This is a genomic window from uncultured Cocleimonas sp. (assembly GCF_947495625.1).
GTDB lineage: Bacteria > Pseudomonadota > Gammaproteobacteria > Thiotrichales > Thiotrichaceae > Cocleimonas.
In genome coordinates, this window is sequence record NZ_CANLZW010000015.1 from 1 (window position 1) to 107,589 (window position 107,589).

Below are 107,589 nucleotides of genomic sequence, written 5' to 3' on the forward strand. Positions count from 1 at the left end.
AAAAACATTGAATGTTAGAACACCGAATGAGGTATTCTACAAAGGAACGAATATTGCATTTAATAGTTGAATTCACCCCCCCCTACTTTAAGGCGGTTTTTCAAAACCTAACTTAACACTGAATGATTAAATTCTGATTAGCTTAAGCTTAGCTGTGAATATACTGTTCAAGCTGACCAATTAAGGTCTCTTGCTCTGCGATGACTTCTTTTACCAGATCACCAATAGATATAATACCAATCAACGAACCATTCGAATCAATCACTGGTAAATGACGAATGCGTTTTTCAGTCATGATAGCCATACCTTCAGTGACAGTGTTTTGAGGTTCTATCAAAGAGACCTCTGATGACATCACTTCACCCACTTTTGTTTTATCTGTATCAAGATCATTCAATAACACTCTACGTGTAAAATCCTGTTCTGTGATGACCCCTTTAATGTCATTTCCCTGTAAAACTATTAAAGCTCCACACTTCATTTTTGCCATTTCTTTAACGGCATCAATAACGCATGTTTCAGGAGTTGTTACATAGACTTGATTGCCTTTTACTTCGAGAATTTGATTAATCGTTTTCATTATAAATCCTATCCTGGTGTCATAAAGCGCTTATAAATTATTATGTGCTACTTATTAACATAGTACAGAATGAATAGATTTACCCATTTCTGAGCATCATCGATTAGTATTATCAAAGCCTTAAACGAAAAAACCCAGCCAGTGTATTGATTTAGAAGCATCAATACACTGGCTGGGTTTTATAGATATAACAGACTAATTTTAACTATAGTCTTCTTGTCATCTAAACAGTTTCATGAAAATCACTATGACCCTGCATTTCTTTTAAACTTTCTTTTACAAGATCTTGCTTAATTTCTAGCTCACGAATTTCTTGTCGTTTTGCCTGTTGATTTTCTTCTATTTTCTTTAATGCATCCTGTTTCAAAGATTGTTGCTCTTCTAACTCTCTAATTTCTCGTTGTTTAACAACTTCAACTTCTGTTTTCTTTTGACCTAAATCCATAAGTTCTTGTTTAACAGCCTGTAATTCATCTTTACGAAGTTGCTGTTGTTGTTCTAGCAAATTTAATTCCTGTTGCTTTTCTTTTTGGACTTCTGCTTTATGTTCATCGAGTTTTTGCTGACGCTGTGACTCTAATTCACTTTGTTCAATTTTAATGCTCTTTTGTTCAGCAATACTCTCTAAATCTTTATTTTTACCTTCTTTCTGCGATTCCAGATCAGCTATATCCTGTTCAACGAGTGCAACCTGATCTTTGAGTTTTTGAAGATCTTTCTGGCGCAGATCAAGATGCTTATCGATCTGTTTGATATCTTCAAGTTTATTCGCTTTTTGTTCATCCAATTGAGCAATTTGCTGTTTCTCAAATGTGACACTTTGTTCTTTTTTCTTTTCTAATTTTTGATCTACCATTTCCAGTTGATCGAGTTCTTGTATCTTACGACGTGCTTGCTGATCCAGATTAGCTAGTTCTTTTTCTTTAAGATTTTTAACTTCTAATTTTCTAGTTTCTAATTCAGTGTGCTCGCGCTGATTTATCTCCATCTCTTGATGCTTCAGTAGGTAATACTGCTCAAGTTGCTGGATACTTTGTTGTGTTAATTTTTGACGCTCTTTGAATTGATTTAACTCTAATTGGGTTAATTCGATTTCTTGTTCAATTTGCTTGATATCTTGTTGTTTTAAATACTGTCTTTGCTGATATGGATCAGTACTCGATGTCGAAACAAATCCTTGAACGGGCGCAGATTCATTATTGTTAATCTCAACCGTAGGAATATGTTGCGAAGCATTCATTTCTAAAATGGCATCTTCAGGTATATCGTCAATATCAAGTTCAGAGTTATTGTTATCAAGATAATCAATAGGGCTGTCTAGTTTTTCAGTCTTATTAAATTCAACCGGCTTAGCTAAATCAGCCTTCAATTCTTCTACTTCTTGCTTATCATTTTCTTGATCATGACTTTCTTCTATATTTACAGGTGTAATTTCAATTGAGTCGGATTTATGCTCATGACTGGAATCGTGATCATCTTCCTTTTCAGCAACATTCTTATCTTCAGTTGCTTTAGTATCTGCTTTAACGTCCTCAGTAACTTTAGAATCAGCTGCAGAGGGATGCTCTTCCTCAATCACTACTTCTTCATCGACTAATTTTTCTTCAAAATCAGCAACGATCATGTCATCTAATTCTTCGTGTATTTCTTTTAAAAGCTTTTGATAGGCATTTGAATGCACGTTTAAATCATCGAATCTTTCAATCAACTCAGCACGCGTCTTCGGGTTATACATTCGCATAGATTCATAGTATAAAACGCTGTAAGACTTATGGAATTTGGTATGAATATCATTGACTTCTTTGTACCAGCTAAAGTTTCTTAACCTTGTACCGTTAGAATTAAACCAAAGATGAAATTCGCAATCTTCACAATCAAGTGGAGCCTGGGCCGTATCCAGGTTTAACCCATCGATTAGAATCTGGCCGTGTTTAACCCAGACTTCATGTGATTCAATAGCACTATTGATAATACTGATGACTTTTTCTTTTTTCATTGTTAACCCGACAACTCGATTATTTTTATTAAAATTATGTTTCGATGTGTTCTATGTGTTCTATGTGTTCTATGTGTTCTATGTTTGCATCGTCGTTTGCATGCTACTATGCAATGACTCTATATTAATGCAGTATTCATTTATTTTCAAAGCGAATAGATTAGCGGTATATAAGGCTTTCAGATAGTTTTTTACTTATTGTTTAATAACAGAAAAATAAAATACAATATTGTTAAACTTCTAATGCAAAAGCATGATTCAAGGTCTACCATAGCGATTCTTTTTATCAAGAAGTACAACTTGTGGCAGATATACCTCAAATGAATCCACAACAGCAGCAAGCTGTTGAACATATTGGATCACCTCTTCTAGTGCTAGCTGGTGCTGGCACAGGTAAAACTCGCGTGATCACACAGAAAATTGCCTGGTTGATTCGCAGTGCCAAAGTAGATGCTAAAAATATCGCAGCAATCACTTTTACCAATAAAGCTGCTCGTGAGATGAAGCATCGCGTGTCCGAAATTCTTACCAAAGAAGAAGGTAAAGGGCTAACTGTATCAACGTTTCACACTCTGGGACTGGATATCATCCGTAAAGAATTTAAAGCATTAGGGTACAAACCCGGCTTTACCATTTTCGATGCACAAGATAGTTCTACGATTCTCAAAGAACTCACCATGAATAAAGTCGTCAGTGATGATCAGGAAGAAGATAATGATGATGCACGCTGGATTATTTCACGCTGGAAGAATGACTTTGTCTCACCTGAAAGAGCTTTTGAGATAGCAACATCTGCGCATGAAGTACATGCTGCCAAACTCTATAGAAGTTATCAGCGACAACTGAAAGCTTACAATGCAATAGATTTTGATGACTTGATTCTGCTTCCTCTACAACTGTTTAAAGATCAACCAGAAATATTAAAAAAATGGCAGAATAAACTACGTTATTTACTGGTTGATGAATATCAGGATACCAATATTTGCCAATACGAACTGGTTAAACTACTCGCTGGTTTGCGCAAAGAATTAACGGTTGTGGGAGACGATGACCAATCAATCTATGCCTGGCGTGGTGCAAAACCAGAAAATATCGCTCAATTACAAGAAGATTACCCGACCTTGAAGGTAGTTAAGCTCGAGCAAAATTACCGTTCTACCTCATTAATACTCGATAGCGCTAATGCATTGATTGCAAATAACGATCACTTATTTGACAAAAAATTATGGAGTAGTCTGGGTGAAGGCGAGAAAATTAGGATCGTACCCTGTAAAAATCCCGAGCACGAAATAGAAACAGTGATTGGTGAAATCATGAAATATACCTTTCGTGATCAGGCAAAATATCAGGATATGGCGATTCTATATCGTAGCAATCACCAGAGTCGCTTATTTGAAAAATACCTAAGAACCAACAATATCGCTTATAAAATCAGTGGCGGAAAATCATTTTTTGAACGCGCTGAAGTCAAAGACATACTCGCCTATTTAAAATTAATAGTGAATACGTCAGATGATGCAGCATTTCTGCGAGTCATTAACACACCCAAAAGATCTATTGGTGCAAGCACTCTGGAAAAACTGGGTAATTATGCGAACGAACGTCATATCAGTCTATTCACTGCAAGTCAGGAAATGGGCTTTGCACAACGTGTTTCACAAAAAGCACATGCCAGGGTTAAAGGCTTCATCTACTGGATCAATGAGTTGATTACAGAAAGTCACGAAACCCAGCCTCAGGACATCGTAGAAAAAATAGTTTCTGAAACAGACTATGAAGACTGGCTACACAATGTCTCTGGCTCTGATAAACAGGTAGAGCAGCGTATGGCAAACGTCAATGAAATCATTGATTGGACCAGACGTCTTTACGAAGATGGCCAAGGCAAAGAAACCTTGGGCGAAATCATTGCTCACATGAGTTTGATGGATCTTTTAGAGCGAAATCAGGAAGAGGAAGAAGAGAACGCAATCAGCCTAATGACCATGCATACGGCAAAAGGTTTGGAGTTCCCTTATGTATTCCTGATTGGTGCAGAAGAAGAGATACTGCCTCATGCCAATAGTATGGAAGATGATGGACTAGAAGAAGAACGTCGATTAGCCTATGTGGGAATCACCCGAGCAAAAAAGCATTTGTGTATCACCTACGCTAAAGCACGTAATAGATTTGGCGAAAGACTCAGTTGCGAACCCAGCCGATTTTTAGAAGAGTTACCCGACGCGAATGTCGTCTGGGCAGATCGTGAAGAAGTGTCTCCCGAGAAAATGCAAGAAACAGCACAGTCTTATATTTCTAATTTACAAGCAATGCTGGATGATTGATTTCGGTTTTGAAAGGGATTAGGTTCTGGAAACGACATTAGATTTGTATACTTGATTTGCATAATGAAGAGTAAACAAAAATAGTCACCCCCCTACTTTTAGGCCTTTTTTCTATAACGTGTATTATTAGATAACTTAGCTTATATAAAATAGCTCATAAGAGTATTTGGCTTATTCTCTAAATGTATTACCGCAAAAGCGACAACGCAAAAAGCGAATATCAGGAAGACTTGAAACTTCTTGAGAAGGTTTTAACTTAATAACGTTTTGGCTTCCACAATTTGGACAATCACCTTCATTATGTGCAGGAAGATTTGGCAGATCTACTTTGGTATCACTTACGCGCTGTCTTCCGGTTGTCTTATCTTCAGTAGAAAGCAATGATGCAGTTTCCACGCTTTCATCTGCATCTAAAGGAGGTAAACGATTATCATGTTCTGCAATTAATCGCTGACATTGCTTTCTGAATGGTTTTAACAGACCTACTTTATCAAATTCATTCCTGAATTCATTGAGCAGTTCTTTGGTGGGTAATTTTGGCTGGAAATCTGGTTGCATAAAACTGAATAAAAACAGCTGATGCTTTGCCCAACGCAGTAAGCCATCATCATCCAGGCAAAGTACTTCTTGAAGTGCCACCAAACGCAATAAGATTAATTGTTCATTGCCTGACAAATTAACCATTTTTTTTGTGTCAAAAAACTTTTTAAAGCGTGCCCAGGGCAAGCTACTGGAGAATAAAGCGATAGTACTTATAAAATGAGGGTCCGGTGCCACATATGAACTTCCCTTTCCCATTTCTTCTGCAACATATAAGTTCACACTAACTCCTTGTGTATTAATTTTAAAAAATGCACATCCTGCATTTTCGTATTTAAAAATTGATGTATTCGCATATTTATTTGTACAGAATAATTAAATCAAAAACTCACTGATATAAACTAATGTGGCTTGGTCTATATCAGCAGACAAACGGTAGTTGTTTTAATGAACCATTTTTGAAGTTACAAATGTTGTATGTTCTTTGAGCAAGGGTATAAATACTAATAGCTCAGCTCATAATATTTTTTTGCTTTCTTCGCAAAAAATGCGGGGGTCGACGACTACATATTCGATACATGAGCTGGCAATAACAAGACATAGAAACTTATTATTCGTCGATAGACTAAGTGGCAGATTACCGTGTCTGGGTTCACTGAAATTACATTGTTTAACCATAGCGATAAAACACGATTAAATGAGTTTATGTTTTTATTGAAACACGCGTGTTCTTTACCTATCATTGTGCACCTATGTCCTTTACTACCCCTTCCCTACATTGCGTTTAAGCAAAATAAAAATCGCCGGCTTTAAGTCCTTTGTTGATCCCACAACAATAGACCTGCGCAGCAATTTGACAGGTATTGTTGGGCCCAATGGTTGTGGCAAATCAAACACCATCGATGCTGTTCGCTGGGTTATGGGTGAAAGCTCGGCAAAACACCTGCGCGGTGCTTCGATGGAAGATGTTATTTTTAACGGATCATCTGCGCGAAAACCAATTGGACAAGCTTCCATAGAATTACTCTTTGATAACAGCGATGCGACTTTAGGTGGTGAATACGCCCAGTTCTCTGAAATTGGCATAAAACGATTAATTTCAAGAGACGGACAATCTAAATACTTTCTCAATGGCACACGCTGTCGACGCCGTGATATTACCGATATTTTCCTCGGTACAGGTCTTGGTCCCAGAAGTTACGCGATTATTGAACAAGGCATGATTTCCCGGCTAATCGAAGCTAAACCCGAAGAGTTAAGAAACACTCTGGAAGAAGCAGCAGGTATTTCTAAATACAAAGATAGACGCCGTGAAACAGAACGCCGCATAAAAAATACCCGTGAAAACCTTGATCGTCTCAGTGATTTAAGAGAAGAACTAGAAAAGCAGTTATCACATTTAAATCGACAGGCTAAAGCAGCAGAGAAGTTTAAAACCTTCAAACAGGAAGAACGTCGCGTCAGTGCAGAATTAATCTTATTACGCTTGAATAAAGTGAAGCAGGATATTCTCACTAGAGAAAATACCATTAACGAAAAAGCCACCTCGCATCAGGCGCAACTTTCTGAACAGCGTTCACTAGAAAACCAGATCGAAACTAAACGTGCTGAACACATCGAAGCGAATGAAAACTTCAACACGGTACAAGCTAATTTCTATCAAATTGGAGCTGAGATTTCACGCTTAGAGCAAAACATACAACATCAAAAAGAACTCGCTGAAAGGCATCAACGCGAGTTAAATCAAGTCGATAGTGAAATAAATGCCGCGAACCTGCATGCCGAAGAAGATCGAAGACAATTCGAACTGGCACAACAGGAATTAGCCACACTGGAACCGCAACTGGCCGAAAAACAGCAGGCATTTACTGAATCAACAGAAGCGCTGAACGAAGCAGAGTCCAAACTCAGCGAATGGCAGTCTAGCTGGAATTCTTTACAGCAGAAACTCGCTGAACCTGCACAACAGGCTCAGGTTGAACGTGCTCGTATGGAGCAGTTGGAAAACCAGTTACAACAAGTTGCCAGTCGTTTAATAAAACTGAATACGGATAAAGGTATTTTCAATACCGAGTCACATAAAGAAGAGCTAGTTCAACAGCAACAACTACTGACTGAAACAAAGCAAAAATCAACGCAGGTTCAGGAAGAATTTAACCGCTGCAAAGATGCTTTAAGTGCTCAAATTGAAAACAATAAATCACTGCAAAATAAAATTCAGGAATCGCGTTCTGAGCTACAAGGTTTGAGTGGCAAACTATCGTCTCTTGAGGTTTTACAACGCGCTGGTTTAGGTAAAGACAGTAACAACAAAGCCGCCAAAAAGTTAAAGAACTGGTTAGTAGAAAATGGACTCGACGATGTTTCACCTTTAGCTGAATCTATTAGTATTGAATCTGGATGGGAGAAAGCATTAGAAACCGTCCTCGGTGATTTACTCCAGTCAAAACCGTTAGAATCACAACAACAACTTAAAAAGTTAATGGCAAATGCGCCAGATGTTTCGGCTTCTTTCATTATTAAAAGTGATAATGACACCCCCCCACTTTCAGGCAGTTTTTCTGATTCGTTTACGGGAAGCCTTGCTGAAAAAGTGACTAAGCCCAGTTACCTGCACACTTTACTAATTAACTTTAAATGCGCAGATTCACTGGAAGATGCTATTTCAAATCAGCAGTCATTAAAAGCTGGTGAAGTTTTCATCACCAAACAAGGCGTTTTATTAGGATCAAACTGGTTAAAAACACAAGCCAAAGATTCTGGAAATAAACACGAAGGTGTTTTAGAACGACAGAAACAAATCGATGAAACACTGGCTAAAATTGAAAATACTAAACAGCAATTAAACAGTCATGAAGATTCATTAGAAAATGGCCAGCAACAAAGAAAAGCATTAGAAGAACAACAGTCTGAATTACAAACACGTTTGAATGAATTACATCGTGAAGAATCACAGGCACAGTCTGTCATTTTCGCCAGTGAAAACCGTATAAAACAAACTGAATCAAACCAGCAACGGGTTCTTGCTGAAGTTGAAGAATTAGAAGTTCAGCAAATGACAAATCAAGAGTCTCATCAAAGTGCGACTCTTTTACGCAATCAGGCTTTGTCTCTATTAGAAACGCTAGAGTCTCAAAAAGTGGATATCGAAGGCAAAGACGCGCCTTTGGTTGAAGAAGTAAATCGATTAAAAGAACAAACCAGACAACTTGGCAGTGAGACTCAGCAAACTCAAATTAGAGTTGAGAGTTTTAAGACAACTCAGACCAGCGCGCAGCAACAGTTGAATCGTCTTGATGAACGTTTAAGTTTATTACAAGAACGAAAAATCCAACTTGTTGAACAGGATAAAACAGCAGACAACGATTCAGTCGAAGTTTCAACACAGCAACTAGAAATACAATTAGAAAAACGCAAAGATGTTGAAACCGAATTAGCAAAATCGAGAGATGCATTACAGCTAATCGATAATACCGTAAGAGAACTGGAACAGAAAAGACATCAGGCTGAGCAGGAAGTTGAACGCTTTAGAACGTTACTTGAAAGCCTAAAAATGGAATGGCAGGAAGTCAGTGTTCGCGAGCAAACCTTGCAAGAGCAGTTTGATGAAACCGAGTTTAATCTAGAAGAGCTTTCACAAGAGATAGATGAAAGCATCACACTGGAATCTCATAAGAACTTATTGGAAAGCATACAGACTAAGGTATCAAGACTTGGGGCAATCAACTTAGCAGCGATTGAAGAATTCAAAACCCAAAGTGAGCGTAAAATATATCTCGACAAGCAAGATGCGGATCTGATGGAAGCACTTGAAACTTTAGAAACAGCCATTGCCAAAATTGATAAAGACACCAGAAGCCGCTTTAAAGAAACCTTCGAAAAAGTAAATTCGAGAATTCAGGATATGTTCCCGCAATTATTTGGAGGCGGTAAAGCACACCTTGAAATGACCGGAGACGACCTGTTAACGACCGGCATCGCGATTATGGCGCAACCACCGGGCAAACGCATATCTAGTATTCACCTAATGTCTGGTGGTGAAAAAGCCTTAACTGCCGTGGCGATGGTGTTTGCCATCTTTGAATTGAACCCAGCGCCATTTTGTATGCTAGATGAAGTTGATGCACCGTTAGATGAAGCCAATGTAGGACGTTTTTGCCAATTAGTGAAAAAGATGTCGGACAGAGTCCAGTTTATTTTCATCACGCATAATAAAACAACGATGGAGCTGGCCGAGAATTTAATCGGTGTCACCATGCGCGAACCTGGTATTTCCAGATTGGTAAGTGTAGATGTAAATGAAGCATCCAGAATGGTTGAAGAATAAGCGTTAAGCAACCCGCTTTGTATATAAACTAAAAACTATAAAAGGCTAATCACGAGTAAACGATGAATATAACCAGTATTTTAATCACCATTGTCGGCATTATTTTTATAATCGCGCTGTATTTATTGAGCCGCATTTCTCAAAGTAAATTGCCGAATAAAGACGTGTCACTTTTGCCTGATATTAAAGATGACGATGGTAAGCCTTTCACTTCTATTCTTGATGATATTCCTGCAAGAGATGGAATCAAACCCACTAAGACTGCAAAAACTGAAGTGTATTACGAAAAAGTAAAGTCTGCTGCTGCAGATAAAAGTGTTTTGAAAAAGTCGGTTGATTCTAATTCAAGCACTCAAAGTATCGATATTCAGCCAATCAAACAACAGATTGTTCTGTTTATTTCTGCGCATGATGAATCTGGTTTAGACGGTAATTTAATCGAACCCGCTTTAGCTAAACATGGCCTGCAGTTAGGTGAAAATGATATTTACCATTATTTCGATGAAGAATTAGACAGTAAAAGCCTTTTTAAAATTGCCAATGGTGTGGATCCCTGGACATTGACCAGCCAGGATTTAAGCAATAAAAAACTCGCTGGTTTATCCGTTGTTATGCTTCCAAACACCAAAATAGACGGAAAAATGGCCGTATCAATTCTTTTAAAGACGGTTGAAAACCTGGCTAACGATATAAATGGCGTATTAAAAAACGATCAACAACAACTACTTACGCAACAAGATAAAGAATTTTTATTAAATTAAATAAAATTTAATATTTTTTATTACCGCTCATCTGGCGTTAAGCTAGAGTCACTATAATGAAACCCATACACTAGTAATGTATATCAAGATAAGTTCAGCTAATTATCTTATTTTAATCAAAAATAGCTTTAAAAAAACAAATAACAATAAGACTGCTAACAGGGGAAGGTAATAATATGAGATACAATGATCAAACGTTAAATCCGGATTTAGATGATAAAGAAGTAATTCCAAATCTGGAAGAAGTCAGTGGCGATGACAAATCAGACAAAAAAATCAAAGCACACGTTGTGCGCAGAAACATCGAAGATTATCTAGAACGTAAAGCACTAGAACGTAGTCTGAAAGAAGTTTTTGATGACGATTATTTATTAGACTAGTTTTACAATTAAAGCATAAATTAATACGTATTAATTATGTTGCGCTTTATATATATTGCGTTTCGTAAAATAAGAACTAAGTAAAAGTCGAAAAAAACTGATAAATACTATCGAAATTGCTTTTCGTAATTTGGGGGCATGAATATGTTTTGAAATATCCCTATTCGTTTTGTAAACAGCTAAAAATTTTAAATCACAATAAAAGTTTGGATATTTATATCCAAGACTTATCTATACTATCCCTATATTTTTAAGTCTATTTATTGGGGAATCTTTATGCCTTCCGATATATCCTTGTCGGATATCTTTGCAATTTTATTATTTCTATTATCCTGGTTCAGTATCAACTGGATAAGTAATCATTATAAAACCAAAGAAAAAAATACCCTTTATAGCTTATCAAAGAGCTACCGCAATCAATGGATGCATAATTTACTCGAGAGGGAAAACCGCATATCCGATGTTGCTCTTGTTGGTCATTTGATGCGCAGCTCTTCATTCTTTGCTTCTACTAGCTTACTGGTACTTGCGAGTTTAATTGCGGTATTCGGTGTTATTGATCAAGCCATAAAAGTAGTAGACGATATTCCTTTCGCTATGCATGTTTCAGCTTCGTTCTGGAAAATAAAATTATTACTCATTACTGTTATCTTTATATTTGTGTTCTTCAAACTTGTTTGGTCAATCAGGCAATATAACTATACTGTCATAATGATTGGAGCTGCTCCGAGTATATTTGATGAGAACCAACAAATGTTCGCTTACGCGGAAAAATTAGGCGTCGTCATTAATCGTGCAAGTCGTCATTTTGTTGACGGAATGCGTGGTTTTGAATACGCCTTAGCCGCACTAGCCTGGTTTATACATCCCTTTGTTTTTATTGCTGCTACTTTATTAGTAACACGCGTAATATATCGACGCGAATTCTCTTCAAGAACCTTACAGGCCATGGAAGATAATTAATTCTCAAGAAGAACAAATTAATTAATCTCTAACTTAAATTCACATCTAAAATAAGCGGTAAAAATGAACAAAGATTCTGTAAATCACGGGCTGGGCGTTTACTTTATATTATTGCTACCCCCATTATTCTGGTCTGGTAATTTTGTAGTCGGAAGAGCAGTAGCGGATGCAAACGCACCTTTGGGATTATCCTTTTCACGCTGGATGCTCGCTTTTTTCCTATTACTTCCTTTTGCGATCAAACCGATCTGGCAGCAACGCCATATTATCAAGTCACATTTCTGGGGTATTACACTGCTGGCTGTTTTAGGTATCACTGGTTTTAACTCCATTGCTTATATAGCGTTGCAATACACCACGGCAACCAATGCCACCTTACTCAACTCGTTTATTCCGATCTTTATCTTTGTGATATCTGTTGTTTTCTTTAAAGAGAAAATAACCCTTAAACAAGTTCTCGGTGTTCTGGTGTCGTTGCTCGGTGTGGTCGCAATTATTACCCGTTTAGATATTGCCGTGATCCAGCATCTAACCATCAATATAGGCGATCTTTGGATGCTATTAGCGGCTCTAGTATGGGCGCTTTATTCGATACTTCTAAAATATCTAAAACCCAAAGAAATGTCTGCTATTGCATTTTTAACAACTATTATTTTTATAGGCTCTACAGTTCTGTATCCCATTACATTATGGAATCCATTTAATGAGCCCGATATTGTATGGAATGGCACCATGATTAAAGCTGTATTTTATATAGCGGTATTTCCTTCTATTGTGGCTTATCTTGCATGGATATATGGGTTAAATATAATTGGTGCGGCAAAAGGCGGACAATTTATCCATCTGATGCCATTTTTTGGGGCTATTTTAGCCGTTGTCTTTCTTGGAGAAAAAATCCAGTTATTCCATCTAGTCGGTGGGTGTTGCATCGCATTAGGTTTATGGCTGAGTTTATCTAAAGCTAGATAAATAAATATAAGTCACCCCCCTACTTTTAGGCGGTTTTTCTATAAGTATTAATCTGTGTTTAAATTTAATCAGATTTTACAATCTGTAAGCGGTCCACCAAATATTGCATATCTTTTGGCATATCCACTTGCCATGACATTTCTTCTTGGGTGTGTGGATGCATGATTGTTAGACGCGTTGCATGTAATGCCTGACGATTCATTTTTTGTAATAGTTCGCGTAACTCTTCATCAATATTCGCTGGTACGCGTGATCGCCCACCATAAACTCTATCACCCAATATAGGCATATGCTTCCACGCCAGATGCACTCGTATTTGATGAGTTCGACCTGTTTCTAGATTTACTCGAAGCAAGGTGTGATGGAATAGCTTTTGCTCTACGCGATAATGCGTAATTGCTGTTTTGCCGCCACCGTTCGTCAACACTGTCATCTTTTTTCTATCTTGTGGATGACGACCTATATTGGCTTCGATGGTATCGCCAGCAATCACTTCTTTGCAAACTAGTGCTAAATATTCTCTTTTAACTTCACGTTCCTGGAGTTGATTAACTAGTGCAGTATGCGTTTCTAAGGTTTTTGCCACCATCATCAAACCCGTGGTGTCTTTATCTAAACGATGCACGATACCTGCTCTTGGTAAATTCTCTTGTGCTGAATTATGTGCAAGCAGTCCATTAACCAGTGTGCCACTCTGGTTACCTGCTCCTGGATGCACTACTAAACCAGCAGGCTTATTAATAACTAATAAATGGTCATCTTCATAAACTATGTCTAGTTTAATTGCTTCTGGTAAATCATACGTTTGTTGCTGCAATACCGGTGTTACAATGACTTCTTCGCCACCCACGACTTTATCTCTGACATTACCCGCTTTGTTATTAATCCGAATATCGCCAGATTTAATCCATTTCTGTAATTGGCTACGAGAAAATTGTGGGCAGAGTTCAGCAACTACGCGATCTAGTCTTTCGCCTAGATATTCTTCTGGAATAGAAAAACATATCTGATCATTTGTGTTCGTACTCATTTCTGGCTGTGTTTCATTATCATTGTCATTCTCGTTATGATTATTTTGACTATTTTTTTCATTATTACTCATATTCACTGTTATTTTTGACCGCTTCTCTGCAAACAACTTCCAATTATAAGGTAATATTTATTCATAATGTTGTAATACTGTTCTAATAATTAAACTGCTGTATAATTAAGCAGATAAAAGAAGTGAAAAATAAAACAAGTACATAATAACCAAGGGCCTTTCATGAACACACTTAAACCTTCTATTAATCACAACAATTCTAATTCCATTTGGATAATTGCAGTGATGATATTTCTTTCGGTAATGCTTAGCTCATGCTCACAAAAGAAGAAAAATATATCAGCAGAAGATTCAAAAGCTACAGCTCAGCAATTATTTAAAGACGCCAGAATTTCGATGGACTCCAAGAACTACGAAGAAGCGATTAAAAAATATGAAGCTTTGGAAGCGAAATACCCACTAGGTCGTTATGCACAACAGGCTTTATTAGAACAAGCTTATGCTTACTACAAATATGATGAGCCAGACACTGCTTTAGACACAATCGATCGTTATATGCGTGTTTATCCAAGAAGCCCACGCATGGATTACGCTTTGTATTTGAGAGGTCTGGTTAATTATAGTCGTGGTGGAAGCATTATCGATAAAGTATTCCCACGTAATTTCTCTGATCTAGATGGTGTTCGCCAAAAAGAAGCGTTTCAGGATTTCTCAACGCTAATCACTAGACACCCAAAAAGCCCTTATGCCGTTGATGCTAGAAAACGCATGCATTATTTAAAAAACACACTGGGTGAATCAGAAGTAAATATCGCTAAATATTATATGAAACGCGGCGCTTACCTCGCAGCTTTTAATCGTGCAGATTATACAATCAAGCATCATCAGGGTACGCCTGCTGTAATTGAAGCACTTCAGATCAAAGTCTGCGCATCAAGAAAACTGGGTAAAACAGGTTTAGCTGATGACACTATGAGAATTATCAAATTAAACTTTCCGACAAAAACCAAATTTTCTTGCTTACAATAGATGACTAACCTCTAATTAAAGAATTAAGAGCTTCCGATATGGAAGCTCTTTTTGTATATATCGTAGTGACAACCGCTAAGAATTTACTAATAAAGAAACTTACTTATCTTATATTCAGCTAATAGGTATTATCTTTATTTAAAAACTGTATACTTGCGCCCAAAATCATCAAGCCAAGTAATTTCACATGTTTAGCATAATTTCACACCGTCCAGAAAGTATTAAAAACGACCTACTTTCGGGGCTTACTGTTGCACTCGCCTTAGTTCCAGAAGCAGTAGCTTTCGCCATCCTTGCACATTTACATCCTCTAACCGGTTTATATGCCGCTTTTACTGTAGGTTTAATAGCCGCCATTGTTGGTGGTCGACCTGGAATGATTTCTGGTGCCACAGGAGCAATAGCCGTAGTAGTCGGCACGCTGGTACTACAGCATGGCCAAGAATACCTATTTGCCGCCGTTATGATGATGGGTTTAATCCAAATCATTTTCGGCATTTTGAAAATGGGTAAATTTATTCGACTGGTTCCTCACCCTGTTTTCTTAGGCTTTGTAAATGGTCTGGCATTGGTGATTTTAATCGCCCAGTTTGAGCACTTTAAAGTTCCAGGGCCTAACGATACTCACGAATGGATTACTGGTTCAGCACTTTATATTATGATTATCTTAATAGTGCTTACTATGGCAATTATTCAGTTACTCCCTCGCTTTACCAAAGCAGTACCTTCAACACTTGCTGCGATTATCGTTGGTACATTGCTCGTTATTGGTCTTAACCTTGATACGCGCACTGTAGCTGATATGGCTTCTATCAAAGGTGTTTTCCCTCCATTCCATTTGCCAGAAGTTGATCTATCCTGGGAAGCATTCAAAATCGTTTTCCCTTATGCAATTGTGATGGCGCTTGTTGGCTTAATCGAAAGTTTATTAACGCTAAATCTTGTAGATGAATTAACAGAAACCACTGGTCATCCTAATCGCGAATGTATCGGTCAAGGTGTTGCCAACACAGTAACAGGCATGTTCAGCGGTATGGGTGGTTGTGCAATGGTTGGTCAGAGTATTATCAATATCAAGTCAGGCGGTAGAAGTCGCCTTTCAGGTATTTCAGCTTCGATATTTTTACTCATCTTTATTCTCTACGCCTCATCGCTGATTGAAGTGATTCCAATTGCAGTGCTAGTAGGCGTTATGTTCATGGTAGTTATCGGAACATTCGAATGGGGTAGCTTGCGTTTGCTGGGCAAAATTCCAATTACCGACTGGTTGATTATCGTAGCTGTAACTGCAATCACTGTTATCTCAGATAACCTGGCTCTTGCGGTAATCATTGGTGTCATTCTTTCTGCCCTGGTTTTTGCCTGGGAACACGCGAAACACATTGATGCAGAAGTACGAATAGACCGCATGGGCAACAAAGTCTATGAGATTACCGGGCCGTTGTTTTTTGCCTCTATCAGTAACTTCCAGGAAATATTTACACCTAGAGAAGATACCGATGATGTGGTGGTTGATTTCAAAAATTCACGTATTGCTGATCATTCAGCTATAGAAGCGATCGATAAACTGGCGGACCGCTATGATCGTGCCGGTAAACGACTCCATATAAAACACCTGAGCAAAGAATGTCGAGTGTTATTGAAAAAGGCTGGACCTTTGGTAGAAGTAAATGTTGTTGAAGATCCTGATTATCATGTTGCCGCAGACAATGTTGCCGATAAGGTAAACTCTGGTTTAAATCTGAAGTAACCACATCTAAAAAGACACCCCCGTACTTATAGGCACTTTTTTCTTTGTGTTAAAAGTGTCTTTAAGCGTGATCGCTTAACCATTTCGGCAGTTGGTTGATATCATCAATAAACCCTACGGGCCCCTGTTTAAGCAATCTCAACAAATCATGCACGCCGTAACTCACCGCAAACCCATCAACCTTGGCATTATTTGCTAACTGCAAATCATATTCGCTGTCACCAATCATCAGTGCTTGTTTAGCATTGGTATTGTAATCGACCAGAATTTCTTCAAGCATCTGTGGATGTGGTTTAGAACGCGTTTCATCAGCACAACGCGTAATCGGGAAATACTGATGTAAACCCGTCTCGGATAATCCTTTATCTAAACCACGTCGTGATTTACCTGTGGCTACGGCTAATTCATAGCCTTTTTCTTTTAGCCCTACTAAAACGTCTTCCACTCCAGAAAATAACGGACTAGGTGTCTTATCTTTGAATAAATAGTGCTCTCGGTATGTCTGAGCGGCATGCTGCACTTCTTTAGGTTTTAGAATTGGGTAGAGGGCGATAATCGCTTCTTCAAGACCCAAACCTATGATATTGCTAATCTGCTCATTGCTTCGTGCTTCCAGACTTAATTCTGTAATCGCTGATTGCATGCAGTTAACGATTTGTACTTTGGAATCCATTAAGGTTCCATCCCAATCAAACACCAGTAGTGAGTATTTATCCATATTTTTCAGTTATTTATAAAGTAATTTAAAAAAGTAATCTAAAGAAATTATCTAAGTTGCTCTATTACAGCAGTCAGTTCCTTTGGTAAGTCTATTTTATAATCATAAACCTTACCGCTACTATTCAGCTTAAAATTCAAATGATAAGCATGCAAGAAAAGACGTTTCAATCCGATATCTTTTTTCGCCGCACGATTTGCCGCAAAATCACCGTATTGTGAATCGCCCATGACTGGGTTACCTAAATCTGCAAGCTGTGTTCTGATTTGATGCATTCGCCCCGTGAGGAGCTCTACTTCCATCAAACTATATTGTTGATAGAGCTTTATTGGCCTGAAGATACTTTCAGATTCTTTGGCTTTATCTGAATTTTTATCTTTGACGACTCTTACTTTTTGCTTACTGCCACGGTTTCGCTGTAAATGATTCTTAATATGCTGCTTGCCGCCCTGCCATTTACCCAATATTAACGTCTGGTAGAACTTATTGATTTGTTTCTGCTTAAGCATTTCATGTAATTCTAAGAGCACCCCCCTACTTTTAGCCAACATTACTATGCCACTGGTTTCTTTATCAAGTCGGTGCACCAGTTCTACAAAGGGTAATTCAGGGCGTAATTGCCTAAAACTTTCTATAAGACCAAAACGCACACCAGATCCACCGTGAACAGCTAATCCTGAAGATTTATTGATCAATATAATATCGTCATCTTCATGGATTATTGACTCTGATAAAGTGTCTAGAAACGATTTAGGGACAGTTTCCTGTTTTTCTTTAACCGGTAAATACACCGGTGGAATTCGAACGATATCCTGATCTTGTAATTTTAAGGTAGGTTTAGCGCGTTTTTTATTAACCCTGACCTCACCTTTACGCAAAATACGGTAAACGTAAGACCGAGGCGTATCTTTTAATTCTCTTAATAAGAAATTATCGATACGTTGACCGGCATGAGAAGCATCAATGGTTACAAATCTTACTTTATGCACTAATACGTTTTCAGGCATGGATTTTTTATTATCTTGATCAGAAACACGTTTTTTATCGGTCTCTTGTACTTTTTTAGTATTTGCTTCTGATGCTTTTTTCATGGGAGTGAGTTTACACAAGTGATATTTTAATTGTTGTGGAAAAACCTCCATATTGATATAATTAATAACTGATTTTAATGTATTTTTTGAAATCTAAAGATTTACTTAATCAAGATCAGATATATCTTATATCAACTTGATTTAAACGACAGCGTTTATCTGGTCGAAATGACAAACAGATAAATAATTAAAGGACGCAGCTCCTTGCCAATTAGAACAATTTTGAAGCTAATAACATAAAATTATCTTCAAAGCTTACACATCATTATTTAAAAATTTGTAATTATTTTGTAGAGACATTTGTAGTCATTTTGTAGTTATAACAATAACCTGAAAACAGGATTGGGCTAAAAACCAAACAGGGATTCTCAAGAAATTAGTTCTAAAGCTATAAGATAAAATAGCTTATTTAATATTAGTGTGTATTTTAAAATACATTTTTAAGCACCTTAATTGGCGTCTTATAGTGGTTTTTTGTGTAGATAGAAATCGTTAGTACCGTTTTTTGAACGTTAACAGACCTATCCTGACTGGCAATACGTGAGCTGTAGCATCGGTTAATTCCGATACAAAACAGGAAACGTACACCCATGAAAAGAATTTTAATAAACGCGACACAACAAGAAGAAATACGCGTTGCAATGGTCGATGGCCAATATCTTTATGATCTAGACATCGAACATCCCTTTAGAGCACAGAAAAAAGCCAATATTTATAAAGGCATAATCACCCGAGTTGAACCTAGTCTAGAAGCAGCATTCGTAAATTACGGCGCTGAAAGACACGGCTTCCTACCCTTCAAAGAAATTTCACGCGAATACTGGAACCAGTCTAAATCGAAGAAAAACGATAAGAACAAAGGTCGCCCATCAATCTCTGATGTAATCAAAGAAGGTCAGGAAGTATTACTCCAGGTAGACAAAGAAGAACGCGGCAACAAAGGTGCTGCTCTTACTACTCAAATTAGCTTAGCAGGTCGCTATTTAGTACTGATGCCAAACAACCCAAGAGCGGGTGGCGTATCACGTAGAATTGAAGGCGACGACAGAAACAAGATTCGTGAAATACTTGATCAATTAGATCTCGACGAAGGCATGGGAGCGATTGTTCGCACTGCTGGTGTTGGACGTGAGTTAGAAGAACTTACGTGGGACATGGAATACCTGAAAACGCTTTGGGCGGCTATTAAAGACGCGCATGAGCAAACAACGGCACCAAGCCTGCTATATCAGGAAAGCAATGTAATCATCAGAACACTGCGCGATTACTTCCGTAAAGATGTTGGCGAAATCATTATTGATAATGAGCGCGTTTATCAACAGGCACATGACTTCATCAATGCTGTTATGCCGCATAACCTAAACAAGCTTAAGCACTACACTGACAATGTGCCTTTATTCAGCCGTTATCAGGTAGAACACCAAATCGAATCTGCATTCCACCGTGAAGTGACTCTCCCTTCTGGTGGTGCAATAGTGATCGATCACACTGAAGCACTAACATCAATTGATGTTAACTCTGCGCGAGCTACCAAAGGCCGCAGCATTGAAGAAACAGCACTAAACAACAACCTTGAAGCAGCCGACGAAGTAGCAAGACAATTACGTCTTCGTGACCTTGGTGGTTTAGTTGTTATCGACTTTATCGATATGCAACCCAATAAAAACCAGCGCGCTGTTGAACGCCAGTTACGCGATGCTTTGAAAGTGGATCGCGCTAGAGTACAAATCTCGCGTATTTCGCGTTTCGGATTACTCGAAATGTCTCGTCAAAGACTTCGTCCTTCATTAGGAGAATCAAGCCAGATTGTGTGCCCACGCTGTAGTGGTCAAGGTACCATCCGTGGTATAGAGTCAATGGCTCTATCTATTCTTCGCCTCATGGAAGAAGAAGCGATGAAGGAGGGAACGGTTGAAGTAGTTGCTCAAACACCGGTTAAAGTTGCGACGTTTATTCTCAATGAAAAACGTAAAAGCCTGACTGAAAGTCAAGCGCGCCATAATCTTCAACTGACTGTATTACCTAACCCAGAATTGGAAACTCCTCATTACGAGATTATTCGTCGCAAAGAAAGCGATGTAGAAGATTCAGCGGTTCAAAGCTACAAGCAAATAACCAAGCCAGAAGTGCAGCCAGAAAGCACCAAAGAAACTATGCCGCAATCAGTAGAAACTGCGGTAGTTAGCAATGTAACTCCTGCTAGCCCTGCTCCTGCACCTCAAGCTATCGCGGAAACGAAAAACCCTGGTGTCGTTACTCGTATATTCAGTGCTCTATTCGGCAGCAAGAAAGTCGAGGAAGCTGTAGAAGAGCCAAAGACTCGTCAACGCCCAGAAAAGAAACCAGAACCAGCTCGTAATAGCAGTAACAATCGAACGCGTAATACTAATTCTCGTAACAATAACAATCGTTCAAATAATAATCGCAGAAAGCCTAACAGCAATCAGAATGCAAATAAAAATAATCGCAATCAGAATGCTAATCCAAACGCCAAAGGCAATAATGCGAATAAGCCTACTCAGGATAACAATCAGCCAAATGCATCCCAGGCTAATGACAACCAAGCTAATGGCAATATAAAAGATAACACCAAGTCACAGGCTCCTAGGCAGCAAGGTAAGCGTAACAATAACAGACCAAGACAAAACCAGAAGAATAACGCTGCAGAAGTTGATAACAAGCAAAATTCAGTAGCTGAGAATGCTGGCAATCAGAATAACCAGCCTGCCAATCAAGCTAGAGCAAAACAGGAAAATAAAGCGCCAAAACAAAACCGTAAGCCTAAGTTCGAAAAAGACAATACCAAGCCTAATGAGACGACTAAACAAGCAGAAGTTCAACAGGATCAATCTCCCATCGAGATTAAAATTCCTGCTTCTCCTAAATCGACTAAAAAGCCAGGCACAGATAAAGCAGCAGCTAAATCATCGACTTCAGAAGCACCGACTTCAAAGTCATCATCTGCTTCAACTTCTGAATCTACATCGACAAGTAAGCCTTCAACGGCTGATACGGCCAATAAACCAGTAACTGATAATAAAGATAATACTTCTGTAGAAACGAAAACGAAAAGCACAACTGCTGAATCCAGGCCAGAAACCGCTAAAGCTGAGACAAAAACTCAAACCAGAAGATCTAGATCAGCTAAACCTGCAGATGTAAAACCTGCTGAAGCTAAATCTGCTGAGGCTAAAAGTACCACTAAAAAGCCAGCTGCAAAGAGAAAAGCTCCAGCTAAGGAATCCTCTACAGAGGCTAAAACATCAGAAACCAGAGGCACTGAGACATCTACTCCTGCTAAACCAGCTACGGCTAAAACCTCAACCACAACGACTCGTCGTAAAACAACAGCGAAGAAGGATGATACGGCAGATAAAGCGAATACTTCTGCAAAAGCCAAGGCAAAGCCGAGTGCGACTAAAAAGCCTGCTCCCAAAAAACGTGCTCCAGCTAAAGCGAAGAAAACGGAAAGCGAAACTGCTGCCCCAAAAGCAGCAGACAAAGCTAGTGAAGCGGTGGTTAAATCACCAACTACCGCTCCTGTAGCGGCGAGTACTACAACTAAGAAAAGATCTTCTTCTGCTAATGCGCCTGAAAATTCAGAGAAACCAGTAGAAGTTGTGGTGAAGAAACCAGAATCTAAAACACCTTCGCAAGAAGTCAGTGAATAAGCTCATGAGCAATTTAATCTGAGATGATTAGATATTAGCAATAAGCTCAAATGAAAAAGCCCAAAAGTGAATAACTCTTGGGCTTTTCTTGTTTATATGAAATCCAAACTTATTCTCAAACACTCAATAGATTATATAAACATGGTCAAATCATCAGTCCTATAGATCATTCTTTATAATATGTTCCAATAAACCTTCCGCAGCTGCTTGCACCATATCAAAGACCTGGTCAAAACCATTGTCTCCACCATAATAAGGATCAGGCACTTCATCGTTATCCCATACTGAAGTGAACTCCATAAACAGGTGTAGCTTGGCTTTTCGATCATATTCAGACTGTTCACCTAGATGTTTAAGGTTTTCATAATTAGAGCGATCCATAGCGATGATATAATCAAAACCATTAAAATCTTCAACAACTGCTTTTCTGGCTGTCTGGCTAGACAGGTCAATGCCTTTACTTAATGCTGTCTTTTGCGAGCGTGAATCTGGTTGTTCACCAATATGATAAGCGTGAGTTCCCGCGGAATCGATATCAATACTATCCAGTAAATTTCGTTGTTTTACGGTATGACGAAACACACCTTCTGCTGTGGGAGAACGGCAGATATTACCCATACAAACAAACAATACAGAGACTTTATCTTTATTCATATTTACTCTAATCCTCTTTATTGATGTCTTTTACTGGTAAATCTTCTGGCTGTTTTTTCTTTTGATTTTCTGACAGCTTCTTTTCATCCAATAATTGATTATCTGCTTTGTCAGCAATGTTCTTATCTGTATTTTCATTGTCGAGCTCATTATCAGATTGACTCTCTTCAATCATTAGATCATCAACAACATTTATTTTGCTATTGTACTTGTTATGCCTGCGCTCCCAGAGCTTTCTTAAAACCCAGCCAGTAGGTTTATCTTCGCCGGTTAAAATATACTCCAGCAAATTAATATTTTTAAGACTGTGGATCATACAATCTCGAGCTGCTGTACTTCCACACATCAGGTAGCGATCGCCTTCTTTTATGAAACGATTACCTTCTGGCAAAATCACATTGCCATCACCTCTTCGCAAAAAAAGCGGAAGCGATTTCTTTTGATAATTTGTAGATCCTTCCTCAACCGTTTTTATTCCGTATAAAATATCAGAAACCAGTAGTTGTTGATTTTGTAACACTTTATGTAAGGCAGGAGTTTGTTCGGCATTGATTGATAATTCCCATAGCTCAGGAATATCATTTTCGACAACACCAATAATGCTACTGACTAATTCATTGGCGCGATCATTTTTAAAACGCGAAACAATGCGCAAGAAATCACCAAGTAACGGCGTTTTAATTAGAGCAAAGATAGTATTGGATATAACACTACCTCGTTGCATCACCATATTCAGATGTGCCGCTTCAAAAAGGTGCGCATTCTTATCTTCATTCTGACGCGCCACTCTGAATAGATCGGGGTTTTCTTCAAATGCGGTCATCAGGATTGATAGGTTATTCGCATCAACATTAGTACCCGCTATAATTCCAACCGCTTCTTTGATTCCAGCTTTGCGCAAGGTGGCGGCTTCGGTTGCGCGACCTATAACGGTTCCAGCGGGTAGATCTCGTATAGACCTATCTGATTCAATGACCCGTAATTCTACATCTTCATCATCCAGATGCTCATACAGTGAATTTCCAAAACGACCAAAACCAGAGATGATCCATAATCCTGGCTCTAAATCTGGTGGTTCTTTCATCACTTGATGCGTAATCCCAGTCATCCAGTCATATAAGCAGTAAAGACTGGGTGATCGGATAGCTAATGCCAGTCGCGAGGCAAAGGTCTCGAACGGATTGATGACTTCATTCGCACCGAAAGACAATATATTGGCCTCTGCCTCCGGTGTCTCTGCACGTGCAATCAATCGTAAATCGGGATTCAACAGTTGCGCCACAATGGCTACCGTCAAATTGACCGTATCATCATTAGCGAGAGTCACCATACCCTGACACCATCGATGGGTAACGCCTGCCATCTCCAGGTATTCGGATTGAGAAGCATCCGCACAAAGAGCGAATACAGGCGATTTAAAATCATCTCCTTCCAGTTCAGTAATACGATTTTCATCGATATCAATAACGACACACAAAATATGTTCGTTGGTTAACGATCGCGTTAATTGCGTGCCAGTATCACCATAACCACAGACGATATAGAAAGGTTCGCGGATATTGCCTACACGTCTGCGAAAACTATTAATTCGTAATTGTTGTCGAAATACGGCATCCTGGAAAATGCTGAGCAGCATACCAATGCAATAAAGCCAGGCGACAACCGTGGCATACATCGTGATTAACGCCCAGAAGCGTTGCGTATCGGTAAAGGCGTAGGGTATTTCACCAAATCCAATGGTGGTTGCCATAAAGCTGACAAAATAGAAGGCATGGAAAAAAGACATGTCCCATGGAGCCCCCTGATCATCGACACCAGGTATCAGTACGAAACCCAGTATAGAAATCGAATAGACTGCAACTAGTACAATCAGCGGCGAACGCAACCGCCGAAACAGAATATGAAATAAACTAGACATGATTCAAACTAATGAAGGCTAGATCAAGGTTCACGACCTATTATCTGCGAACTGTGATAGTTTCTGACACTAATAAAATGACCGAAATTATATTAGCCAGTAAAGCACCACCGGAGAGAGATACGACTATTGATAAGGTTTCACCATTGAGAGAGGTGCCTGACACATGCTCAGTATAGCCCCAGACAACCGCAGCGGCGATTAACTGTAAATCTGCGACCAGGCTAGTCGCCAGAAAAACTGCCCCCAGATGAGTACGATCACCCACTTTTAAAATAGTAGAAATCAAGCTAACAACTAATGCTGCATAGAGTTCATAGATATTATGATGACTGGCATTGTCCATACCACCCAGAAAAAAACCGAAGTTAAGTGTCAGTGCCAACACAATGAAAAATGCGAATATGACTTTTTCTGAATTCATAAGTGAGCCTTTTGAAAAGAAACAGGAATAGGTTTAATTATAGTTGTAGTAGTTGTCAGTAGTATAAAAAGTCACCCCCCTACTTTTAGGCACTTTTTTTGTAGCTTAAATAACTAATTCAACAATATCAGCACTACATCAACTACCAGTACAACTATTAAGTCTTAGGTAATGTAACGCCTTGCTGACCTTGATATTTTCCACCACGATCTTTGTAAGATGTTTCACAAATTTCATCGGATTCAAAAAACAACATTTGTGCTACACCTTCATTGGCGTAAATCTTCGCAGGGAGTGGTGATGTATTTGAGAATTCCAGGGTTACGTGTCCTTCCCATTCTGGTTCTAAAGGCGTTACATTCACGATAATACCGCAACGCGCGTAGGTTGATTTACCCAGACACACCGTCAACACACTTCTTGGAATCCTGAAATATTCAACAGTACGTGCCAATGCAAATGAGTTCGGCGGAATAATACAAACGTCTGATTGGATATCAACAAAGCTGTCTTCATCAAACGCCTTTGGATCTACAATCGCTGAATTGATATTGGTAAATATCTTAAACTCATCCGCACAACGTACATCATAACCATAACTTGATGTTCCGTAAGAAACGATCTTCTGGTTATCTTTCTCACGCACCTGACCCGTTTCGAACGGCTCAATCATGCCTTGCTGTTCCGACATTCTGCGGATCCATTTATCAGACTTTATACTCATAAGTTCTCTACTTGATTAATAGTTATAGTGAGGGAATATAACCCTTTTACTGGATATTACTGGATAATGCTGCTACCGGCGCGATTGAAAGGTATCTTAAACCAAGGTAAATGGATTGATCCACCAAGGTCATAATTTACACTTCGATTCCGTAATAAACCTGGCAACATATTCAGCATATTACTAAAACTGAATTGTAATGGAATTTCTAACTTTTGGCTTTGTTTTGCACCAATAGTGACACGCTCTGATTTATTGCCTTCAGCGACTTGAACACCATTTAGACGTAAACCGTAATCCAGACCAGTTAATGGAATAGCAAAGCTATTTGGATTCTGAATATCTAAAACAAAAGTAGCACTACCGCCACTTAGACTGAAATTTCCCATCTCTACTTTGTGTACTTGAATGGTTGGCTGTTCGACAAAGCCTTTGATACCACCAGATGAACATGCTGAAAGAAAAGCGGCAAGTACCACGACTAAAAGCTTAGCGTAAATAGACTGGCTAAAAAAGTGGCTATAAGTGGGGGGGTGAGTTTTTCTCATTATTTTGTAGGCCCTTTATTATTGATAATAAAATGATAAGAATGGATCTATAAATAGATCATAAATGCTTAAAAATCAGCGTTATATTAAAACAAAAATGCCCCATAAGAAACCTTATGGGGCATTTCGAAACAAACAGCTAGCAAACGACTGCTAAACAGTCGCTTCTAAGCTAAATGTAAACTCACTATTAAGTATTTTGAATAACGATATTCGGGAACTTAGTACTGTAATCTTTACCCTTAGACGCTAGTCTAGCTGACATTTTACGAGAGATTTCTTTGTACAACTCGGAAATCTTTCCATCAGGATCAGCAACAACCGTCGGTCTACCTTCATCAGCTTGCTGACAAATTGTGTAATCCAAAGGCAATGCACCAAGATAATCAACATCTGACTCATCCGCCATACGTTTACCGCCGCCTTCGCCAAAGATATGTTCAGCATGACCACATTCGCTACAAATGTGAATGCTCATATTCTCGACCACACCAAGAACAGGCACTTCCACTTTCTCAAACATTTTTAGACCCTTACGCGCATCCAGCAATGCAATGTCTTGAGGCGTAGTCACGATTACAGCACCACTCACAGGGATTTTCTGCGATAAGGTTAGCTGTGTGTCACCCGTTCCAGGAGGAAGATCAACAATCAGGTAATCCAGCTCACCCCAGTTTGTATCATTTAGTAATTGCTCAAGTGCCTGAGTAACCATCGGACCACGCCAGATCATTGGCGTATCTTCTTCAACTAGAAAACCAATCGACATCGCTTTGATATCGTAATTCACCATAGGCTCAAGTGTTTTTCCATCTGGAGATTCAGGCTGACCAGAAATACCCAGCATACGTGGCTGACTTGGCCCATAAATATCAGCATCTAACATACCTACCGATGCGCCATCCGCAGCCAGTGCTAATGCAATATTCACAGAAGTGGTCGATTTACCCACACCACCTTTACCAGACGCCACAGCGATTATATTTTTGATACCTTCGATTCGCTTAAGACTCTTTTGCACCGTATGTGCTGCTATTTTTTGTTCAACAGTGACTTCAGCTTTTGAGATACCAGCCTCGGCTTCTAATTTAGCTTTAACTTCATCAGCCAATTCATCTCTGTAACCACCAGCCGGGTAGTTTTGCTCTAGACGAACAAAAACCGTATCACCTTTAATATCAACATCTTTAACAATATTTGCAGCAACTAGATCTTTTTCTAGATAGCGCTCTTGAATGCTTTGTAAGACTGCATCTACTTGCTCGCGTGTAACTTCCGACATGTATGTATCTCCTAAAACTGTCTATTTTTATTGGGTGTTTGAGATTTACCAGAACTGTAAATTTCGTAAGTGGCGTGGATATTACACTAATTAGTTTAAACTGAATATTAGTGTGGATTAATATCCTTAAATATAAACAGAATATAAGATAAGTTGCTGTAAATTACAGTATCAATGAAGTTTATTTTTCGACAATTTCTTAAATTGTTAAATATCAGGCATCTGAAATTTACTCTTTGTCATTTTTTATTGCTTTGCTCACTGACTTTTTAAGGTTTTGTTCATCGCTTCCGTTTTTATCAATTACACTTTCATCAATGCTTTTCTCAGACTTAACCTTATTTGGTATAACTTGTTCCATTGTTCTTTTAAGAATACCCGGACGATTACTTTTAGTTTCATGATCAATAATATGATCTTTAGCAACCCTATTTAAACCCGCTTCTCTATCCCATGAGTTTCTTGCCCATGCCCACCAACCAAAACTTCTTATCGCTAAATAAATCAGTTTCTTTATGATCGGCTGAACTTCTAAAACAGTCATCGCTTCCAGCATGATATTATCTGATTGCAAACGGCTTCGTTTCTGTGTCCAGTACAACCAATCGTGGATGACGCTAGCATTCCCGTAGACACCCCATTTAGGCAATGCCCACCACAACAAACGAGGTACGGATGCAAAATCAGTAACAAATCCTAGATCAACTTGAATTCTATCGCCGCTATCTTCGGCGCCGACATCGTAGAAAAAATCTTTATATATTATCCATGACTTACCATCCGCAAGTGGGGTGACAATAAGTGCTTCTGTGAATTGACTCATAAAATCCTCCGTTCTAAGGATTGAATTCACACCCCCCTACTTATAGGCAGTTTTACAAATAGACAAACCATAGTCCTACATGTAGAAAGGTGTTTCTTTTATCATAGCTACTCATTAAATCCCACTAAAAAGATAGCATCTCACCCAGTGTAGAAACGTTCACTCCATCACTTGGCTCCCAGTTTCTATTCACAGTCATATACGACCTTGAATCTGCTTCCATCAAACCAATCAAAGTTTCAGCAACTATACGAGCACCCACTGGGCCGAGTCCTTCTCCTTTATCAAAAGTACCCGTACTTGTTTCTCTACCTATTTGTTCTGCTTCAGATAAAAGATAAAACCATAATGGCGTACCCGTTGATAAATCTACATTATTGCCAGCTACTGTTTGAGCATTACTGCTAACGCTATCGATTTCTACCTGAGGTCTCTGCATTGCTTGTGCAATATTTTCACCAGAAGGCAGCAGAAAACTTTGACCACGTAATAAATTTCGGGTAGCTAACGATTGTTCACTGGTACTGGCAATAAAAGGTAGCTTCAATAAATCTGTTGCTAGTTTGGTGTCGAGCTTTTCAGCCATTTGCACATTTCTACCAGCATTGCTGTGGACTATTTCTAACCAGTCTACAATACCTCTGGCGTCGCTCAATGGCTCAAACCCTCTACCAAGCAATGCACCAAACAATTCCAGCGCAGAATCATTTTTCTGTATCTGAATTTTCTGAGGAATCATTGAATGGCCAAAACGGTAAGCTGCCACTGAAAACTCAATCGGAATATACGCATCACCAAATTGTGCTTTGTAATATTTACAGCCACTGCCTAAAATATCATTCACCACGGCACCACCGCACATTTTCACTAAAAAATCATGAACTACTACCCACTGATAATGCCAAGTTGTGTATTCACGCGAATGCTCGTATAACTCAGCACCAGAATAGTCAGCCGATAAATGATCAACAACATGATTATGAAAATTAATCATCGCCAGTTGTAACTGCGAAATGACGCGATTTTCATCATTTCTTGGATCACCTATAATTGCACGACCGTGAATAGATCTGACTAAATCTGCAGCTTCTAGCTGTGTAGGGTTAGCCAAGTCAGCGCCTGTCAGCAACTTAATTCCTGAGAAATTTCCTTGAGATGAATATAGGTAGGGTTGTGCTTCAGGTCCATTTCCATAAATATTATCCAGATCAAGTGATGGGCTTCTAGCATTATGCAGCTGAGTCACATCAGTTGTTGAAGACAAACTCGACATTACATCAAGGGTAATATCGTGATCTATGAATTGGCCAAAAAACACGTCACCTACTGCTACAGTACTGGTACGGTTGGAGTTTGTACCACCATCCATTGGCCCACCTTGTTTGCCTAGTTCTTTTAATGAACCAGGATAAGTACTTAAAGGGGGTAAATTAAACATTCTGCCAAAACTTTCGCCTGGACTTCTATGATGAAATGGAGAACAAAAAGCATCGATTCCATCGAGTGTATGCATACCATGATTATCAGACATTTGAACGACTCCTCGCTTAGAGTTAGATTGAATTACGTATCCTGAGTATTTTTATTTTTTGAAATAGTGGATATGTAATCGAACAGCATACGAGCGGAGAATATTATTTCTGTGACTTATTTAACACTTTTGTACGATAATGATTTGTATAGCTGCTAACTAATTGATTCTTATTAGGTGTAAAAAAATATTTGGCAATGCAATTGATAGATAAGCTAAAGATAATTGTTAAAAGCACATTATCTGAAGTTCTACTTTTGGTATTTAATTAACACGAACATCTCCCGTTTTTTTACAATTACTGCGTAACATCACTTAAACTGTTTCTATTGATAAATAACTCGTGGCTGACATTTATGCTAAAAACTCGCTATTCATGAATTTTAAAACAATAAGAATCACCATTCTCTTGCTCATTCTTGCTTATGTCGGGTTTGATACGTTTTTAACTGACCAACGGGCAACAGATTGGAAACGTTCTTTGCGAGTTGTAATCTATCCTATTAATGCTGATGGAAGCGAAGCTAGTGCTGATTATATTGCTCAAATTGAAGAGTCTAATTACGAAATAATTAACGATACTCTGGTTGAATTAGGTAATAACTTCAATAAGGACTTTTCTATACCCGTAAGCATAAAATTAGCGCCAGAGATTAAATCGCTTCCACCTAAGTTACCTGAAAATAGAAGCATGTTAAAAGTTATGTGGTGGAGTATAAAGTTACGTTACTGGGCATGGAATGAAGATAACTACGAAGGTATCAAACCACAGATTCGTTCTTATGCCTTGTTTTATGATCCTGAAGACCATAAAGCACTCAAACATTCCACCGGCTTGAAGAAAGCCAAGATTGCAATTAATCATTTGTTTGCAGATAAGAAATACAATGGTCAAAATAATGTAGTCATCATGCACGAGCTTTTTCATACACTAGGTGCAACTGATAAATATGATCTACACTCTGGGTTACCCATATATCCAGAAGGTTATGCAGAACCTTCACGAGAGCCATTACATCCTCAAGCACTCGCTGAAATTATGGGCGGCCAAATTGCTGTATCTCGATCTGAAATTAAAATGCCAGATTCATTGGCTAAAGTCGTTATTGGGACAAAAACAGCAAAAGAAATCGGCTGGATAGATTAGAATTTTTTGATTATCGCTAGCCAGCGTTAATAGCAAATTATCAATTATACGTAAATAGATAGGTTAATAGAATGTCATCAATCGTAAAAGACTCAGAACTTCACCATCAAATGACTTCGTGGAGGCATTGGTTGCACCAACACCCAGAGCTTAGTTTTAATGAGTTATTAACCAGTGATTACATCGCTTCCGTTCTGGAAGGCAACGATATAGAACACCATCGTGGCTTAGCCAAAACAGGCATCGTTGCGACTATAAAAGGTAAGAAAGCAGGCGGTAGTATTGGTTTACGCGCTGATATGGATGCATTACCCATTCAAGAACTCAATGAGTTTGCGCATAAATCGCAACACGATGGAAAAATGCACGCCTGCGGTCACGATGGTCATAGCACCATGTTACTGGGTGCTGCGGTTTACTTAAAACAGCACAATGATTTTGCTGGAACCGTACACTTTATCTTTCAGCCAGCTGAAGAAGGCGGTTGTGGCGGTAAATTTATGGTCGAGGAAGGACTTTTCGATTTATTCCCCTGTGATTCTGTTTATGGCATGCACAATTGGCCTGGACTTGCTGCGGGTAAATTTGCGGTACACGATACCAATGTAATGGCCGCAGTGGATCAGATTAACATTACCATTACCGGCAAAGGTGGTCATGCAGCCATGCCAGATCAAGTCATTGATCCGGTATTGGCAGGCGCGCATGTAATTACCGCTTTACAGTCTGTAGTTTCAAGAAATGTACCCCCAGTAGAAACGGCCGTTATTAGTATTACAATCGTCGAAGCTGGGAGTATTTCTAATGTAATACCGAACGAAATGAAGTTGACGGGTACCCTGCGTCATTTTAATCCTGACGTTGGTGTAATGTTGAAACAAAGAATGAAAGAAGTCGTCGAAAACACTTGTGCCGCAATGGGTGCAACAGGTTCGCTTCATATCGAGCCAGGTTATCCGGCTACTATTAATACCCCCAAGCATGCCCAATTGTGTGCCGAATCTGCCGCTAGAATAGTTGGCGAAGAAAATGTCGTTCGGACGCTTCCGCCCAGTATGGGTGCAGAAGATTTCTCTTTTATACTCAACGCTAGCGAAGGCGCATACATCTGGATTGGAAATGGCGAAGTGCCTAAAGATGAACTCGCCGGCGGTTGTATGTTACATAATACTCAATACGACTTTAATGATGCAGTATCAGCAGATGGGGCAAGCTATTGGGTACAATTGGTTTATGATTTATTAAAATGACACCCCCCTACTTATAAGGGTTATTTTAACTGGTAGCTGTTTAGCGTTAAGCGGATTATCTAGATTGTTTTGGTGACAGACTGACTGGTTAAACATTTTTACAAACATTATGCTGTTTACTTATAAAAGGATTTTAATTAAGTAGCAATGACAGACATTTCACACCAACTTCACCGTGATGCTGAGTTACCGGATTCTCGAATCAGTGATTCGCAACTAAGTGATTCTCCAGTTACTATTTCTTCGACAAATAGTACGGACGGTTTTGACTGGAGCGATGAAGAATACAAAAATTTTAGCCGTGAAATACAACTGCTGAAACATGAATATCATAAGTCAGAATTATTCAGTGATGAATCCTTAATCAAACTTCTGGATGACTATCCAAGAACCTGGTTGCAATGTTATACCATGGGCACCAATCCAGAAAATCATAATGAATGGACGCCGGTGCATATTGCGGAAAGCAATGGTACTGAGATTATGCAGGCCTTGAAAAAAGGGCGTATCTGGATCAATGCGGTGAATATCGATAAGTACGATAAACACTACGGTAAATTAATCGAAGAGATGTATACAAAGATCAGTGCAAATTGTCCGCATATTCATAATTTGCGAAATGCATTTAATGCCCTATTGATTTCTTCACCTGGTATTCAGGTCTACTATCACTTAGATACCGACCCCAATATGTTATGGCATATCCGTGGGGTTAAAAAATTCTGGGTATATCCTGCGCGAGACAAACGTTTTACACCACAGAACTATATCGAAGAAATCGTTGCACAAGAACGCCATGAAAATATGCCCTACCAAAGCTGGTACGATGACCATGCCTACTCGGTATCATTAGAAGAAGGACAAGCAGTGAGCTGGCCTCAGCATTCTCCTCATCGAGTTGAAAATGTAACGGTTAACGTTTCTCTAACGAGTAGTTATGAATCTTCCGAAAGTCGCCGCTTAGTCGGTGTGCACGGTGCAAACTATTACTTCCTGAAAAAACTAGGTATTAAAAACAGGCCAACCAATACCCAGGGTGTTGTGCCTGCGCTTAAATCATTTAGTTATTATGTGTGTAATAAACTGAGCTTACTAAAAAAAGGCAGTCGCACCAGTACCTATGTTTCTGATATCAAGGTAGATGCTAATAGTGAAACTGGATTGAGCAAAATGAAGATTGCCAGTCGAACGGCTTTTTCTTATATAGATGAATGAATAATTGGTGAATAAAAGATAAATATATTTGAGTGCAGTTATTCTGTTAAATACGCTTTATATTTTTTGTAATTAGCATCAAATTAAAACAACTAAACGCGCAATAGCTTTTTTACCCATTGCTTAAAACTTCCGTGTATCCACTGATACAGAGAATATTTAAACCCAGTCTTATCATAAGATACCGAGTACATTATCTCGGTAGTTCCCGAATAGCGTTTCTTATATGTGCCTTCTTCATCTGAGTACATGAAATTAAAACGGGTTAACTGCGGATTATTAATACTACTTTCAATTTCCTTACTTAACATCGTTGTAAGTAATGAATAACGATGGCCATTTTCAGTTTCGAAGCCACTTTGGTAAGGGTGAATCGTATCCCCATCGATAAACGAATAAAGTGCTGCCACAGGCTGTTCACCAAAATGCAGTATTTTAAAACTGATCTGCTTTTTAGGTAATAAGCGCTTAATAACCCGACGATGAAATTTTACAAAATTCTCCTGTTCGAACACGCTGTGTTTTTTCATATCACCACGTCGTGAACGATTAAGCTCGGCCAGAATCTCAATAGACTCATTTACTTTCGCTTCATCATCTATGATATCAATCGAGTAATTTTGTTCAGACTCTAGTCTAGAGAAAGACCTGGTAATATTGTTGCGCATTTTCTTACGCAAACCCATTAGGTAATCTTTATAGGTCTCGGGTAAATCAATATAGGTCCTGAAGCCTTTTTCTTTTGTTTCTTTGATAATATTAAAAGAGCCATCTTTGATTTGTGTAGAAAACAATCTGGAAAGATAGGAGTTTTCTAATAGCTCATGGAATTTCATGCCATCCCATAGATCATTGTTTTTAGTCAAGAAGCTTGAAAAGCAATCTATGACTCGTTGCTCTTGTCCCTGCTGAATAATCAGATCCATATATTCCCCAAAAACATAACTGCCATCCGTTTCGCCTGTTCCTAACAGTATCAACTGGCGACTACAGGGGAAATATTTTTTGGGATTATTGATAATCTGGAAAGGAGCAATTCCAATGATTTGATTACGATTGTTAGTGCAAGTGAGAATATATAGCTGACGATTACCATCTTTTGCATAGGTTTCCCACCAGGTATATAGCCACTCCCAGGAAACAAAGACAGTACCTTTTGGCGAACTCTCGTTAATGGCATTCCACTGATTTCGAAGCGTAAAAAATTCTTCAGTTTTACTGATAATAGATACACGATTTGATAAAGCAGTGGTTTTTACCTCAGCTTTTTCTGCAGAAAATCTAACTTCTTGAGCTTGCATAAATAACTGTAGTGCTTTTCCTTTTTATTTACATGATGCTTTTAGTGTTTAATCACTGAAACTTAAATGATAAAAACGTAAAATTTCAAAAGTAGACATAATTTGAACAGTCATACTAGCTGATTAAAAGTAAAAGCACTTTTGGCTGATGACAAAAGGTATTCAGCAAAAGATTAAAGATCATCTTTATCATCATCTATATTATCGTCTTCATTTCATCTTCAAAAATCAGTCTTCAAGCTACAAACCACATCTATATTCACATACCATTATTAAGGTATCATACCAAGCTATGCTAACCATCCATACCAGTAATCAGTTAGAGCAACTAAAAAACCAGTTTTCCAAGCTGATAAAAAAGCCTTTAGACAGTATTTTTGCTACTGAAACAGTGGTCGTGCAAAACGCTGGAATGGCACGCTGGTTATCCATGCAATTAGCCGATACCTCGGGTATCAGCGCTAATACACAATTCCTTTTCCCTGCTGAATTCATGTGGCATTTATTGCGTTTGGTTTCTGAGGATATTCCAGAAAAAAACCAATGCACACCAGAGACCATGCGTTTTCACATCATGCGTGAATTAACTAATTCGCCTGAGCATTACCCCGAATTAAAACACTATATCGGTGATGAAAGAAACCAGGATGAATTAGCTACGTGGAACTTGTCTTGTGAAATTTCGCAGTTAATGGATCAGTATCTATTTTACCGCAGCGACTGGATAAGAGACTGGGAGGCATCGGACTGGAATAGCGATAATAACTGGCAATCACGTCTATGGAAACGCTGCGTTCAGGATAGGAATTTAATTCATTGGCTAGCATTACAGGATCAATTCAAAGAATCATTTCAGTCTATTGATAACAGTAAACTAGACCAACGAATTACCTTCTTTTCAATGTCGGCTTTGTCTCCCGGTTACATCGATATGTTAGGAGAATTAGGAGAAAAGACGGATGTACATCTCTTCCTGATTAATCCTTGTCTGGATATTTATTGGGGCGATATTCAATCAGAAAAAAGCATCGCCAAAATGGACGCTGAAACTCAAACCTATATGGATTTACAGAACCCACTGCTAGCAAGCATGGGTAAACAAGGTAGAGATTTCATCGATAAATTATTAAACCTGCCTAGTTACGAAGAGGCTTATGATCAAGACTCTGAAGAGATCTTTTATGACAGCTTTGAAGAAAGTTTCGAAAACAGTAACAAAGAAAATAGTGATGAATTAAAACTAGAAGCGAATCAACAAACCGTTCTAGGTAAACTTCAAAGTGACATTGAACAGTTGGCAGAACCAATAGCGATTAAGCCAGATCAGATCACTCATTTAGACAACAGCATCGCTATCAATGCCTGTCATACACCGATGCGTGAAGTTGAGGTATTGTATGACCAAATACTCAATGAACTTGATTCTGATGAGTCTCTGGCACCCAGTGACTTTGTGGTGATGATGCCCGATGTCGAAAAATATGCGCCTTATATAGAGGCTGTTTTCTCGGCATCTGAACCCGTCTTACCTTTCAGTATTGCGGATAGAGACGCTCTCAATGTCTTTCAAATTATTGAAGCATTAGAAAAACTATTCGCATTATCAGACAGTCGTTTTGACGTTGAATCTGTGTTTGAGCTATTAAATTACACCGATATCAGCGAAAAATTTGATTTAGATTCAAACCAGATTACAACTTGTCGTGAGTTGGCTAAAGCGACCAATATACGCTGGGGCATCAATGCAGCCAGCAGAAAACAGAATCAACTCCCCTACAGCGAAGAACACACCTGGAAATATGCATTAGATCGAATACTTCTGGGTTACAGCTTGGGTGAAGATATTGAATCTTTACTATCATCTATTTCTTCAGCATCTTCAACATCCGCAAAATCTTCAACAATATCAGAAAAGTTATTCGAATCAGACAGACTATTATCGTTACTTGCTTTCACCGATATTGAAGGCAGTGAAGCGCTGATGCTGGCTAACTTCAAGCAATTTACCGATAGTATTTTTTCAATACAGCACTGGAATACTTTAGAACTAAATGTATCTGACTGGATAGAGAAAACGAAAACCCTGATTCAGGCAATTACGGCTGAAAATGCTGATCAGCAACTATTAATCAATGCCATTTCAAGCCTTAAAGAATTAGGCACTTTTACCGAATTTGATCAAACCATTCCCTATACCGTATTTAATAAAATGCTGTTGTCTTGTCTCCAATCTATTTCTGCCAATGAAAAGTATCTCGGCTACGGCATAACCTTCTGTGCTTTAGTTCCAATGCGTAGCGTGCCTTTCAAGGTCGTCTCTCTTATTGGCATGAATGATGGTGAATTCCCGCGTCAGGATAAACACCACAGTTTTGATTTAATGGCAGATAAACCCTTAAAAGGTGACCGATCAAGACGTGACGAAGATCGTTATTTATTTTTAGAATCACTATTAGCGGCGAGACAGAAACTGATCATCAGTTTTAATGGCTTGAGCGTTAAAGATAATTCGGATATTCCGCCGTCGGTTTTAGTCAATGAGCTTTTGGAAACACTGTCGATATATACCAATATTGCGCCTGAAGCACTCATCACTAAACACCCGCTTCAAGCCTTCAGCCCAAAATATTTTGAACATGATTTTGATAATCGCCTTGATAATGACCAAGATAATAATCTTGAAGCTAATACTGCTTTATATTCCTACGCTAAAGAATACTGTTCGCTGAATAAAAATGAAGAACTGGTTTCACAGCGTTTTATCAACCAAGCGCTTGAAGAACCAGATGCTTCTTACAAGGAAATTTCTTTAATAGATTTAATCAGTTTCTATAAGAACCCTGCTCGTTATTTTCTGAAACATCGATTTGCGATCCAGACCTTTGATGACGATCCCAGTTTAAACATTAGAGAACCTTTCGAATTAGAGTCGTTTAAAGACAGAGAAGTTAGAAATCTAATATTAGAAAATCGTGCGTCTCAAAACCCTACACAAGAAATAAAAAAAAGTGATCATGAGGAATTAATAGCCAGAGCGAAAGGCTTATTACCGTATGGACAGATTGGGGATGAAATCTATCACAGAGAAAAACACATTACTGAAAACTTCATTGCAAATCTTCCTGAAGACGGTGATCAGGCGCAAAGCGCAAATCATCATTTCAAACTGAAATTGGGTGACTTTTCCATACACGGAAATATCGATCAGCTGATGGATAAAGGTCGTCTATTAAAAGTCGTCACTAAACCTTTCGCAGGGGATTACATTAGCTTCTGGTTAACGCATTTAGTTTTAAATGCTTTAGATGACTTATATTGTGAAAAATTATATTGTGAAAAGAACAGTTATCTGTATTCCCCCGAAATTGATCTTCAACTGACCCCGGTAAGCGATGCTAAATTACGACTGCAAGAGTTATTAGACTTCTACTGGAAAGGCTTGAGTTTTCCTCTGCTATTTTTTCCAAAAAGTGCTTTTTCGATGTATAAGAAACCAACCTTTGCAAACCCTAAAGAAGCACAGGATAGATGGCAAGGTGGAGAACTATTTGCCGGCGAAAAAGACAGTTTCGAACATTGGCTTTTGCATCGCACACTAGAAATGGATAAAAACAGTCTTCCAGAAGAATTTGTCGACATTAGCCAAAAGATTTTTGGTGATATGTATCTTCACCAACAGTCATTAGAAGTATAATATCTTTTCTATATGCAATTGTTAGGAGATTGCTGCTACATTAAAAGTGTGGCTATAAAGTAGCTATAAATAGAGGGGTGACTTAGTTTAATTAGAATGACTGACTTATCAACATTCATTGATAGTTATGCATTCATAACAACGATCAATCAGGCTATAAGTAAAAACGCATAGTAATCATAAATAAATACTTATTAAGCCCTATTAAACTTAAGGAATAAGGAGTATTATCCGCGCTTTTTATCCTATTAGTAATCACTAATATAACAACCATCATTTTAAAAGTATTATCATGAATCAAACTGTAGATACGCCACTAGAAGAAAAGGATGACTCATCCCAACGTAATAATGCTTTTGCAAAAAAAGATATAATAAAAAAAGTGGGAGCATTGGCAATTTTTGCGCTTCTAGCCTTGTATCTTGCTTCTATATCACCAACAATTACCATTGCCTGGGTTGTAGTAATACTAGTGCTTACCATCTACCTATTTGTATTTGAGATTGTGGATATCGATGTGGCCGCCATTAGTATTATGGTGTTGCTAGGGCTAACCAGTTTGCTTGCGCCGATAATGGGTTTAGAAGAAGGGCTGGTTGATACTAAACATCTGTTTGATGGCTTTTCCAGTAATGCAGTTATGTCAATTATCGCGGTGATGATTATTGGCGCGGGTCTAGATAAAACCGGAATAATGTCTAAAGTCTCCAGTTTTATCCTGAATATAGGGGGTACCTCCGAAGGACGTATCATTCCGATTATCTCTAGTACAGTCGCAATAATTTCATCATTTATGCAGAATGTGGGTGCAGCCGCCCTATTCTTACCGGTTGTTTCAAAGATTTCGTCACGTTCAAATATTCCTATGTCGCGCTTACTCATGCCAATGGGTTTTTGTGCGATTCTTGGCGGAACGGTTACCATGGTCGGCTCATCTCCTTTGATTCTGCTAAACGATTTAATTGAAACATCAAACATCGTATTACCAGAAGGCAGTAAAATGGAGCTCTGGTCGCTATTTTCTACAACGCCAGTAGGTCTTGCTCTGGTTGCTACCGGCATTCTCTATTTTGTTATTTTTGGTAAGCTTGTATTACCAGCGACAAAAGAGACTGGTTCAAAGAATGATGATTTACGCTATTTTGAAGACGTTTATGGTCTTCGCTACACCTTGCATGAAGTTGTCGTTGGTGACCAAAGCTTACTTATCGGCAAAAATTTAGATGATATTGAAACTGAATATAAGATTCGAGTGGTTGCCACAAAACGTCCTAGACAAGCATCTCAAATTGGTCCCGGCGCAATCGATCGTGATACATCAATTGAAGCCAAAATGGTATTAGCCATTATCTCTGAAAGCCATGATTTAAAAGCATTCTTACAAAAGTATGATCACCTGGAAAAACGTAAAACCATAAAAACGTTTGCGGATGATTTATCCCCAAGTAAAACGGGAATTGCTGAAGTTCTTATTCCACCCAGCTCAAACCTTATTGGAAAAAGTGCTCGCGATGTCTGGTTACGAAAAACCTATGGTACTGCCATGATCGGACTTCATCGTAATGGTGAAACCCTACATGAAGGCGATGATATTCGCAGCATCCCATTTCAATCGGGCGATACCCTGGTTGTTTATACGCCTTGGGAAGCGTTGATGCGTATCGAGAATTCATCTGATTTTGTTGTTATTAATAAAAATTTCCCACATGAAGAAGTACGCCCTAAAAAGATAGCTTTTGCTGCAATCTTCTTCTTCATTTCACTCTACATGGTGTTATTTACAGATATTCGTCTTTCAATTGCTTTGCTCACAGGAGCAACCGGCATGATATTAACAGGCGTACTCAATATAGATGAAGCGTATCGTGCGGTTTCATGGAAAACGGTTTTCCTATTGGCCAGTCTTATTCCTCTAGGTATAGCAGTTGAACACAGTGGTACGGCCAAATGGATCGCAGAACAAACCCTATCAGTAGTTGGCCATATGCCTATTTGGGTAATTCAAACTGCAGTGGCTATCTTAGCGACCTTCTTTACGCTAGTAATGTCGAATGTTGGTGCGACGGTATTATTGGTGCCACTTGCGGTAAATATAGCAATCGGTGTTGGCGCTAACCCAGCCGTATTCGCGTTGACTGTTGCGATAGCTACATCTAATTCTTTCTTGATTCCTACGCATCAGGTAAATGCATTGATCATGGGTCCCGGTGGTTATCGCGTTCCTGATTTCATGAAAGCAGGCGGAATAATGACGCTATTATTCCTCGTCGTAATGATTGTAATGATGAATCTCATCTACTAGTTATTTGGCTTTAACTTAAGTTCCAAAAACTTCAATTAGTCACCCCCCTACTTATGGCTACTTATTGTCATTTTAAAAAAGTGCCTATAAGTAGGGGGGTGACTAAATTTTTAATACTGATTCCAGTTCGCATTGATAATCTTAAACTACCTTTCGTAGAAAACACTTCTGTATAAAGCATAGGTTCAGACTTCTCTACCTATACTATTCCGATTAGAAAGCTATTAATAAACTTCACTTTTTGTCTTAGCTCCAATGAGCTTTAATGATTAGTTCCTGATTACATTTAATAGCTTTAAAAATAAAAACAATCTATTCAAACAGAACTTTAAAGTCAGAAGCCACAAGACAATAATTGATGCCAAAAATTAAAATTCATCGCTCAGTAGAAGAAATTCTAATCATGGCAGCATCCGTTGTCGCGGCATCTACAGTTCTTCCTTTTGCTATCTATCGTTACTTTCATGGTCAATATACGATTGCTTTAGTTGAAGTTCTGGCTGTATTTATCGTTGCATCAATTGGACTTTTAGTCTGGAAAACAAGGGATACGACTTATACCAGTACAGCACTTTCTGCCTTTATCCTGGCAGGCCTGGTGCTGCTAAATTACTTGATTGATTCGTCTATATTTATTTGGACCTACCCAATAATAATGACGGTATATTTTCTCAATCCTGCCAAACGATCTGCCCTACTGGTGATACCAACTCTCTTGGCCTTGTTCCCACTTATGTATATTGAGAAAACGACCATTGAATTTGCTAGTGCCATAGTAACGGTTATCATTACCTTAGTATTTAGCCACCTTGTCTCAGGTAAAATCAGACAGCAGAACGAGCGACTACAAAATTTAATTAACTACGATGGTCTAACGGGCGCATTAAATAGACGCTCTCTGGATGACCGCCTAGATCTATTACAAAGTTTATATTTCCGCCACAAAGCACCTGGCAGCAATATCGTTTCGGTCATCATTTTTGATATCGATGATTTCAAAATGATCAACGACACACGCGGTCATTTAGAAGGAGATAAAATTCTTATAAACCTGACTAAATACATTAAGAAAATGATTCGCAAAACGGACGAATTTTATCGTTATGGTGGCGAAGAATTTGTGGTTATTGTGAATGGTTCAAATTTGTATAAAGCAGGTGAATTAGCTGAAAAAATTCGTGCGGCTATCGAAGAAACTGAATTACTCAAAGACTTAACTGTAACTGCTTCTTTTGGCGTGGCCGAGATACAAAGCCTGGAAGAATCCCAAAGCTGGTTAGCAAGGGCCGATAAAGCCTTATATCGTGCAAAACGAGCGGGTAAAAATCGCGTATATCTCGCCAATCCTGAAAAAGTAAACGACTTTGAAAAGGATTATGAAAACTACAAAAAAGAGAAATCACAAGCCTAGCCACGCTAAGTATTTAGCATCATTAATACGTCTAATACATCTACGATTTGTTCTGACTCTTCTGCGTTTCTTTAAACTCTTTTTTCTGATTACGATGTTTATTGGCAAATTTAGTCACATCACCACCAATATGTTCTTCACCGCGCAGACGCGCTAATTCTATTTGTCTCTGACGTTCTAAATAACGTTGCTTCTGCACTTCATCGGTATGGTCATGACAATGATGACAACTCACGCCATGCAAGAAATTCGGGTGTTGTTTATCTTCTTCAGTAATCGGCATACGACACGCGTGACACTGATCGTAAGAGCCTTTTTCTAATTGATGATTCACTGATACGCGATTATCAAAAACAAAGCACTCACCTTCCCACATTGACTCTTCTTCAGCCACGTTTTCAAGATATTTTAGAATGCCACCTTCCAAGTGGTAAACCTCTTCAAAGCCTTGAGTTTTTAAATACGCAGTCGATTTTTCACACCGAATACCGCCGGTACAAAACATCGCCACTTTTTTGTGTTTATTGGGGTTTAGATTTTCTTCAACATAGGCAGGAAATTCACGGAAAACGGTAGTATCCGGATTCACCGCATTTTTAAAGGTGCCGATAGCCACTTCGTAATCATTACGTGTATCAACCAGAATAACATCCGGATCTGAAATCAGATCATTCCAGTCTTCTGGCTTTACATAGGTACCTACAATTTCTTTTGGATCGATTGTTTCGATACCCATGGTAACAATTTCTTTTTTGAGTTTTACGCGAGTGCGGTAAAACGGAATAATGTCATCATACGATTCTTTGGTATCTACTTTTGCTAAACGAGGATCATTACGTATCCAAGCCAAAACTGCATCGATTCCTTCACGTGTACCAGAAATCGTGCCATTGATACCTTCGCGAGCCAGTAATAATGTGCCACGCACACCATTATCTTCCATAACTTGATGTAATGGATCTCGAAGTGCTTCAAAGTCTTCCAGAATCACAAAGTGATATAAAGCACAGACTACGAATTTTTCTGAAGGTGTATTAGACATGATCTCGTATTTCTTAAAAGTTTGTTAAAGGTAAAAGTGTTTAAAATATGGTTGTTATAGCGGTGAGTTTCAATGCTTAATTTAAATCTGTCGCATATTGCTTAAGGATATCCAAAGAAACAATATCTAAGGCTCGCTTATGCGTTCTGCTTAAAAACACTCTAGGCGCGGCACCGTCATTATAAGCCTCTAACCAACGTGCAGCACATAAACACCAGCTATCACCAGATGTTAAACCCACAAAACCAAATTGCGGAACAGGCGTAGAAAGATCATTGCCTTTGGCTTTTGAGTACTCAAGAAACAACTTGCTGATTTCAACGCACACCGTATGTGAGCCGACGTCTTCATCACAGGTATTACAGTAACTATCGCGATAAAAGCCAGTCATCGGTGCATCACCACACATATCTAATGGCTCACCCAATACGCTTACTGATTCATCTTTTTCCATAGTCTTTCCTGTTTATAGGTATATAAATGAGAAATGAAAAGTCACCCCCCTACTTTTGAGCAGTTTTTTATCGATGTGCTTATTTGCGGCGCGCTTTAAAAAATGCTCTTAAAATATCACCGCATTCATCACGCATAATACCACCAGTTACATCAACACGGTGATTATGATAATCCTTTGAGAAAAGATCGATTGCACTTCCCGCTGTTCCTGTACGCGGATCCGGTGCACCAAAAATTAATTGACCAATACGAGCATGAATAATAGCACCCGCACACATCGTACAAGGTTCGAGTGTGACGTAAATTTTGGTATCTGGGATACGGTAGTTATTTAGGATTCGCCCCGCTTCACGAATCGCCATAATTTCGGCATGTGCCGTCGCATCGTGAGTTTCAATCGGCCGATTCCAGCCTTCTGCAATCAATTCGCCATCTTTGACTACCAAAGCACCGACAGGAACCTCACCCTCATCACGAGAGCGTTTTGCCAACATAAGCGCGTGTTTCATCCATTTCTGATGAACAATATCATCTTCATCAGAAATAGAGGTCACCCCCCCACTTATAGGCGTTTTTTCAACAGACATAGAAATAATTTGTGTGTTTTTTACTACTCAGGGTGCTTCTAGAGCTTATCAATTCAAGGCGGGGAAATAGGCGCTTACAAACGTAAGTAACTATTTTCCCAACGCAGAAATGGTAAGTTATAGAAGTAGACTGTGGAGTAAAAATTATTCCCATTCAATGGTAGCTGGTGGCTTTCCTGAGATATCATAAGTCACGCGAGACACATTCTCGATCTCATTAATAATACGATTAGACACATGACCAAGGAAGTCATAGGGCAAATGTGCCCAACGTGCTGTCATAAAGTCAATGGTCTCAACTGCTCGAAGCGCTATTACATAATCATAGCGACGTCCATCTCCTGTAACACCGACAGACTTTACGGGTAAGAACACTGCAAAGGCTTGTGACGTCTTGTGATATAGATCTTGCTTATATAGCTCTTCGATAAAGATATTATCTGCTAGACGTAGTATATCAGCATACTGCTTTCTCACTTCGCCCAGAATTCGAACCCCTAAACCAGGACCTGGGAAAGGATGGCGACGTACCATCTCTTCGGGTAATCCAAGCTCAACACCAATGGTTCGAACTTCATCCTTAAACAACTCACGCAGAGGCTCTACCAGACCTAACTTCATATCTTCTGGTAATCCACCAACATTGTGGTGAGACTTTATCAAATGCGCCTTACCGGTTTTACTGCCAGCAGATTCAATCACATCAGGATAGATGGTTCCCTGTGCTAACCACTTCGCATTAGTCAGTTTTGAAGATTCTTCATCGAAGATTTCAACAAACAAATTTCCAATGATCTTACGTTTCTCTTCTGGATCAGTTTTACCTTCAAGCGCATCAAGATAACGTTGTTCTGCATCGACACGAATAACTTTCACACCCATGTGCTCAGCGAACATATCCATCACTTGATCACCTTCGTTTAATCGAAGTAGACCCGTATCAACAAACACGCAAGTTAACTGTTTGCCGATCGCTTTGTGCAACATCGCAGCAACTACTGAAGAGTCAACACCACCAGATAAACCAAGAATAACTTCATCGTCGCCGACCTGTTTTCTCACATTTTCAATACTATCTTCGATAATATTTAACGGCGTCCATAACTTTGCACAACCACAAATGGTACAGGCAAAGCGTTCTAAAATAGCGCCACCTTGCTTAGTATGAGTAACTTCTGGATGAAACTGAATGCCGTAGAATTGCTTCTCTTCATTCGCAATACCCGCAATCGGTGCGTTTGATGTACTCGCCATTAATTTAAACGACTCAGGAATCTCTACCACATGATCACCATGTGACATCCACACATCTAATAAACCATGACCTTCTGCATTCACTTCATCCTGAATGTCTTTGAATAGTGCCGTATGACCACGAGCACGAACCTGTGCATAGCCATATTCCTGATGATCAGCTCTTTCGACCTTACCACCAAAATTCATCGCCATAGTCTGCATGCCGTAACAAATACCTAACACTGGCACACCTAAATCATAAACCGCTTGAGGTGCAACAGGCGCATTCTCAGCAATCGTAGATTCCGGGCCACCTGAAAGAATAATGCCCTTCGCACCAAAATCTATCACATCCTGATCGCTAACATCCCAAGGGTAGATTTCACAATACACCCCAACCTCACGAATTCGACGAGCAATTAACTGGGTGTATTGAGCACCAAAATCGAGAATTAAAATGCGGTCTGTATGAATATTATTGGTCATAGAAAATAGACTTTGTTGAATGAGTTTAAATCTGTTTTATGTTTAACGAGAAACAGTAAAACACTTAGGGAAATACTAAACAATATTTTCGTAATGTTTAGATTGCTGCTAGTACTTGTCAGTTCAAGACGGGTGAATGTGAAGTTTACAGTGTGTAAATGAACATTCGCCCAACACCGAAATGGCAAGTACTAGTAGTGAGCTAATCAATTACGAATGGTAGTTTGGTGCCTCTTTGGTTATCGTCACGTCATGCACATGCGACTCTTTCATACCAGCACCGGTAATACGCACAAACTCTGGCTTGTTACGCATTTCTTTTAAATCTTTACAGCCAACATAACCCATACTCGAACGGATACCGCCCGTTAATTGATGGATGATTGGAGATAGCGGGCCTTTGTAAGGAACCTGTCCTTCAATACCTTCTGGTACGAGTTTATCTGCTGCATTTTCAGATTCCTGGAAGTAGCGATCGCTTGAACCATCTGCCATTGCTGCCAAAGAACCCATGCCACGATATGACTTGTAAGAGCGTCCCTGATAAATAATGATTTCGCCCGGTGCTTCATCAGTACCTGCAAACATTCCGCCCAACATGACACAATGTGCACCCGCTGCGAGAGATTTTGCGATATCACCTGAGAAACGAATTCCACCATCAGCGATTAAAGGAATATCCATTCCTTTTAATGCTTTTGCTACATTCATGATTGCAGTAATTTGGGGAACACCAACGCCTGCTATCATACGAGTAGTACAGATTGAACCTGGGCCTATTCCTACTTTAACCGCATCTGCTCCTGCTTCAACCAATGCTAACGCTGCTGCGCCAGTAGCGATATTGCCACCAATAACCTGAACGTCAGGGAATGATTCTTTTACCCATTTCACACGATCAAGAACACCTTGTGAATGACCATGTGCGGTATCAACAATGAGTACATCTACACCAGCTTTGACTAAAGCAGTTACACGCGCTTCTGTACCGTGTCCTGTTCCAACTGCTGCTCCAACTCGCAGACTACCTGAACTGTCTTTACAGGCATTTGGAAAGTCTTTTGACTTTTGTATATCTTTAACAGTGATCAATCCACGCAGCTTGAAATTATCATTAACTACCAATACCTTCTCAATACGGTTGGTATGTAATAATTTTTTTATTTCACCTTTGCTAGCACCTTCAGAAACCGTTATTAATTTTTCTTTAGGCGTCATGATCGCTGATACTGGTTGTTCAAGATTTGTCTCGAAACGCAGATCACGACTGGTGACGATTCCTACCAGATCATCGCCATCAGCAACAACAGGTACACCGGAGATTCTATGCTTGGCGGTTAATGCCATAACATCACCGACTGAAACATCTGCGGTAACTGTAATTGGTTCTTTTATGATGCCGCTTTCAAAACGCTTAACGGTAGATATGATCTTAGCTTGCGCATCAATTGTCATATTTTTATGCACAATTCCTAGTCCGCCTTCCTGTGCTAAGGCGATCGCAAGTTTAGCTTCAGTAACAGTGTCCATTGCAGCTGAAAGCATTGGGATATTTAAGACTATTTTTTTAGTCAGATGTGTACTCAAATCAACCTCTGCAGGTAACACATTAGAATGTGCTGGCACTAGGAGTACATCATCAAATGTAAGTGCTTCTTCAAGTATTCTCATAAGGTAAATCCGGTTTTTGTTGGGGTTATGGATTTTGAATTCAGTCATTTATCATTAAATACCAATAAATAGCTTTGACTTAACTTATTGCTGCTTAGTATGCGGGTGACACGCTAATTACAAATATCAAAAATATTAAGTAGTCGAGCTAAATAATTGCAGGTACTTCGAATATCGTAAATTCAAAAAAAGCCCTGAAAATTATTCAGAGCTTTTATAAAATATTAGCGGGTGATTATAGTCATTGACCTTTATAAGGTAAACTGGTATTGCACTAAAAAAGGCAAATATTCGAAAATAAACTCATTGCTCGAAAACCTAATTAAACGCATACTAAATCGGTTTGAAAATTAACCATAAACTAAAGGAGTAAATGAGGCAGTTGATGAGAATAAAAATATTAATTACCGCGTTTACTTTTGCCTTTGCAGCAGGACTATCAGCCACTGAAGCAGACGATGCTATCCAGCAAGCAAAAGAAGCTCAAAAAGAAGCCGCTGAGCTGGGATATGAATGGCGCGATACGGGTAAAATAATCAAAAGTGCAGAAGCTGCCGCCAAAGAAGGTAATGATAAAAAAGCCATCGAATTAGCGAACATCATTATTGATCAACTTCCTGCTGTAAGAAAGCAAGCGGCCATTGCTAAAAATGCCGGACCACGCTTCTAACTCCTTCTATCTAGACATATAGATTGAAACTCTTTTTTATTAAATCACTCATTTCCTGAATGCTAAATTCTAACCGAACTATCCTAAGTGTTGCCGAACTCAATTCTGAAGTTAATCAGTTATTAACTCGTGGCTTTCCCTTGTTATGGGTAGAAGGTGAAATTTCTAATTTAGTTCGACCGTCTTCAGGCCATTTGTACTTCACCCTCAAAGACAATAAATCCCAGATTCGTTCTGCCATGTTTCGTAACAGAAATATGAAATTGAGTATCAAGCCAGAAAACGGCATGAAGGTTTTGGTAAGAGGCAGAGTTGGTTTATACGAACCACGCGGTGATTATCAATTAATCGCCGAGCACATGGAAGACGCAGGTGTTGGCCAGTTACAAAAACAGTTCGAACTATTAAAACAAAAATTATCTGCTGCGGGTTTATTTGCTGATGTACATAAAAAAGAACTTCCAGAATATCCTAAACGAATTGGGGTAATAACATCACCTACAGGTGCTGCAATTCGCGACATACTGAATGTGTTACAAAGACGGAGCCCACAAACACCTGTATTGATTTATCCTGTAGCGGTACAAGGCGAAGCATCCAAACTAGAAATTGAAACAGCCATCCGTAGAGCCGACGCCGATAAAAAATGTGACGTTATTATTCTTGCCAGAGGTGGTGGCTCCATTGAAGACCTATGTTCATTCAATGAAGAAAATGTAGCTAAAACAATCTATAACGCCAGTACTCCGATAGTTTGTGGTGTAGGTCATGAAATTGACTTTACCATCGCCGACTTTGTTGCCGACTTGCGCGCGCCAACTCCTTCTGCTGCTGCCGAGCTCATTACCCCGGATAGAAACCAGCTGTATACCGATGTTATTCAAACCAAATTATGGTTAGAAGAACGGATACAAAGAGAGATCTCATCACGCCAACAACATTTAACCTGGTTGCAATCTCGATTAGCATTACAAAAACCATCACAAAAAATTCAGCAACAATATCAAAGACTCGATGAAGTTGAATCACGTATGCATCAACAGCTAAATAAACTATTAGAACAAAAGAAAACTAGCATTACTTATTTACATACCAGACTTAAAGCGACGCTACCCAACAGAAAAATTCAGCAACAAAAACAACAATTAGAACACTTCGAATCCCGGCTTAATCAAAGCATGCAAACGAAGTTGACCCAATCAAGATCGCTATTCCAATTAAAGATGGCAACTTTAGATAGCATAAGCCCGTTAAAAACATTAGATCGTGGTTATGCCATTGTAAAAAATAAAGACACCGATGCTTTAATCACATCGATTAAGCAAACAGATAATGTGAAGGCTATTTCTATCAAATTAAAAGATGGTGAATTTGATGCGAACATCACTCAATAAAGTTTGATTAAACAATGAGTAAATCCCCTAATTTATGCCCTTGTGGATCTAATCAAAAATACACTATTTGTTGTGGTAAATATCACAAAGGTAAACTTCACGCGCCTACTGCAGAAACGTTGATGCGTTCTCGATATAGCGCGTATGTTCTAGATCTACCTCAGTACATCTTCCGCACCTGGGATGAAGATACCCGACCAACATTACAAAGCTTAAGAGAAGGTAAAACGGAAAACTTTATTTCCTTGGAAATTCTGTCATCAAAGAATGGGGATATTAATGAAAGAGATGGCACGGTTGAATTTATCGCTAAATTCAAAGTTGGAGATGAAATATTCGAACATCATGAAAACAGTACTTTTAAACGAGTAAAAAATCACTGGGTTTATGTTGAGGCAATCAAAACAGTTTTAAAAACTTAGACTACACTGTAGTTATAGAAGGATAAAAAATTATGAACGGACTAGAAGCAAAAACCATCCAGTGTCCCTACTGCTGGGAAATGTTTGAAATAACCATTGATTGTTCAGTTAACTCACAAGAATATGTGGAAGATTGTGAGGTCTGCTGTCAACCTATCTTGATTAAAGCGACCGTTTCAAATGCGGGCGTTCCAGAAGTTGAAGTAAGCCGTGAAAGCTAAAATCGCGATTTAGAACAGTTATCGAAACTTGTTTATAAAAATCCTATTAGTCCTATTTACCCAGTTAAGCCAATTCATGCAAAGTGAGGAGCTAAGTCACTTTTTTCGAATAGCTCGCTGTTTCCATCTCTACAATTTCAACCGTTATCGTTACACGTTTCAAAGATAAACCATCAAATTCTGATAAGACTTTTTCAGACAATTCTTGTCGTTGCTCTTCTGTCCGCCCCTCTAAAATCCTTAAAGTTACGTGAATAAAACCTGCCTGTTTCACATCTCCTTTTTGGTAATACTCATAAGACTGTGTGCGCAGTTTAATATGATCCAGCTCAAACAATGCTGACTTTTTAGCCCCCGTTAAAACGGTATCTATAAGTTGTTGTTGATTAACACTTGAGAGAACATCTTCTGAATGTTCGATAATACAATGCGGCATAAAGCACCTTTTAAACTATTAATAAACTATTAACTATTGATAATGTCACCCCCCTACTTTTAAGTGACTTTTCATTTTGTTATTTAAAATAACCAAAGGAACTTATGCTTTGCGGAATGATATTACGTTTTTGTTGTTTAAAAACGTAAATAGAATTTATGCTTCGCGAAGTGACTTTTCATTTTGTTATTTAAAATGACCAAAGGAAGTTATGCTTTGCGGAATGATATTTACGTTATTATTCTTCTAAAACGTAAATAGGATCTATGCAGAGCAAAGGACTTTTTTGCATTTGTTTAAATACACAAAGTGATGATACCCTCAATGAAACTTTTAATAATCAAAAATGAACACTAACAATAATTAAAAACAACCATTGGGGACGCTGGGGAGCAAACAATGTCGATCAAACAGAGCACGACTGAGGGTAATTTACGGCCTTGGTACTGGATTCCGACCTTATATTTTACCGAAGGACTTCCTTATTTCGCGATCGTCGTGCTTTCAACCTTTATGTATAAAAGCTTTGGCTTAAGTAATAGCGAAATCGCTTTTTATACTGCGTGGTTTTATTTGCCCTGGGTGATAAAACCGTTGTGGAGTCCGTTTGTAGATATCTATCGAAGCAAACGTTTCTGGGTTATCAGCATGCAGCTATTACTCGGTGCGGGTCTTGCTGGAATCGCATTAACCTTACCATTAGATAATTACCTACTTTATTCACTAGTGATATTCTGGTTGCTCGCGTTTAGTTCTGCCACCCACGATATCGCAGCTGATGGCTACTATATGCAAGTGCTGGATAAAGGCCAGCAAGCTTTCTTTGTGGGAATTCGTTCTACCTTTTACCGAATCGCAATGATTACCGGACAAGGTTTAATTGTGATTTTAGCCGGTAAACTTGAAAATATTTACGACGTAAGAACAGCATGGCAGATCACCATGGCTTTACTGGCAGTAATTTTAGTTGGCGTTTCCATTTACCATGCTTTTATTCTCCCTAAAGAAAACAGTCAGTCACGGTCATTAGCATCAAAATCAACATTTGCTTCTTATTTGGAAGTGTTTAAAAGCTTCTTCCGCAAGCAACATGTCGTTTTGTTTATCGCTTTTATTTTGTTATACCGACTCGGCGAAGCACAGCTTGGCAAAATCGCAAGTCTATTTATGCTCGATCATAGAAGCGCAGGCGGATTAGGATTAAGTACGGAAGCCGTTGGTTTTATCTATGGAACGGTAGGAGTTTCTGCCTTGGTCGTTGGCGGAATATTAGGAGGCATTCTAGTTTCGCGACATGGGCTAAAAGCATGGATATGGTGGATGGCATTGGCTATCAATCTTCCCGATATTGCCTATATCTATATGGCCTATCAGCAGCCAGAAAGTTCTTTGGTGATACACGTACTGGTAGCGATAGAACAATTCGGTTATGGCTTTGGTTTTACCGCTTTCATGATGTATTTGATATACATTGCCGAAGGAAATTTCAAAACCGCACATTACGCAATCGCCACAGGGTTTATGGCAATGGGTATGATGATCCCGGGAATGTTCAGTGGCTGGATTCAGGAACAGCTAGGCTACCCACACTTCTTTATCTGGGTAATGATTGCCACGATTCCTGCTTTTTATGTAATCTCAAGATTACCTTTGGAAAAGGATTTTGCAAAAATGAGCAGAAAGAAAAAAGATTAAACAAGCCAGGCAGTGTTTGCTGTTTGCCAATCAGATTTAGTCAACTATCTCAGTAACCATTTGATTCGCTTCTTTAGATGTATATTTCTTTATAGCGTTATCTACGAAGCCATCCTTCAGCATTTCGGCTAAGGTTTTGTTTATTTCTGGTAATAATTTAGATTGGCTAATATGTAAACGCATAGATACATCTATAGATGGTCCAATATCATACGCTTCTTTATAGTTTTCAGAATCATAGTTAAGTTGTTTTATCCAATACTTCAGTTCCTGGCGATCAACTACAATTCCATCAATACGCCCAGCTTTGAGTAAAATTAGATTGGTATCATGTTGCTGACTATCTTTTCTTATAATCGATTGATTGTGAAACGCTTCGCCAATAGATAAATCGTAGTTATATCCTAATCTTGTTCCAATGATTTTATCTTTAAAATCCTTAACATAATTGCTACTCGTTTCTGTGGTTTTTCTCGCATAAATGACGTGCTGAACCTTGAAATACGGAATTGAGTAGACAGATAAATGTTTATAGGCAGAGCGCCATGTAGGATTTGCGGCTGGTTCTAAATCTAATTCACCTTTTTGAAAATAGGTTAGCATCCGGTTTTGAGGCAACCTGATGATTTTAAGGTCGAGACCCATCCGCTTTTCAACTTCTTTCAAAACATCAAACGCAATACCACTTATATCCGATTCGTTTTGAAAAATTTGATAGGGTGGCCAATACGTAATGCCAACGCGTAAAGGCTTATCAGCAAATACTATGGATGTTAGTGCCAGCTGACTAACTATACATACTAATAAAAAAACTTTAATACGCAACATACATAAAATTCTGATTATATGAATAAAAATTAACTTTAATTTTAATGAGCGAAGGACAAATCATAACAGGAAAGAATAATAATACTCACAAAATTATACTGAAGGTGCATTTATCTCTAATCTCAACTACTCAAATTCCATTTCAGTATAAACCTTCTGTGCATTTCTCCCAGAGAGGGAATCATAATTGAGAAGATATTTATACGCTGACTGATCAACCTTACTAATTTCAGAAATATCGCCATCATCATCGATAAATTCAGCCACCGAATCTCGAAGTGAGGTTAAATATCCATAGGTATCTTTATCGGCTGTTTCCAGCGTCGTTGGATTTCCGTGACCCGGAATAATATGTTCGGGGTTATGTGCTGCCATCGCTTCGTAAACCGCCACCCAGCTTTTGCTATTAGAATGATCCATGATGCCTAGCATTCTTTCGATATAGACAATATCTCCGGTGAACATAACTTTTTGTTGTGGCAACCAGATAAAGCTATCTCCCGGAGTGTGCGCCTGCCCTGCATGCGTAATTTCGAAATTAACTCCGCCCAGTTCAAAATTATATTCTGTATCAAAAGTAGTATCGGCATAGACCGCTTCAGTGCCTTTTATACCTTCATCACCGACTAATGTTCCCAGCCTAAAAAATTGATCCTGAGTTCTAGCTTTTTGATCTTCAACCGCATCATTACTGGCAATGATTTTTGCACCGAGCTTTTTAAAGTAGCCATTCCCCAACCAGCGGTGATCTTGTCCACCCGTGTTGATAACCGTAACGATGGGTTTATCTGTTATGCCTTTGATGACATTGTGGATTTTTTCAGCACCTTTATAGGTTGCACCTGCATCAATTAACACCACACCTTTATCTGTAACTACCACACCAAAGGTAGAGTTGTTACCGAGATTTACCGGGCTACGATTACTCAATTCGCCGACGATCGCATAGACATTATCTGTTATTTTTTTAAGCGTTAAATCAGAAGCTGCGATAACAGAGTTATTTAAAATCAAAGCAGAAACCAGCAATAGTGAATTAACAAAAAGTTTGATGGAACGTGTCATTTTATCCTCGCAGTTGGTAATAAAAACATCATATAAAACAAGATACAGAACGGGTTATTAAATAACCAAGGGATAATAAAAGGTCACCCCCCTACTTTTGATGCTATTTTTGTTAACGGTTTAAATAACTAAACTTTTCCAGAATAGTTAATGGTAAATACATTCGACTGTACTTTTCCTTCGTAGCTCATATCATATTCTTGCATCAGTAATTTGGTCACATCTTTAGCCACATTTTCCTGAATCATACTCAAGGATAAATGTGCATCAAAATAAGCAAGCGCAAAACACAGTGAGAAATTAATTTTCTCGTCTATATCGCGACTATTATAATCATCTAAAAAAGATTCTTTTACAGATGCTTGCGCGTGTTTTATAAAGTTTGAATCCTGAATATCCCTATTTTCGCAGGCCTTGACGGTAGCAATTTCTATTAACTGTTCTTTTTGCTTGTCGCTTGGAAAGGGATTGTTTTGTTTTAGCTCATCCCAGGCAAGTATCAATGCTTGATAGGCTTCATCAGCCCATTGTTTGTTGTTTTGCGGATAACTTTTCATAGTTTTCAGTCAGTAGGGGAATGAATAAGTCACCCCCCTACTTATAGGGTGTTTTTATAGATCCTGTTAATCAGCGTATTTAGCGGTGGCGAAAGCCACTGCTTTTTCCATTCTTTCCAAAGTGCGTTTTTTGCCGATAAGATTGATCGTAACATCAAGTGATGGCGACATCGCGACACCAGTTACAGCTACACGTAATGCTGGGCCGACTTTACCCATACCCAACTCTAACTCTTCACAGGTATCCTTGATCACAGCATCGATGCTTTCAGTATTCCAGTCATCTACCGCAGAAAACTTATCTAACAGATTCTGTAAAATACCCGGCGTTGCCGTTTTGAAATGCTTTTTTGTAGCGTTCGCATCAAACTCTTCAAAATCCTGATAGTAATAGCGGATATTTTCAGCGAGTTCTTTTAGCGTTTTAGCGCGCTCACGGTGTGCTTCAATCACATCAGTAATCGCTGGGCCGTTGGATATATCCAGATTTTGATTTTCCAGATGCCATTGCAAGTGTTCAGCAATTTCTGCAGCCGGTAAGGTTTGAATATATTGCTCGTTTACCCAAATCAGTTTTTTGGTATTAAAGGTCGATGGTGCCACGTTTACATTTTCAATTTTAAATAAATTGATCATTTCTTCGCGGCTGAATATTTCCTGATCTTCGTGAGACCACCCCAGACGTAATAAATAATTTAGTAAAGCCTGTGGAATAAAGCCATCATCTCGATATTGCATTACGCCCACCGCGCCATGACGTTTCGATAGGCGTTTGCCATCATCACCCAGAATCATAGGCACATGGGCAAATGCAGGTAGTTTCGCTCCCAACGCTTCGAACAAGTTGATTTGACGCGGGGTGTTATTGATATGATCATCACCACGAATCACGTGCGTCATACCCATGTCTATATCATCAACAACAACCGTTAAGTTGTACGTAGGAACGCCATTTGGACGCGCAAGAATCAAATCATCCAGCTCACGGTTATTGATAACGATATCGCCTTTCACCAAATCATGGATAACCACATCGCCTTCGAGTGGATTCTTGAAACGAACCACAGAACCTTCTACCGGAACATCTGTACGGTGACGACATTTTCCGTTGTATTTAGGTTTTTCTTTATTTGCACGTTGCTGTTCGCGCACTGCTTCCAGCTCTTCAGGGCTACAATCACAACGATACGCTTTGCCTTCATCCAGCAATTGCTGAATTACTTCTTTATAGCGATCAAAGCGATCTGTCTGGAAGACCGGCCCTTCATCATAATCCAGACCCAACCAGTTCATACCATCGAGAATTGCATCGATAGATTTTTGTGAGTTGCGTTCCAGATCGGTATCTTCAATTCGCAGAATAAACTTACCGTTATTCTGTCGTGCATAAAGCCATGAATATAACGCAGTGCGAGCACCGCCAATATGAAGATCACCAGTAGGACTAGGAGGAAAACGAGTAACAACCATGATATTAATCTGTTTAATTTTTAGAGAAACGAAGGGTAGCATTTAGCGCTGAAAAGCGCGAGAAATTGCCATCCAGAATATTAATAAATCATCAAATAAATTATAGGAAGTACACTTTTAGATTACTAAGATTATGACTATTAAATTAGTCACCCCCCTACTTTTAGGCTCTTTTTTATAAAACTGGAACAAATCTCATAATTCTTTCCTACAGATTATGACCACCTATTATTTTCAAAACTAAAACCCTGAATTTAATGATATTATCCAGTTTCAAAAATAATTAGTAGGAACCGTATATGGCTGCTGGCAGTTTATTAGCGTTGTTAGACGATATCGCGACTGTATTAGACGATGTCGCTGTAATGAGTAAAGTAGCAGTGAAGAAAACTGCAGGCGTACTGGGTGATGATCTGGCATTGAATGCAGAACAGGTTTCAGGCATTAAAGCTGATCGAGAGATTCCAGTGGTTTGGGCAGTAGCGAAAGGCTCGTTCAAAAATAAACTGATTTTAGTACCTGCAGCTTTAGCCATCAGTGCTTTCATCCCCTGGTTGATTACACCTTTATTAATGCTAGGCGGCGCTTTTTTGTGTTACGAAGGTTTCGAAAAAGTAGCACATAAATTACTACATTCATCTGATGAAGATCAAGAGCATCACAAGGAGCAACTAGAAGCACTGCAGAATCCTGAAGTTGATATGGTCGAATTCGAGAAGGATAAGATCAGCGGCGCGATTCGCACCGACTTTATTTTATCCGCTGAAATCGTTGTGATCGCCCTGGGTACTGTCAAAGATCAATCATTCCTGATTCAAGCATTAGTGGTATCAGGAATAGCGCTATTTATCACCATAGCCGTTTACGGTCTGGTCGCAGGCATTGTAAGAATGGATGACGTAGGTCTTCATTTAATTAAAGACACAGCCAAATCAACGTGGGCAAATATTAAACGCTCTATTGGCAAAGGCATTTTGATATTCGCGCCTATTTTGATGAAAACGCTGACGATTGTTGGAACCGCAGCGATGTTCTTAGTAGGTGGTGGTATTTTAGTACATGGTTTTCATGATATTGGCGAAGGCGTAATACACTTCAGTCAATCACTTAAAACCTTACCACTGGGAGATTTCTGGTCAGCAATTACACCAACATTACTCAATGGATTATTTGGTATTGTGGCGGGTGGCGTTTTAGTTCTATTCTTTAAACTGGTATCGCCTGTTTATGCAAAATTTAAAAAGAATTAGAAAGCATTAGAAAAAATAAAACGCATAAATCGTGCGTCACTCACCTTTCAATAAATCAAAAGGTGAAGTGACGCGCTGAAAGTACTAAAACAGATGATTAGAATTCACATCACTGTTCAGTAAAGAAGATATCTCCATACGCTGCTGTCATTTTTCTTTTACTGTTATCAGTATCTGTCATTACTGCAACAGCATCTATTTTTGACAGATCTTTACCATAAAGCTTTCTAAAATCTTCTTTCACGTTGCGCTTTTCATATTGCCAAGCACCAACAGGGCCCTTCTGCCCTTTAACAGCCATCATCTTAGCGTTTTTAGGTAAAAAGGCATTACCCCATGTTGCACCACGCGCCTGATTGCTTGACCATACATAATTCATTGCTTTTGAGTTCCATGGGAACAAACCACCATCAATAATAACGTAGATACGAGCAGCATAATCATCACCTGCCTTGCTTTGCTCGTTTAAGCCCTTAAGCTGAGTATCAATTTTCCAACTCCAATTAAGAACCGGGGTTTTATTCAAATCGACTTTAATCTTTTTAACCAGCCCGGAAGCCGAGCTATTACTAGTCGCTTTAAGAACCTTACGTCCAGAGTCACTCACAATGTTATACACTGTAGTGCCACTGAATGATTTCTGCTCCCATCCTGCCAAGTCTCCTGACGAAAATTGGCCTATTGGTAATCTGTCAGCAGCTAAGGCATTACTGCTTATCGCTATGACAGTGACGAGTTGTAGTATCTGTTTTATCATGTGTAAGTTTCTCATTTCATTATAAATATATAATTCTAATTCTCTTTGTCACGCTCTATGTAAGGTGATATTGAGCATGTTCAATCTAACTTACGCATCTATGTTTGATTCGGTTGCGTAAAGAGATGTAAATTAACTAACCCCGAATAAAAAACCATGAATAAAAAAATATTTATAATAGCATTCATAATCAGTCTTATAGTCGCGTTCTTCCTATTCGACTTGCAGCAATACTTCTCTTTAGACTATATCAAAGAACAGCAAACAGCCTTTCAGCAATATTATGCTGATAACACCGTATTAACGTTACTGATTTTCTTTGTTAGTTATGTCGTTATTACCGCACTCAGTTTGCCAGGCGCTGCAATCATGACCATTCTTGCTGGCACTTTATTCGGTTTAGTAACGGGTACGATTATGGTTTCTTTTGCCAGTACCTTAGGTGCTACTTTTGCTTTTTTAACAACAAGATATTTACTCCAAGATACAATGGAGTCACGCTATCCTGAAAAGCTTAAGTCAGTGAATGAGGGTATACAAAAGGAAGGTGCATTCTACTTATTTGCCATGCGCCTGGTTCCTATTTTCCCTTTCTTCTTAGTCAACATTGTTATGGGGCTTACAAAACTCCCTGTTCTAACATTCGCACTAGTTAGTCAAATAGGAATGTTATCAGGCACTATCGCTTATGTTTTTGCCGGTACACAATTAGCAAAAATTGATTCACTGTCAGGAATAATTTCTCCCGGCCTTATCTTTGCCTTCGTCATTCTCGGTTTATTCCCACTGGCTGCACGCAAGGTCATGGATAAACTACGCGCCAATAAAGTTTACGCTAATTATGAGAAACCAGAAAAGTACGACAACAACCTGATAGTTATAGGCGCTGGCGCTGGTGGACTTGTGTCTTCCTATATTGCTGCAGCGGTCAAAGCGAAGGTCACTTTAATCGAAAAACACAAGATGGGTGGTGACTGTCTGAATACTGGCTGTGTACCGAGTAAAGCAATTATCCGTACTGCGAAGTTACTTTCTGAAGCACAGCATGCCCCGCGCTACGGCATAGAAAAAATGAAAGCTGAAGTTGATTTCAAATCGGTGATGAATCGCGTTCATGATGTCATCCGCAAGATAGAACCTCACGATTCAGTAGAACGTTATACCGATCTAGGCGTAAACGTCATTCAAGGCGAAGCTAAAATTCTTGATCCATTTCGTGTTGAGGTAAATGGCGAAGTATTAACCACACGAAATATTATTGTCGCGACGGGTGCTAAACCCTTTGTTCCAGCAATTCCGGGGCTTGATAAAGTCGACTATCTGACTAGCGATAGCCTGTGGGAGATCGATGAATTACCTCAGAGATTTATAGTTTTAGGAGGCGGACCGATAGGTTCTGAACTCACTCAAGCGTTTGCTCGTCTTGGATCTCAAGTGACTTTGATTGAACGCGAAGAACGCATCTTAATCCGCGAAGATGAAGATGTTTCAGCGCTGGTTCTTGAAAGCTTCAATGAAGATAAAGTAGACGTGCTCACTCAACATGAAGCGGTTGAAGTAATTCAGCGTGATGGTCAGGATATTCTGGTCTGTAAACATAATGACAATACCGTCGAAGTACCTTTTGATAAATTACTTGTTGCTATCGGACGTAAAGCTAATGTGACAGGTTTTGGACTGGAAGAACTTGGTGTGGAAATTAATCCAAATGGCACAATTACCGCGAATCAATTTCTAGAAACCAACTACCCTAATATTCATGTGGTTGGCGATGTTACCGGTCCTTATCAATTTACCCACACAGCATCTCACATGGCATGGTTTGCCAGCGTAAATGCCTTATTCGGCTTTGCAAAACGTTTTAAGGTCGATTATCGTGTTATCCCATGGGCAACTTTTACTGATCCTGAAGTATCACGCGTTGGGCTGAATGAACAGGAAGCTAAAGAACAAGGTATACCGTACGAAGTAACCAGCTATGACATTGATGATCTTGATCGTGCAATTGCCGATAGTGCTGACCTCGGTTTTGTTAAGGTGTTAACTCAACCAGGCAAAGATACCATTCTTGGCGCTACCATTGTTGGTAAAGACAGCAGCAGCATGATTGCAGAATTTGTTTTAGCCATGAAATATAAACTGGGTTTAAATAAGATCCTTGGAACCATACATATTTATCCAACGATGTCTGAAGCAAACAAATACGTTGCTGGTGACTGGAAACGTAAAAACGCACCGGAAAAACTACTCGTATGGGTGGAAAAATTCCATACCTGGCGCAGAGGCTAATTAACTAATGAATGATCTTATCGCGAATGAGCCCCAAATACGGCTGTTCGCCTTTTTAGGAATACTTGCCATCATGATTGTATGGCAAGTACTGAAGCCACGTCGCGCTTATGTAAAACCTATTAAAGAAAAGGCTAAACGTTGGGCCAACCATTCATTGATGATGGTCATTTCAACCCTGCTTTTAAGATTAGCATTACCCTTCTCCGCGACTGCATTTGCACTGTATATTGCCGACAATGACCTCTCCCTATTCGGAATTAGTACACCTTTAGTTTTAGGCGTAATTTTATTAGATTGTTTAATTTATTGGCAGCATCGAATCTTTCATAAAGTCCCGCTATTGTGGAAATTACATCGTGTACACCATAGTGATGAAACCTTAGATGTCACTTCCGCTATACGCTTTCATCCGATTGAAATCTTTCTCTCAATGCTGATCAAATTTTTAGCAATATGGTTATTTGGCTTATCTGCGGTGACCGTTCTGGTTTTCGAGATTATTCTCAATGGAATGGCGATGTTTAACCATAGCAATGCGAGAGTTCCAGGAGATAGTATTTTACGTTGGCTGATAGTTACCCCTGATATGCACCGGGTACATCACTCGGTTTACGGTAGGGAAACCAATAGCAACTATGGATTTAATATTTCACTATGGGATAGGATTTTTGGCAGTTACATCGCACAACCCAAGGATGGACACGAAAACATGACTATTGGCCTGAATGAATACCCGGGAGGAGAAAGTCGCCTTAAAGGTTTATTGCTAATGCCTTTCAAGAGATAGTGTATCCAGTAATACTGTAATTTTTTTATCGCTACGGTATTACAAATTTACAAACATATTGACGCTGGATGGCTTTTATTCAGTTGTACTAAATCTGTTGTCTTTAAAAAAGTACCTAGCTCTGCATAAATTCTATTTACGTTTTTAAAAAAGTGCCTATAAGTACGGGGGTGACCTATTTCATATAGTATTCAATCACTACTGCCAATTACTGCTAATATTTCAGTATGAAAAAAATTGACTGGTATTTCGACTTTATCTCGCCCTTTGCTTATCTATCTTTAAAACGTTTCAATACGTTACCTGTAGATATCGAAATTAATCCTATACCCATTTTATTTGCGGGATTACTCAATCACTATGACACCAAAGGACCCGCTGAAATTAAAAGAATGCGCGAATATACCTTTCGACATATCGTTTGGCTGGCGCAACAATATCAAATTCCATTAACCCTTCCTCCTGCTCACCCATTCAACCCGCTCAAGTATTTACGCTTAAGTCTATTAGTAGAGAACGACCTGAAAGCTATCGAATCGATTTTTGATTTTATCTGGAAAGAAGGCCGCAGCGCTGAAAATGAAACTGACTGGAATACACTATCTAAGGCTCTGAATATTACCAACCTGGAATCTAAAATTTCTCAACAAACCATTAAAGATCAGCTGCTACAGAATACACAAGATGCTGTTAAAACGGGCATCTTTGGCGTTCCTACTTTCGTTGTAGATGATGAATTGTTTTTTGGACAGGACTCGATGGTATTTCTAACCGAGTATTTACAGAATCCCGAGATCCTTCACTCAAAAGCAATGAGCTTAGCGGATATGCTCCCAGAGGGAATTACCCGAAAATAGCAGACTAAAAAACCTGCTATAAGTAGGGGGGGGGTCTTTTTGCTAATACACAAAAAAGCCCAGCAGGTGCCGGGCTTTTAAATCTAATAAAAAGATTATCAGAGTATTTGAATTTTGCTTTAGATCAAGGCGTCTGCTGCGCAGAATGTGAGCGTACATTAGTACGTGACCATTCGAGCACAGCTGACAACGCAGAGATTAAGCGAAAGCTAAATGCTCTAATTAGTTCTTCTCTTGATCGACGATCTTGTTTTCAGTAATCCAAGGCATCATAGAACGTAATTTCGCTCCAACAACTTCAATACCATGCTCTGCATTCTTACGACGGTAGCCTGACATTGATGGATAATTACCAGCACCTTCAGCGATGAACTGCTTTGCATACTCACCCGTCTGGATATTGTGAAGTGCTTGTTTCATTGCTGCACGTGACTCGTCATTAATGACTTTAGGGCCAGTTACATACTCACCATACTCAGCATTGTTTGAGATTGAGTAATTCATGTTCGCGATTCCGCCTTCGAACATTAGGTCAACAATAAGCTTTAGCTCGTGAAGACATTCGAAGTATGCCATTTCTGGCTCGTAACCAGCGTCTACCAATGTTTCGAAGCCAGCTTTAACTAGCTCTACTGCGCCACCACAAAGTACTGCTTGCTCACCAAATAGGTCAGTTTCACACTCATCACGGAAAGTAGTTTCGATGATACCAGTACGGCCGCCACCAACACCTGATGCATAAGAAAGTGCGATATCTTTTGCTTTACCAGAAGCATCTTGCTCAACAGCGATTAAATCTGGAACACCGCCACCACGCACAAACTCAGAACGTACTGTATGTCCAGGAGCCTTAGGTGCGATCATGATTACGTCTAGATCTTTACGTGGAACTACTTGATTAAATAGAATCGCAAAACCATGTGCAAATGCTAATACTGCGCCTTGCTTGATGTTTGGCTCGATTTCGTCACGGTATAAATCAGACTGGAACTCATCTGGAGTCAAAATCATGATTACGTCAGCTTCAGCAACTGCCGTTGGTACGTCAGCAGTCTTAAGGCCGTAACCTTCAGCTTTAGCGATAGATGAAGAACCAGGACGAAGACCAACAGTGACATCAACACCAGAATCTTTAAGGTTAGCAGCGTGAGCATGGCCTTGTGAACCAAAACCGATGATGGCTACTTTTAAGCCTTGAATAATAGAAAGATCACAGTCTTTATCGTAAAAAATATTCATTTTAAAATTTCCTTAAAGTATATTACTTTGATAATTAAATAACGTTAATTAGTTCTTTCTAATTAATCAGTTATGTTCTTTATTTAATGCAGTTTAAAAAGTTATAAAACTACACTGTTAGAGAGGCATTTCCTCGTGGAATTCCCATTGCACCAGATCGAACCACTTCTACTATCTTATGAACTCTCATAGTATCTAAAAAGCCATCTAGCTTTTGTGGATTACCTGTAATTTCGATTGTATACATGTGATTACTAACATCGATGATACGACCACGGAAGATATCCGAAAGACGCTTAATAGACTCACAAGTGTCCATTTCTTTGGCAACGACCTTAACAAACATCATTTCGCGTTCGATGTGAGAATAATCAGATAACTCCATCACTTTTACCACATCAATCAACTTGTTTAATTGCTTGACGATTTGCTCGATAGACGCGTCATTACCTTTAGTAACAACCGTCATACGTGAAAGTGTTGGGTCATCTGTTGCGGCAACAGTCAAAGATTCGATATTGTAACCACGTTGTGAAAACAGACCAGAAACGCGAGATAATGCCCCAGCTTCGTTTTCCATTAATAGTGAAATTATATGTCTCATGTTTTTACTCAGTCATTCTTGATCAGTTTACTTTTTAATTTCGCATCTTTTATGGCATCTTGCTTATTAAGATACATTTCATTGTGACCGTAACCCGCTGGAATCATTGGGTATACATTACCTTGCTCTTCAACTGCAAAATCAAGGAAATGTAAGCGCTTTTTATCTTCTACTGCTTCGCGCAATGCATCTTCAACATCCGATGGTTTTTCAATACGTCTACCGACATGACCGTAAGCTTCTGCTAATTTAACAAAGTCAGGCAAGGATTGGTTATACGTCATTGCATAGCGCTCTTCGTAGAAGAACTCCTGCCACTGACGAACCATGCCCAAGTAGCCATTATTTAGATTGATAATATTTAAAGGTAGACCGTATTGTTTACAGGTACCTAATTCTTGAATACACATTTGGATACTGCCATCACCCGTAATACAGGCTACGGTTTCATCGTGATTCGCAAATTGAATACCCATCGCTGCTGGCAAACCGAAACCCATTGTTCCTAAACCACCTGAATTAACCCAACGTTTCGGTTTATTGAATCGGTAGTACTGCGCTGCAAACATTTGATGTTGACCAACGTCAGAGGCAACAAAAGCATCTCCATCAGTCACTTTGCAAAGCATATCAACAACATACTGAGCTTTGATGATTTCATCGCCTTGTTCATACGCGAGACAATCAAGAGCCTGCCAGGTTTTAATCTCTTTCCACCAGGCATCGTATGCAGATTTATCAGGAACTATATTTTGCTCCTTAATTTCAGCTAGCATCGACTGCAAGACTTCTTTCACATCACCTACGATAGGATTATGTGCGTGTCTATTTTTAGAGATTGATGCTGGATCAATATCTATATGGATCACTTTTGCGTCGGGTGAAAACTTTTTCAAATCTCCTGTTACACGGTCATCGAAACGCGCACCCACACAAATAATCAAGTCTGAATGATGCATCGCACGATTCGCTTCAACTGTACCATGCATGCCTAACATGCCGATAAACTGAGGATCATTTGACGGATAACAACCTAAACCCATTAGGGTATTAGTCACCGGAAAGTTATATAAACGACCAAGCGCTGTAAGTTCATCCGCTGCTTTCGATGTTATTACGCCACCACCTGCATAAAGCACAGGCTTTTTAGCTTCACCGATCATTTTGATCGCAGACTTAATTTGTTTCTTGTTACCTTTAATCGTTGGTTGATAAGAACGCATCACCAAGTCTTTAGGGTATTTAAATTCTATTTTCTTCACCGCAGGATTTGTTAGGTCCTTAGGGATATCCACAAGTACTGGACCTGGACGACCCGTAGAAGCAATGTGAAATGCTTTTTTCATCACCGGGGCGATGTCTTCAATACAAGTCACTAAGAAGTTATGTTTTACACAGGGACGGGTAATACCGACAATATCAATTTCTTGAAAAGAGTCTTTACCGATCAAATCTTTAGGAACATTGCCTGAGATGACGACTAAAGGAACCGAATCCATATACGCATCAGCAATACCTGTGACGGCATTTGTAGCACCAGGGCCAGAGGTTACAATACAGACACCAGGCTTATCGCTAGTTTTTGCATAACCTTCTGCAGCATGGACCGCACCCTGCTCGTGACGAGCAAGTATGTGTCTAATTTCACCACGGTTTTCTGCTTTGTACAGTTCATCGTAGAGAAAAAGAACTGCTCCACCCGGATAACCAAATATGGTATCAACGTTTTCCGCTTTTAGACATTCTATAAATATCTCAGCGCCTGATAATTTCACGTAAAACTCCTACATTTCACAACGAACTAAAGTTCGACATAGTAATATGAAAACTACACTCTATCCAGTCGAATATAGCGCTTTGGCGATATTCTAGACCCTTTTGAAAGAGTACGTTTATGTGTATATTAATCTTATGTATTAGCACACAGTAATATGGCTTTACCTCAACAGTTATTAATGAACTGAATTAAGGGTCTATAAGGATTAAAGTCACCCCCCTACTTTAAGGTAGTTTTCTTGGGATAAACATATTACTTCTGAGTAGCACAAGTAAAAAAAAGGCCACACTATTGTGTGGCCTTTTAAAGTAATCAGCATTTAATCTAAATGCTGATTACTTATATATGGTGGCTATACCGAGATTCGAACTTGGGACCCCATCATTATGAGTGATGTGCTCTAACCAGCTGAGCTATATAGCCAAAACCGTTTTGCCATTCGGCAAAAACAAGGTGCGCTAATATAGTGATTGTAAATCCCCCTGTCAACCATTGAAACACGAAAAATTGTGTCTATATCAAAGATAAATATTCAGACAAGAGCAGACGTAAGAGTTAAAACATTTTATAATTGTTCGGTTCACCTCCATCTTCACCTCCACCTATAGATAAAAATAGAAATTATAATTATGAGTCTTAAAAGTTTTGACCCCGCAGCATTTAGAGATTTACCTAAACTACAACGCTCACTAATTCAAATCCTCGCGATTGTGTATGCACCTGTGGCAGCAACGCCACTTGCCAGTTGTGCGCATAGACTTGGCATAGATGACCCGAATATTAATGATAGTTTCACCTTACACAGTTTACGTCCTATTCTAGTTGATCTGATTCATGACAATTGGGTAGAAGGCAGTCAGGGCAAATACATGGTGCCTGATGAGATCAGAGACGATGTGCTATTAAGTGCTATTGAAGAAGGCGTCTTTAATTCATACGCTGATCAGGTTTTACAATCCTTCTCTGCGACCGAATCATTTGGTCGAATCTTATGGCAGAGTGTTGAACATGGCTTATCACATGCCAGAATTTATCTCTTTCAAGGTAAAACAGAGAAACTTGATAGTACATTGGCACTTTTATTTGAGCGCTACCAATACCGCGAATCAGAACTAATCAATCCAGGTTTTTACCCCTCTACTTTTGGTTCACCAGCGAATCCAAAACTCTTATCTGTTCTCAGTGATGAAATGTTCAGCATGGCTTTTATTGGTCTTTCTGAATACAGTCTGGATGGGCTGCATAAGCAAACTGAATTGTGGGAACTGCTTGAACAGAGAAAACAAAACATACCTAACTTAGCCAGCTTTGAATTTCTGTTATTAGAACCTCAAGCCCGTTACAGTTTACTTTCGGGGGATTCTGAGTTATTCCCTACTCTACCTCCAGCCACAAGCACGCAATCTAGTTCGATGTTGTCGAATGATGATAATAGTACTTATGATGACCGACATATATTTTGGCATCTAGCAAATTCTGCCAAGCAACTGATTCATGCCAATAGTGAAAGTTCTATTCAGGCTTATGAAAATGCGACTGATCTTTATCGTGATGTTTATTCAAAACGTAAAAATTCAATGGTGCTTTTTGGAAATGAATTAGAAAAGTTTTACTTACTCGCATTAATCACCTCTGGTGATAAACAAAACCTCGTAAATGCGCAGAAAATATTCAAACTATTAGAACAAGATATAGATCATCAAATACTCAGTGCCTATACCGATACAGCCGTAACCGGAATTTTCAACTTTAATGCATCATTAAAAGAACTAGAAACCAATACATACAGCGTATTGTTTTATTCTTTGATCAAGCATTGGCTAGGTCAGAAACTCTCAGACGGTGTTCAAGATATTCTCGAAGCGAAATACAACCGCGCCAGTAATGGACAATACTTATGGTTAAAAGCGGAATACGCACATGCTTTAGGATTATTTGCAGAACAGCAAGAAGATAAAGAAAAATACAAACTAGAAGCTGAAAAAATTCACCAGCAATTGAACACCTCTACCCTTTTCGATCTTGTGAAACCACAAGCAGAATGGGAGCGTGCTTTAAACGCAATGAATCAACTAGTCAGCACCGATGCAGTTGGCGGTTCGAATGATGAAGAGCGTGTTGTATGGATGCTAGATGTAGATAAATACAATGAATATTCACTCACGCCCAAACTACAAAAACGTACCGCTGCTGGTGGTTGGACTAAAGGACGTAATATTGCACTAAAACGTCTAAAGAAAGAAAGACAGGAATTACCGCAACTCAGTGATCAAGATATGGATCTGGTCTCAGCAATTTTTGAACAACCCGATTATGATGCTTACTACCACCGCGGTCCGCAATTTTCGCTTGATCTAAATAGCGCATGGCCAAAGCTGGTGAATCATCCAAATCTATACTGGGATGGCGCTCGTAATACACCAATCGAATTATCACAAGGCGAATTCGAATTACTCGTCAGTGAAGAAAACGAAAATTTACGCATAAGCTTTTACCCTGCTTTCGACAATAGTCAGGAAGACAGCCAATTCCTTATTGTCAAAGAAACACCTACCCGTCTTTGTATTTACCAGAAGAACGAGCAGGTAATGCGCCTCAGTGAAATAATATCAAACGGTATTGTAATCCCAAGAGAAGCAGAAAAAGACCTACGCGAGACGTTAGGTACATTAGCACCAATGATCAGCATTCAGTCTGATCTTGAAGGCGTTGTGGACGCTGAAGAAAAAGAACCTGATTGCCGCATTCATGCAAATTTATTGCCTTATGGCGAGGGTTTACGTGCAACCTTACGTGTAAAACCTTTCGGAGAATTTGGCGCTTATTTCCCACCGGGTCATGGACGAGCCAAACTTTCCATCGAACATAATGGTGTACGCTATAAAACAACGCGTAATCTAGAAAAAGAAAAAGATTTATTAGACTCCTTATTACAACACAGCAGCATACTCGGCGAAGAAGATGAGTTTAATGACGAGTATCTTCTAGATGAACCGCAGGATTGTTTGGAATTATTAGAACAGCTACACAGAGAAGCCGATGCGACAGAAGAAGGCGAAGAAGCCAATGTGATCATTGCTTGGCCAGAGGGTGAAGTGATGCGTATCGCTTCGCACTTTGATACTAATAACCTTCGCCTAAGTATCAATAAGAGTGGTGATTGGTTTAGCCTAGATGGAACAATTTCAACCGATCCAAGTTTGATAGTTTCACTTAAACAATTACTCAATTTATCTGCAAACAATAAAGGCCGCTTCCTGAAAATGGAAGATGGACAATATTTATCGTTAACCCACCAGTTTAGAAAGAAACTCGATTCGATTCATCGTTATGCAGAAATAGATGGTGACGGTGCGAGAATCAGCGGACTGGCATCTCTCGCCCTGGAAGATCTAACAGATATGGTTGGCGAACTGAGTGTCGATGAAGCCTGGGAAAAGCATATTCGTAATATCGAAGAACTTGATGATCATAATCCGCAAGTACCCTCTACGCTACAAACAGAGTTACGTGAGTACCAAGAAGATGGCTTCAAGTGGATGAGCCGTCTCGCTAAATGGGGTGTTGGTGCTTGTTTAGCAGATGACATGGGTTTGGGTAAAACGGTACAAACACTGAGTATTTTATTAGAACGTGCAAGTCTGGGGCCTGTGTTAGTGGTTGCTCCAACATCTGTTAGTAATAACTGGGAATCTGAAATTCAAAAATTCTCGCCGACGTTAAAGCCTCATTTCTATCGTGAAGGCTGCCGTAAAACTCTGCTAGAAAATGCAGGCGCATTTGACGTGGTCATTGCGAGTTATGGACTACTACAACAAGACTCAGAAGAGTTTATCGAGAAAAAATGGGCAACAATCGTTTTAGATGAAGCTCAGGCCATAAAGAACATAAACGCAAAACGTACAAAAACAGCTCATAAATTACAAGGTGATTTCAAACTGGTAACGACGGGTACACCGATCGAAAACCACCTTGGTGAATTATGGAGTATTTTCAGATTCCTTAATCCTGGACTTCTTGGTACACAACAGCAGTTTATGCAGCACTACATCAGTCCAATAGAAAAAGACAACGATGCCGATGCACGTAATCACCTAAAGAAGTTAATCCAGCCATTTATATTACGTCGTACCAAAACTCAGGTACTGGATGAATTACCACCTAAAACAGAAATTACGGTTGAAATTCCATTGTCTGAAGGCGAACGTAGCCTGTATGAAGCTGTACGTAGTAGCGCACTAGAAAATCTTGCTCAAGACAAGAGCAAGCCTCAAAGTGGTGAGCACCTTAAAGTACTGGCAGCTATCACCAAGCTTCGTTTAGCTAGCTGTCATCCAAAATTGGTGATGGCAGACTCCACACTCTCAAGTAGCAAACTTGATCGTTTTGGTGAGCTCTTAGAAGAGCTGATCGAAAATAATCACAAAGCACTGGTATTTAGTCAGTTTGTTAAATACCTGTCTATCATTCGTGAATATCTGGATGAACGTGGCATTAAATATCAATATCTTGATGGAAGTACACCCGTAGCACAAAGAAAGGCGCGTGTTGATGCCTTCCAGGATGGCGAAGGTGAATTATTCCTTATCAGCTTAAAAGCCGGTGGTTCAGGATTGAACTTGACCGCAGCTGATTACGTTATTCATATGGATCCTTGGTGGAACCCAGCTGTGGAAAATCAGGCATCGGATCGTGCACACCGTATTGGACAAACACGTCCTGTGACTATTTATCGCCTGGTTGCTGAAAATACCATTGAGCAAAAAATCGTTAAATTGCATAAACACAAAAGAGATTTGGCAGATAGCTTACTTGAAGGTTCTGATATGAGTGGTTCAATGAGTTCCGATCAGATGCTTGAGTTAATGCGTGAAAATTAATATTTATGCCTTAGAGTAAATATTAATAAGTGTCGGACATAAAAAATCACCCTATCTTGATAGGAGAAGCTAATCAGGATAGGGTGATTGAATACTAAGAAGACTATTGCGAGTTTTCATTTAGTACGGTTTACTATACATACAATTATTTGCTTCGCAAGGTAGGATTTCCTACCCTAATAATTTTGGTTTATAATGTGTTTTACTTAGTATTTATGAGCTAAACAAAAAATGGATTTAAATGAAAATTCAACATTTATACAAAACAAATATTTTATACAAAATTTATACGACGCCGAAACACTCACAGACAAATTTTCACTATTAGAAAAAGAAATCACAAATTCAGGTTTCTGCGGTGCGCTATATACATTTATACCAAAATTGACTCGTTTAACAACTTCCTTACAACCTGTATTTCAGCATACCGATTCGTATCAACCCATTATAAACTACTACCATAAAAATGATTTTAGTCGGCATGATTTTATTATCAGGCTTATTGAAGAAGGGATTCTGCACACTATAGACTGGTGGGAAGAAGCGAATAAAATGGATTTAAGCAAAAAAGAACAACAGCTTATTACAGTAGTTAAAGAAACCTATGGCATTACAAAAGGATTCACATTCCCCACATTAAGTAATGATCTGGGTTATGCCGCGGTTAGCATCATTAGTTTTGAAGATTCATATACTAACAAGACAGTGAATGCGGATATCCTGGAGCATTTAAAAAAGTGCTCTCGTCTATACCATGATCATGCGATGATTCATCAAGATGCACGCTATAAATTTATTTTACCTATTTTAAAAACCTTAACGCCAAAAAAAATAGCATTAATAAGATATTTAATTTCAGGTAAGCCAATGAAAAATATTTCTAAGGAAGTAGATATAAGCACACGATATGCAGAAAAATTATTGATTGAAATTCGTAAGCAGTTCGGGAATATATCTACCAACGAATTGATCTATTTGCTAGGCCTGCTAAATATCCCGGAATATATTTAAATTAGCGTGGCTATTTAAGTGCTCCTAAAAAATATCTAATCACAATTAGCTGATAAAAAAGTGCCTATAAGTAGGGGGGTGTCATTTCAAATAGCACATATCACCCCCCTACTTTTAGTTACTTTTATATCGATCTTCTTTAGCGATTCGACGTAGATTATTTAATGTATTGAATGGGATATCCACAACCAGCGAATTCACCAGCCACTTAGGAATATTTCCACCTGGATCAACACTCATCTGATAAAGAATTTTTAATTTCCCATCATCTAAAGGTGTTAATTCCCAAAGGCCGTTCATCTTGGTAATTCTGACGGTTTTAGGCAGTTTCTCGATCATTGCTGGTTTAGCGACAAATTTAATCGTAACCTGATTGGTAGTCTTGTTTTCTGTTTTGATGGATTGCACAACACTGTCGCGATCAATCACCGGCCAAGGCATATTTGTGACTATATGATTATAGATTTCAGTCTCACCAATGCGTTTTATGGTTTTTGCACTTTTACAGTTATGCAGCCATCGGGGGTATGAGGATGCATCGGCAATGACTGACAACACTGAGTTAAGTGAGCTATTAACGGTTACCACACCACGGAAAGATTTTAACGGTGAACCTTTTGTTTCGGCCACGAAGACCTGAATGTTGTCCTCTTCTTTTTCTAGGTACCAATTATCCTGTGCACCAAATATTGGAGCTGAAAAAATCAGGAGCATAGAAAAGAAAAAGTAATGTCTAATATAATTTTTAATCATTATTTAGTTTTACCATAAATTGACACCAAAATCGGTCTTAACTAGAAACTCTAAAACTTCTTAATAAATATCTCAATTATTTCCATACCAAAAGTAACGTTCTCTCCTTCTCAAATGATCATGCAAGGAAACATCAATGACCTAGTGTTGGATAACTTGAGTATGACTAACTATTGATATTGAGGTTCTTTAGCAATTTGGCGCAAATTACTTAGCGTATAAAACGGAATATCAATCAACATCGAATTCACTAACCACTTTGGAATTGTTCCACCAGGATCAACACTCATCTGAAACAGAATTTTTAGCTGTCCATTATGCAAAGGTGTTAATTCCCATAAACCGCTTATATTATTTATTCGTATTGTATTGGGTAAATTACCGACCATTCCTGATTTACTAACAATCTTAATCGTTACTTTTTTAGTTGACCTATCTTGAGTCTTTATTGATTGAATGATGGTATCTCTATCAACAAGTGGCCATGGCATATCGGTTACTACATGACTGACAACTTCGTTGTAACTCACAAAATTGATCATTTTTGCACTTTTGCAATGATATAACCAACGAGGATACGAAGATGCATCCGCAATTACCGACAACACTGATTTCAAAGAACTATCGACGGTGACTACACCACGAAATGTTTTTACCGCCGAGCCTTTAATAGTAGCGATATAAACATCAATATTATCTTCTTCTCTTTCTAAGTACCATGGGCTTTCAGCCCCAAATATTGGGGCTGAAATAAACATGAATAATGAAAAGAAAAAACTCTGCCTAATACGCCTATCTATCATTACTGGGTTGTAACATAAATAGGCACATAAAAAGCAGTTTTAACTGAAAATCGGAAATTTATTAACCTGTGCTTCGATCATTCCAGCGTAAATACTATCGTTATCGCCTTCATAAACCATCGCTGAAGAAAGCTTGCTTGCCAATATTGCGTATTTAACTTTTTCTGGCAACTTAGATAGTCTGGTTTTGAATATTTCATTCTCACCAATTAAATGCGGCATATGTAATAACATGGCATTTTGGAAAGTTTCACGATTACTTAACTCAGGATTATTCGAGAAATAACTGAATATTCGGGCATAGTGCTCATTAATCTCACGACTAATATCATTTGAAATATCAGTATAGGGAATTAAACCGTTATTCTGGTCGTATCGTTCTAAAATTAATCTGGCTTCCCTTTCTGCCATTTCATTTAACTTGGCAATAACATCTTCCACATACTCTTTTTTATTCGCCAAGAACTCCTCTTCGCTTAACATAAGATTCGCAATAATTTCGTATGATGATGAAATCACGCCACATTTATTAGCCGATGCATCACGAATGATGACTGCACCCAAACGCTGTAATTCTAAACGTGCAACTGGAGTGATATATGAATTTGCACCTTCTACGATTACCTTTGCACTTGGTGTACCTTGAGCCGTTAAATACTTTTGATAATTATCTTTATCAATGGTTTCTGGTCGCCCGCCCGCAGGTATAAACAGATCAGCTTCAACCGTAAATGCCAGAGTATTAAATTCTTTATAAAACTTGTCTGTAGAGATCCATAATTCCTCTAAACCTTTATCAGTCATCACGACTTTCTTATATAATTCTAACATGCCTTCTTTACGCGTTTGATTGCGGTAAAGTAAAAAACCACCAAGGTGTAATGAATTAGGATCAAAGTCTTCAAGGTCTGATTTTAAAACGACTTTATCAAGTGCTGTAACATCTAAACCAGCAGGATCAAATAAGGCTCCAGAACCATCAATAATGAGTTTTATTTTAACCTTTGGACAACGGTCCATCAGCAAGCGCATGCCATTACCCGCAACGTCACCATTCGGGCCACCGGTAAACTTAACACTAAATTCATCTTTGTGCATATTAATACCCAAAGACTCCATGGTCACTTCGGCAAAACGAATCACACCGATAGAGGTCACACCATAATCTTTATGGTTGATACCCACTTTCTTACTCGACATCACACCAGGACCTAATAGGTAACCTCTTTTAACCGATTGCTTAGCGATTATTTCAATCATCACATCATGCATATTCTCATCAGGGCCAAGTTCAATTGGCTCGTCTTCTGCATAATAATCGACAACTTTAGGGTTTTTAGCCACGCCGTTTTCGGTAACAAACAAATCAAAGAATGCGTTAATAAAGGCTAGTTGAAGTTTGTATAAATGCTGACGATTAGATTCTGCATTGCTATTGCTATCTACACGCAATACCGCGACCATTTTCGAACCACCCTCATAGATATCTTTATTCTTAAGATGCTGTGTATGCGCAAGTACGTAGTTTTCTTTAAACATCGTATTGGCACTGGTTATATAGTTATCACGTCCCTGGGTGATGATTGTTCTCCATCCACCACGAGCAATATCAGAGAAACCGATATGATAAGCAATGCCATTTCTGCTGTAGAAGAAAGTGACACGATACGGTCTATCGACTGGCAAATCTTCGGTGAACCTTTCACCTAATTCCTCTAAATATTCTGGTGATAATCTAAACGATAAGGCATGTTTCTGTTGAACAAAAAAGTTTGTTTTCAGCGTGTAGCGAATGAAAGATAGACCACAACTGAAAACGGTTCTGCGAAAATCATCAAGGAATTTACGACCTGAATTGAATTCAGCAATAGCATTCGTGCAGGCGGTTAATTTTTCTGCATAGATCTTCTCTCTATCTTTCTGTTTTGGATCGAAACGCGCATAGAACAAATCCACTAATTGCGTAGTGATTTCAGGATGGTTATGAAACGCTCTGCGTATTCCCTCTAGGGAGAAACTGTCGGGGTGATTATGCGACAGATTGGTATGACAAAAACTGATCATCGCATCGACCATGCTGGCATCAGTACCTGAGGTAATTCCCTTTTTAACTAATGCCTTATAGCTGCGTGAGCGCGATGAAAGAATCTGGGTATTATAGATCTCTCTTTGCAGATTTAAATACAAGTCGCTTTCTTTGGTAAAAACTGAGTTGTCTCTTGGGCTGACGTAAAAAGTCGAAAGAAAATAAGGATGAATACCATTGCTCAAAGTTAAACTGTATGAACGTCTGAGAGAAATATTTAAGCGATTAAAGACTTCCAGTATCTGAGCCAAAAATCCGCGAGCAGGTGGATTTGATATACCGAAAAGAATACGATATTCCTTGTCATCCCCCTTAGATTCGATACTTTCCATATCTAAATGTATACCGTCATTAATATCCGTTTGCGCATACAAACTAATTAAACGCGCAATTCTTCCTGGTGGTGAAACATGTACATATTCTGGGCTATTCGCGAGCACAATTTTTAGATACGATTCGATATCTACCTGATCACAATCTACACATGACTTCTCCAGCTTAGCTTGTATTTTCTTTATCAAAGAGCCATCTTTTAGTTTTGAGCCATCGACAAAAGAAGAGCCATCCGTAAATACAGAGTCGTCCGAAAAAAGAGAACCATCAACAGCATCCTTCTTTAGTATTTCAGCTATTTCACTTTCTGATTTAGAAGAATAGTCGAAACGAAGTGCTTCCAAGCCGTGATCACTACCAGTTATTTTATTTCTAGAGGTAGTTACTTCGGCATAAGAGATATTTTTTTCAGGAAGCTCCAGAAGTGTTCGATATAAGGAACCTCTGGCATTTATCTGGGCCAGCATTGTCAATTCTGGCTTATCTACAAGTAATAATCGCTTATGATATTCCATATTATGCAGACTCTTAGTCAGTAGCGACAAAGCATCTACTTCAGCCTGATTGAAAACGAAGAAAAGCGGGTGCATTTCATTCTTTAGCCATTCCAGGTTCTCACCTACTTGTTTTACCTCATTCGAGATATCACTCTGAATCAACTGAGTTACAGAATCGCTATTTTTTTGAAAATTCATATCCTTTGGACCTTGGTGAATTATAGTTGTGTTTACCAGCACCATATAGGTGCAAGACAGCTAAAAGGCAAACCATTAGTGCAATTAAATTAGCTTTTATGCTCATTATTAAAAAATACATCATCCTTCAGAATCATCATTTAGTTTTGTATGAAAAATCCTGATATTTCTTTCATTATGTACAAATTAACAAAGGCAATATTTAATCCATAAACTACACTTTCTTTCCTTATGAAATTTTCTCATGAATTTCCATGCAATTCACTTTTACCAGCATCCTTAATTTACCCCATCAGTGGTTACCAGCTATTGCAACTAGATAATTGAATATGACCAATGTAAATACACTTTTATTGATTTTTCTTGCGGCAATCTGGGGTAGCTCATTTATTTTCATGAGAGCCAGCGTCGAGTCTTTTGGACCGATTGGATTAATCGCATTAAGGATAATAGTGGCAGCTTTATGCATGCTGGTATTTCTTCTTAAAAAGAGAAGATTTGTAGAGTTTCTCGATAATTGGCGAATATTGCTATTCGTTGGGATACTTAATTCTGCTATACCTTTTATGTTTCTGGCTTATTCAAGTTTAAACCTTACTGGTGGAACAGTTTCGATTTTGAATGCGATGACTCCCGTTTTCACGGCGTGGATTACCCATATCTGGTTGCATGACAAAATGACAAAAGTACAATTCTTAGGCATGTTCCTGAGTATCTCAGGTCTGGTGTTTCTCGCCTGGGATAAAGTCAGTTTAGATCTAGCAAGTTGGTTACCTATTTTATCCGGCGTTTCTGCTGCTATATCTTATGGTATCGCAACTAATGTAACCAAGAAGCATCTCGCTCATGTGTCTATTATGACGGCAACCTCAGGAAGCTTATTGTTTGCCGCTTTATTCATGAGCATTCTACTGATTCCATTTATGCCAAACATAGAAAGTATCTCTTCAATACATTGGATTTATGGAATTATTCTTGGCTCATTATGTACCGCAGTCGCTTATATTATTTACTTTAAACTTATCAAAGCGATCGGCCCGATGAAGACAGCCAGTGTCACGTTTCTGATTCCAATCTTTTCATTTATCTGGGGATATTTACTTCTCGGCGAGAAAGTGACTATGAGAATGTGGATTGCTACCTCAATCATCCTTTGTGGAATGAGTCTGGTAATGGGATTAATCAAAGGCAGAAGCTCGAAACTGTGAGTACTTATTTGTTAATTCTAGATTAATGCGAATATGCGATAATCACGCTTAGAATACTATCGAGATAGACTATGAAAACACCTGCAAGACGCTTATCGCTCACAATATCACTCACTTTAACATTGGTAACCGCACTCACACTGTCAGCATGTTCGACGCAGCAAGTTGTTGGCAGTGCAATCACGGTGGCTAAACTACCGGTTAAAGCGGCGGGTGTGGTTGCGGGCACTGCAGGTAGCCTTGTCGGTGGAACTGTTGGTGGGATTATTGCTGGCGGGACAGGTGCAAGAATTGGAAGTGCCGCGGGAAGTGCTGCAGCTAAGAAAGCTGCTTCTTTTTGATCGGTTATTATTAATTAGCTATTATTTATATAAATAACAAAATACTAATAAGAATTATGTCACCCCCCTACTTTGAATGATATTTATGCGGCTGCTCCTTCCCTTCGGGTAAGCATTAAACAACAATGCTTTTGTCTCGATAAATCTCGGCTTGTTTTTGTCGCGTTTAAAAACGTAAATAGAATTTATGCTTCGCGAAGGGCTTTATTCATTTGACTCATTCAGGCTAAGGTCTCTAAATAATACATTACCTCATCATAGCTTCCTTTAAAGCTAATCCGATCCTTCTTCTTGGAACTTTGATAGTCATACATGGGATCGTAATAATCCAGCAGTAAGGATTTAACTACTGGAATGAAACCTTCTACCGAGCCGGTTTTATTTCTCAGTTCGATGGCATCTTTCATTTGCTGATAAGCTTCTTTATATCGAACACCGCCCAAGCGTTTCTGAATTTTTCCCAGGCTATTGAGTAAATGTTCTGATAGTTTTTCTGCACCCAAAACTTCGCCATAGACATCATTAAAGGATTTCTGCGTATCCAGAATATATTCTTCGATACTGACTTTATTTCTATCTTCCTGAGAAACTTCCAGCATTACCAATTTCGATGTTTGCATTACATCAAATAACGCTTGTGGAATGCCGAGTGAGCCAACATTTCGCGCTTCATCTTCAACCACTAAAAACTTATGTCCAGCAGCTTCAGCTTTGAGTAATTGCACCGCGAGCGCATTCTCGAAATTAATAGGGGTTGGTTGCGGTGTAGCTGTTGGACCAAAGGCAGAACCTCTATGATTTGCCAGTCCTTCCAGATCAATACTGTTGGGTAATTCTTTTAATAGTCTGGTTTTACCAGAACCTGTTCTGCCACCTAATACAACCACTGGAATCTTCTGGCTAATACGCTCAATGCTTTCTAGTAGAAAGGTGCGCATGGCTTTGTACCCACCCTCTACACGAGGATAAGGCTTTTCAGATTCCTTTAAACTATCAGCGATCCATTGCTGTGATATTTGTGAGCGTAAGCCTCCACGAAAACAATAAAGGACACCCCCCGGGTTTTCGGCAAAAAACGCATTCCATTTTTGAGTTCTTAGTGCCCGCTTCTCAGCAGTGACTAGTTCAGAACCTAGAATAATGGCAGAGTCTTGACCTTGTTCTTTGTATCGAATGCCAACAGCTTCACGCTCGTCGTCATCCATTAAAGGTATATTGACTGAGTTAGGAAATGCACCTTGATTAAATTCTACAGGGGCACGTACATCTAATAATGGAATATCATTTACAAAGATATCCGTTAAATTATTAACGGTCGGTAAACTGCCTTTGGGTAGCCCTTCCAGTTTTAAATCAGTCATGAATTTCTATCGTGGCTTCAGCATTCTTTTCAGTTAAATGGCCAATCGGTTCTAAAGACATTCCGGCTTCTTCAATAACAGCAAGAAATGCTTGCTCGTCATCCACATCAACGGCAACTAACAAGCCGCCACTGGTCTGAGGGTCACAAATAATCGATTGCTGAGTCGGCGTCATTGAACTGATGTGCTCACCATAACTATCAAAGTTTCTTTGAGCACCTCCGGGAGAACAGCCTTGATTAAGATATTCCAAAACGTGTGGCAGTAACGGTAACTTACTGTAATTAATCACAGCATTAAGACCACTACCTTCACACACTTCACGTAAGTGACCACCTAAACCAAAACCAGTCACATCAGTCAGTGCCTTGACACAAGCCAGTTGTGCGAGTTTTTCACCGATACTATTTAACTGGCACATCGAATCAGGTGCGAGGTGAGCATGTTCTTCTTTAATCAATTTTTTCTTTTGCGCTGTAGACAAAATGCCTACACCCAAAGGCTTGGTTAAATATAATTTATTGCCAGCCTTGGCAGTGGAATTCTGTTTTACCTGGTTGCTAGCCACTGTACCGGTCACAGCGAGTCCAAATATGGGCTCTGGAGCGTCAATACTATGACCACCCGCTAAAGACATCCCAGCATCTTTACAAGCCTGTCGACCACCTTCAATCACTAATTGACCAACTTCTGCAGGAAGCTTATCCAAGGGCCAGCCAAAAATAGCGATCGCCATAATAGGTTTACCACCCATGGCGTAAATATCACTGATCGCATTGGTTGCGGCTATTCGTCCGAAGGTATATGGATCATCCACAATGGGCATAAAGAAATCAGTAGTACTAATAATCGCCGTGCCATTACCTAAATCGTAAACAGCGGCATCATCACGCGTGCTGTTTCCTACTAACAATGCTTCATCCACCATGGGTGGAATCTGGCTTTGTAACATGACATCAAGAACTGCGGGTGAAATTTTACAACCACAACCAGAACCGTGACTGTATTCAGTCATTTTGACATCAGAAACATTGACTTGAACTTGGGTATTTTCCATAGAAATTATATAACTTAAAAAACGTGGTCGGATTATACTCGCATTTATACTAAGATGAATCTATCAATCAACTTAAGTCTCTTTAAAAGAGAATATTTAGACTTATTATGACTATATATTTAGAATCATTTGCTCAACTGTTATTTACAACTGAATATTCACATACAAATAAGCTACCAATATGCCAACACTACTCATAACAGGTGCCAATCGCGGTATCGGACTCGAACTTTGTAAACAATATGTAGCTGAAGGATGGCGTGTTTTTGCAACGTGCCGAGATCCAGAAAGCGCCACAGAATTAAAAGAGTTTGCAGCTACTAACAAAGATTTACTCAGTATTCATGAACTTGAAGTTAGTAATGAATACCAAATGACGGAGTTACAAAAAACACTCAAAAACGTACCCATCGACATCCTACTCAACAATGCTGGAGTTTATGGCTACGGAGCAACTGAATTCGGCAAAACATACAGTGACGCTTGGGATGAGGCTGTTGCCATCAATCTAATCGCACCAATGAAGATGATGGAACATTTTGTCGAGAATGTCGCGAGTAGTGAGAAAAAAATTATTGCCAGCATTAGTAGTAAAATGGCCAGCATGTCAGACAATACTTCTGGTGGTTCATACGCCTACCGAGCAACCAAAGCAGCGTTAAATGCAGTCATGGTTAGTGCCGCTCATGACCTTAAACATCTTGATATCACTTCTTTAATATTACACCCTGGTTGGGTTCGTACTGATATGGGTGGCCCTAACGGTGAAATCTCGGCTGAAGAGTCTGCAAGCTTGCTTAAAAAGAATCTAAGTGATTGTACAATTGAGGACAGCGGCTGTTTCCTCGATATCGATGGCAGCATAATCCCCTGGTAAAAACAGATGAATAAAGAAAAAGTCATAGTCGGCATGTCCGGTGGCGTCGACTCGTCTGTTGCTGCCCTGCTCCTTATTGAACAAGGTTATGAAGTCGAAGGCCTGTTCATGAAAAACTGGGAGGAAGATGATTCTGCAGAATACTGCACGGCGACTGTAGATCTTGCAGATGCGCAATCAGTTAGTGATAAACTCGGGATAAAACTTCATACGGTTAATTTCTCAACTGAATACTGGGATAATGTATTCGAGTACTTTCTTGAAGAATATCGTTCAGGACGTACGCCTAATCCAGATATCATGTGTAACAAAGAGATCAAATTTAAGGCTTTCCTGGATTTTGCCATAGACTTAGGCGCTGATTATATTGCGACAGGTCATTATGCGCGTGTTGACAAAAGGGGTTCGCAGGTAAAGATGTTAAAAGGTCTGGATAACAATAAAGACCAAACCTATTTTCTCTATACCTTGCAGCAACACCAATTGACTAAAACACTTTTCCCAATTGGCGAATTAGAAAAATCAAAAGTACGAGAACTGGCAGAAAAAGCCGGCTTCGATACGGCCAATAAAAAAGACAGCACAGGTATTTGTTTTATCGGTGAACGTAAATTTACTGAATTTTTACAACGTTTTTTACCTGCACAACCGGGAAAAATTGTTAATCCAGATGACGAAATAATTGGTGAACATCAAGGGTTGATGTATTACACGCTGGGTCAGAGACAAGGCTTGGGTATTGGCGGCTTAAAAACATCATCAGAAGCTCCCTGGTTTGTGGTAGATAAAGATCTAAAGAATAATCAATTGATAGCTGCTCAGGGTCATAATCATGAACTTTTGCTAAAGCAGCAACTCAAAGCTTCACAGTTGCACTGGGTAAGTGGTAAAGCCCCCAATGAGACGTTTAGTTGTAAAGCGAAAATTCGATATCGACAGGAAGAGCAACAATGCACTGCGTTTATAGATGTTGATGATGTCGATAAATGCATTGTGTGTTTCGACGAAAAACAGCGAGCGATAACACCAGGCCAATCCATTGTCTTTTATGATGAGAATATTTGTCTGGGTGGTGGCATCATCGACGAAATAAAAACAGCTTGTGATTAACCAATCGTTATAATAATGAACGTTAATTAGTTCTTTAATACACTTATACATTAATGGAAGACTTAGAAGTCATACCATCAAATTTATTAACGTATAGACAAAAAGTAGATAAAAATAGGTAATTTAATCCGTGGAATCAAATACACAAAACCGAGCCATAGCCTTAGCTGCAGTTTTTCAATGCGTTGATGGTGTTTCACAAGTAGCCAATACTGGCAAGGTAGACGACACTTTATTCAATACCTGTATCAATAGTGTATTAACTGATAACGCAGGAACGGCTGTTGAGTTATACGGTAGCTTAGACAACCTAAAAACTGGTCTGACATCCATGTTGTACCAATTAGGCTCTGGACAAATGACACCTGATGGTAAAGCCAAGGATATGGAAGCAACACGTTACGCCTTAGGGTTGCTACATCTAGAAAAGAAATTAAACAATAACCCTGAAATGTTTCAACAACTACTTCAAGGTATTCAAGACACTCAGAAAAAACTAGAGTTTTTCGATGTCGGCCACGAAAACATTACTGCTTCACTCGCTGAAATTTATACCAATACCGTTAGTAAAATTGGACCAAAAATCATGGTCAAAGGCGAGCAATCTCATTTAGCCAATCCTGCCAATGCGTCTAAAATCAGAGCGCTATTACTCGCGGGTATTCGTGCCGCACTATTATGGCGACAAGCTGGTGGTAATCGTTGGAAGCTACTGATTGAACGCGGCAAGTTACAAAAACAGGCAGACAGTTATTTAAACAGCTTGTAGTACTCGTTGGTCTGTCTTATTCATAAGCGCTAAAAGCGTTTATGAATATAGATTAGTACCATCTGGCAAACGCTTAAATCGTTTGTAAGACCAGCTGTACTGCTCAGGAAACTTATTGATCATGGTTTCAATCTGACTATTCATGGCATTACACGCAGTCACCAGATCTTTATCATAAAGTGCTTTAACCCCTTCTTCGATATGGAGGAAATAGCCGTTACGTTTTCTCTCAGCGGCGATATAAAGCACAGGTGTATTATGACGCGCAGCCAATTTAGGCATTAGATTGGTTGTATAAGCCGGTTTACCAAAGAAGTCTGCGTATATCCCTTGGTCCCTTCGTGGTTCCTGATCCGGTAAAATACAAATAGATTCTTTATTAGACAAGGCTTTGGTTAGCTCGCGAATTCCCTTAAACGTACTAGGTACTAGTCGTGCTCCGGTAGATTGCCTGCCTTCCACCACCAATTCATTCAATGCGGGTAAATTGAGTGGGCGATACGCACTGGTCGTTTTTGTATGCATTGCCGTGATTAAACCAAGATACTCCCAACTCCCCAGATGCAATACCACAACAATCAACCCATCGCCTTTTGCATAGGTGTTTTTGATTGTTTCTAAAGATTCAGGGTTTAATAATAAAGAGGCTATCTTATCCTTACCGGCTTTCCACAGAATAGGCGTTTCGAGTAAAGCTTCCGCACTGGAACATAATGCTTCACGCCCTACTTTCGTTTTCCATGCTTTAGATTTATCAGGATAGCAGCGATCAAGGTTAAGTAAGGTTCGCTTGCGCATATTCGCAGAGACATACCAACCGATGAAACCGATGATTCGCCCAATTCTTTGATTAACACTCAGTGGTAAATAACTGATTAATTGTAGTAATGTATGTGCCAACCAATTTTTCAAAATCTAAAATATCCTTTGTTTATAACGTTGTGTATTACTCAAACTGAGTGCTTGAAAATGCGTGTCTAAAAATGTGTAAATTAATGTTGAAAACAAAGCGTAATGTAAACGCATTTCAATCTAAAAAAAGCGCTATTTTATAGGCAATATCACTTCGGTCAATAGATCAGCTTTATCTATGTTGGCAGGGTCATTTAAATAAAATACATACCCTACAGGATTTCTGCGTGTTTTAATTCTTTGGTTGCCACTATATGCCATAGCAGTAGACCAGGCATTAGCTAAGTGCTCATGAAAACCAGTATGAGTTACCTTCAATCCATTCTGCTCTTTTAAAAAACCGGCTATAAGTGGGGGGGTGACCTCCATCTCTTGATTCACCGGAATAGCAGTTACAAAGCTCGACATTTGATTAACCACATCATTACTCTTCACTATTGAAAACGGCGCTGACGTTAGCGGTATATTCTGCTCTTCAATATACTTAAACAAATAGCTGAAATCATCTGCGATTACTTGCGAGATATCTGCCATCGCACAGATTCGTTCTATCCCAATAAAGTGCTGTTGTTGAATTTTGGTCAAACCCTCTATCTGAACCTTAGAAGAAACAGTGCCAGTCTCTAAATAATCCTTCAGCATTTTCAAACCACGTTCATAATCCATTCCTATATGGGCTTTAATTTTTTTCGCCACAAAGAACAATAATAAAGGGAAATGACTGTTCATTATCCAGGTAACACGTGTTGATGCTTGATCCTGCTCCTCTAGCTCAAAAAATACTTTTGCAGTAGAGGTAAAGGGTCGTTTAAATTGCAAATTCATCGCTAATTGATGATCAGTAATTTCTTCCAATACCATTTCACCGGCACCCACAAGCGTGCCATCCCAGTCATAACCAGCACCCACTTGAGATTGTGTTTCGCTATAGTTCAATTGACTTTCAGGATCCATAATCAACCAGGGAGACCAAATAGGCCATTGACGAAAATCTATTAACGATGACTTCACATCAGCAATTGGTTTATTAATAACGATTGAGCGTTTCACTTGATAAGCAGGCATGTTTATTCCTAAATACGTTTTCTTGATTATAACTAAAAAAACGCCCATAAGTGGGGGGGTGACTTTTTATTACACTATCAACTTAAAGTTTTTGAATAAGTTTATGTTTAGACGTAAGTTATGCTTTTGTTTAATTTAACCTAGTTATGATACAGTTTAAAAATGAGCAATTTACCCGATCGCAAAGAACAAGTCATTCAAGTGCATGCCAGTTTAATCAATATGGTCGTGCAAACTCATCTTAATCCCCAGCTTAGACCACAACTCAGCGAAGTATTAAAAACCAGCGCGCAAAACGGCTGGCAGAATCTGGTATTGAGAATCTATAAAATTCTCGAAGGGGAACGTTCAGAGGCGCTGTTAAAAGATCTGGATGAGGAAGATGCAATCATCATAGAGGCAATTTTGAATGGCATTCAAAATCCAGCTACTCTACCTGATCCTTCAGCGAAACCTGCAAACCCAAGCATGGCAGCACCCGGAATAGCCCATATGGTCAATGAAGCCAGCCGAGGCAACACGCAGGCACTGACTTTATTATCAACAATGGCAGAACAGATGAGTCAGACTGGCGGAGATATGAGTATTCTCGCAGCAATCATGAAGAAACTCATTGATGGTGAAAGGGACCCTGAAATTTTAAGCAAAGGCATGGGAGCTCAAGGTGAAAGTCTGGTGTCCTCGATTCTTGAAGAACTGGGTAAATTACAGCTTCATTAAAAACAACTGCACATATGGCTTAATAAGTTTTAAGCATTAAAAAAGGCTAGTAAAAACTAGCCTTTTTTTAGGAACAGATAGAACAGGATAATTATTTCTTTAGCGCTTCCTGCAATTTCTTAAGACCGTCGAAATCACCTTTCGCGGCAAGCGTTGCTTGTTCATTCCATGAATCCATCGCTTCTTTATTATTATTTAAACGAGCTCCTGAATTTTCTAACATATCACGAAGGATATCGTCATCAGTTCCCGCTAATTTAGTAAATGTATCAATACCTAAACCCTTAAGTGTGGCTTCCATGCTAGGACCAATTCCACTTAATTTAGTAAAATCATCACCTGTCTTTTTAGCTTTAGCCGTACTTTTTGTTGCTGCCTTTTTTGGGGCCGCTTTCTTTGCTGCTGGTTTTTTAGCCGCTGTTTTCTTGGGTGCAGCTTTAGTCGCTGCCTTCTTAGGTGTTGCTTCAGTAGATGACTTAGCTGAAGAAGTGCTCTGACCTGTTGATGAGCTTTCTGCTTTAGCACTAGTTCCAGTAGTTGAAGATGCGGCAGCAGCAGCTGATGCTGTCGCTTCATTCAATCTGATTTGCAGTCGATTAACCTCTTTTTTACGTTCTTCTAACTCAGCCATTATTGAAGAACAATCTGAATTCTTTCCACCTTTTACCCAAAAAGTATAGAACAACCACTCAGCAAGCCAGCCGACTAAAATACCTAGAACAAATGCACCCATTACAAACTCCTGAATATGAAAGTAATTAACTCGATCTATTGTCACACAAACACCTACATCACTTCAAACAAATCACTTATTTTTTAAGTATTTGCTCCATCTTTGAGCGATTTTATTGTTATTTGTCATTAATATTTATGAAAGCACAAAGATAAACGGTAGTTTAAAAACGAAGAAAGAGTAAATGGTAGCAACAGTCACCATAGCTGGCTGAACCTGAAACAGATTTATCATTAAAATATCCAGCTTAAATCACACTTGCTAACGTCTGTTTTATTCCAATGAATACATACTCTTTAATAATTGCTATTTTTACATTTGCCATGGTTTCGATCATTGACACACATAAAAATACGCCCAATCATTCAACAGATGAATTCATAAGTAATGCAAATAGCAAAAGTCTTGTAACGATCAAAACCATTTTAAATGAAACGGATGAGTTTGATTTGTTCGATGATGAATTTTCTGCGACTCGCCACTTGCATCATCAAATTACACACCCCGGATTACTTGAAACAGAGACAATCAACAATACAGTACAAATAAAAACTGAAATTGCTGTAAGTATGCAGAGCCATATGCTGGACAATGCAAAGAAAAATGCACTAAAAGAAAACGCGACTAGTAAAAGATTAGCTTTTTACAAGCAGTTAAACTCAAGAAATAAATCCAGAAAAACTGATCAAATCGTTAGTACTTCCGATATAGAAAATGAGAATATCGTAGCTGAAACAACATTCATCTTTAGCAAGCCCACAGAAGTAGCACCTAATGTATTAACTTCGAATGTTTCATTACCAGTTACTTCGAAAACCATAAAACAAAACATAAAACTTGATACTAAGTTATCAAAGATTGCCAAAGTAGGCTATTGGGATACGGTTCATTCTATAGAATCCAAGCAGGGCAAATTACTCTATAGACCAAGAAATAAAAGTAGAAGTTGTACCTATACCACTTCACCTTGCGGTCATCATCAATTAACCGTACAGGCTTTAAAGGACATTGGTTGTAAATCAATCCAGTGCCGCAAAGACCGTTTAAATTATTCTAAATCTCTTGCCATGAGCAAAAAGCTATTAGCAAAAAATGAAAAACGTTTGAAGAAAAATGGCTATGAAAACCTTGAAGATTACCAACGATATTTAATCCATCAACAAGGCGCTACCGGGATTAAAGTAATACTTGGAGCAACAAAAGGCGAGAAGTTATTAAACAAGACAATCAAGAAAAATATGGCGAATAACTCACCCTACAGTTATCGACAATTGAATCGCATGGGAAGTCGTTTGGCAGCGAATATTTTCCTCAGTCACTGGAAAAGCAAGTGGGAAAAAGAGAAACAGTTAGTTGCAGGAGTTACTTTGGCATCTAACCAAACCTCTAAAGACTATGGCCGCAGTATTGACGAAAGTAGTGACCAAATATCGGTAGAACCATTCAGCTTACCCCTATTTAATGAAAGTGAGATACAATTGGCGTTAAACTACAAGTTCTAAATCAAAGAGCTATGATCTAGAATAATATTTCAAAACAAAAGTTTTGATAATATAGTTTTAAAAATAAACCCCAACTAATCTTTAAGTCATTACAATGAAAGTGATAACAAAAGTTCTGATTGCAAAATCGGCTTTTATATCTTCAATTCTAGCTACTGGTATATTATCAATTGCTATGACTGAAGACGTACAAGCGACTCAATCTTCAAACACGTCATCAAGCATCCAGCCTGCTGATAGCCAATTAGATCTCGATTTATCTTCTTTGATAGCCCGTTACAAACTGACTGGCACACCAAAATCTGATCATCCATTACCCAATATTGAAAGCCCTAAGGCCCAACTTGGGATGAAATTATTCTATTCAAAAACCCTTGGTGGAGATAACACAACCGCCTGCGCTAGCTGCCATCACCCTATGCTAGGTGGTGGTGATGATTTATCCCTTTCTATCGGTGTTGACTCAAAGAACCCGGATATTCTGGGCTCTGATCGGAAATTAATCGGTAAAAAACACGCTGAAGTCCCAAGAAATGCGCCAACGACCTTTAATGTCGCTTTCTGGAAGAAGGTATTGTTTCACGATATGAGAATTGAACGTGTCGGTAAGTATGATATTCATACACCCGATATGAGCTATCCAAAACCTGATGCACTTGCTGGAGAGACTCTGGTACAGGCTCAGGCACGCTTCCCTATCACTTCCGTTGAAGAGATGCGTGGTGGTTATTTAAACGATTCGCATAATCAAACATTAAGAAGAGCTCTCGCATCAAGACTGCAGGAAAACTGGCTGGAAGAATTTAGAAAAGGTTTTGAAGAACCTAATGGTAATGTAGAAGATTTAATCACCGAGCAAAACTATTCAGAAGCAATTGCAGATTACGAACGCTCTCAAGTATTGGTTAATAACCCCTGGAAAGCCTATGTTGAAGGTGACAAACAAGCTCTTTCAGCTTCAGCCAAAAAAGGTGCGTGGCTATTTTATACGGATCAAAAAGACGGCGGCGCAGGCTGTGCATCCTGCCATTCAGGTGATTTCTTTACTGATGAAAAAGCCTACAATACTGGAATGCCGCAAATAGGTGCAGGAAAACAGAATGGAGCAACCGGTAATAATGACTACGGATGTAGTTTAATCACTAAGAATCCAAAAGATAAATTCCGCTTCCGTACTCCATCACTGCTTAATGTAGAAATGACCGGTCCGTGGGGACATGACGGCGCTTATACTTCACTGGAAGCCATTACAAGACATATGCTTTCACCGGTAGAATCTGCTAAAAAATATCAAACCAAACAACTCAAACAAAAATCTATCGATATTCGATTTGTTAAAGAAAACACCTTAGAAGCCATTGAAGAAGGCTTAGACTTAAAAGCAAAACCAAATCTGGCTGAGAAAGATGTAACAAACCTGGTTAGCTTTTTAAAAGCATTGACTGACCCTTGTACTAAAGACCGTGCCTGTATGTCTAAATGGATTCCTAAAGCCGGTGACAACGATCCAGATGGACAAATGTTACATGCGATAAATGCCAAGACTGGTAGACCATTGTAATAATATTAGACGTTTATTGAGCTAGTGGAATAACAACTCTTATTAGAAAGTCACCCCCCTACTTACAGCCGTTTTTTCTAGTGTTTACTTAAACCTAAATAGCACTTAGCTCTTCTAATGACCAACGTGGCTTAGGCTGTATTTCCGCTGGTTCTGTTTCTCCTGCTTTCAAACGCAAGGCTCCAGCAAAGGCAATCATTGCGCCATTGTCGGTACAATATTGCATCGGTGGAAAGAACACATCTGCGGGTAACTCTTGCAGTTTTTCTCTCAAACGCTTGTTTGCGCCAACACCACCAGCGATGACTAATCGTTTTGCTTCCGCTGCTTTCAAAGCGCGTTTACATTTAATGAATAAGGTATCAACAACCGCTTCCTGAAACGCGTGGGCTATATTTGCTTTATCCTGTTCAGTCTTGGTCGATTTATTCCAGGTCGTTAAAGCAAATGTTTTCAAGCCACTATAACTAAAATCTAAACCACCTTGGCGTATCATTGGGCGTGGAAAGTCATACGCTCCGGGCTCACCTTGTTCAGCTAATGCTGCAAGTACTGGTCCACCGGGATAACCTAATCCCAACATTTTAGCGGTTTTATCAAATGCTTCACCAACAGCATCATCTAAAGACTCTCCCATAATCTTGTAATCACCGATGGCTTTTACTTCCACCAGCATGGTGTGACCACCAGATACCAGTAAGGCGACAAAAGGAAAGTCTATGGTTTGGCTTTCATCGAGCATTGGCGCTAGTAAATGACCTTCCATGTGATGTACGCCAACTGCTGGAATACCTAAACCCCATGCAAGCGAACGACCAATAGAAGCGCCCACCATAAGTGCCCCAATCAAACCTGGACCTCTGGTATAAGCAATGCCATCTATGTCTTTAAATGTAAGATTAGCTTGTTCTAGTGCGGCTTTTATTAATGGCGTGGTTTTTTGAATATGATCGCGCGAGGCTAGCTCTGGGACAACCCCACCGTATTCGGCATGTAAAGCGATTTGAGAATACAATTGATCTGCGATTAAACCCTTGTCGGTATCGTAAATTGCGATTCCCGTTTCATCACAGGATGATTCAATGCCTAATACTTTCATATACTTATCTTTTATTCTTTACCAAAATTAACAACCCATTCTATAGATAGAATGGGGTTTAAAAATGACTTTTCACGCTGTTTTTTCTTTAGCTAGGATAGACTATAAAATCAAACTAGCATTGACCTAAATTTTACTTGTTGCCACTACTCTTATTATTACCTTGAGCTTTTTGCCCACCGCCGCTGCTATTGCCACGATTATTGCTTCGGCTATTAGGACTTTTATTAGCGTTATTTCGATTTCTGTAATTGGTTTTCTTATTAGGTCGACCAGTACCACCCCCCGGCTTTCGGGCAGGTTTTTGCTGATCGTTCAGTGATGTTACAGGAACATCATGATCAGGCTCAAAACCATCGATTAACTTACGCTCTAATAAACGACCAATTAATTTTTCAATATCTCTAAGCTGTTTGATCTCATCAGCACTCACTAATGATACCGCCTGGCCTACTTCTCCGGCACGTCCTGTACGCCCGATTCTATGCACATAATCCTCAGGAACATTTGGTAGGTCGAAGTTAACAACTTGAGGTAATTGATTGATATCTATACCTCTAGCGGCGATATCTGTTGCTACCAGCACTCTGACATTACCCTTTTTAAATGCTGCTAATGCTTTTGTTCTAGCACCTTGGCTTTTATTACCGTGAATTGCTACCGCAGTAATCTGATTTTTTTCTAACTGTCGTGTAAGTCGATCAGCACCGTGTTTGGTGCGTGAAAAAACTAATACTTGCTCCCATTTATTGTCATGTATCAGGTGAGCCAATAGTTCTGACTTCTGCTTTTTATCGACAGGACAGATCCATTGCTTAACCGTATCAGCCGTTGTGTTTCTTGGTGTTACTGAAATCTCAACCGGATCATTCACCAATGTTTTTGCTAATTTACGAATTTCATTCGAGAACGTAGCAGAGAATAATAGGTTTTGTCTTTGGCTTGGTAAGTGATAAATGATTTTACGGATATCGTGGATGAAACCCATATCCAACATACGATCGGCTTCATCAAGTACCAGAATTTCTAAATCATCAAATTTCACTGCTTTTTGCTGATGCAAGTCCAGTAATCGTCCTGGTGTAGCGACAAGAATATCTGTGCCACGTTGCAGACGTTTTATCTGTGGATTAATTTTCACTCCACCAAAAACTACTGTAGAGGTCAATTTCAAATGTTTGCCGTAAGCTTCAACACTTTCTTGAATCTGTGCTGCTAACTCGCGCGTTGGTGTGATAATTAAGGTTCTCACCTGCTTATCTCTAGGTGGCTTACCTTTTCTGAGTAATTCTAGAATCGGTAAGGTAAAACCTGCTGTTTTACCGGTACCCGTCTGCGCTGCAGCCATTAGATCTCTGCCTTTTAATACAGCAGGAATAGCTTGTGCTTGAATCGGTGATGGTTCGGTATAACCTTTTCGTGTCAATGCTTTTAGGATGTCTTCTGACAATCCTAGGTCTTCAAATTTCATGATAGTCTCTTAATCTCGTTATTGTGTTCTTTTATTATTTTCAAGGAGAAAGATGATCAAAGAACACTGCACAGTAATTGCATTACTGTTAATCGCGGGAGGTTACAGCATAAGCAAGCATAGTGCTATGATAATCAGATTTTAAAGGCTTGAATGAGCAACAATTATGAAAATCTGGGTCGATGCGGACGCATGTCCAACTCCTATCAAAGAAATAATCTTTAGAGTAGCGACTCGTAAAGAAATACTAACAACGTTAATCGCCAATCATGGATTGCGAATTCCGCCTTCACCGTTTATTAAATTCTCTCAAGTGCCATCAGGGTTTGATGTCGCCGACAACGAAATTGTTGAACGATTAGAAAAAGGTGATTTAGTAATTACTCAAGACATTCCACTAGCCGCAGAAGTCATTGAAAAAGGTGCTGTAGCACTGAATCCACGTGGTGAGTTATATACGACAGAAAATATCAAAGAACGCCTGAATATGCGCGACTTTATGGAAACTTTGAGATCGAGCGGAATTAATTCGTCTGGCCCGGCACCACTAAACCATAAAGACCGTCAAAACTTTGCAAATAGTCTTGATAGGTTGCTTCATCAAAATTAGCCACTAATTTACTGTCATCTGATGCTTTAGCGTACTGTCGTATAATCGGTTTTGAAGCCACAGTCGCTTTACCAGCAAGGAATATGCGTGGATCAACTTCAGTCTCATTAAGCGCTACTTCTAAATGCAGATGCGGCCCTGTTGAAACGCCAGTACTACCCACTAATCCGATGACATCCGCAGGCGTTACCTTCTGACCGACTTCTACCAAAATTTCTTTTAAATGTGAATATCGGGTAAGAACGGTATTACCGTGTTTTATTTCAATATTATTACCATAGCCTGCTTTTCTACCAGCGAACACTACCGTGCCTTCTCCCATCGCCTGGACTTTAGTACCAGCCTGCGCAGCAATATCAATACCAGAATGCATTCTCATATTACCGTGTATGGGATGTTTACGCATACCAAAACCCGAAGATAAGGAACCATCTTTGACAGGAAAATTACTGATCTTAATCACAGAAGTAGCAAGTGTAGAACGTTTAGTTTTTGTTAGTGCTGTTGAGACTTCACTGTCATCTTTTTCGACATTGTCTAAAAATATTAGCTGATTATTTTTTTCAGCTTCATCTATTTCATCATTTATTGCTTCAACTTCAGCTACATTTGAAACCGCATGTTGCTGATGCTTTAAATGGTTAACAGATTCTAACGGTACATATTCATTTGAATGAAAATCTTCAACTTCAGAAGTTATTGCTTGAGCTTTTACATGAGTTAGCACTTGAGCTTTTGATTTAGCTTCTGTTTGAATATTTGCTTGATGAACGTCGGATGTTTGAACGTCTGAAACGTGATCAGTTGATAAAATTTCTGTCGATTCGTTTTGACCAGTTTTCAAATTAATCGCAAATATGGTAGCAATTGAGACAACCAGACTTGATATCAATATTAATGAGTGTTTAGACACACCGTTTGTTACAACGCCGTTACTACTCTCTCTACTACTCACTCTTTCACAATTAAGAATATGCATACTTATTTCGCAGGGGTATAGGTTTTTCGAATATTAGCATATACTGTTATGGGTATTCAATAAGCCATTTGGGTAGTAAATGCTAGGTCACCCCCCTACTTATAAGGGCTTTTTTATAATTATGAATGGTCTAAAAGACGAGAACCTTAATTAAGCCGATAATTGATAGGCAAGATAGTGCAATCAACACTATTCGCTTCAAGGCCTTTTCTGAAAGAATGATAAAAAGTTTAGAACCATAAATGATCCCGATCAACATGGGCAAGATCAAAATAGCAGTGGTATAGAATATTTCTTGATTCAACAGACCATTAAAATAAGCCGAAACAAAAAAGGTAGGTTCCACAATAAAGAAATAGACCACTGCTGTGGCACGTATCGTTCTCACAGGAAAACTGGAACTGGTTAATATCGATGCCAGAAATATTCCGCCAATTGCCGCCATGCCATCGTATAAGCCGGCGAATAAACCTGCGGCGTTTAAACGTAGTTGCGTCACAGGCTTTTTAAAGGTAAATCGCGATAAGCTAAAAATGACGATAAACAATAGGTATACACTGATCAACACTTGGTGAATGGCAGGGTTTAGATTCGCCAACAATAACACGCCAATAATATTACCAATGATTGCCGTGATAGCGAGTGCTTTGAGTATCTTGAAATCCACATCCAGTTTTACGTTTCTAAGCATAAATAGAGAGGCAATAATTTCCATCAAGATAACCATCACCACGATGTATTTCACTTCGAGCCAAAAGCTAGTACTGGCAACAACCAAAGCAGAAAAGCCAAACCCAATGCAGCCACGAACGATCGCAGCTAAAAACACAACGGCAGCCAGCAGCGCTAATTGTGAGTAGCTATCAACGAATAAGTATTCAGCAAGCGCAGAAAACATAATGTCAGTTAAACAACATTAGAATTTGATTATTTTCAAGAGAGTAGATTCGTTTGATTCGTTGAAAAGATGAGTCAATCTATGTATGACAGATTGGAGAGTCATCAGGATTTTCGACACTACTGACTATGGTTTCAACAAAGGTATTGAATTCATCCATAGAAATTGCACCAAGCATTCGATTCATAATATCCGGGTCAACTTGTGCAACCGTTTGTTTGCCCCCTGCCAGTTGAATATAGATGCCAGCCGCATTCGTTTCGGTGTCAGAATCTTCCATATTTTCTTCGAGCAGTTTCTGATCTTCAGGAGCTAATAATTCGTGATAATCATCGAGCTCATCCCATAAATCATCTTCGATATCTTCAGGCGTTTTTATAACAATGCTATCCAGCATTGGGTCGATATATTCTTCCCATTCGAGTGATTTTTTATTTAAAAAAGCGATAAATTTATCTGCTATTTCACGATTAAAAAATAAATATTCCAACATTTCACATCACCCTTTTACATCTACTATAACTATTAAAAACTATCTAACTGTTGTATTTAACTAGCTGTTTTTTGTTTAGCATTCCGTCTTGAGTATTTTTTAATGCCCGTATACAACTGAAATTAATCGTTGAGTTCGCCACCGGCAAATTTCAGTATGAATTTATCCATCCATTTAGTCGGCAATATGCGCTTCAACCCACCCATAATATAGGTCGGCTTGGTAACGTAATAATGCGCCTGTGGATTATCTTTTTCCAGTGCATGAATCACTTTTTCTAACACTGCTTCAGGTGGAAGCGTGAATGAATCGGTATTACCTTCTTTCTCCAGTCGTTGCAGTGTTTTGCGATAGCGATCTCGATGAACGCTGGCTTCCATATCCACATTCGCTTTCAACGCCAATAAAGCATTAGGGCGAAAACGACTTTCGATAGGCCCAGGTTCAATCAATGATACTTTGATATTGGTATCCGAAAGCTCCAACCGTAAGGTATCTGCAAAACCTTCAATAGCATACTTACTGGCGTTATACGCACCACGAAACGGCAGTGAAACCAAGCCTAATACTGAACTATTAAATATGACTCGACCGCGATTATTCTGGCGCATCATCACCAGTAAACGATTATTCAATTCCATCCAACCAAACACATTGGCAGCAAATTGTTTTTCCAGGGTTTCACGAGTCAAGTCTTCAACCGCACCGGGTTGCCCATAAGCACCATTATGAAACACCGCATACAAATTGGTGCCTACCAACAGCATCAACTCATTAGCCAAGTCCTGAACACTTTCAGAATCAGCATAATCCAGTTGCAGACATTTAAAGCCTTCAGAGATTAAACGTTTTACGTCTTCATCCTTTCTCGCCGTTACATAAACGTTATAATCACGCGCCATTAAACCCTTCGCCACGTGATAACCAATGCCGCTTGAGCAGCCTGTAATAAGTATTGTTTCCATGGCGCAATCGTAACAACTAAAAGAGTAAAACACACCCCTCTACTTGCTTTATTAGGCTCACCAAGAGACAAGAAAGTACGCAGGGTTACGCGAAGCGTGACGCAGTGTTGGTTGAAACTAAGATCATTCCATTTTAAATTCCCTACACTATAGGCAGATTAATTAATCACCCCCTTACTTACCGCCATTTTTTTATTAAAATAATGGTACTGTCAGTCTACAAAACATCAGCTCGCTTAATATGAAAACGCAAACAAAAATTTTAACCCTCCCCGGATATCTAGGGTCTGATGAAGGCCATTGGCAAACGATTTGGGAGCAACAATTAGACAACATAGAACGCGTCCAACAAAACGACTGGGAATTCCCACAGTTGTCAGAGTGGTTGAAAACGTTAAATTCTCAAATACAGAATTCAGATAACAATATCGTTTTAGTGAGTCATAGCCTAGGCTGTTCTCTGATTAATCATTGGGCTGCTAACTACCAATCAGAAAAGGTCATTGGTGCATTAATGGTTGCGCCAGCGGATATCGAATCAGATCAGCACACACCTGAAGTGCTTCGAAACTTCGCGCCCATGCCAATTCAAAACCTCCCGTTTCCGAGTATTGTTGTGACTAGTGATAATGATCCTTATGTGTCTTTGTCACGTGCTCAGTATTTTGCAGATTGCTGGGGCAGCCGCTTTATTAACTATGGTCCATACGGACATTTAAATGCTGAGTCTGGACTTGGAAATTGGGAATATGGTAAGGAGTTAATTGAACAATTAATTAACACTCAAAATTAATAAATTAGGTCACCCCCCTACTTTAAGTGACTTTTCATTTCGTTGTTTGAAATGACTAAAGGAACTTATGCTTTGCGAAGTGACTTTTCATTTCGTTACTTGAAATGACTAAAGGAACTTATGCTTTGCGAAGTGACTTTTCATTTCGTTATTTGAAATGACCAGAGGAACTTATGCAGAGCTAGGCATATTTTCTAATTTGATGAAATGCTTCTTTGATACTGCCTTCATAATACCAAACCAACCCACACATGCCATATATAGAAAGCGAAGCTAAAAAGTTAACATCTCTCATTAATGCTAGTGCGACAGGATCTACGAAATACCAGTAAATAGAGTAACAACCATCAACACAAAACCATGTTATAAAAAGCATCAACGGTAATTTTGACCACTGCCTTTCTGACAAAACATGCATACTCCATGAAGCTGATAAATAGCTTAATGTCGCCATTATAATACTGATCGGGATATCCCAGTCAGGCGCTTGATAGTAAAATGAGCCAATGATTAATAGTATTAATCCAATAGCGAAGGTAAATAATTTCCAAGGTCTTTTGTACTCTTCAAACAACTTGTTTAAATTATTATTTGTCATTTTAATCTCCTTTTGTTGATTTGTTTGTATTTAATAAAAAGTACCCCGAATACGAAACCGTATATCGGGGCAAATGCTTGGGGTTAAGCGTTAAAGAAAACCTATTTTTATGTTGTAGCTATGTAGCAACTATGTAGTAGCTATATTGGTGTTAGTCGGCAAAACGATGTTGTCAGGTGCTTCTCTCTTACTATCGTTATCGACATTATCTATTGGATAACCCTTATCATTAACATCTGGGTTATTGTCCGATCCGGTATCAACGTCTCTACCAATATTACGAGTTAACACCATTAACACTGCGAGTATGACCAGGAGTAATACCGTTCCTGCCAGAAGCGCGTAGTCTTCTAGTTTGAGTAAGGAATACAACAAGGTATATAAACCAGCCAATAACACCGTAATAATAATGGTTCGTTTTATGTTCCTTATCGCTGCATAGGCATAGAGACTGATCATAATGATGATGATTCCTGCGGCTGATATATAGGCATTGAAGAAACCTGCATGTTCTGCCATTGATAATAATGTTAGATAGAAGATAGAAAGCGCCAGTCCAATCACGCCGTATTGAACGATATGTAAACGACGGCCAATTCCCATTTCGAAGATCAAAAAGGTGATGTAGGTTAAGGTAAAAAACAACATGCCGTATTTAATCGCACGGGTGATCTGTGAATACAGTGATACCGATTCAAATAAATTCACACCGGCTTTAAATTCATTCACATTGAATTGCTGTTTTTCTAAGGTCCATAGTTGTGGGTAGTTACGCGCAAGGTTTGGCACTGACCATGTCGCTTCAAAACCATCATCACTCACTTCATGCTTGTTTGGTAATACGCTTCCCTGAAAACTCGGATGTGGCCAGTCAGATACGATTTCTACATCAGTGGTTTTACCAAAAGGCGTAAAGTAAAAGCCCTGGCTGCCATTTATATTGAGGTTTAGCTGGAATGGGTATTTTGACTCTGGATCAACTGTCGAGTCACTGGCAGAAGCACTCAGTAAAGACAAATCAATAGGAGCATGAAAGCCACTGGCAATGGTATTCACCACTTTGGTACCCGGTTCGAAATCTATCGTTTTCTGATTATTCCAGTTAAGTCCGGATACTTTATTAATCGCCTGAGTATCGGATATACCTAAAGCCAGCCATGAGCGATTCCAGTGAATTTCATCAATATTATTTGAGAGACTGCTGATATCAGGTCGCAGAAAATCGCCTGTCACATTCAAATCAGCGGTATAGACTAATGATTCATATAGGCTGCGTTTACGCGTTTCACCATTGAGCCTCACACTAATATTTAAATCATCCGGCAAGACAATCGCAGTACGTTGTTTGTAGATGGTTTTATTGACTTTACGCTCATAACCATCTTTATCTGTTTTAACTTCTTCGGTAATAAACTTTTCGGTATACGGTATAAATAATGCCGGACCTTGCAAGTTTTGCTGCTGTCCCCAGGTACTCGCTATATCATTCAGTACACCTCGGTAAAGGTTACTTCGTTCGCGAACGACATCACTAACCAGACTCAACGGTATCGTCATCAAACCAATTAAAACGGCAATTAGAATAAAACGAAAGACCAACGAATCGCTAATATTTTTCAGATCCGCAACATAGCGTTTCACCATATGTTGGCCGTGGGGAGTGGTTGCTCCTTCAACTATTTCTGGTGTTTTCAACAAACCGACTTTGCGTGCCATAAAAATAGCGGCGAATAAGAACAGTGCAATAATAATGACTAAGAAAATTAGTCCCATAAGACCAGCAATAATACCCATAGCGATACCTCGTTTAATAATTTAATGAATTAACGAGTACTAGCTTATTAAAGGAGTTAGTAGATAAAGTGCGGGGGTGATGAATTTGTTAAGGGGATTATGTGCAGATATTGCGTAGATAGATTATAAATAGATAAGGAATGTAAAGATTTCAAATGTGTAGCTTAGATAATTCTAAACTACACATTGGTGCTATTCAGTAAAAGATTTAATGATTAGCAACTATGAGTGTGGTTAAAGCTTGTGAATGCTCAGCCGCTTTGCGACCGATATCGGTAAGATAACCGCCATCTTTTTGAGTGATTAGTCCTTTATCATGCAATCTTTCCGCAGCAGCAACAAGCTCTGCTCTAGCATCATGATGCACTTTGATTCCATCTTGTTCATTTTTCAAATTAAACTGAGTAAGCAAATTTAATTCTTCGGTTAATTCTGGGTTGAATGGCATTATTGTGGTTCCTCTTCTTAAAATACAGATGTATAGCTATATTAAACATATAGACCTTTAATAAATTTTAAAGGTCAATTTTTTAACAGCTGTCTATTTAACAAACAAAGTTTAGCAGATTTTTCGCAAAGTATTTATGCCGATGTTCCAGTAATTAAATGTACTCGTTTGCGCAAATACATAAAATACAATAAAGGTATAACCACCAAAGTAAGAACCGTTGATACCAAAATACCAGAAATTAAAGCCACTGCCAGACCTCCAAATATTGGATCATCAATTATGAAGAACGCACCTACCATCGCAGCCGCTGCTGTCAGCATGATAGGCATTGCTCTTACTGCACTGGAATTGATAATGGCTTCATTCAAATCGACTCCTGCTCTTAACTGATCGTTAATAAAATCTACCAGCAAAATGGAGTTTCTAACGATAATACCCGCCAAAGCAATCATGCCAATCATTGAGGTTGCCGTGAATTGCTTATCTGCCAACCAATGCGCTGGCATCACACCAATCACGGTTAATGGAATTGGAGACATAATTACCAAAGGCACCACATAAGAACGGAACTGCGCCACAATCAATAAGAAGATCATGATCATGCCGACACAGTAGGCAATACCCATATCGCGGAATGTTTCAAAAGTAATTTGCCATTCGCCATCCCACTTTAATCCATAAAAATAAGGATCATCCGGTGGTGAGAAATAATATTCTTTTATGTTCTTACCATAAGCAGACACAGGAGCGTCTTTAACTCCATTAGCGATACTAAACATGCCATAAAGTGGGCTATCCGTTTCACCAGTCATATCACCTGTGACATAAACGACAGGAAGTAAATCTTTGTGATTAATTGAATGCTCACGAGTGCCTTCTTGTACATGGACCACTTCCGACATTGGAACTAAAGCCCCTTTGTTACTTCGGATCTTCAAAGACAGAATCGATTCAATCTTATCTTTATTCGCTACAGGAAACTCAATACGGATTGGCACAGCATATTTAAGATTTTTGTTGTGAATATAGGTAACGTCTTCTCCACCCAAAACCGTACTGATTGATGAAGTAATCGATTGTTGAGATACACCCAGCAATGCCGCTCTCTGACGATCTACTTTAATCACCAAGCGCTCTTGATTCGCTTCAACACTATCATCGATATCAGAAATATCTTTGGTAGATTCGAATACTTTACGCACCTTAGCTGCAATTTCGATTTGACCTTCGTGATCTAAACCATAAATCTCTGCAACTAATGGAGCTTGAACCGGAGGCCCTGGTGGCACTTCAACTACTTTGACATTCGCATTATGCTTTTTAGCTTTTTCCTGCAAAGCTATTCTTACTGCTAACGCAATATCGTGACTTTTACGCTCACGTTCATGCTTATCTATTAGGTTTACCTGAATATCACCGACGTTTGATCCTTTTCTCAAATAATACTGGCGAACTAGCCCATTGAAGTTAATTGGGGCTGCGGTACCCGTGTAAATTTGATAATCGCTAATTTCTTCAACGTTATCTAATTCCGTTGATAAATCGTTGAGAACTCGAGAGGTTTGTTCTAGCGTTGTACCTTCTGGCATATCCACCACAATCTGGAATTCAGATTTATTATCAAACGGTAACATCTTGAGAACAACTTTCTGGAATGGGAACGCCAACGACAATGAAATCGCGATCAGTATCGGAATAAACACAAATAAAAGTGTAAAGCGTTTCCACCCCCCACCTTTGGCGCGTAAAAATGGACTTAATATAAAGTGAAAGAATTTGTGAGATTTAGTTTCGCCTTCATCGTCTTTGTGATGACTGAAATCAACTTTCGCGAGCACTTTATTAGTCATCCATGGTGTAACAATGTATGCAACACCCAATGACAACAACATGCCAATACTGGCATTGATCGGGATTGGACTCATATAAGGTCCCATCAAGCCGCTTACAAATGCCATAGGAAGCAATGCAGCGATTACTGCAAAGGTAGCAAGGATAGTTGGACCACCTACTTCATCAACCGCAATAGGAATGACATCCACTAGTTTTTTGCCACCCAACACCATATGACGGTGAATATTTTCAACCACCACAATGGCATCGTCGACCAGAATACCTATGGAGAAGATCAATGCGAATAAAGATACGCGGTTTAGCGTAAAACCCCACGCCCAGGATGCAAATAGAGTTAAAGCCAATGTAATAACAACCGCTGTACCCACAATAAAGGCTTCACGATAACCCAAAGCAAGCCAGATCAGTGCTGCTACGGCTAGCGTTTCAATGATCAATTTATTAATAAGTTTGTCTGATTTGGCTTTGGCGGTATCGCCATAATTGCGTGTAACAGTGACATTGACTCCTTCCGGAATAAAAGTACCTTTGAGTTGTTCGATACGCTTGATGACATTATTAGACACCGAAACGGCATTAATACTAGGTTGCTTGGCAATCGCAATGGTCACAGCGGGTGACTTAACCCCATTCTTTAAGCCTTTGTGTGAAGCACCTTTCGCGGTAGAAAACGACACATAGGTTTCTGGAGAGTCAGCGCCGTGTCTAATGGTAGCAACATCTTTTAAATAAACAGGACTGCCATCAAACACGCCTACAACCAAATCACCAATTTCATCTTCACTGCTTAAGAAAGTTCCGGCAACGACTTGAACTTCAGTATTATTATTAACCACAGAAACCGCATCTTTTGCTGAGTTACTTGCTGCTAAGGTATTTCGTAAATCATCCAGAGATATATTAAATCCAGCTATTTTGGCGCTATCTAACAACACATGAACCACGCGTTTAGATGAACCTACAGTGTAAACATCACGCGTTCCAGGTACTCGCTTAAGTTCGGATTCGATCGCATGGGCGACCTGAGATAACTCAAATCCACCCTTGCTTTCATCTTCGGTCCAGAGCGTTAATGAGACAATGGGTACATCGTCAATGCCCTTGGGTTTAATCAAGGGCTGACCTACACCTAAATTTTGCGGTAACCAGTCCTGATTAGAGGCAATCTTATTGTAGAGCCTGACTAATGCATCAGTTCGATCGATACCCACTTTATACTGAATGGTCAGCATCGACATGCCAGGCATTGAGGTAGAATAGATATGCTTTAAACCGGTAATTTCAGAAAGCACCTGCTCTGCTGGGGTACTAACCAGATTCTCGACCTCTTCCGCACTTGCTCCCGGAAAAGCGATAAAGATATTGGCAAAGGTAACATTGATTTGTGGGTCTTCCTCACGAGGGGTCACCATCACAGCAAAAACGCCTAATAAAAGACCAACCAATGCAATCAAAGGAGTAATTTCAGTTAATAGAAACGTCTTGGCTATTCTTCCTGAAATACCCAATTTCTGATTACTGCCTTTTTCATCAGCTTTAGAGTTATTTGAGGAGTTTGATGAATCAGTCATGAGAGGCTTCCTCAATAAGCTTCTGTTGATGCGTTTTCAGCAATAAAGCAGCATGTACAGGATCGATAGCAACAATCTCACCTGAATCCAAGCCCGCTAAAATACGCACTTTACCTTCAGGAGTTTGTCGACCTACTTTTACCTGACGTAGTGTCGGTATACCTTTTTCATCGACAACATAAACACCTGTGACCTCACTGCGATAAGCGATTGAAGACTCAGGTACTACCAAACGTTTTTCACTACCTACGTTAAACCCTATCTTTACATATACTCCGGGAAATAAACCCTGCGGAGCAGATTCTAACGATGCGCGAACCTTAAATGCATTTGTAGTTGCATCAGCATATGGAAATATGGTTAATTTTTTTACCGCGATACCTGTCTTATCATCGTCGATATAAACTCTGGCAGATTTGTTTTTCCTTACTGCTAAAATTAAACGTTGAGGAACATTGGTTACCACACGAATCTCTTGTAAAGAAATACCCGTCATAATAGGAGTACCCGCACTAACTACCTCTCCAAGCTCCACCAGCCTATCTGTAACGATTCCACTATAGGGAGCCATAACTTCCGTGTAACCTAATTGCTCTCCTGCTTTTGCTAAACCTGCCTGAGCCGATGATAAATTGGATCTGGCTGCATTGGTTTTTGCTTTTGCTGCATTTAGATTTGCCTTTGCTGATTCAACGCGTGCCAAAGTAGACTTCATTGCGGCTTCCGCTTGATCATACTGAGATCGCGCTATAATGCGTTTATCATATAAGCCTTTTACCCGGTTGAACTCAGCTCGTGCTGCGGCATAGTTGGCTGTTGCCTCTTTGATGGCGGCCTCGGCTTGCACCACAGCCGCAGTTGCACTACTAATAGAAGCTCTTGATTCGCTTACAGCAGCCTGTGCTTGTCGCAATCCCGACTTCTGATTTTCAGATGAGATACGTGCAATTAATGCCCCTTTCTCAACATAATCACCAACGTCGTAAGATAATTTACTGATGACTCCACCTGTTTGCGATGACACTGTACTCTTATTTACAGCCTCTATTTGACCATCAAGCATTTGGTAATCAACCACGACTTCTTCTACTGCCACAGCGGTGATTAGCGGAGAAATCTCTGCTTTTCCGATTAAAGGTAGCGCCAAAACGACGGAAATACCCATCAATATAAGTTTATGAGGACGACTCATGCTAAAATGCCTGTATATAAAAATTATAATAGCCAAGTTTAACAAGCTATATTAGATTTGTCTAATATAGTATAACCAGAATTAAATTTAGTCTTCTCGATAGGCACATAAAAATGATAAAAATAATTAAATTAGCCAGTATTACAACCATAATTCCAGCTCTCTTTATTCTTTCTGTTAATACACAGGCAGAAATATATAAGTGGGTCGATGAAAATGGCGGTGTTCATTACACTGCTCAACCACCTGTTCATAAAAAGAAACGGGTAAAAGCTAAAAATATCGAAGATGAAATTAGAGCGGCTGCTGGAAAGTATCGTCCTCCTGCAAATTCTGCGGTATCTAAGAAAGAAGATGGTACTGACGCTGAAAAAGAAACAGTTAACGGTGAAGAGCTATCAGGTCCAGATAAAAAACTCATTAGTTATTGTACAAATCAGAAGAAAAATCTAGAACAATTAAAGAAAAACTTCCGTAATGTGTGGATTGATGTGAAAGGCAAGAAAACCACTCTGGATCAGGAACAAAGAAAAGAAAAAGTAGCCTACTTGCAACAAAGAATTGCAGAAGACTGTAAAGAAGTTAAATAAGGTAAATAACTGTTCTAATTCTCTGTAAAAGGATATTAGAGGTCACCCCCCTACTTTTAAGCACTTTTTTTAAAAAGCCCGTTAATTAAACGGGCTTTTTAATGTCTGCTAGAACAGCACATTAATGTAAATTTTTTTTATTAATATAATAAAACTAATAATCATTCAGTTATAACTAAAAACAAGTCCATAAAAATTGGCTGATTTGATTTCTTTCATAGCCTTTGAGTGAAAGATCACCTTATTAGAGAAATAGTACTTGTGCTCAAGCCCGCAAGGACTAAAATTGAGCGCTTTGATAATAACCAAGCTATTTCATGAAAGTATCTCATTTCCCAATTTCCACCCTTCGCGAAACGCCTGCCGATGCAGAAATTAAAAGTCACCAGTTAATGCTGAAAGCCGGCATGATCAAACGTGTCTCATCAGGTCTATATACCTGGGCGCCCTTTGGCCTCAAGGTAATGCGTAAAGTTGAAGAAATCGTTCGTGATGAACTCAATAAAGCGGGTTTAGTAGAATTACTCATGCCAACGGTACAACCGGCAGAACTATGGCAAGAATCTGGTCGATGGGAACAGTTTGGCCCTGAATTACTGCGCATGAACGACAGAAAAGGTGCTGAGTTCTGTTACGGCCCAACGCACGAAGAAATTATCACTGACTACGCTCGTAAGGAGCTGAAGAGTTATAAAGAACTTCCTGTGACTTATTATCAGATTCAAACAAAATTCCGTGATGAGGTTCGTCCTCGTTTTGGGGTAATGCGCTCACGTGAGTTCATCATGAAAGACGCTTATTCATTCCATACTACACAGGAATCTTTACAAGAAACTTACGATCAAATTCATGCGGCTTATTCACGCATTTTTGAACGCATGGGATTAACCTTCAGACCTGTTCTTGCAGACTCTGGCGCTATTGGTGGCAGTACTTCACACGAATTCCATGTGTTGGCTGATTCTGGTGAAGATGCGATAGCATTCTCTGATGAAAGTGATTACGCAGCTAATATCGAACTCGCAGTGGCTCTTCCACCTAAAGGTGAGCGCCCTGCGCCGACTGAAGAAATGCAAACGGTTGATACACCGGATTCTCACACGATTGATGCGGTATCTGCATTCTTGAATAAACCCACAGACTCTTCCATCAAGACATTAATTGTTGAAGGTGAAGAAGAAGACGAAGTCGTTGCTATTCTGATGCAAGGCAATGATCAGTTAAACGAACTAAAAGCCGAGAAAATTGACGGCATTGGTTCACCGTTAACACCAGCTACAGAAGAACAACTGCTTCAGGCTGTTGGCTGTAATGCTGGTTCTATCGGCCCAGTTGGTCTAAAGATCAAAATCTTTGCTGATCATGCCGTTAAGAACATGGCTGATTTTGTCTGTGGTGCGAATGTCGATGATAAACATCACATCGGCGTAAACTGGGGACGCGATTTACCAGAGCCCGAGTATGTCGATGTACGTAACGTTGTAGAAGGCGATCCTAGCCCTGACGGAAAAGGCACGCTCAGCATTCTTCGCGGTATAGAAGTTGGTCATATATTCCAGCTTGGTACAAAATACTCAGAAGCGATGAATGCTTCGGTATTAGGTGAAAACGGCAAACCGACTATTATGACTATGGGTTGTTACGGCATTGGTATTACACGTGTTGTCGCAGCAAGTATTGAACAAAGTCATGATGATAACGGCATTATCTGGCCAGCAGCATTAGCCCCTTTCCAGCTAAGCATTGTGCCTATTAATTACAATAAATCGGAAGACGTGAAAGCAGAAGCCGATGCCTTGTATGAAGAGTTGATTGCAGCCGGTTACGATGTATTACTGGATGATCGTAATATGCGCCCAGGTGCAATGTTCGCCGATCACGAACTGATTGGTATCCCACATCGCATCGTTATTTCTGATCGTGGTTTGAAAGAAGGACAGGTTGAGTTTAAATCTCGTACAGATGACGACGCAAATGATGTTCAACGTGCTGATATCATGCAGTTTGTTGCGGATAAGTTAAAAGCCTAAATACAAGACAAAGTGGCTTGTCTTGGCTCACCAAGAGCCAGACAAGTCCATCGTAGATTTCGTAAGAAATCGTCGATGCACAATGCTAAATCTGGTTTAGTAGCTTTTATAACTACTTAAGTCACCCCCCTACTTTGAGGCCTTTTTTATATAAACAATAATTACTTTTGTTTGTTTGCTTGTTTGTTTGTTTGTTTGTTTGTTTGTTTGTTTGTTTGTTTGTTTGTTTGTTTGTTTGTTTGTTTGTTTGTTTGTTTGTT

The 107,589-nt window shown here is 39.2% G+C and carries 86 protein-coding genes and 1 tRNA gene; 38 read left to right on the forward strand and 49 right to left on the reverse strand.

The window, feature by feature from the left end; all coding sequences use genetic code 11:
* Positions 1 to 148: 148 nt before the first annotated feature.
* Positions 149 to 580, reverse strand: coding sequence for a CBS domain-containing protein (locus Q1A31_RS09895; protein ID WP_299875883.1), 432 nt, complete (start codon positions 578 to 580; stop codon positions 149 to 151).
* Positions 581 to 803: 223 nt separating this feature from the next.
* Positions 804 to 2,576, reverse strand: a complete 1,773-nt coding sequence (locus Q1A31_RS09900) for a hypothetical protein (protein ID WP_299875885.1) — start codon at positions 2,574 to 2,576, stop codon at positions 804 to 806.
* Between the two features lie 311 nt (positions 2,577 to 2,887).
* Between Q1A31_RS09900 and rep the strand changes: the two genes are divergently transcribed.
* Complete coding sequence (gene rep / locus Q1A31_RS09905; RefSeq protein WP_299876046.1) at positions 2,888 to 4,900, forward strand: DNA helicase Rep; 2,013 nt, start codon at positions 2,888 to 2,890, stop codon at positions 4,898 to 4,900.
* Between the two features lie 171 nt (positions 4,901 to 5,071).
* On the opposite strand, the gene Q1A31_RS09910 is transcribed toward rep, so the two are convergent.
* Positions 5,072 to 5,722, reverse strand: a complete 651-nt coding sequence (locus Q1A31_RS09910; protein ID WP_299875887.1) for a hypothetical protein — start codon at positions 5,720 to 5,722, stop codon at positions 5,072 to 5,074.
* Between the two features lie 496 nt (positions 5,723 to 6,218).
* Between Q1A31_RS09910 and smc the strand changes: the two genes are divergently transcribed.
* The 5 genes from smc to Q1A31_RS09935 all read left to right on the forward strand — a co-directional run bounded on the left by smc (position 6,219) and on the right by Q1A31_RS09935 (position 12,840).
* Positions 6,219 to 9,767 (forward strand): chromosome segregation protein SMC, encoded by a 3,549-nt coding sequence (smc, locus tag Q1A31_RS09915; protein ID WP_299875889.1) that lies wholly within the window; start codon positions 6,219 to 6,221, stop codon positions 9,765 to 9,767.
* 62 nt (positions 9,768 to 9,829) lie between these two features.
* Positions 9,830 to 10,528, forward strand: a complete 699-nt coding sequence (locus Q1A31_RS09920) for a cell division protein ZipA C-terminal FtsZ-binding domain-containing protein (RefSeq protein ID WP_299875891.1) — start codon at positions 9,830 to 9,832, stop codon at positions 10,526 to 10,528.
* 176 nt (positions 10,529 to 10,704) lie between these two features.
* The gene (locus tag Q1A31_RS09925; protein WP_299875893.1) at positions 10,705 to 10,908 is read left to right on the forward strand and encodes a PA3496 family putative envelope integrity protein; all 204 of its coding nucleotides are present in this window, start codon (positions 10,705 to 10,707) and stop codon (positions 10,906 to 10,908) included.
* A 276-nt stretch (positions 10,909 to 11,184) separates the two neighbouring features.
* Complete coding sequence (locus tag Q1A31_RS09930; protein WP_299875895.1) at positions 11,185 to 11,871, forward strand: DUF599 domain-containing protein; 687 nt, start codon at positions 11,185 to 11,187, stop codon at positions 11,869 to 11,871.
* 63 nt (positions 11,872 to 11,934) lie between these two features.
* Positions 11,935 to 12,840, forward strand: a complete 906-nt coding sequence (locus Q1A31_RS09935; RefSeq protein ID WP_299875896.1) for a DMT family transporter — start codon at positions 11,935 to 11,937, stop codon at positions 12,838 to 12,840.
* Positions 12,841 to 12,904: 64 nt separating this feature from the next.
* On the opposite strand, the gene rluD is transcribed toward Q1A31_RS09935, so the two are convergent.
* Entirely contained in the window at positions 12,905 to 13,942 is a 1,038-nt protein-coding gene (gene rluD, locus Q1A31_RS09940) for a 23S rRNA pseudouridine(1911/1915/1917) synthase RluD (RefSeq protein WP_299875898.1), read from the reverse strand.
* A gap of 162 nt (positions 13,943 to 14,104) precedes the next feature.
* Between rluD and Q1A31_RS09945 the strand changes: the two genes are divergently transcribed.
* Both Q1A31_RS09945 and Q1A31_RS09950 read left to right on the forward strand, forming a co-directional pair.
* Positions 14,105 to 14,911, forward strand: a complete 807-nt coding sequence (locus Q1A31_RS09945; RefSeq protein ID WP_299875900.1) for an outer membrane protein assembly factor BamD — start codon at positions 14,105 to 14,107, stop codon at positions 14,909 to 14,911.
* A 187-nt stretch (positions 14,912 to 15,098) separates the two neighbouring features.
* Complete coding sequence (locus Q1A31_RS09950) at positions 15,099 to 16,661, forward strand: SulP family inorganic anion transporter (protein WP_299875902.1); 1,563 nt, start codon at positions 15,099 to 15,101, stop codon at positions 16,659 to 16,661.
* 61 nt (positions 16,662 to 16,722) lie between these two features.
* Here Q1A31_RS09950 and Q1A31_RS09955 read toward each other — a convergent pair whose 3' ends face one another.
* Together Q1A31_RS09955 and Q1A31_RS09960 are read right to left on the reverse strand one after the other, a co-directional pair.
* Positions 16,723 to 17,379, reverse strand: coding sequence for an HAD-IA family hydrolase (locus tag Q1A31_RS09955; RefSeq protein WP_299875903.1), 657 nt, complete (start codon positions 17,377 to 17,379; stop codon positions 16,723 to 16,725).
* A 47-nt stretch (positions 17,380 to 17,426) separates the two neighbouring features.
* On the reverse strand, positions 17,427 to 18,470 hold the full coding sequence (locus tag Q1A31_RS09960) for an RluA family pseudouridine synthase (protein ID WP_299875905.1): 1,044 nt from the start codon (positions 18,468 to 18,470) through the stop codon (positions 17,427 to 17,429).
* Positions 18,471 to 19,060: 590 nt separating this feature from the next.
* On the opposite strand from Q1A31_RS09960, the gene Q1A31_RS09965 reads away from it, so the two are divergent.
* Positions 19,061 to 22,141 carry an Rne/Rng family ribonuclease gene (locus Q1A31_RS09965; RefSeq protein WP_299875907.1) on the forward strand — a complete coding sequence of 1,027 codons (3,081 nt, stop codon included), beginning with the start codon at positions 19,061 to 19,063 and terminating at the stop codon, positions 22,139 to 22,141.
* A gap of 159 nt (positions 22,142 to 22,300) precedes the next feature.
* Here Q1A31_RS09965 and Q1A31_RS09970 read toward each other — a convergent pair whose 3' ends face one another.
* The 8 genes from Q1A31_RS09970 to Q1A31_RS10005 form a co-directional block, all read right to left on the reverse strand.
* Complete coding sequence (locus Q1A31_RS09970; protein WP_299875909.1) at positions 22,301 to 22,795, reverse strand: low molecular weight protein-tyrosine-phosphatase; 495 nt, start codon at positions 22,793 to 22,795, stop codon at positions 22,301 to 22,303.
* Positions 22,796 to 22,802: 7 nt separating this feature from the next.
* On the reverse strand, positions 22,803 to 24,713 hold the full coding sequence (locus tag Q1A31_RS09975; RefSeq protein ID WP_299875911.1) for a TrkA family potassium uptake protein: 1,911 nt from the start codon (positions 24,711 to 24,713) through the stop codon (positions 22,803 to 22,805).
* Positions 24,714 to 24,753: 40 nt separating this feature from the next.
* Entirely contained in the window at positions 24,754 to 25,137 is a 384-nt protein-coding gene (locus Q1A31_RS09980; protein WP_299875913.1) for a DUF6394 family protein, read from the reverse strand.
* A gap of 157 nt (positions 25,138 to 25,294) precedes the next feature.
* Positions 25,295 to 25,861 carry a dCTP deaminase gene (gene dcd, locus Q1A31_RS09985; RefSeq protein ID WP_299875915.1) on the reverse strand — a complete coding sequence of 189 codons (567 nt, stop codon included), beginning with the start codon at positions 25,859 to 25,861 and terminating at the stop codon, positions 25,295 to 25,297.
* A gap of 56 nt (positions 25,862 to 25,917) precedes the next feature.
* A complete protein-coding gene (locus Q1A31_RS09990; RefSeq protein ID WP_299875917.1) occupies positions 25,918 to 26,409 on the reverse strand; it encodes an LEA type 2 family protein in 492 nt (163 codons plus the stop codon).
* A 190-nt stretch (positions 26,410 to 26,599) separates the two neighbouring features.
* Positions 26,600 to 27,691, reverse strand: a complete 1,092-nt coding sequence (apbC, locus tag Q1A31_RS09995) for an iron-sulfur cluster carrier protein ApbC (protein WP_299875919.1) — start codon at positions 27,689 to 27,691, stop codon at positions 26,600 to 26,602.
* 229 nt (positions 27,692 to 27,920) lie between these two features.
* Positions 27,921 to 28,514 (reverse strand): DUF1353 domain-containing protein, encoded by a 594-nt coding sequence (locus Q1A31_RS10000; RefSeq protein ID WP_299875921.1) that lies wholly within the window; start codon positions 28,512 to 28,514, stop codon positions 27,921 to 27,923.
* Positions 28,515 to 28,638: 124 nt separating this feature from the next.
* Entirely contained in the window at positions 28,639 to 30,045 is a 1,407-nt protein-coding gene (locus Q1A31_RS10005; protein WP_299875923.1) for a heme peroxidase family protein, read from the reverse strand.
* Between the two features lie 376 nt (positions 30,046 to 30,421).
* Here Q1A31_RS10005 and Q1A31_RS10010 point away from each other — a divergent pair, with 376 nt between their 5' ends.
* The 3 genes from Q1A31_RS10010 (at position 30,422) to Q1A31_RS10020 (ending at position 33,657) form a co-directional block, all read left to right on the forward strand.
* A complete protein-coding gene (locus Q1A31_RS10010; RefSeq protein ID WP_299875925.1) occupies positions 30,422 to 31,192 on the forward strand; it encodes a hypothetical protein in 771 nt (256 codons plus the stop codon).
* Positions 31,193 to 31,263: 71 nt separating this feature from the next.
* A complete protein-coding gene (locus Q1A31_RS10015) occupies positions 31,264 to 32,442 on the forward strand; it encodes a M20 aminoacylase family protein (protein ID WP_299875926.1) in 1,179 nt (392 codons plus the stop codon).
* Between the two features lie 147 nt (positions 32,443 to 32,589).
* Positions 32,590 to 33,657: a hypothetical protein gene (locus Q1A31_RS10020; protein WP_299875928.1), complete on the forward strand. Its 1,068-nt coding sequence runs from the start codon at positions 32,590 to 32,592 to the stop codon at positions 33,655 to 33,657.
* 92 nt (positions 33,658 to 33,749) lie between these two features.
* Here the strand turns inward: Q1A31_RS10020 and Q1A31_RS10025 are convergent, their stop codons facing one another.
* Positions 33,750 to 34,958 carry a GNAT family N-acetyltransferase gene (locus Q1A31_RS10025; protein WP_299875930.1) on the reverse strand — a complete coding sequence of 403 codons (1,209 nt, stop codon included), beginning with the start codon at positions 34,956 to 34,958 and terminating at the stop codon, positions 33,750 to 33,752.
* 292 nt (positions 34,959 to 35,250) lie between these two features.
* Between Q1A31_RS10025 and recC the strand changes: the two genes are divergently transcribed.
* From recC to Q1A31_RS10040, 3 genes are all read left to right on the forward strand, one after another.
* Complete coding sequence (gene recC / locus Q1A31_RS10030; protein WP_299875932.1) at positions 35,251 to 38,652, forward strand: exodeoxyribonuclease V subunit gamma; 3,402 nt, start codon at positions 35,251 to 35,253, stop codon at positions 38,650 to 38,652.
* A gap of 292 nt (positions 38,653 to 38,944) precedes the next feature.
* A complete protein-coding gene (locus tag Q1A31_RS10035; RefSeq protein WP_299875934.1) occupies positions 38,945 to 40,954 on the forward strand; it encodes an SLC13 family permease in 2,010 nt (669 codons plus the stop codon).
* 358 nt (positions 40,955 to 41,312) lie between these two features.
* On the forward strand, positions 41,313 to 42,365 hold the full coding sequence (locus tag Q1A31_RS10040) for a GGDEF domain-containing protein (protein ID WP_299875936.1): 1,053 nt from the start codon (positions 41,313 to 41,315) through the stop codon (positions 42,363 to 42,365).
* A gap of 40 nt (positions 42,366 to 42,405) precedes the next feature.
* On the opposite strand, the gene Q1A31_RS10045 is transcribed toward Q1A31_RS10040, so the two are convergent.
* The 5 genes from Q1A31_RS10045 to guaB all read right to left on the reverse strand — a co-directional run bounded on the left by Q1A31_RS10045 (position 42,406) and on the right by guaB (position 47,843).
* Positions 42,406 to 43,407, reverse strand: a complete 1,002-nt coding sequence (locus Q1A31_RS10045) for a rhodanese-related sulfurtransferase (RefSeq protein WP_299875938.1) — start codon at positions 43,405 to 43,407, stop codon at positions 42,406 to 42,408.
* 76 nt (positions 43,408 to 43,483) lie between these two features.
* On the reverse strand, positions 43,484 to 43,861 hold the full coding sequence (locus Q1A31_RS10050) for a DUF2237 family protein (RefSeq protein ID WP_299875940.1): 378 nt from the start codon (positions 43,859 to 43,861) through the stop codon (positions 43,484 to 43,486).
* A 79-nt stretch (positions 43,862 to 43,940) separates the two neighbouring features.
* The gene (gene tadA, locus Q1A31_RS10055) at positions 43,941 to 44,450 is read right to left on the reverse strand and encodes a tRNA adenosine(34) deaminase TadA (protein WP_299875942.1); all 510 of its coding nucleotides are present in this window, start codon (positions 44,448 to 44,450) and stop codon (positions 43,941 to 43,943) included.
* Between the two features lie 144 nt (positions 44,451 to 44,594).
* Positions 44,595 to 46,172 (reverse strand): glutamine-hydrolyzing GMP synthase, encoded by a 1,578-nt coding sequence (guaA, locus tag Q1A31_RS10060; protein ID WP_131905351.1) that lies wholly within the window; start codon positions 46,170 to 46,172, stop codon positions 44,595 to 44,597.
* A gap of 210 nt (positions 46,173 to 46,382) precedes the next feature.
* Positions 46,383 to 47,843 carry an IMP dehydrogenase gene (gene guaB / locus Q1A31_RS10065; protein WP_299875945.1) on the reverse strand — a complete coding sequence of 487 codons (1,461 nt, stop codon included), beginning with the start codon at positions 47,841 to 47,843 and terminating at the stop codon, positions 46,383 to 46,385.
* Between the two features lie 385 nt (positions 47,844 to 48,228).
* On the opposite strand from guaB, the gene Q1A31_RS10070 reads away from it, so the two are divergent.
* The 4 genes from Q1A31_RS10070 to Q1A31_RS10085 are packed head-to-tail and all read left to right on the forward strand — an operon-like array spanning position 48,229 to position 50,550.
* Positions 48,229 to 48,513, forward strand: a complete 285-nt coding sequence (locus tag Q1A31_RS10070) for a hypothetical protein (protein WP_299875947.1) — start codon at positions 48,229 to 48,231, stop codon at positions 48,511 to 48,513.
* Between the two features lie 59 nt (positions 48,514 to 48,572).
* Entirely contained in the window at positions 48,573 to 49,907 is a 1,335-nt protein-coding gene (gene xseA / locus Q1A31_RS10075; protein ID WP_299875949.1) for an exodeoxyribonuclease VII large subunit, read from the forward strand.
* A gap of 14 nt (positions 49,908 to 49,921) precedes the next feature.
* On the forward strand, positions 49,922 to 50,329 hold the full coding sequence (locus tag Q1A31_RS10080) for a YchJ family protein (protein WP_299875952.1): 408 nt from the start codon (positions 49,922 to 49,924) through the stop codon (positions 50,327 to 50,329).
* Between the two features lie 32 nt (positions 50,330 to 50,361).
* Positions 50,362 to 50,550 carry a CPXCG motif-containing cysteine-rich protein gene (locus tag Q1A31_RS10085; RefSeq protein ID WP_299875954.1) on the forward strand — a complete coding sequence of 63 codons (189 nt, stop codon included), beginning with the start codon at positions 50,362 to 50,364 and terminating at the stop codon, positions 50,548 to 50,550.
* A 91-nt stretch (positions 50,551 to 50,641) separates the two neighbouring features.
* Here the strand turns inward: Q1A31_RS10085 and Q1A31_RS10090 are convergent, their stop codons facing one another.
* Entirely contained in the window at positions 50,642 to 50,986 is a 345-nt protein-coding gene (locus Q1A31_RS10090; protein WP_299875956.1) for a 5-carboxymethyl-2-hydroxymuconate Delta-isomerase, read from the reverse strand.
* A gap of 399 nt (positions 50,987 to 51,385) precedes the next feature.
* Between Q1A31_RS10090 and Q1A31_RS10095 the strand changes: the two genes are divergently transcribed.
* Positions 51,386 to 52,681 (forward strand): MFS transporter, encoded by a 1,296-nt coding sequence (locus Q1A31_RS10095; RefSeq protein ID WP_299875958.1) that lies wholly within the window; start codon positions 51,386 to 51,388, stop codon positions 52,679 to 52,681.
* 36 nt (positions 52,682 to 52,717) lie between these two features.
* Here the strand turns inward: Q1A31_RS10095 and Q1A31_RS10100 are convergent, their stop codons facing one another.
* The 4 genes from Q1A31_RS10100 to gltX form a co-directional block, all read right to left on the reverse strand.
* Positions 52,718 to 53,509 carry an ABC transporter substrate-binding protein gene (locus tag Q1A31_RS10100; RefSeq protein WP_299875960.1) on the reverse strand — a complete coding sequence of 264 codons (792 nt, stop codon included), beginning with the start codon at positions 53,507 to 53,509 and terminating at the stop codon, positions 52,718 to 52,720.
* A 126-nt stretch (positions 53,510 to 53,635) separates the two neighbouring features.
* Positions 53,636 to 54,574, reverse strand: a complete 939-nt coding sequence (locus Q1A31_RS10105) for an MBL fold metallo-hydrolase (protein WP_299875962.1) — start codon at positions 54,572 to 54,574, stop codon at positions 53,636 to 53,638.
* A 128-nt stretch (positions 54,575 to 54,702) separates the two neighbouring features.
* Positions 54,703 to 55,131 carry a hypothetical protein gene (locus Q1A31_RS10110; protein WP_299875964.1) on the reverse strand — a complete coding sequence of 143 codons (429 nt, stop codon included), beginning with the start codon at positions 55,129 to 55,131 and terminating at the stop codon, positions 54,703 to 54,705.
* Between the two features lie 66 nt (positions 55,132 to 55,197).
* Positions 55,198 to 56,604, reverse strand: coding sequence for a glutamate--tRNA ligase (gene gltX, locus Q1A31_RS10115; RefSeq protein WP_299876048.1), 1,407 nt, complete (start codon positions 56,602 to 56,604; stop codon positions 55,198 to 55,200).
* 296 nt (positions 56,605 to 56,900) lie between these two features.
* Here gltX and Q1A31_RS10120 point away from each other — a divergent pair, with 296 nt between their 5' ends.
* Positions 56,901 to 57,851: a DUF808 domain-containing protein gene (locus Q1A31_RS10120; protein ID WP_299875966.1), complete on the forward strand. Its 951-nt coding sequence runs from the start codon at positions 56,901 to 56,903 to the stop codon at positions 57,849 to 57,851.
* A 109-nt stretch (positions 57,852 to 57,960) separates the two neighbouring features.
* Here the strand turns inward: Q1A31_RS10120 and Q1A31_RS10125 are convergent, their stop codons facing one another.
* Positions 57,961 to 58,608 carry a DUF3047 domain-containing protein gene (locus Q1A31_RS10125; RefSeq protein WP_299875968.1) on the reverse strand — a complete coding sequence of 216 codons (648 nt, stop codon included), beginning with the start codon at positions 58,606 to 58,608 and terminating at the stop codon, positions 57,961 to 57,963.
* Positions 58,609 to 58,764: 156 nt separating this feature from the next.
* On the opposite strand from Q1A31_RS10125, the gene Q1A31_RS10130 reads away from it, so the two are divergent.
* The 3 genes from Q1A31_RS10130 (at position 58,765) to Q1A31_RS10140 (ending at position 62,544) form a co-directional block, all read left to right on the forward strand.
* Positions 58,765 to 60,897, forward strand: a complete 2,133-nt coding sequence (locus Q1A31_RS10130) for an FAD-dependent oxidoreductase (RefSeq protein ID WP_299875969.1) — start codon at positions 58,765 to 58,767, stop codon at positions 60,895 to 60,897.
* Positions 60,898 to 60,904: 7 nt separating this feature from the next.
* Positions 60,905 to 61,687 carry a sterol desaturase family protein gene (locus Q1A31_RS10135; protein ID WP_299875971.1) on the forward strand — a complete coding sequence of 261 codons (783 nt, stop codon included), beginning with the start codon at positions 60,905 to 60,907 and terminating at the stop codon, positions 61,685 to 61,687.
* 227 nt (positions 61,688 to 61,914) lie between these two features.
* Positions 61,915 to 62,544, forward strand: a complete 630-nt coding sequence (locus tag Q1A31_RS10140; RefSeq protein ID WP_299875973.1) for a 2-hydroxychromene-2-carboxylate isomerase — start codon at positions 61,915 to 61,917, stop codon at positions 62,542 to 62,544.
* 222 nt (positions 62,545 to 62,766) lie between these two features.
* Here Q1A31_RS10140 and ilvC read toward each other — a convergent pair whose 3' ends face one another.
* The 4 genes from ilvC to Q1A31_RS10160 form a co-directional block, all read right to left on the reverse strand.
* Positions 62,767 to 63,783: a ketol-acid reductoisomerase gene (ilvC, locus tag Q1A31_RS10145; RefSeq protein WP_299875975.1), complete on the reverse strand. Its 1,017-nt coding sequence runs from the start codon at positions 63,781 to 63,783 to the stop codon at positions 62,767 to 62,769.
* A 109-nt stretch (positions 63,784 to 63,892) separates the two neighbouring features.
* Positions 63,893 to 64,387 carry an acetolactate synthase small subunit gene (gene ilvN / locus Q1A31_RS10150; protein WP_299875977.1) on the reverse strand — a complete coding sequence of 165 codons (495 nt, stop codon included), beginning with the start codon at positions 64,385 to 64,387 and terminating at the stop codon, positions 63,893 to 63,895.
* Positions 64,388 to 64,395: 8 nt separating this feature from the next.
* Positions 64,396 to 66,162: a biosynthetic-type acetolactate synthase large subunit gene (gene ilvB / locus Q1A31_RS10155; RefSeq protein ID WP_299875979.1), complete on the reverse strand. Its 1,767-nt coding sequence runs from the start codon at positions 66,160 to 66,162 to the stop codon at positions 64,396 to 64,398.
* A 348-nt stretch (positions 66,163 to 66,510) separates the two neighbouring features.
* A tRNA-Met gene (locus Q1A31_RS10160) sits at positions 66,511 to 66,587 on the reverse strand.
* Positions 66,588 to 66,793: 206 nt separating this feature from the next.
* On the opposite strand from Q1A31_RS10160, the gene Q1A31_RS10165 reads away from it, so the two are divergent.
* Entirely contained in the window at positions 66,794 to 71,044 is a 4,251-nt protein-coding gene (locus tag Q1A31_RS10165; protein ID WP_299875981.1) for a DEAD/DEAH box helicase, read from the forward strand.
* A gap of 231 nt (positions 71,045 to 71,275) precedes the next feature.
* The gene (locus Q1A31_RS10170) at positions 71,276 to 72,055 is read left to right on the forward strand and encodes an autoinducer binding domain-containing protein (protein ID WP_299875983.1); all 780 of its coding nucleotides are present in this window, start codon (positions 71,276 to 71,278) and stop codon (positions 72,053 to 72,055) included.
* A gap of 114 nt (positions 72,056 to 72,169) precedes the next feature.
* Here Q1A31_RS10170 and Q1A31_RS10175 read toward each other — a convergent pair whose 3' ends face one another.
* The 3 genes from Q1A31_RS10175 to Q1A31_RS10185 all read right to left on the reverse strand — a co-directional run bounded on the left by Q1A31_RS10175 (position 72,170) and on the right by Q1A31_RS10185 (position 76,725).
* On the reverse strand, positions 72,170 to 72,808 hold the full coding sequence (locus Q1A31_RS10175; RefSeq protein ID WP_299875985.1) for an START domain-containing protein: 639 nt from the start codon (positions 72,806 to 72,808) through the stop codon (positions 72,170 to 72,172).
* Positions 72,809 to 72,978: 170 nt separating this feature from the next.
* Positions 72,979 to 73,566 (reverse strand): START domain-containing protein, encoded by a 588-nt coding sequence (locus Q1A31_RS10180; protein ID WP_299875987.1) that lies wholly within the window; start codon positions 73,564 to 73,566, stop codon positions 72,979 to 72,981.
* 84 nt (positions 73,567 to 73,650) lie between these two features.
* Positions 73,651 to 76,725: an NAD-glutamate dehydrogenase domain-containing protein gene (locus Q1A31_RS10185; protein ID WP_299875989.1), complete on the reverse strand. Its 3,075-nt coding sequence runs from the start codon at positions 76,723 to 76,725 to the stop codon at positions 73,651 to 73,653.
* A 329-nt stretch (positions 76,726 to 77,054) separates the two neighbouring features.
* Here Q1A31_RS10185 and Q1A31_RS10190 point away from each other — a divergent pair, with 329 nt between their 5' ends.
* Positions 77,055 to 77,933, forward strand: coding sequence for a DMT family transporter (locus Q1A31_RS10190; RefSeq protein WP_299875991.1), 879 nt, complete (start codon positions 77,055 to 77,057; stop codon positions 77,931 to 77,933).
* Positions 77,934 to 78,004: 71 nt separating this feature from the next.
* A complete protein-coding gene (locus Q1A31_RS10195; protein WP_299875993.1) occupies positions 78,005 to 78,274 on the forward strand; it encodes a hypothetical protein in 270 nt (89 codons plus the stop codon).
* A 221-nt stretch (positions 78,275 to 78,495) separates the two neighbouring features.
* On the opposite strand, the gene mnmH is transcribed toward Q1A31_RS10195, so the two are convergent.
* Together mnmH and selD are read right to left on the reverse strand one after the other, a co-directional pair.
* Entirely contained in the window at positions 78,496 to 79,635 is a 1,140-nt protein-coding gene (gene mnmH / locus Q1A31_RS10200) for a tRNA 2-selenouridine(34) synthase MnmH (RefSeq protein WP_299875994.1), read from the reverse strand.
* Complete coding sequence (gene selD, locus Q1A31_RS10205; RefSeq protein ID WP_299875996.1) at positions 79,628 to 80,692, reverse strand: selenide, water dikinase SelD; 1,065 nt, start codon at positions 80,690 to 80,692, stop codon at positions 79,628 to 79,630. Before selD ends, mnmH begins: the two co-directional genes overlap by 8 nt.
* Before the next feature lie 181 nt (positions 80,693 to 80,873).
* Here selD and Q1A31_RS10210 point away from each other — a divergent pair, with 181 nt between their 5' ends.
* The 3 genes from Q1A31_RS10210 to hflD all read left to right on the forward strand — a co-directional run bounded on the left by Q1A31_RS10210 (position 80,874) and on the right by hflD (position 83,448).
* Complete coding sequence (locus Q1A31_RS10210; RefSeq protein WP_299875998.1) at positions 80,874 to 81,569, forward strand: SDR family oxidoreductase; 696 nt, start codon at positions 80,874 to 80,876, stop codon at positions 81,567 to 81,569.
* 6 nt (positions 81,570 to 81,575) lie between these two features.
* Positions 81,576 to 82,679, forward strand: coding sequence for a tRNA 2-thiouridine(34) synthase MnmA (mnmA, locus tag Q1A31_RS10215; protein ID WP_299876000.1), 1,104 nt, complete (start codon positions 81,576 to 81,578; stop codon positions 82,677 to 82,679).
* Positions 82,680 to 82,809: 130 nt separating this feature from the next.
* Positions 82,810 to 83,448, forward strand: coding sequence for a high frequency lysogenization protein HflD (gene hflD / locus Q1A31_RS10220; RefSeq protein WP_299876002.1), 639 nt, complete (start codon positions 82,810 to 82,812; stop codon positions 83,446 to 83,448).
* Between the two features lie 39 nt (positions 83,449 to 83,487).
* On the opposite strand, the gene Q1A31_RS10225 is transcribed toward hflD, so the two are convergent.
* Both Q1A31_RS10225 and Q1A31_RS10230 read right to left on the reverse strand, forming a co-directional pair.
* A complete protein-coding gene (locus Q1A31_RS10225) occupies positions 83,488 to 84,360 on the reverse strand; it encodes a lysophospholipid acyltransferase family protein (protein ID WP_299876004.1) in 873 nt (290 codons plus the stop codon).
* Between the two features lie 132 nt (positions 84,361 to 84,492).
* Positions 84,493 to 85,425, reverse strand: coding sequence for an SRPBCC family protein (locus tag Q1A31_RS10230; RefSeq protein WP_299876006.1), 933 nt, complete (start codon positions 85,423 to 85,425; stop codon positions 84,493 to 84,495).
* A gap of 162 nt (positions 85,426 to 85,587) precedes the next feature.
* On the opposite strand from Q1A31_RS10230, the gene Q1A31_RS10235 reads away from it, so the two are divergent.
* On the forward strand, positions 85,588 to 86,145 hold the full coding sequence (locus Q1A31_RS10235) for a hypothetical protein (protein ID WP_299876008.1): 558 nt from the start codon (positions 85,588 to 85,590) through the stop codon (positions 86,143 to 86,145).
* Positions 86,146 to 86,236: 91 nt separating this feature from the next.
* On the opposite strand, the gene Q1A31_RS10240 is transcribed toward Q1A31_RS10235, so the two are convergent.
* Positions 86,237 to 86,923 (reverse strand): hypothetical protein, encoded by a 687-nt coding sequence (locus Q1A31_RS10240; protein ID WP_299876010.1) that lies wholly within the window; start codon positions 86,921 to 86,923, stop codon positions 86,237 to 86,239.
* 236 nt (positions 86,924 to 87,159) lie between these two features.
* On the opposite strand from Q1A31_RS10240, the gene Q1A31_RS10245 reads away from it, so the two are divergent.
* Together Q1A31_RS10245 and Q1A31_RS10250 are read left to right on the forward strand one after the other, a co-directional pair.
* Positions 87,160 to 88,380, forward strand: coding sequence for a hypothetical protein (locus Q1A31_RS10245; protein ID WP_299876012.1), 1,221 nt, complete (start codon positions 87,160 to 87,162; stop codon positions 88,378 to 88,380).
* 94 nt (positions 88,381 to 88,474) lie between these two features.
* Positions 88,475 to 89,941, forward strand: a complete 1,467-nt coding sequence (locus Q1A31_RS10250) for a cytochrome-c peroxidase (RefSeq protein ID WP_299876014.1) — start codon at positions 88,475 to 88,477, stop codon at positions 89,939 to 89,941.
* Positions 89,942 to 90,035: 94 nt separating this feature from the next.
* Here Q1A31_RS10250 and tsaD read toward each other — a convergent pair whose 3' ends face one another.
* Both tsaD and Q1A31_RS10260 read right to left on the reverse strand, forming a co-directional pair.
* Positions 90,036 to 91,040 (reverse strand): tRNA (adenosine(37)-N6)-threonylcarbamoyltransferase complex transferase subunit TsaD, encoded by a 1,005-nt coding sequence (tsaD, locus tag Q1A31_RS10255; protein ID WP_299876016.1) that lies wholly within the window; start codon positions 91,038 to 91,040, stop codon positions 90,036 to 90,038.
* 133 nt (positions 91,041 to 91,173) lie between these two features.
* Entirely contained in the window at positions 91,174 to 92,511 is a 1,338-nt protein-coding gene (locus Q1A31_RS10260) for a DEAD/DEAH box helicase (protein ID WP_299876018.1), read from the reverse strand.
* A gap of 166 nt (positions 92,512 to 92,677) precedes the next feature.
* Between Q1A31_RS10260 and Q1A31_RS10265 the strand changes: the two genes are divergently transcribed.
* A complete protein-coding gene (locus Q1A31_RS10265; RefSeq protein WP_299876020.1) occupies positions 92,678 to 93,121 on the forward strand; it encodes a YaiI/YqxD family protein in 444 nt (147 codons plus the stop codon).
* Here the strand turns inward: Q1A31_RS10265 and Q1A31_RS10270 are convergent.
* The 4 genes from Q1A31_RS10270 to Q1A31_RS10285 form a co-directional block, all read right to left on the reverse strand.
* Entirely contained in the window at positions 93,036 to 94,100 is a 1,065-nt protein-coding gene (locus Q1A31_RS10270; RefSeq protein ID WP_299876022.1) for a M23 family metallopeptidase, read from the reverse strand. The two genes, Q1A31_RS10265 and Q1A31_RS10270, sit on opposite strands and share 86 nt — an antisense overlap.
* A 130-nt stretch (positions 94,101 to 94,230) precedes the next feature.
* A complete protein-coding gene (locus Q1A31_RS10275) occupies positions 94,231 to 94,998 on the reverse strand; it encodes a sulfite exporter TauE/SafE family protein (protein WP_299876024.1) in 768 nt (255 codons plus the stop codon).
* 79 nt (positions 94,999 to 95,077) lie between these two features.
* Positions 95,078 to 95,491 carry a hypothetical protein gene (locus tag Q1A31_RS10280; RefSeq protein ID WP_299876026.1) on the reverse strand — a complete coding sequence of 138 codons (414 nt, stop codon included), beginning with the start codon at positions 95,489 to 95,491 and terminating at the stop codon, positions 95,078 to 95,080.
* Between the two features lie 122 nt (positions 95,492 to 95,613).
* The gene (locus Q1A31_RS10285; protein ID WP_299876028.1) at positions 95,614 to 96,456 is read right to left on the reverse strand and encodes an SDR family NAD(P)-dependent oxidoreductase; all 843 of its coding nucleotides are present in this window, start codon (positions 96,454 to 96,456) and stop codon (positions 95,614 to 95,616) included.
* A gap of 241 nt (positions 96,457 to 96,697) precedes the next feature.
* On the opposite strand from Q1A31_RS10285, the gene Q1A31_RS10290 reads away from it, so the two are divergent.
* The gene (locus tag Q1A31_RS10290; protein ID WP_299876030.1) at positions 96,698 to 97,249 is read left to right on the forward strand and encodes an alpha/beta hydrolase; all 552 of its coding nucleotides are present in this window, start codon (positions 96,698 to 96,700) and stop codon (positions 97,247 to 97,249) included.
* A gap of 181 nt (positions 97,250 to 97,430) precedes the next feature.
* Here Q1A31_RS10290 and Q1A31_RS10295 read toward each other — a convergent pair whose 3' ends face one another.
* The 5 genes from Q1A31_RS10295 to Q1A31_RS10315 all read right to left on the reverse strand — a co-directional run bounded on the left by Q1A31_RS10295 (position 97,431) and on the right by Q1A31_RS10315 (position 104,709).
* Complete coding sequence (locus tag Q1A31_RS10295; RefSeq protein WP_299876032.1) at positions 97,431 to 97,847, reverse strand: hypothetical protein; 417 nt, start codon at positions 97,845 to 97,847, stop codon at positions 97,431 to 97,433.
* Positions 97,848 to 97,976: 129 nt separating this feature from the next.
* Complete coding sequence (creD, locus tag Q1A31_RS10300) at positions 97,977 to 99,641, reverse strand: cell envelope integrity protein CreD (protein ID WP_299876034.1); 1,665 nt, start codon at positions 99,639 to 99,641, stop codon at positions 97,977 to 97,979.
* Positions 99,642 to 99,849: 208 nt separating this feature from the next.
* Positions 99,850 to 100,089, reverse strand: a complete 240-nt coding sequence (locus tag Q1A31_RS10305; RefSeq protein WP_299876036.1) for a TIGR02647 family protein — start codon at positions 100,087 to 100,089, stop codon at positions 99,850 to 99,852.
* Positions 100,090 to 100,223: 134 nt separating this feature from the next.
* A complete protein-coding gene (locus Q1A31_RS10310) occupies positions 100,224 to 103,517 on the reverse strand; it encodes an efflux RND transporter permease subunit (RefSeq protein WP_299876038.1) in 3,294 nt (1,097 codons plus the stop codon).
* Positions 103,510 to 104,709 carry an efflux RND transporter periplasmic adaptor subunit gene (locus Q1A31_RS10315; protein ID WP_299876040.1) on the reverse strand — a complete coding sequence of 400 codons (1,200 nt, stop codon included), beginning with the start codon at positions 104,707 to 104,709 and terminating at the stop codon, positions 103,510 to 103,512. The genes Q1A31_RS10310 and Q1A31_RS10315 overlap by 8 nt, the downstream gene beginning before the upstream one ends.
* A 113-nt stretch (positions 104,710 to 104,822) precedes the next feature.
* Between Q1A31_RS10315 and Q1A31_RS10320 the strand changes: the two genes are divergently transcribed.
* Positions 104,823 to 105,299, forward strand: coding sequence for a DUF4124 domain-containing protein (locus Q1A31_RS10320; protein WP_299876042.1), 477 nt, complete (start codon positions 104,823 to 104,825; stop codon positions 105,297 to 105,299).
* Positions 105,300 to 105,616: 317 nt separating this feature from the next.
* Positions 105,617 to 107,329, forward strand: coding sequence for a proline--tRNA ligase (locus tag Q1A31_RS10325; protein WP_299876044.1), 1,713 nt, complete (start codon positions 105,617 to 105,619; stop codon positions 107,327 to 107,329).
* The last annotated feature ends 260 nt before the right edge of the window (positions 107,330 to 107,589 follow it).

Coding starts and splice junctions, on each gene's coding strand:
- Q1A31_RS10095 (WP_299875958.1), top strand. CDS start 51,386: ATGTCGATCAAACAGAGCACGACTGAGGGTAATTTACGGCCTTGGTAC.
- Q1A31_RS10275 (WP_299876024.1), bottom strand. CDS start 94,998: ATGTTTTCTGCGCTTGCTGAATACTTATTCGTTGATAGCTACTCACAA.
- Q1A31_RS09975 (WP_299875911.1), bottom strand. CDS start 24,713: ATGTCTAGTTTATTTCATATTCTGTTTCGGCGGTTGCGTTCGCCGCTG.
- Q1A31_RS10015 (WP_299875926.1), top strand. CDS start 31,264: ATGTCATCAATCGTAAAAGACTCAGAACTTCACCATCAAATGACTTCG.
- guaA (WP_131905351.1), bottom strand. CDS start 46,172: ATGACCAATAATATTCATACAGACCGCATTTTAATTCTCGATTTTGGT.
- Q1A31_RS09945 (WP_299875900.1), top strand. CDS start 14,105: ATGAACACACTTAAACCTTCTATTAATCACAACAATTCTAATTCCATT.
- Q1A31_RS10135 (WP_299875971.1), top strand. CDS start 60,905: ATGAATGATCTTATCGCGAATGAGCCCCAAATACGGCTGTTCGCCTTT.
- rluD (WP_299875898.1), bottom strand. CDS start 13,942: ATGAGTAATAATGAAAAAAATAGTCAAAATAATCATAACGAGAATGAC.
- Q1A31_RS10305 (WP_299876036.1), bottom strand. CDS start 100,089: ATGCCATTCAACCCAGAATTAACCGAAGAATTAAATTTGCTTACTCAG.
- xseA (WP_299875949.1), top strand. CDS start 48,573: ATGCTAAATTCTAACCGAACTATCCTAAGTGTTGCCGAACTCAATTCT.
- Q1A31_RS10175 (WP_299875985.1), bottom strand. CDS start 72,808: ATGATTAAAAATTATATTAGACATTACTTTTTCTTTTCTATGCTCCTG.
- creD (WP_299876034.1), bottom strand. CDS start 99,641: ATGGGTATTATTGCTGGTCTTATGGGACTAATTTTCTTAGTCATTATT.
- Q1A31_RS10195 (WP_299875993.1), top strand. CDS start 78,005: ATGAAAACACCTGCAAGACGCTTATCGCTCACAATATCACTCACTTTA.
- Q1A31_RS10230 (WP_299876006.1), bottom strand. CDS start 85,425: ATGCCTGCTTATCAAGTGAAACGCTCAATCGTTATTAATAAACCAATT.
- recC (WP_299875932.1), top strand. CDS start 35,251: ATGCTAACCATCCATACCAGTAATCAGTTAGAGCAACTAAAAAACCAG.
- Q1A31_RS10280 (WP_299876026.1), bottom strand. CDS start 95,491: ATGTTGGAATATTTATTTTTTAATCGTGAAATAGCAGATAAATTTATC.
- Q1A31_RS10315 (WP_299876040.1), bottom strand. CDS start 104,709: ATGAGTCGTCCTCATAAACTTATATTGATGGGTATTTCCGTCGTTTTG.
- Q1A31_RS09920 (WP_299875891.1), top strand. CDS start 9,830: ATGAATATAACCAGTATTTTAATCACCATTGTCGGCATTATTTTTATA.
- ilvN (WP_299875977.1), bottom strand. CDS start 64,387: ATGAGACATATAATTTCACTATTAATGGAAAACGAAGCTGGGGCATTA.
- Q1A31_RS09970 (WP_299875909.1), bottom strand. CDS start 22,795: ATGAATAAAGATAAAGTCTCTGTATTGTTTGTTTGTATGGGTAATATC.
- tsaD (WP_299876016.1), bottom strand. CDS start 91,040: ATGAAAGTATTAGGCATTGAATCATCCTGTGATGAAACGGGAATCGCA.
- Q1A31_RS09935 (WP_299875896.1), top strand. CDS start 11,935: ATGAACAAAGATTCTGTAAATCACGGGCTGGGCGTTTACTTTATATTA.
- Q1A31_RS10035 (WP_299875934.1), top strand. CDS start 38,945: ATGAATCAAACTGTAGATACGCCACTAGAAGAAAAGGATGACTCATCC.
- Q1A31_RS10185 (WP_299875989.1), bottom strand. CDS start 76,725: ATGAATTTTCAAAAAAATAGCGATTCTGTAACTCAGTTGATTCAGAGT.
- Q1A31_RS10040 (WP_299875936.1), top strand. CDS start 41,313: ATGCCAAAAATTAAAATTCATCGCTCAGTAGAAGAAATTCTAATCATG.
- Q1A31_RS10290 (WP_299876030.1), top strand. CDS start 96,698: ATGAAAACGCAAACAAAAATTTTAACCCTCCCCGGATATCTAGGGTCT.
- Q1A31_RS10140 (WP_299875973.1), top strand. CDS start 61,915: ATGAAAAAAATTGACTGGTATTTCGACTTTATCTCGCCCTTTGCTTAT.
- ilvC (WP_299875975.1), bottom strand. CDS start 63,783: ATGAATATTTTTTACGATAAAGACTGTGATCTTTCTATTATTCAAGGC.
- Q1A31_RS09980 (WP_299875913.1), bottom strand. CDS start 25,137: ATGAATTCAGAAAAAGTCATATTCGCATTTTTCATTGTGTTGGCACTG.
- Q1A31_RS10245 (WP_299876012.1), top strand. CDS start 87,160: ATGAATACATACTCTTTAATAATTGCTATTTTTACATTTGCCATGGTT.
- Q1A31_RS10250 (WP_299876014.1), top strand. CDS start 88,475: ATGAAAGTGATAACAAAAGTTCTGATTGCAAAATCGGCTTTTATATCT.
- Q1A31_RS10100 (WP_299875960.1), bottom strand. CDS start 53,509: ATGTTGCGTATTAAAGTTTTTTTATTAGTATGTATAGTTAGTCAGCTG.
- mnmH (WP_299875994.1), bottom strand. CDS start 79,635: ATGACTGATTTAAAACTGGAAGGGCTACCCAAAGGCAGTTTACCGACC.
- Q1A31_RS09925 (WP_299875893.1), top strand. CDS start 10,705: ATGAGATACAATGATCAAACGTTAAATCCGGATTTAGATGATAAAGAA.
- Q1A31_RS09965 (WP_299875907.1), top strand. CDS start 19,061: ATGAAAAGAATTTTAATAAACGCGACACAACAAGAAGAAATACGCGTT.
- mnmA (WP_299876000.1), top strand. CDS start 81,576: ATGAATAAAGAAAAAGTCATAGTCGGCATGTCCGGTGGCGTCGACTCG.
- Q1A31_RS09950 (WP_299875902.1), top strand. CDS start 15,099: ATGTTTAGCATAATTTCACACCGTCCAGAAAGTATTAAAAACGACCTA.
- Q1A31_RS10130 (WP_299875969.1), top strand. CDS start 58,765: ATGAATAAAAAAATATTTATAATAGCATTCATAATCAGTCTTATAGTC.
- Q1A31_RS10190 (WP_299875991.1), top strand. CDS start 77,055: ATGACCAATGTAAATACACTTTTATTGATTTTTCTTGCGGCAATCTGG.
- Q1A31_RS09895 (WP_299875883.1), bottom strand. CDS start 580: ATGAAAACGATTAATCAAATTCTCGAAGTAAAAGGCAATCAAGTCTAT.
- Q1A31_RS10310 (WP_299876038.1), bottom strand. CDS start 103,517: ATGACTGATTCATCAAACTCCTCAAATAACTCTAAAGCTGATGAAAAA.
- Q1A31_RS10010 (WP_299875925.1), top strand. CDS start 30,422: ATGAATTTTAAAACAATAAGAATCACCATTCTCTTGCTCATTCTTGCT.
- Q1A31_RS10165 (WP_299875981.1), top strand. CDS start 66,794: ATGAGTCTTAAAAGTTTTGACCCCGCAGCATTTAGAGATTTACCTAAA.
- Q1A31_RS09990 (WP_299875917.1), bottom strand. CDS start 26,409: ATGAGAAAAACTCACCCCCCCACTTATAGCCACTTTTTTAGCCAGTCT.
- Q1A31_RS10180 (WP_299875987.1), bottom strand. CDS start 73,566: ATGTTTATTTCAGCCCCAATATTTGGGGCTGAAAGCCCATGGTACTTA.
- apbC (WP_299875919.1), bottom strand. CDS start 27,691: ATGTCGGAAGTTACACGCGAGCAAGTAGATGCAGTCTTACAAAGCATT.
- Q1A31_RS10005 (WP_299875923.1), bottom strand. CDS start 30,045: ATGTCTGATAATCATGGTATGCATACACTCGATGGAATCGATGCTTTT.
- Q1A31_RS10120 (WP_299875966.1), top strand. CDS start 56,901: ATGGCTGCTGGCAGTTTATTAGCGTTGTTAGACGATATCGCGACTGTA.
- Q1A31_RS10260 (WP_299876018.1), bottom strand. CDS start 92,511: ATGAAATTTGAAGACCTAGGATTGTCAGAAGACATCCTAAAAGCATTG.
- Q1A31_RS10285 (WP_299876028.1), bottom strand. CDS start 96,456: ATGGAAACAATACTTATTACAGGCTGCTCAAGCGGCATTGGTTATCAC.
- Q1A31_RS10020 (WP_299875928.1), top strand. CDS start 32,590: ATGACAGACATTTCACACCAACTTCACCGTGATGCTGAGTTACCGGAT.
- Q1A31_RS10105 (WP_299875962.1), bottom strand. CDS start 54,574: ATGACACGTTCCATCAAACTTTTTGTTAATTCACTATTGCTGGTTTCT.
- Q1A31_RS10080 (WP_299875952.1), top strand. CDS start 49,922: ATGAGTAAATCCCCTAATTTATGCCCTTGTGGATCTAATCAAAAATAC.
- Q1A31_RS10085 (WP_299875954.1), top strand. CDS start 50,362: ATGAACGGACTAGAAGCAAAAACCATCCAGTGTCCCTACTGCTGGGAA.
- Q1A31_RS10050 (WP_299875940.1), bottom strand. CDS start 43,861: ATGGAAAAAGATGAATCAGTAAGCGTATTGGGTGAGCCATTAGATATG.
- Q1A31_RS09960 (WP_299875905.1), bottom strand. CDS start 18,470: ATGAAAAAAGCATCAGAAGCAAATACTAAAAAAGTACAAGAGACCGAT.
- Q1A31_RS10295 (WP_299876032.1), bottom strand. CDS start 97,847: ATGACAAATAATAATTTAAACAAGTTGTTTGAAGAGTACAAAAGACCT.
- Q1A31_RS10090 (WP_299875956.1), bottom strand. CDS start 50,986: ATGCCGCATTGTATTATCGAACATTCAGAAGATGTTCTCTCAAGTGTT.
- Q1A31_RS10045 (WP_299875938.1), bottom strand. CDS start 43,407: ATGTCTAATACACCTTCAGAAAAATTCGTAGTCTGTGCTTTATATCAC.
- Q1A31_RS09900 (WP_299875885.1), bottom strand. CDS start 2,576: ATGAAAAAAGAAAAAGTCATCAGTATTATCAATAGTGCTATTGAATCA.
- Q1A31_RS10210 (WP_299875998.1), top strand. CDS start 80,874: ATGCCAACACTACTCATAACAGGTGCCAATCGCGGTATCGGACTCGAA.
- Q1A31_RS10110 (WP_299875964.1), bottom strand. CDS start 55,131: ATGAAAAGTTATCCGCAAAACAACAAACAATGGGCTGATGAAGCCTAT.
- Q1A31_RS09930 (WP_299875895.1), top strand. CDS start 11,185: ATGCCTTCCGATATATCCTTGTCGGATATCTTTGCAATTTTATTATTT.
- Q1A31_RS10025 (WP_299875930.1), bottom strand. CDS start 34,958: ATGCAAGCTCAAGAAGTTAGATTTTCTGCAGAAAAAGCTGAGGTAAAA.
- Q1A31_RS10170 (WP_299875983.1), top strand. CDS start 71,276: ATGGATTTAAATGAAAATTCAACATTTATACAAAACAAATATTTTATA.
- dcd (WP_299875915.1), bottom strand. CDS start 25,861: ATGAGTATAAAGTCTGATAAATGGATCCGCAGAATGTCGGAACAGCAA.
- Q1A31_RS10270 (WP_299876022.1), bottom strand. CDS start 94,100: ATGCATATTCTTAATTGTGAAAGAGTGAGTAGTAGAGAGAGTAGTAAC.
- Q1A31_RS10235 (WP_299876008.1), top strand. CDS start 85,588: ATGAGCAATTTACCCGATCGCAAAGAACAAGTCATTCAAGTGCATGCC.
- Q1A31_RS09955 (WP_299875903.1), bottom strand. CDS start 17,379: ATGGATAAATACTCACTACTGGTGTTTGATTGGGATGGAACCTTAATG.
- tadA (WP_299875942.1), bottom strand. CDS start 44,450: ATGTCTGTTGAAAAAACGCCTATAAGTGGGGGGGTGACCTCTATTTCT.
- Q1A31_RS10070 (WP_299875947.1), top strand. CDS start 48,229: ATGAGAATAAAAATATTAATTACCGCGTTTACTTTTGCCTTTGCAGCA.
- Q1A31_RS10320 (WP_299876042.1), top strand. CDS start 104,823: ATGATAAAAATAATTAAATTAGCCAGTATTACAACCATAATTCCAGCT.
- Q1A31_RS10125 (WP_299875968.1), bottom strand. CDS start 58,608: ATGATAAAACAGATACTACAACTCGTCACTGTCATAGCGATAAGCAGT.
- Q1A31_RS10265 (WP_299876020.1), top strand. CDS start 92,678: ATGAAAATCTGGGTCGATGCGGACGCATGTCCAACTCCTATCAAAGAA.
- Q1A31_RS10325 (WP_299876044.1), top strand. CDS start 105,617: ATGAAAGTATCTCATTTCCCAATTTCCACCCTTCGCGAAACGCCTGCC.
- Q1A31_RS10000 (WP_299875921.1), bottom strand. CDS start 28,514: ATGAGTCAATTCACAGAAGCACTTATTGTCACCCCACTTGCGGATGGT.
- selD (WP_299875996.1), bottom strand. CDS start 80,692: ATGGAAAATACCCAAGTTCAAGTCAATGTTTCTGATGTCAAAATGACT.
- guaB (WP_299875945.1), bottom strand. CDS start 47,843: ATGAGAATACTTGAAGAAGCACTTACATTTGATGATGTACTCCTAGTG.